Source organism: Sulfitobacter sp. L-8 (genome assembly GCF_056859255.1).
In genome coordinates this window covers 57,672-173,014 of sequence record NZ_JBSXOD010000053.1, presented here as the reverse complement: position 1 = coordinate 173,014, position 115,343 = coordinate 57,672, and the positions used below count along the sequence as shown (strand labels likewise).

General features: G+C 55.1%; 103 protein-coding genes and 1 pseudogene (2 of these 104 cut by a window edge). 59 read left to right on the top strand and 45 right to left on the bottom strand.

Translation table 11 applies throughout. The features are described from left to right. The 5 genes from AC13DE_RS14160 to gabT form a co-directional block, all read right to left on the bottom strand. On the bottom strand, window positions 1-1,397 hold the 5' portion of the coding sequence (locus AC13DE_RS14160) for an aminotransferase class I/II-fold pyridoxal phosphate-dependent enzyme (protein ID WP_446315568.1). The gene continues 1,342 nt to the left of window position 1, outside the view; the window shows 1,397 of its 2,739 coding nt (coding positions 1-1,397); its start codon is at window positions 1,395-1,397; its stop codon lies beyond the left edge, outside the window. Between the two features lie 78 nt (window positions 1,398-1,475). Beyond that, window positions 1,476-2,594, bottom strand: coding sequence for a carbon-nitrogen hydrolase family protein (locus tag AC13DE_RS14155; protein ID WP_446306367.1), 1,119 nt, complete (start codon window positions 2,592-2,594; stop codon window positions 1,476-1,478). 167 nt (window positions 2,595-2,761) lie between these two features. Then, window positions 2,762-5,530: a TRAP transporter permease gene (locus tag AC13DE_RS14150; RefSeq protein ID WP_483048195.1), complete on the bottom strand. Its 2,769-nt coding sequence runs from the start codon at window positions 5,528-5,530 to the stop codon at window positions 2,762-2,764. A gap of 125 nt (window positions 5,531-5,655) precedes the next feature. Beyond that, window positions 5,656-6,615, bottom strand: a complete 960-nt coding sequence (locus tag AC13DE_RS14145; protein ID WP_446296698.1) for a TAXI family TRAP transporter solute-binding subunit — start codon at window positions 6,613-6,615, stop codon at window positions 5,656-5,658. Between the two features lie 361 nt (window positions 6,616-6,976). Next, window positions 6,977-8,296 carry a 4-aminobutyrate--2-oxoglutarate transaminase gene (gene gabT, locus AC13DE_RS14140; protein WP_483048436.1) on the bottom strand — a complete coding sequence of 440 codons (1,320 nt, stop codon included), beginning with the start codon at window positions 8,294-8,296 and terminating at the stop codon, window positions 6,977-6,979. A gap of 253 nt (window positions 8,297-8,549) precedes the next feature. Between gabT and AC13DE_RS14135 the strand changes: the two genes are divergently transcribed. Then, a complete protein-coding gene (locus AC13DE_RS14135; RefSeq protein WP_483048194.1) occupies window positions 8,550-9,101 on the top strand; it encodes a cupin domain-containing protein in 552 nt (183 codons plus the stop codon). A gap of 23 nt (window positions 9,102-9,124) precedes the next feature. Here AC13DE_RS14135 and AC13DE_RS14130 read toward each other — a convergent pair whose 3' ends face one another. The 4 genes from AC13DE_RS14130 to AC13DE_RS14115 all read right to left on the bottom strand — a co-directional run bounded on the left by AC13DE_RS14130 (window position 9,125) and on the right by AC13DE_RS14115 (window position 12,035). Continuing rightward, complete coding sequence (locus AC13DE_RS14130; RefSeq protein ID WP_483048193.1) at window positions 9,125-9,280, bottom strand: hypothetical protein; 156 nt, start codon at window positions 9,278-9,280, stop codon at window positions 9,125-9,127. A gap of 301 nt (window positions 9,281-9,581) precedes the next feature. Next, complete coding sequence (locus tag AC13DE_RS14125) at window positions 9,582-11,303, bottom strand: histidine kinase dimerization/phosphoacceptor domain -containing protein (RefSeq protein WP_483048192.1); 1,722 nt, start codon at window positions 11,301-11,303, stop codon at window positions 9,582-9,584. Window positions 11,304-11,325: 22 nt separating this feature from the next. Further along, window positions 11,326-11,883 carry an RNA polymerase sigma factor gene (locus AC13DE_RS14120; RefSeq protein WP_446296445.1) on the bottom strand — a complete coding sequence of 186 codons (558 nt, stop codon included), beginning with the start codon at window positions 11,881-11,883 and terminating at the stop codon, window positions 11,326-11,328. Further along, a complete protein-coding gene (locus AC13DE_RS14115) occupies window positions 11,883-12,035 on the bottom strand; it encodes a NepR family anti-sigma factor (RefSeq protein WP_446296446.1) in 153 nt (50 codons plus the stop codon). Before AC13DE_RS14115 ends, AC13DE_RS14120 begins: the two co-directional genes overlap by 1 nt. Before the next feature lie 106 nt (window positions 12,036-12,141). Between AC13DE_RS14115 and AC13DE_RS14110 the strand changes: the two genes are divergently transcribed. The 4 genes from AC13DE_RS14110 (at window position 12,142) to AC13DE_RS14095 (ending at window position 14,928) form a co-directional block, all read left to right on the top strand. Next, entirely contained in the window at window positions 12,142-12,951 is an 810-nt protein-coding gene (locus AC13DE_RS14110; RefSeq protein ID WP_483048191.1) for a response regulator, read from the top strand. 141 nt (window positions 12,952-13,092) lie between these two features. Further along, complete coding sequence (locus AC13DE_RS14105) at window positions 13,093-13,407, top strand: ElaB/YgaM/YqjD family protein (protein WP_446296448.1); 315 nt, start codon at window positions 13,093-13,095, stop codon at window positions 13,405-13,407. After that, window positions 13,407-13,784 carry a hypothetical protein gene (locus tag AC13DE_RS14100; RefSeq protein ID WP_446296449.1) on the top strand — a complete coding sequence of 126 codons (378 nt, stop codon included), beginning with the start codon at window positions 13,407-13,409 and terminating at the stop codon, window positions 13,782-13,784. The genes AC13DE_RS14105 and AC13DE_RS14100 overlap by 1 nt, the downstream gene beginning before the upstream one ends. Window positions 13,785-14,199: 415 nt before the next feature. Further along, window positions 14,200-14,928, top strand: coding sequence for a Crp/Fnr family transcriptional regulator (locus AC13DE_RS14095; RefSeq protein WP_446312794.1), 729 nt, complete (start codon window positions 14,200-14,202; stop codon window positions 14,926-14,928). Window positions 14,929-14,936: 8 nt separating this feature from the next. Here AC13DE_RS14095 and AC13DE_RS14090 read toward each other — a convergent pair whose 3' ends face one another. Together AC13DE_RS14090 and AC13DE_RS14085 are read right to left on the bottom strand one after the other, a co-directional pair. Next, window positions 14,937-15,863, bottom strand: coding sequence for a YihY/virulence factor BrkB family protein (locus tag AC13DE_RS14090; protein ID WP_446312795.1), 927 nt, complete (start codon window positions 15,861-15,863; stop codon window positions 14,937-14,939). 62 nt (window positions 15,864-15,925) lie between these two features. Beyond that, complete coding sequence (locus AC13DE_RS14085) at window positions 15,926-16,777, bottom strand: formate/nitrite transporter family protein (protein WP_446312796.1); 852 nt, start codon at window positions 16,775-16,777, stop codon at window positions 15,926-15,928. A gap of 144 nt (window positions 16,778-16,921) precedes the next feature. Here AC13DE_RS14085 and AC13DE_RS14080 point away from each other — a divergent pair, with 144 nt between their 5' ends. Next, window positions 16,922-18,172 carry an aminotransferase class V-fold PLP-dependent enzyme gene (locus tag AC13DE_RS14080; protein ID WP_483048190.1) on the top strand — a complete coding sequence of 417 codons (1,251 nt, stop codon included), beginning with the start codon at window positions 16,922-16,924 and terminating at the stop codon, window positions 18,170-18,172. A gap of 99 nt (window positions 18,173-18,271) precedes the next feature. Then, entirely contained in the window at window positions 18,272-19,552 is a 1,281-nt protein-coding gene (locus AC13DE_RS14075; protein ID WP_483048189.1) for an acetylornithine deacetylase/succinyl-diaminopimelate desuccinylase family protein, read from the top strand. A gap of 8 nt (window positions 19,553-19,560) precedes the next feature. On the opposite strand, the gene AC13DE_RS14070 is transcribed toward AC13DE_RS14075, so the two are convergent. Next, the gene (locus tag AC13DE_RS14070; RefSeq protein ID WP_483048188.1) at window positions 19,561-20,838 is read right to left on the bottom strand and encodes an Hsp70 family protein; all 1,278 of its coding nucleotides are present in this window, start codon (window positions 20,836-20,838) and stop codon (window positions 19,561-19,563) included. 645 nt (window positions 20,839-21,483) lie between these two features. On the opposite strand from AC13DE_RS14070, the gene AC13DE_RS14065 reads away from it, so the two are divergent. The 8 genes from AC13DE_RS14065 (at window position 21,484) to AC13DE_RS14030 (ending at window position 34,863) form a co-directional block, all read left to right on the top strand. Then, window positions 21,484-27,378: a GEVED domain-containing protein gene (locus tag AC13DE_RS14065; protein ID WP_483048187.1), complete on the top strand. Its 5,895-nt coding sequence runs from the start codon at window positions 21,484-21,486 to the stop codon at window positions 27,376-27,378. Window positions 27,379-27,548: 170 nt separating this feature from the next. Beyond that, window positions 27,549-29,027, top strand: a complete 1,479-nt coding sequence (locus tag AC13DE_RS14060) for an ABC transporter substrate-binding protein (protein ID WP_446296690.1) — start codon at window positions 27,549-27,551, stop codon at window positions 29,025-29,027. Between the two features lie 130 nt (window positions 29,028-29,157). After that, window positions 29,158-30,105: an ABC transporter permease gene (locus AC13DE_RS14055; protein ID WP_446296689.1), complete on the top strand. Its 948-nt coding sequence runs from the start codon at window positions 29,158-29,160 to the stop codon at window positions 30,103-30,105. Further along, entirely contained in the window at window positions 30,102-30,917 is an 816-nt protein-coding gene (locus AC13DE_RS14050) for an ABC transporter permease (protein WP_483048186.1), read from the top strand. The genes AC13DE_RS14055 and AC13DE_RS14050 overlap by 4 nt, the downstream gene beginning before the upstream one ends. Then, window positions 30,914-32,518, top strand: a complete 1,605-nt coding sequence (locus tag AC13DE_RS14045; protein WP_483048185.1) for an ABC transporter ATP-binding protein — start codon at window positions 30,914-30,916, stop codon at window positions 32,516-32,518. Before AC13DE_RS14050 ends, AC13DE_RS14045 begins: the two co-directional genes overlap by 4 nt. After that, the gene (locus AC13DE_RS14040; protein WP_483048184.1) at window positions 32,515-32,976 is read left to right on the top strand and encodes a GNAT family N-acetyltransferase; all 462 of its coding nucleotides are present in this window, start codon (window positions 32,515-32,517) and stop codon (window positions 32,974-32,976) included. Before AC13DE_RS14045 ends, AC13DE_RS14040 begins: the two co-directional genes overlap by 4 nt. Before the next feature lie 81 nt (window positions 32,977-33,057). Further along, a complete protein-coding gene (locus AC13DE_RS14035; protein ID WP_446296685.1) occupies window positions 33,058-33,804 on the top strand; it encodes a glucose 1-dehydrogenase in 747 nt (248 codons plus the stop codon). Between the two features lie 63 nt (window positions 33,805-33,867). After that, window positions 33,868-34,863 (top strand): P1 family peptidase, encoded by a 996-nt coding sequence (locus AC13DE_RS14030; RefSeq protein ID WP_483048183.1) that lies wholly within the window; start codon window positions 33,868-33,870, stop codon window positions 34,861-34,863. Between the two features lie 63 nt (window positions 34,864-34,926). Here AC13DE_RS14030 and AC13DE_RS14025 read toward each other — a convergent pair whose 3' ends face one another. The 3 genes from AC13DE_RS14025 to AC13DE_RS14015 all read right to left on the bottom strand — a co-directional run bounded on the left by AC13DE_RS14025 (window position 34,927) and on the right by AC13DE_RS14015 (window position 38,286). After that, the gene (locus AC13DE_RS14025) at window positions 34,927-35,631 is read right to left on the bottom strand and encodes a fumarylacetoacetate hydrolase family protein (RefSeq protein WP_483048182.1); all 705 of its coding nucleotides are present in this window, start codon (window positions 35,629-35,631) and stop codon (window positions 34,927-34,929) included. A gap of 163 nt (window positions 35,632-35,794) precedes the next feature. After that, complete coding sequence (locus tag AC13DE_RS14020) at window positions 35,795-37,321, bottom strand: heme biosynthesis HemY N-terminal domain-containing protein (RefSeq protein WP_483048181.1); 1,527 nt, start codon at window positions 37,319-37,321, stop codon at window positions 35,795-35,797. Window positions 37,322-37,332: 11 nt separating this feature from the next. Next, window positions 37,333-38,286: a COG4223 family protein gene (locus tag AC13DE_RS14015; protein ID WP_446312807.1), complete on the bottom strand. Its 954-nt coding sequence runs from the start codon at window positions 38,284-38,286 to the stop codon at window positions 37,333-37,335. Between AC13DE_RS14015 and AC13DE_RS14010 the strand changes: the two genes are divergently transcribed. Further along, window positions 38,273-38,710 carry a hypothetical protein gene (locus AC13DE_RS14010; RefSeq protein WP_446315898.1) on the top strand — a complete coding sequence of 146 codons (438 nt, stop codon included), beginning with the start codon at window positions 38,273-38,275 and terminating at the stop codon, window positions 38,708-38,710. The genes AC13DE_RS14015 and AC13DE_RS14010 overlap by 14 nt on opposite strands. Window positions 38,711-39,013: 303 nt before the next feature. Here the strand turns inward: AC13DE_RS14010 and AC13DE_RS14005 are convergent, their stop codons facing one another. Then, the gene (locus tag AC13DE_RS14005) at window positions 39,014-39,718 is read right to left on the bottom strand and encodes a uroporphyrinogen-III synthase (protein WP_483048180.1); all 705 of its coding nucleotides are present in this window, start codon (window positions 39,716-39,718) and stop codon (window positions 39,014-39,016) included. 80 nt (window positions 39,719-39,798) lie between these two features. On the opposite strand from AC13DE_RS14005, the gene tsaD reads away from it, so the two are divergent. Genes tsaD through AC13DE_RS13985 form a run of 4 tightly spaced genes read left to right on the top strand, consistent with a single transcriptional unit; the run spans window position 39,799 to window position 42,527 of the window. Next, window positions 39,799-40,884 (top strand): tRNA (adenosine(37)-N6)-threonylcarbamoyltransferase complex transferase subunit TsaD, encoded by a 1,086-nt coding sequence (gene tsaD, locus AC13DE_RS14000; RefSeq protein ID WP_483048179.1) that lies wholly within the window; start codon window positions 39,799-39,801, stop codon window positions 40,882-40,884. Then, the gene (locus AC13DE_RS13995; protein ID WP_483048178.1) at window positions 40,881-41,834 is read left to right on the top strand and encodes an NAD(P)H-dependent glycerol-3-phosphate dehydrogenase; all 954 of its coding nucleotides are present in this window, start codon (window positions 40,881-40,883) and stop codon (window positions 41,832-41,834) included. The genes tsaD and AC13DE_RS13995 overlap by 4 nt, the downstream gene beginning before the upstream one ends. 1 nt (window position 41,835) lies before the next feature. Continuing rightward, window positions 41,836-42,108 carry a YciI family protein gene (locus AC13DE_RS13990; RefSeq protein WP_446298106.1) on the top strand — a complete coding sequence of 91 codons (273 nt, stop codon included), beginning with the start codon at window positions 41,836-41,838 and terminating at the stop codon, window positions 42,106-42,108. After that, window positions 42,108-42,527, top strand: a complete 420-nt coding sequence (locus AC13DE_RS13985; protein WP_483048177.1) for an EVE domain-containing protein — start codon at window positions 42,108-42,110, stop codon at window positions 42,525-42,527. Before AC13DE_RS13990 ends, AC13DE_RS13985 begins: the two co-directional genes overlap by 1 nt. A 210-nt stretch (window positions 42,528-42,737) precedes the next feature. Here the strand turns inward: AC13DE_RS13985 and AC13DE_RS13980 are convergent, their stop codons facing one another. Beyond that, a complete protein-coding gene (locus AC13DE_RS13980; RefSeq protein ID WP_483048176.1) occupies window positions 42,738-43,079 on the bottom strand; it encodes a DUF2853 family protein in 342 nt (113 codons plus the stop codon). A gap of 159 nt (window positions 43,080-43,238) precedes the next feature. On the opposite strand from AC13DE_RS13980, the gene AC13DE_RS13975 reads away from it, so the two are divergent. Then, a complete protein-coding gene (locus AC13DE_RS13975; protein ID WP_483048175.1) occupies window positions 43,239-44,591 on the top strand; it encodes a cytochrome-c peroxidase in 1,353 nt (450 codons plus the stop codon). Here AC13DE_RS13975 and AC13DE_RS13970 read toward each other — a convergent pair. Further along, entirely contained in the window at window positions 44,588-46,102 is a 1,515-nt protein-coding gene (locus AC13DE_RS13970; protein WP_483048174.1) for a CRTAC1 family protein, read from the bottom strand. The two genes, AC13DE_RS13975 and AC13DE_RS13970, sit on opposite strands and share 4 nt — an antisense overlap. Beyond that, a complete protein-coding gene (locus AC13DE_RS13965; RefSeq protein WP_446298110.1) occupies window positions 46,099-47,301 on the bottom strand; it encodes an ROK family protein in 1,203 nt (400 codons plus the stop codon). The genes AC13DE_RS13970 and AC13DE_RS13965 overlap by 4 nt, the downstream gene beginning before the upstream one ends. Window positions 47,302-47,603: 302 nt before the next feature. On the opposite strand from AC13DE_RS13965, the gene xylF reads away from it, so the two are divergent. The 6 genes from xylF to AC13DE_RS13935 all read left to right on the top strand — a co-directional run bounded on the left by xylF (window position 47,604) and on the right by AC13DE_RS13935 (window position 54,296). Next, window positions 47,604-48,611, top strand: coding sequence for a D-xylose ABC transporter substrate-binding protein (gene xylF / locus AC13DE_RS13960; RefSeq protein WP_446298109.1), 1,008 nt, complete (start codon window positions 47,604-47,606; stop codon window positions 48,609-48,611). Window positions 48,612-48,728: 117 nt separating this feature from the next. Continuing rightward, window positions 48,729-50,045, top strand: coding sequence for a sugar ABC transporter permease (locus tag AC13DE_RS13955; RefSeq protein WP_446298101.1), 1,317 nt, complete (start codon window positions 48,729-48,731; stop codon window positions 50,043-50,045). Beyond that, window positions 50,042-50,788: an ATP-binding cassette domain-containing protein gene (locus AC13DE_RS13950; protein WP_446312815.1), complete on the top strand. Its 747-nt coding sequence runs from the start codon at window positions 50,042-50,044 to the stop codon at window positions 50,786-50,788. Before AC13DE_RS13955 ends, AC13DE_RS13950 begins: the two co-directional genes overlap by 4 nt. A 21-nt stretch (window positions 50,789-50,809) precedes the next feature. Further along, window positions 50,810-52,243 (top strand): xylulokinase, encoded by a 1,434-nt coding sequence (xylB, locus tag AC13DE_RS13945; RefSeq protein WP_483048173.1) that lies wholly within the window; start codon window positions 50,810-50,812, stop codon window positions 52,241-52,243. A gap of 18 nt (window positions 52,244-52,261) precedes the next feature. Then, window positions 52,262-53,560, top strand: a complete 1,299-nt coding sequence (xylA, locus tag AC13DE_RS13940; protein ID WP_483048172.1) for a xylose isomerase — start codon at window positions 52,262-52,264, stop codon at window positions 53,558-53,560. A 43-nt stretch (window positions 53,561-53,603) separates the two neighbouring features. Beyond that, complete coding sequence (locus tag AC13DE_RS13935) at window positions 53,604-54,296, top strand: DUF1045 domain-containing protein (protein WP_483048171.1); 693 nt, start codon at window positions 53,604-53,606, stop codon at window positions 54,294-54,296. Here AC13DE_RS13935 and AC13DE_RS13930 read toward each other — a convergent pair. The 4 genes from AC13DE_RS13930 to AC13DE_RS13915 are packed head-to-tail and all read right to left on the bottom strand — an operon-like array spanning window position 54,270 to window position 59,277. Next, window positions 54,270-55,802 carry an indolepyruvate oxidoreductase subunit beta family protein gene (locus AC13DE_RS13930; RefSeq protein ID WP_483048170.1) on the bottom strand — a complete coding sequence of 511 codons (1,533 nt, stop codon included), beginning with the start codon at window positions 55,800-55,802 and terminating at the stop codon, window positions 54,270-54,272. The two genes, AC13DE_RS13935 and AC13DE_RS13930, sit on opposite strands and share 27 nt — an antisense overlap. Continuing rightward, the gene (locus AC13DE_RS13925) at window positions 55,799-57,937 is read right to left on the bottom strand and encodes a thiamine pyrophosphate-dependent enzyme (protein WP_483048169.1); all 2,139 of its coding nucleotides are present in this window, start codon (window positions 57,935-57,937) and stop codon (window positions 55,799-55,801) included. The genes AC13DE_RS13930 and AC13DE_RS13925 overlap by 4 nt, the downstream gene beginning before the upstream one ends. Window positions 57,938-57,949: 12 nt before the next feature. Beyond that, a complete protein-coding gene (locus AC13DE_RS13920) occupies window positions 57,950-58,429 on the bottom strand; it encodes a MarR family winged helix-turn-helix transcriptional regulator (RefSeq protein WP_483048168.1) in 480 nt (159 codons plus the stop codon). Between the two features lie 56 nt (window positions 58,430-58,485). Beyond that, window positions 58,486-59,277: a cyclase family protein gene (locus tag AC13DE_RS13915; protein WP_483048167.1), complete on the bottom strand. Its 792-nt coding sequence runs from the start codon at window positions 59,275-59,277 to the stop codon at window positions 58,486-58,488. 120 nt (window positions 59,278-59,397) lie between these two features. Here AC13DE_RS13915 and AC13DE_RS13910 point away from each other — a divergent pair, with 120 nt between their 5' ends. Then, on the top strand, window positions 59,398-60,513 hold the full coding sequence (locus tag AC13DE_RS13910; protein WP_483048166.1) for an aminotransferase class V-fold PLP-dependent enzyme: 1,116 nt from the start codon (window positions 59,398-59,400) through the stop codon (window positions 60,511-60,513). Here the strand turns inward: AC13DE_RS13910 and AC13DE_RS13905 are convergent. From AC13DE_RS13905 to AC13DE_RS13890, 4 genes and pseudogenes are all read right to left on the bottom strand, one after another. Next, a complete protein-coding gene (locus AC13DE_RS13905; RefSeq protein ID WP_483048165.1) occupies window positions 60,510-61,670 on the bottom strand; it encodes a pyridoxal phosphate-dependent aminotransferase in 1,161 nt (386 codons plus the stop codon). The two genes, AC13DE_RS13910 and AC13DE_RS13905, sit on opposite strands and share 4 nt — an antisense overlap. A gap of 227 nt (window positions 61,671-61,897) precedes the next feature. Beyond that, window positions 61,898-63,286 (bottom strand): adenosylhomocysteinase, encoded by a 1,389-nt coding sequence (gene ahcY / locus AC13DE_RS13900; RefSeq protein ID WP_446312824.1) that lies wholly within the window; start codon window positions 63,284-63,286, stop codon window positions 61,898-61,900. 209 nt (window positions 63,287-63,495) lie between these two features. After that, window positions 63,496-64,842 carry a dihydrolipoyl dehydrogenase family protein gene (locus AC13DE_RS13895; protein WP_483048164.1) on the bottom strand — a complete coding sequence of 449 codons (1,347 nt, stop codon included), beginning with the start codon at window positions 64,840-64,842 and terminating at the stop codon, window positions 63,496-63,498. Between the two features lie 224 nt (window positions 64,843-65,066). Continuing rightward, window positions 65,067-65,839: pseudogene (locus tag AC13DE_RS13890) on the bottom strand (FAD-dependent oxidoreductase); the annotation flags it as partial. A gap of 223 nt (window positions 65,840-66,062) precedes the next feature. Here AC13DE_RS13890 and AC13DE_RS13885 point away from each other — a divergent pair. Further along, entirely contained in the window at window positions 66,063-66,479 is a 417-nt protein-coding gene (locus AC13DE_RS13885; protein ID WP_483048163.1) for a MerR family transcriptional regulator, read from the top strand. 95 nt (window positions 66,480-66,574) lie between these two features. On the opposite strand, the gene AC13DE_RS13880 is transcribed toward AC13DE_RS13885, so the two are convergent. Continuing rightward, entirely contained in the window at window positions 66,575-66,877 is a 303-nt protein-coding gene (locus AC13DE_RS13880; RefSeq protein ID WP_446296319.1) for an S-adenosyl-L-homocysteine hydrolase, read from the bottom strand. Between the two features lie 70 nt (window positions 66,878-66,947). Here AC13DE_RS13880 and AC13DE_RS13875 point away from each other — a divergent pair, with 70 nt between their 5' ends. Continuing rightward, entirely contained in the window at window positions 66,948-67,541 is a 594-nt protein-coding gene (locus AC13DE_RS13875; RefSeq protein WP_446296320.1) for an HD domain-containing protein, read from the top strand. Then, a complete protein-coding gene (locus tag AC13DE_RS13870) occupies window positions 67,541-68,029 on the top strand; it encodes a GNAT family N-acetyltransferase (protein ID WP_483048162.1) in 489 nt (162 codons plus the stop codon). The genes AC13DE_RS13875 and AC13DE_RS13870 overlap by 1 nt, the downstream gene beginning before the upstream one ends. Window positions 68,030-68,032: 3 nt before the next feature. Here the strand turns inward: AC13DE_RS13870 and AC13DE_RS13865 are convergent, their stop codons facing one another. Together AC13DE_RS13865 and AC13DE_RS13860 are read right to left on the bottom strand one after the other, a co-directional pair. Next, window positions 68,033-68,587, bottom strand: a complete 555-nt coding sequence (locus AC13DE_RS13865) for an ActR/PrrA/RegA family redox response regulator transcription factor (RefSeq protein ID WP_446296322.1) — start codon at window positions 68,585-68,587, stop codon at window positions 68,033-68,035. 75 nt (window positions 68,588-68,662) lie between these two features. Further along, complete coding sequence (locus tag AC13DE_RS13860) at window positions 68,663-69,280, bottom strand: SCO family protein (protein WP_483048161.1); 618 nt, start codon at window positions 69,278-69,280, stop codon at window positions 68,663-68,665. A 101-nt stretch (window positions 69,281-69,381) separates the two neighbouring features. Between AC13DE_RS13860 and regB the strand changes: the two genes are divergently transcribed. The 8 genes from regB (at window position 69,382) to trxA (ending at window position 81,258) form a co-directional block, all read left to right on the top strand. After that, on the top strand, window positions 69,382-70,770 hold the full coding sequence (gene regB / locus AC13DE_RS13855) for a sensor histidine kinase RegB (RefSeq protein ID WP_483048160.1): 1,389 nt from the start codon (window positions 69,382-69,384) through the stop codon (window positions 70,768-70,770). A 149-nt stretch (window positions 70,771-70,919) separates the two neighbouring features. Further along, the gene (locus tag AC13DE_RS13850) at window positions 70,920-72,368 is read left to right on the top strand and encodes a PAS-domain containing protein (protein WP_483048159.1); all 1,449 of its coding nucleotides are present in this window, start codon (window positions 70,920-70,922) and stop codon (window positions 72,366-72,368) included. Between the two features lie 61 nt (window positions 72,369-72,429). After that, window positions 72,430-72,900, top strand: coding sequence for a tRNA (adenosine(37)-N6)-threonylcarbamoyltransferase complex ATPase subunit type 1 TsaE (gene tsaE, locus AC13DE_RS13845; RefSeq protein WP_483048158.1), 471 nt, complete (start codon window positions 72,430-72,432; stop codon window positions 72,898-72,900). Beyond that, window positions 72,897-73,901: an aminoglycoside phosphotransferase family protein gene (locus AC13DE_RS13840; RefSeq protein WP_483048157.1), complete on the top strand. Its 1,005-nt coding sequence runs from the start codon at window positions 72,897-72,899 to the stop codon at window positions 73,899-73,901. The genes tsaE and AC13DE_RS13840 overlap by 4 nt, the downstream gene beginning before the upstream one ends. Next, window positions 73,877-74,569 carry a nucleotidyltransferase family protein gene (locus tag AC13DE_RS13835; protein WP_483048156.1) on the top strand — a complete coding sequence of 231 codons (693 nt, stop codon included), beginning with the start codon at window positions 73,877-73,879 and terminating at the stop codon, window positions 74,567-74,569. Before AC13DE_RS13840 ends, AC13DE_RS13835 begins: the two co-directional genes overlap by 25 nt. Further along, the gene (gene addB / locus AC13DE_RS13830) at window positions 74,562-77,525 is read left to right on the top strand and encodes a double-strand break repair protein AddB (protein WP_483048155.1); all 2,964 of its coding nucleotides are present in this window, start codon (window positions 74,562-74,564) and stop codon (window positions 77,523-77,525) included. The genes AC13DE_RS13835 and addB overlap by 8 nt, the downstream gene beginning before the upstream one ends. Next, window positions 77,522-80,899, top strand: a complete 3,378-nt coding sequence (addA, locus tag AC13DE_RS13825) for a double-strand break repair helicase AddA (protein WP_483048154.1) — start codon at window positions 77,522-77,524, stop codon at window positions 80,897-80,899. The genes addB and addA overlap by 4 nt, the downstream gene beginning before the upstream one ends. A 38-nt stretch (window positions 80,900-80,937) precedes the next feature. Continuing rightward, the gene (trxA, locus tag AC13DE_RS13820) at window positions 80,938-81,258 is read left to right on the top strand and encodes a thioredoxin (RefSeq protein WP_446296331.1); all 321 of its coding nucleotides are present in this window, start codon (window positions 80,938-80,940) and stop codon (window positions 81,256-81,258) included. Window positions 81,259-81,310: 52 nt separating this feature from the next. Here trxA and AC13DE_RS13815 read toward each other — a convergent pair whose 3' ends face one another. Continuing rightward, window positions 81,311-82,219: a hypothetical protein gene (locus tag AC13DE_RS13815; protein WP_483048153.1), complete on the bottom strand. Its 909-nt coding sequence runs from the start codon at window positions 82,217-82,219 to the stop codon at window positions 81,311-81,313. Between the two features lie 97 nt (window positions 82,220-82,316). Here AC13DE_RS13815 and hslV point away from each other — a divergent pair, with 97 nt between their 5' ends. Genes hslV through AC13DE_RS13800 form a run of 3 tightly spaced genes read left to right on the top strand, consistent with a single transcriptional unit; the run spans window position 82,317 to window position 85,443 of the window. Then, entirely contained in the window at window positions 82,317-82,874 is a 558-nt protein-coding gene (hslV, locus tag AC13DE_RS13810; protein WP_446296333.1) for an ATP-dependent protease subunit HslV, read from the top strand. Then, the gene (hslU, locus tag AC13DE_RS13805) at window positions 82,871-84,178 is read left to right on the top strand and encodes an ATP-dependent protease ATPase subunit HslU (RefSeq protein WP_483048152.1); all 1,308 of its coding nucleotides are present in this window, start codon (window positions 82,871-82,873) and stop codon (window positions 84,176-84,178) included. Before hslV ends, hslU begins: the two co-directional genes overlap by 4 nt. 38 nt (window positions 84,179-84,216) lie before the next feature. Next, entirely contained in the window at window positions 84,217-85,443 is a 1,227-nt protein-coding gene (locus tag AC13DE_RS13800; protein WP_483048151.1) for an MFS transporter, read from the top strand. Here AC13DE_RS13800 and AC13DE_RS13795 read toward each other — a convergent pair. From AC13DE_RS13795 to AC13DE_RS13785, 3 genes are all read right to left on the bottom strand, one after another. Continuing rightward, the gene (locus tag AC13DE_RS13795) at window positions 85,434-86,015 is read right to left on the bottom strand and encodes a Smr/MutS family protein (RefSeq protein ID WP_446296336.1); all 582 of its coding nucleotides are present in this window, start codon (window positions 86,013-86,015) and stop codon (window positions 85,434-85,436) included. The genes AC13DE_RS13800 and AC13DE_RS13795 overlap by 10 nt on opposite strands. Next, window positions 86,012-86,965, bottom strand: coding sequence for a murein transglycosylase A (mltA, locus tag AC13DE_RS13790; RefSeq protein ID WP_483048435.1), 954 nt, complete (start codon window positions 86,963-86,965; stop codon window positions 86,012-86,014). Before mltA ends, AC13DE_RS13795 begins: the two co-directional genes overlap by 4 nt. A 77-nt stretch (window positions 86,966-87,042) precedes the next feature. After that, window positions 87,043-87,702, bottom strand: coding sequence for a Tim44/TimA family putative adaptor protein (locus AC13DE_RS13785; RefSeq protein WP_446296337.1), 660 nt, complete (start codon window positions 87,700-87,702; stop codon window positions 87,043-87,045). Window positions 87,703-87,804: 102 nt separating this feature from the next. Here AC13DE_RS13785 and AC13DE_RS13780 point away from each other — a divergent pair, with 102 nt between their 5' ends. Both AC13DE_RS13780 and secB read left to right on the top strand, forming a co-directional pair. Beyond that, the gene (locus tag AC13DE_RS13780) at window positions 87,805-88,314 is read left to right on the top strand and encodes an FxsA family protein (protein ID WP_446296338.1); all 510 of its coding nucleotides are present in this window, start codon (window positions 87,805-87,807) and stop codon (window positions 88,312-88,314) included. A 60-nt stretch (window positions 88,315-88,374) separates the two neighbouring features. Continuing rightward, window positions 88,375-88,866: a protein-export chaperone SecB gene (gene secB, locus AC13DE_RS13775; protein WP_446296339.1), complete on the top strand. Its 492-nt coding sequence runs from the start codon at window positions 88,375-88,377 to the stop codon at window positions 88,864-88,866. On the opposite strand, the gene dnaQ is transcribed toward secB, so the two are convergent. The 4 genes from dnaQ to AC13DE_RS13755 are packed head-to-tail and all read right to left on the bottom strand — an operon-like array spanning window position 88,863 to window position 91,561. Next, window positions 88,863-89,549, bottom strand: coding sequence for a DNA polymerase III subunit epsilon (gene dnaQ / locus AC13DE_RS13770; protein ID WP_446296340.1), 687 nt, complete (start codon window positions 89,547-89,549; stop codon window positions 88,863-88,865). The genes secB and dnaQ overlap by 4 nt on opposite strands. Continuing rightward, on the bottom strand, window positions 89,542-90,132 hold the full coding sequence (coaE, locus tag AC13DE_RS13765; RefSeq protein WP_483048150.1) for a dephospho-CoA kinase: 591 nt from the start codon (window positions 90,130-90,132) through the stop codon (window positions 89,542-89,544). The genes dnaQ and coaE overlap by 8 nt, the downstream gene beginning before the upstream one ends. After that, window positions 90,132-90,965 carry a shikimate dehydrogenase gene (locus AC13DE_RS13760; RefSeq protein ID WP_483048149.1) on the bottom strand — a complete coding sequence of 278 codons (834 nt, stop codon included), beginning with the start codon at window positions 90,963-90,965 and terminating at the stop codon, window positions 90,132-90,134. The genes coaE and AC13DE_RS13760 overlap by 1 nt, the downstream gene beginning before the upstream one ends. Then, entirely contained in the window at window positions 90,962-91,561 is a 600-nt protein-coding gene (locus AC13DE_RS13755; protein WP_483048148.1) for a Maf family protein, read from the bottom strand. Before AC13DE_RS13755 ends, AC13DE_RS13760 begins: the two co-directional genes overlap by 4 nt. 404 nt (window positions 91,562-91,965) lie before the next feature. Here AC13DE_RS13755 and AC13DE_RS13750 point away from each other — a divergent pair, with 404 nt between their 5' ends. The 7 genes from AC13DE_RS13750 (at window position 91,966) to AC13DE_RS13720 (ending at window position 99,305) form a co-directional block, all read left to right on the top strand. Further along, a complete protein-coding gene (locus tag AC13DE_RS13750; protein ID WP_483048147.1) occupies window positions 91,966-92,415 on the top strand; it encodes a CopD family protein in 450 nt (149 codons plus the stop codon). Window positions 92,416-92,538: 123 nt separating this feature from the next. Then, a complete protein-coding gene (gene rho / locus AC13DE_RS13745; RefSeq protein WP_446296345.1) occupies window positions 92,539-93,810 on the top strand; it encodes a transcription termination factor Rho in 1,272 nt (423 codons plus the stop codon). A gap of 30 nt (window positions 93,811-93,840) precedes the next feature. Then, entirely contained in the window at window positions 93,841-95,127 is a 1,287-nt protein-coding gene (gene mnmE, locus AC13DE_RS13740) for a tRNA uridine-5-carboxymethylaminomethyl(34) synthesis GTPase MnmE (protein WP_483048146.1), read from the top strand. Between the two features lie 5 nt (window positions 95,128-95,132). After that, window positions 95,133-97,004, top strand: a complete 1,872-nt coding sequence (gene mnmG / locus AC13DE_RS13735; protein WP_483048145.1) for a tRNA uridine-5-carboxymethylaminomethyl(34) synthesis enzyme MnmG — start codon at window positions 95,133-95,135, stop codon at window positions 97,002-97,004. Next, window positions 97,001-97,609 carry a 16S rRNA (guanine(527)-N(7))-methyltransferase RsmG gene (rsmG, locus tag AC13DE_RS13730; protein ID WP_483048144.1) on the top strand — a complete coding sequence of 203 codons (609 nt, stop codon included), beginning with the start codon at window positions 97,001-97,003 and terminating at the stop codon, window positions 97,607-97,609. Before mnmG ends, rsmG begins: the two co-directional genes overlap by 4 nt. Further along, window positions 97,602-98,402 (top strand): ParA family protein, encoded by an 801-nt coding sequence (locus AC13DE_RS13725; protein ID WP_446296349.1) that lies wholly within the window; start codon window positions 97,602-97,604, stop codon window positions 98,400-98,402. Before rsmG ends, AC13DE_RS13725 begins: the two co-directional genes overlap by 8 nt. 15 nt (window positions 98,403-98,417) lie before the next feature. Further along, entirely contained in the window at window positions 98,418-99,305 is an 888-nt protein-coding gene (locus tag AC13DE_RS13720; protein ID WP_483048143.1) for a ParB/RepB/Spo0J family partition protein, read from the top strand. Here AC13DE_RS13720 and hemW read toward each other — a convergent pair. The 3 genes from hemW to rph are packed head-to-tail and all read right to left on the bottom strand — an operon-like array spanning window position 99,302 to window position 101,773. After that, entirely contained in the window at window positions 99,302-100,459 is a 1,158-nt protein-coding gene (gene hemW, locus AC13DE_RS13715; protein ID WP_446314429.1) for a radical SAM family heme chaperone HemW, read from the bottom strand. The two genes, AC13DE_RS13720 and hemW, sit on opposite strands and share 4 nt — an antisense overlap. After that, window positions 100,452-101,063 carry an RdgB/HAM1 family non-canonical purine NTP pyrophosphatase gene (gene rdgB / locus AC13DE_RS13710; protein WP_483048142.1) on the bottom strand — a complete coding sequence of 204 codons (612 nt, stop codon included), beginning with the start codon at window positions 101,061-101,063 and terminating at the stop codon, window positions 100,452-100,454. The genes hemW and rdgB overlap by 8 nt, the downstream gene beginning before the upstream one ends. Next, window positions 101,060-101,773, bottom strand: coding sequence for a ribonuclease PH (rph, locus tag AC13DE_RS13705; RefSeq protein ID WP_446296353.1), 714 nt, complete (start codon window positions 101,771-101,773; stop codon window positions 101,060-101,062). Before rph ends, rdgB begins: the two co-directional genes overlap by 4 nt. A 99-nt stretch (window positions 101,774-101,872) precedes the next feature. Between rph and hrcA the strand changes: the two genes are divergently transcribed. Both hrcA and AC13DE_RS13695 read left to right on the top strand, forming a co-directional pair. Then, window positions 101,873-102,937: a heat-inducible transcriptional repressor HrcA gene (hrcA, locus tag AC13DE_RS13700; protein WP_446296354.1), complete on the top strand. Its 1,065-nt coding sequence runs from the start codon at window positions 101,873-101,875 to the stop codon at window positions 102,935-102,937. A gap of 9 nt (window positions 102,938-102,946) precedes the next feature. After that, the gene (locus tag AC13DE_RS13695) at window positions 102,947-103,510 is read left to right on the top strand and encodes a nucleotide exchange factor GrpE (protein WP_446296355.1); all 564 of its coding nucleotides are present in this window, start codon (window positions 102,947-102,949) and stop codon (window positions 103,508-103,510) included. A gap of 67 nt (window positions 103,511-103,577) precedes the next feature. On the opposite strand, the gene mutS is transcribed toward AC13DE_RS13695, so the two are convergent. Then, on the bottom strand, window positions 103,578-106,199 hold the full coding sequence (mutS, locus tag AC13DE_RS13690; protein ID WP_483048434.1) for a DNA mismatch repair protein MutS: 2,622 nt from the start codon (window positions 106,197-106,199) through the stop codon (window positions 103,578-103,580). Between the two features lie 187 nt (window positions 106,200-106,386). Between mutS and AC13DE_RS13685 the strand changes: the two genes are divergently transcribed. Then, window positions 106,387-108,645 carry an NADP-dependent malic enzyme gene (locus AC13DE_RS13685; protein WP_446314432.1) on the top strand — a complete coding sequence of 753 codons (2,259 nt, stop codon included), beginning with the start codon at window positions 106,387-106,389 and terminating at the stop codon, window positions 108,643-108,645. After that, entirely contained in the window at window positions 108,642-109,523 is an 882-nt protein-coding gene (locus AC13DE_RS13680; RefSeq protein WP_483048141.1) for a ribokinase, read from the top strand. Before AC13DE_RS13685 ends, AC13DE_RS13680 begins: the two co-directional genes overlap by 4 nt. Here the strand turns inward: AC13DE_RS13680 and msrA are convergent. Beyond that, window positions 109,520-110,185 carry a peptide-methionine (S)-S-oxide reductase MsrA gene (gene msrA / locus AC13DE_RS13675; protein WP_446312298.1) on the bottom strand — a complete coding sequence of 222 codons (666 nt, stop codon included), beginning with the start codon at window positions 110,183-110,185 and terminating at the stop codon, window positions 109,520-109,522. The two genes, AC13DE_RS13680 and msrA, sit on opposite strands and share 4 nt — an antisense overlap. A gap of 145 nt (window positions 110,186-110,330) precedes the next feature. Here msrA and AC13DE_RS13670 point away from each other — a divergent pair, with 145 nt between their 5' ends. Both AC13DE_RS13670 and AC13DE_RS13665 read left to right on the top strand, forming a co-directional pair. Next, the gene (locus tag AC13DE_RS13670; protein WP_483048140.1) at window positions 110,331-111,239 is read left to right on the top strand and encodes a D-amino acid aminotransferase; all 909 of its coding nucleotides are present in this window, start codon (window positions 110,331-110,333) and stop codon (window positions 111,237-111,239) included. Continuing rightward, entirely contained in the window at window positions 111,239-111,931 is a 693-nt protein-coding gene (locus AC13DE_RS13665) for a sulfotransferase-like domain-containing protein (protein ID WP_446312300.1), read from the top strand. The genes AC13DE_RS13670 and AC13DE_RS13665 overlap by 1 nt, the downstream gene beginning before the upstream one ends. 213 nt (window positions 111,932-112,144) lie before the next feature. Here AC13DE_RS13665 and AC13DE_RS13660 read toward each other — a convergent pair whose 3' ends face one another. Further along, window positions 112,145-113,365, bottom strand: coding sequence for an argininosuccinate synthase (locus AC13DE_RS13660; RefSeq protein ID WP_446296361.1), 1,221 nt, complete (start codon window positions 113,363-113,365; stop codon window positions 112,145-112,147). 125 nt (window positions 113,366-113,490) lie between these two features. Between AC13DE_RS13660 and ilvA the strand changes: the two genes are divergently transcribed. Beyond that, window positions 113,491-114,723 carry a threonine ammonia-lyase IlvA gene (gene ilvA, locus AC13DE_RS13655; RefSeq protein WP_483048139.1) on the top strand — a complete coding sequence of 411 codons (1,233 nt, stop codon included), beginning with the start codon at window positions 113,491-113,493 and terminating at the stop codon, window positions 114,721-114,723. A gap of 2 nt (window positions 114,724-114,725) precedes the next feature. Here ilvA and AC13DE_RS13650 read toward each other — a convergent pair whose 3' ends face one another. Continuing rightward, complete coding sequence (locus AC13DE_RS13650; RefSeq protein WP_483048138.1) at window positions 114,726-115,058, bottom strand: Hpt domain-containing protein; 333 nt, start codon at window positions 115,056-115,058, stop codon at window positions 114,726-114,728. A gap of 150 nt (window positions 115,059-115,208) precedes the next feature. Between AC13DE_RS13650 and AC13DE_RS13645 the strand changes: the two genes are divergently transcribed. Next, window positions 115,209-115,343, top strand: partial view of a PP2C family protein-serine/threonine phosphatase gene (locus AC13DE_RS13645; RefSeq protein ID WP_483048137.1) — the 5' portion only. The gene runs 1,146 nt beyond the window's last position; the window shows 135 of its 1,281 coding nt (coding positions 1-135); it begins with the start codon at window positions 115,209-115,211; the stop codon falls past the right edge of the window.

Sequence of the window (115,343 nt, the reverse complement as noted above, 5' to 3'; positions counted from 1 at the left end):
AAGGTACAGTTGGTCAGCAGCAGCATGCGGACCTGATCCAGTTTGCCCGCGGCTTTAAGCGTCAATAGCTGGTGCTTGATTTCGCGCAGCGGCACCGCGCCATACATCGAATATTTATTCAGTGGATAGCTATCAAGGTAACACACCTGCGCACCGGCCAGCACCATCCCGTAATGGTGGGATTTATGGCAGTCGCGGTCGACAAGCACGATGTCGCCGGGGCGTACCAGTGCCTGCACAACGATCTTGTTACAGGTCGAGGTGCCGTTGGTCGCAAAGAACGTCTGTTTGGACCCGAATGCCCGCGATGCCAGTTCCTGTGCCTCCTTAATAGGGCCGTGCGGTTCCAGCAGACTGTCCAATCCGCCCGATGTCGCCGAGGTTTCTGCCAGAAAGATGTTTGGTCCGTAGAACGCACCCATGTCCTGAATCCAATGCGATCGGGTGATCGATTTGCCGCGACTGATCGGCATGGCGTGGAAGACACCCGTGGGCTGTTTGGAATATTCAACAAGCGCAGTAAAGAACGGCGATTTGTTGCGGGCCTGAACGCCACGAAGGATGTTCAGGTGCAGCTCCATGAAATCTTCCTGATTGTAAAACACCCGGCGACAAATCCCCAAGTCAAGACCGGCAATGTCTTCGACCGATCTTTCGGTGACCAGATAAGCGTCGAGCTCGGGGCGTACCTTGGCGATCATCCGGCACAGTTCAGGGCCATAGTTTTCGGGTTGAAGCGCGTCGATTTCTTCCTGACCGCCGGCACGGGCCAAATATCGGACGAGTATCGTTTCATCCATCTTGGATTTCAGCGTCAGGCCTGGCCGCACGACGATGGCCTGAATGTTGTGGTTGAACAACACCGCGATCAACGCGTCTTCTATGGATTTGACCACCACCGCTTCGTAATGAAACGGGTCTTCGGTGCGACGCATGCGCGTCACGTTGGATTTCAGCCAACGTTCTTGCTGATCGTTCACATCATCGACAATCAGCACTTCGAAATAGGGCTTGGTCAGGGCGCGTGCTTCGGGCGACAACATCGCTTCGTCGTCATGCTCATCGTGATCAATGCTGTCACGCTCCAGGGGGATCGACCGTCGCCGGTACGCGCCAGTGGTCAGGGCGCGGGTGATGCGATTGACGGCAAATGACATGTCATCAAAGCTGTTGTGGTTCAGCATCCGTTGCAGATGTTCAAACGCCGGCATCCCTGGAAAGGCCCAGTAGGGCTCAATCAACGAAAGCGAGGCGAACAAAGCCGTGCACTGTTCGCGCAACACCTTGGTTTTCTCTGGGGTGATGTCCCGCGTCAGTGCGCTTGAGGCCTCGCGCAGCGCGCTCCACCGATCAGATCTAAGCTGAATTGCCGACGAATAGTCGTTCATAGAATGCATCAATCATACTCCGCTAGGGGCTTGAACCGCTGCATTCTGGGGCCTGACCAAGGCGCGGTCAGGCCAGAAGTCAGCGCATCAGCCGCTGGATGTCGGTCCGCTGCCCGACACAGTGTCGGGCTTTACGGGTGGGTTTGGCGTAGCCGCAGGTGGGACTGCGGGTGAAGGTGCAGGCGTGGCTTCTTCGATCGCTGCTGTACCTGCTGTGGGATTGGGAAGCGGTTCCGGCGCAAATGCCGGTTGAACGGGAACCATACCCGGCACGGCCCCCTGACCCTTGAAGGCCGGGGCATCGGGCACATGTCGGGCCGGGACGTCTACGTGCAGACCGGCGCGTGTCCCTTGATGCGGGATTTCAAGCGCCCCCAGCGTGTTCAGGTAGGCATCTGTGCCGCTGCTCCGGTCATAAATCGAAAAGTCCGTTGACCGGTCTCGGAAGGACTTGAGAACCTGGCCAAGCCCCTTCATCCCCGTTTCGCGTTGCCGGCGTACCATCGACAGATCGACTTCGATCGGGAACATGTCTTCCTGTCCGGCCGACTGGTGCAAAACCATCGACGTGGGATCGACCACCAGGGATTTTCCCACACCCCCGGCACCCAGACCGTTCACCGCAAACACATAACATTGAAACTGCGCCGCTGTTGCGCGTGCGATTGCCAGCTCTGCGTCGCGGTCGGTGGTACCGGTCAGCACCGGCGTCAACAACACTTCGACGCCTTGACTGGTAAGCTGACGCGTGGTTTCGGGAAACCACATGTCGTAACAGATCGACAGGCCAAACCGCCCGACCTCGGGCACATCAAAGACACAGAACTCCGTCCCGGCCGCGATACCGGATTCATAGGGCCGGAACGGGAACATCTTGGCGTAACGGCGAATAATCTCGCCCTCGGGGTTGATCACGACGGCAGTGTTGTACACACGCCCGTCTTCAGGGTTTTTCAGGAACATCGACCCGGGGATCAGCCAGACGCGGTGCTTGCGCGCGGCTGCCTGAAACACCTCGAGGGTTTCATTTTCTGGTGGCAACGCAAAGCGGTCAAGCGGACCGAACGGCGTAAGTTCCGAAAACAGGACCATTTGGGTCCAGGGGAAACGCGCCATAAGAATATCCAACCGCTGGATCATTCCCTCGACATTGGATTCCAATGCACTCACGTACATCTGTACGCCGGCAATCGCAAAAGGTGTCATAACTTGTCACTCCGTCCAAAAGGGCGGAACTGACAGGAAATGCTCCCTCCGTACGCCCAACTTGACGGGTCCATACGCCCATCGTTGGGAATATTAAACAGGTGACTTGGTGGAAAGGCCACCTCTGTTTGCACGGATTCTATGAGAGATATGCACACAGGACTAAGTTACGCCGTCACGGTTCTGGAAGTGCCGCGTTGATTGCGCCCCCGTTGAAGCATGACCACCAATGCCAGAAGCAGCAAGGCAGGAATAAACATCCAGTATTTGCTGGGTGTTGGGACCGGTTTGAGAACCCGCAGGATTTTCTGATCCCAATCCAGGCCCGCAGCTTGTGCCGGCGACCCATAGGCCACATCGTCTATGAACATGCGATCACCTTCGGTGCGCATTGCGAGACCCGCTGCCTCGAGCCGCTCTTCACCCGTGGCGCCGCCACCGATCGGCAAAAGCGAAACGAACTCTATCGGGTCCCCCAGATCGCCGACCCCGGACACCCTGATGCGCAGGTCCTGGCCCGTCGGCGTTTCAGCAGCCGCCTGAACGATGGCGGCCGGAGCTTCTTCTTCGAAGGGCGGGAATACCATGTCCATCCAGAAGCCCGGTCGGAACAACGTGAAGGCGATCAACAGCAGGGCAATCGTTTCGTAAAATCGGTTTTTTGCCAAGAACCACCCTTGGGTGGCGGCTGCAAACAACAGCATTGCGAATGTCGCGATGATGAAAACGAACACCCCTTGGGCGATCGTCACGTCGATCAACAACAGTTCGGTGTTGAAGATGAACAGAAACGGAAGCGCAGCGGTGCGCAGGGAATAGAAGAAGGCGACGACACCGGTTTTGATCGGATCGCCCCCCGAAACCGCCGCAGCGGCGAAGCTGGCAAGGCCCACAGGCGGCGTCACGTCGGCCATGATGCCGAAGTAGAACACAAACAGATGCACCGCGATCAACGGAACAATCAGCCCGTTCTGCTGTCCCAGCGTCACGATGACGGGTGCCAGCAATGCGGATACGACAATGTAGTTCGCAGTCGTCGGCAGGCCCATTCCCAAGATCAATGACAGGATTGCTGTCAGGAACAAAATAGCGAGGATATTCCCGCCCGACAGGACTTCGACCACATCGGCCAAGGCAGAACCGACCCCGGTTTGGCTGACGACCCCCACGATGATGCCTGCCGTCGCAGTGGCGATGCCGATGCCGATCATGTTGCGTGCGCCTACGATCAGCCCATCGATCAAATCCTTGACGCCTGCAACGACATCGTTGGCGAAACGGCTTTCGCCACGGAACATCGCCATCAGTGGCCGTTGGGTCAGAAGAATGAACACCATATAGGTGGTCGCCCAAAACGCGGATAGGCCAGGTGAAAGGCGGTCCACCATCAATGCCCAGACCAATACGACGATAGGCAGGATGAAATGCAAACCGGATCGCACGGTCGGACCCGGCAAGGGCAGGCGGGTGACCGGTTCATTCGGATCGTCCAACACCAACGGTTCTTCTCGCGAGCCGATATAAAGCAAGCCGATGTATACAGCCGTGAGTGCGGCAAAGATGATATAGCCCGCAGAGTTCGGAAACGCGGGGCGCAGCCACCCCATGCCATAATAGACCGCCAGGCTCAGCGCCGATATGCAGGCAACGATGAAGGCGGATACCAGCAAGCGCTGGATGATCGGTTTTGGGGTATAGGGCCGTTCCAGACCCTTCATGCCGGCTTTGAGCGCTTCTAGATGCACAATGTACACCAGGGCGATGTATGAAATGACGGCAGGCAAAAATGCATGTTTGACCACGTCGAAATAGGGAATACCCACGTATTCCACCATCAAGAACGCCGCAGCGCCCATCACGGGCGGCATGATCTGGCCATTCACCGACGATGCCACTTCGACCGCGCCCGCCTTTTCAGAGCTGAAACCGACCTTTTTCATCAGCGGGATCGTAAACGTGCCAGTGGTGACCACGTTCGCAATGGACGATCCTGAAATCAGCCCCGTCATAGCCGAGGATACGACCGCTGCCTTTGCGGGTCCGCCTTTCATATGGCCCATCAAGCTGAACGCGACCTGAATGAAATAGTTGCCCGCACCTGCCTTATCCAGCAACGCGCCGAACAGGACGAACAGGAAAACAAAAGACGTCGAAACCCCCAACGCGATGCCGAACACGCCTTCGGTCGTGATCCATTGGTGGTTCACGATCTCGGAAAGCGAGTTGCCCTTGTGTGCGATGATATCCGGCATCATCGGGCCAAGAACGTTGTACACAAGAAACAGCGAGGCAACGATTGTCAACGCAGGCCCAAGCGACCGACGGGTCGCCTCGAGCAGGATCATGATTCCGATAACGAAAACGACCATATCCTGCATTGTCGGGGCACCGACACGGGTTGAAATCTCGCGGTAATACACGAAAATATACAGTGCCGAGGCCGCGCCGATAATCGAAAGCAGCCATTCCCAGACCGGTATGCGGTCCTTGGGTGAACCCAGTACCACCGTCGCCACGACGGCAATTGCGACAAGCGGAATCCACCATGTCGGTGTGCCGTCCTTTGCGCCTACCATGAACAGATATGCCAGCATCACTGGTACGGCTATCCCCAGCCCCATCTGCCATTTCGTATGGGCAGCGGGGAACGCTGTGACCCCGAGGAAAACGGCAAAGGCAAGGTGAATCGACCTGGTTTCAGTGTCGTTGAAAACACCCCAACCCAATGCAAACGGGATCGGTGACGCAATCCATAGCTGAAATAATGACCATGAAAGGGCGACGAGGGCCAAAAACACCCCGACTGCACCCATTGCTGACCTGCCGCCTGTGTCAGACGAGGCGACAAGCTCATCCAGCTCTGCCTCGCTCAAGCCGCCTCTTCCGGCGGCTTCGGCCTCGACGGTAGCGGCTTTGTATCGGTCATTTTCGTGCATTATCATCCCCTCGGCGGCCCTGTATTTTAACAGGTGCGTATTATTCTAGGGTCTTATTGCGCTGTTCGTCGCAATCAGCGAACGCAAAGCTAATGTTGCGTTCGCTGTTTTTGTGATGGGTGGTATTATTCCATCCAGCCACGTTCTTTATAGTACTTCACGGCGCCATCATGCAGCGGTGCGGAAAGCCCGTCTTTGATCATGTCTTCTTCCTTGAGGTTCTCAAAGGCCGGGTGCAGCTTCTTGAAGCGATCAAAGTTGTCGAACACAGCTTTCACCACCTCGTACACGACCTCATCGTCGACATCGGCGGACGTCACAAATGTCGCTTTCACACCAAAGGTCTTCACATCGTTGTCGGTACCTTTGTACATGCCGCCTGGGATGGTCGCATAGGCATAGAACGGGTTGTCCGCGACCAGTTTGTCGATCGCTTCGCCTTCAACCGGCACCAGCTTGGCATCAACGGTGGACACCGCCTCTTGGATCGACCCGTTGGGGTGGCCCACAGTATAAACGATCGCGTCAACCTTGTTATCGCCCAAAGCAGCCGCTTGTTCTGCGGGCTTCAGCTCGGATGCCAAAGCAAAATCATCCATCGACCAACCCTTGGCATCCAGAACAACCTGCATGGTAGCAAGCTGGCCCGAACCGGGATTGCCGACGTTTACGCGCTTGCCTTTCAGGTCATCAAAGCTTTCGATTCCTGCATCTGCGCGTGCGATGACTGTAAAGGGTTCGGAGTGCACCGAAAATACAGCACGTTCTTTGTCGAACTTATCGCCCTCGAACTGCGACGACCCGTTATAGGCGTGGAACTGCCAGTCAGACTGGGCAACGCCCATATCCATATCGCCAGCCTTGATCGCGTTGATGTTTGCAATTGAACCACCGGTGGAAGGGGCAGTACATTTCAGGCCCGTCTTGGCGCTGTCCCGGTTGACCAAGCGGCAGATCGACTGACCCACGACGAAATAAACGCCGGTCTGACCGCCGGTCCCGATGGTGATGAACTTTTCCTGTGCTGTCGCCGCCGTTCCCGCGACGAGCGCAGAAGCGATAGCGATTGACTTGAAAATAGCCATTTGATGTCTCCCAATTATAATTGTGGTGCGCTCGCTTTCCGCGCGAGTGCCCTTTCTCATAGCTAGAAGGAACGCAGATATGTCCAGTAAAAACAAGGCTATTTATTCGCGAAGGCCGCCAGTTTTGGGTGTTGACCGCGTAAATCGTGACGGTTTGCCACCGCCCCGCGAGGCAACACAAAAAACCCCGTCGCGATACTTTCGTCGTCGGGCACCCGATCATTATGGGGGGCTACACGGCATAGCACCCTAGCAAAGCTTTGCTAGGGGTCGGCAAATCGGGGGTGCGTGCGCAACCGCGCACCGGCATGGCCGAGAGCGCTCAGAATGGCTTTGCGCTCTCGGGTTTTGTCGATCAGACTTACTTCGCTTCGTCTGCGACCGCAGCCATAACAGCCGCTTCGAAGATCGCCAGGCCTTCGTTAACAATCTCGTCCGAGGCGGTAAGGGGCACCATCACGCGAACCGCGTTGCCTTGCATGCCGCAGCTAAGTAAAAGCAAGCCTTGCTTTAGTGCGTGGGCTATCACGCGCTTGGTAAAATCCGCGTCTGGTTTCGCGCTGTCAAAGTCCGTGACGAATTCAACGGCGACCATAGCGCCAAGCCCGCGGATATCCCACATACGGTACGGCGCGGCGCGGGCACCGATTTCGGCAAACCGTGCCTTGAGGTGTTCACCCATAGCTGTCGAACGCGCCAACAGGTCTTCGTCTTCGATCGCGTTGATTGCAGCAAGCGCAGCGGCACAGGCAACCGGGTTGCCCCCGTAGGTTCCACCCAAGCCGCCAGGGATCATCGCATCCATGACATCAGCGCGACCGATGACGCCCGCCAACGGATAGCCCCCCGCCATCGACTTTGCGACGGTAATAAGGTCGGGCACCACGCCGGAATGTTCGATCGCAAACCATTTACCGGTACGACCAAAACCCGCCTGCACCTCGTCGGCAATCAGCATGATGCCGTGTTTGTCGCAAATCTCGCGCAGCTGGTGCATCATGTCGAATGGGACCGGGGTATATCCACCTTCGCCCAATACGGGTTCAATGATGATGGCGGCGACACGTTCAGGCTGTGCGTCGGTCAGGAACAGATTTTCAAGACCGGTGATCGCATCCTCGACCGTGATCCCGTCGCGAGGCGATGGGAAAGGCGCGCGGAAGATATCGGACGGGAAGGGACCAACGTCTTTTTTGTAAGGAGAGATTTTACCCGTCATACCCAAGGTCAGCAACGTGCGCCCGTGATACCCGCCGGTAAAGGCGATGACACCCGGCCGACCGGTCGCAGCCCGCGCGATCTTGACCGCGTTTTCGACCGCTTCGGCACCGGTAGTGACCAGCAACGTTTTTTTCGGCATGTCGCCCGGTGCCAGCGAATTCAGCTTTTCAGCCAGTTCTATATAGGGGCCGTAGGGCACGACCTGAAAGCTGGTGTGGGTATAGTGATCTTCTTGCGCCTTGGCCGCGGCGATGACCTTTGGGTGGCGATGGCCGGTGTTCAACACGCCAATACCACCTACAAAGTCGATATAGCGATTGCCTTCAACATCCCAAAGCTCGGCATTTTCCGCATACTTCGCGTAGATCGGCGCAGCCGACGCAACCCCACGCGGCACGGCAAGCTCTCGGCGTGCAATGAATTGCGCGTTGGTTTCCAAAGCCATGTTTGCATCAAGCATATCGGGCACGATCGTGCTTTTTGCCGTTTTCTTTGCAGTGTCCCTACGGGGCTGCTTCTTGACAGTGCTAGGCATATACAAATCCTTTGTGTGAAACGCAGGCGCGCGTTTAAAATCCTATTATTTCGTTTAATTTAATTGTCAATTGCATTTCTTTGAATCGCTATTGCCGCGAAAAACCTACAGCAAAATTTGCCTGTGATCGCACACAGATACGCGATAAGAGACAAATAGAAATTTACCGGGGGCCGGCATGGATATAGGTCAAAGGCTAAGATCGATTCGCGAAGATCGCGGCCTCTCACAGCGAGAACTGGCAGCCAAAGCCGGGCTTACCAACGGGACCATCTCTCTTATTGAGAAAAACAAAACCAGCCCATCGGTTGCGTCTTTGAAAAGCCTTCTGGACGCGATTCCCATCAGCATGGCAGAGTTTTTTTCAACGTTGGAAGATACGCAAACCAGCAAAGTATTTTACCGCGAGCACGAGTTCACCAAAATATCCCCGACCTCGCATGGGCAGGTTTCACTGCGTCAGTTGGGCAATGCCGAACAACATTCACTACAGGTGCTGCACGAAACATACCCACCCGGCGCGGATACTGGCCCGGAATTTATAACCCATGAAGGTGAGGAAGCCGGCATCGTGATCTCCGGCGAAATCGAAGTTACCGTCGGTAATACAGCCGAAACGTTAAGACCAGGCGACGGATATATGTTCGATAGCCGCCTGCCGCATCGGTTCCGGAATACCGCCAAAGAAACCTGTATCGTGGTAAGCGCGTGCACCCCGCCCAGTTTTTAGAACTGCTTGCTACAACCTCGCCGTCATTCTTTTGTTTCGTCGCCGGGGTCTTCGGTACTATGTTGTATGTGGTCGCGCTGCCGATCCTGATTACGTCCGCGCGAAGTAGTCAGTGAAACAATGGCAAGTGCAGCCACGCTCAAAATTACGGAAGAACTAAGAAAAAGATCTGCTGCCATTGTCGCCTCCTGTGCTTGGTGTTTCGCCGTTCACAAGCTCAACGGCGTACTCGCGATGTCGTTCCATCGACGTTTCATCCGTAATGCACAGATGTCACACCCAGAAACGCCGCCACACATCCATAAGTTGCGTCGCACGACATATCCGGAGCCCCCAGCACACCAATAAAACTCCCTGAATCCAAAGGAAATTTCGTAGTTCTTCAGGATAGCGGGAGGTTATTTGACAGATGATGTGGCAATAATTAACAGATCCTAAATATTTTTGATCTCTCCCACGCATACGAAAACGTGAACAAACTCAATAATCATAAACTTCTTTTGACTGAAGCGGGACATGGAATTCAACGCAAAGTGTGTAAATGCCGTCTTCTTCGTTGGTCTCCACCTGCCCGTTCAATTGACGCGAAAAAGCATTGATCAATCGCGAGCCCAACCCGGTTCCCACTTCATCCTGACCTCCTCCGGTGGTGTTCTTGACGATCAGTTTCGCTGACTCTGCCCCCGTATAGGCGAGGTTCACGTCAATGAAGGAATTCGCGTCTTCGCCGAGGGTAACATATTTCATGGCGTTGGTTATGGCCTCGGACACCAGCAAAGTTAACGGAGCCGCATCGTCAGGATCGAGTTGGATAGCTTCATAATGCTGAATAATCTTTACACTGGATCCTGACGGCAAGCCGACGCTCAGCAACTGATTTACGATCTCGTTGGTCAGCGCCCCCCCATCGACACGCGTCAAACTGTCGTTTTGATAAAGGCTTTTATGTACTGTGGCCAAGCTCAGGATGCGGTCTTGCAGGCGTTGCAAAACCCGCTTCGCATCCTGGGTGGACGCCTGGCGAATTTGCATGTTCATGATCGACGATATCAGTTGCAGATTGTTTTTGACCCGGTGATGCACCTCTTTCAACAGAATGTTTTTCTGTCTTAGGTTATCTTCCAGCTTCGCTTCATCCCGCAGAATAGATTCAGCCATTCCGATGAATGCCTGCTCCATGTTGACTATCTCAGTGGGAACCACGCCGCCCAGCGGCGTACGGGGTAATGTTCGGTTCAGCGCAAAATGGCGCATTTGCCGGCTTAGCTTGCCTATGTGCTTGATTGCCAACCGGTTCAGCGCCCAAAAAGCCACGATCAAGCTCGCAATCCACATCGCGACCGGCAAAAACAGGCTAAGCGCAGTTGTCGAACCGGCTTTGAGCAACGAAGAATCCGTGGGCCAGACGCTCATCGCGTAGACGACCCCCGGCACGATCGGCAAAACGGCATAGACGCGTTCCTTGCCGCTTTGGTTCACATCACGAAAAACCCGGCCGGATTGTCCGACATACCATTTCAAAGCAGCAAAAGACGGAAGCTCGCTTTCCGCCACCGTCCGACCGTTTTCGGTGGTCAGGATTTCGCCCTGCGTATTGAACGTCAGCATCGCTGCGGGAGGTACCTTGATCTCGGGGTTGGCAACTTTCGCCAACATCCTTTCGGGAATGGACATATTGATAAAGCCGATCAGTTCTCCACTCACCTTAAGGGGGTTGGTCACGACCAGAACGGGTTCCTTGCTTTGCATCGGATTCATGACGATGCTGGCCATTCTCTCTTTTTCGCGGATCATCTTCATGAATACTTCGCGGCGCGATACATCATCCGGTATCCCCGATGAGACGCATTCACGTTTTCCGTCGGGCTGAATAAAACTGATAACGGTATAGAGGTCCGAAGTTTCTTGATATTCGCGCAAGAAAGCGCTGCAAGAAACGTCATCATCCTTTATCAGATTGACGATAGACGCCAGGGCATCGGCGGCACCAAAAGCTTCTTGAATAGCATTACTTTGCAACGCCGAAGCCTGCTCGGTGATGGCGAGCAAGGACAATTCGGCGTTGGACAGGTTTTGATCCGCGATTTCGCGGGTTTGAACAACGGCAATCAGCCCAATGGGCAATAGAGCAAGCGACAGAAACAGCAGCACCCGAAACGCCAGACCCCGAAAAACATTGGTGCTCAAAAAGCCGGAGGTCATAGTTAAAAACCGGGGGTCATGGTTAGAAAGAAGAAACTTTGGATGATGAAATCACCGACATTGTCGCGTCGTCGGTCATTTCCAAGCTTTCATCATCGCGCAGACCCATGAGTTCAGCGATCCGCGCGCGTGCCCGATTGGTGCGACTTTTGATCGTCCCTACGGCTACGCCACACATTTCGGCCGCTTCTTCATAAGAAAAACCCGACGCACCGACCAGCAGCAATGCTTCGCGCTGTTCGTCTTTCAACTCTCCCAACGCTTTTCTGAAATCCGACATTTGCATGTGCCCGTCATGCGCGGGCTTTTCAGCAAGGTTCTCAGTAAACACCCCATCAATGTCGGCCACCTCGCGGTTGGCCTTGCGACGCGAAGAATAATAAGTGTTGCGCAGGATGGTAAACAACCAGGCACGCATATTGGTCCCTACCTGGAATTTATCGATATTGGTCCAAGCTTTTACCAAAGTATCCTGAACCATATCATCAGCGATTGCGCCGTTTCGCGTCAAACTGATCGCGAACGCCCGCATAGCCGGCAGGTGCACTACCAACTGATCCCGTGGGTCTGAAACACTCATTAGTTTCTACCGATTTTCTTATCTTGCTCTTTCAACTGATTAAGCAGGTCTTTGAACTTGTCTGGAATACCTTCCTCCACCGTTTCGTCGTAGACGCGGCGTAGGTTCTCGTCGATAAACCGCTCTCGCTCATCGTTTTGATTTGGGTGCATGAACAAGATTCCTGCTTTCTCTTTACTTGATTTACAACACATGATGTGGAACCAAACTCAAACTCAAGGGGTTTGGTTCCAGAATTATTTAAAAGGACGAAAATAAATGACCGATGCGGCAAAAACGACAAGTGTCAGTGACGCGCTAGGCCAATGCCTTCCCTACCTCCGTCGATACGCTCGTGCACTGACAGGCAGTCAGTCAAGTGGCGATGCATTTGCAGCGGCGGCGCTTGAAGCGATTTTGACGGACCGGTCCGTTCTGGATGGCGTAGACGTACGTACCGGCGTGTTCCGGGTACTGTACGGCATATGGGCGAGCGCCGGTGCGCCTGTAGAAGAGGGTGAAAGCGGTCTTCGTGCCAAAGCGCAAAAGCATCTTGCGAAATTGACAAACCACAGCCGCGAAGCGTTGTTGCTACATACGATCGAAGGGTTCTCCTTTGAAGAGGTTGGTCAAATTATTGGCGTCGACAAGGAAGAAGCCAGCGAGCTGGTTCAAATTGCACGTCGCGAAATGGCGGACAACGTGGCCGGTTCGGTGATGATTATCGAAGACGAAGCTATCATTGCAATGGATATTGAATCAATTGTTGCGGATATGGGGCATCGGGTCACAGGCATCGCCCGGACACGCGACGAAGCTGTGAAACTTGGCAAATCCGATGTACCGGATCTGATCCTCGCCGATATTCAGCTCGCTGACAACTCTTCGGGTATCGACGCCGTTAACGACTTGATGGGTGAACTCGGCCTGCGGCCGGTTATTTTCATCACCGCGTTCCCCGAACGCCTGCTGACAGGTAACAAACCCGAACCTGCCTTCCTGATTTCCAAGCCCTATACGGTGGATCGGGTCATATCGGCCGTTTCACAAGCCATGTTCTTTTCGTCGACAGAGACCCTGAATACATAAACCAGATAACGCATGCCCCTCCTGTTTCATGGTCGCGCTCGGCGGCGTGACCATGCGTGGAACCCGCCTCCATTGCCTATGCAGGGGGAACCATACAGGCTAACATGCGTTAGTAACCGATAATTATCCAAGGAGACTGGAATGGCCAAAGAAGCAACGTCTACTATTGCTGCAAACAAGGAAGTCTCGATTGAGGAACTAGCCTCTCAACTTGCTACTTTGAAAAACGATATCGCTGAATTGACCGGAGCGATGACCAACTTTGGCAAAACGCGAGGTCGCGCCGCAGCGGATCAGGCTAAATCCACCGCGCAGGGCTTGGCCGATACAGGTCGGGTCAAAGCTGCCGAAGCGCAGGAATCTGCAGAAGAGTTTCTTCGTACACAACCCGCCACTGCGTTAGGTATTGCCGCAGGTATCGGTTTTCTGGTCGGGCTCGTCGCGGCACGCCGTTAATGATTGATCAACTTACAGATAGGGTTGCCATTCGGGCAGCCCAATCAGCCCGAACGGCGGCAATCGGGATTGCGTCCTTTATCTGCCTTGCTGTCGGTGGTATTTTCCTGGCGAGCGCTGCGTGGTTATTTTTGCTTACGGTAACCACTGCAATTGTTGCGTGTCTCATCATCGGGGGCGCATTTTTCGGCATCGGTTTGATGATGTTCTCGCTTATGCTTCTCCGGATACGAACCCAAAAACGTCTAAGATACGAAGCCGCCTTGCAGGCCAGGGCCGCTCAGTCTGCTCAAATGGCAGGCGGTATCGGTGGGCTGCTCGGCCTGATCACCGCGTTCATCAATGGCATGAATGCAGGTAAGAAAGCGCGCTTTTGATCCCAGCGGTAAGGCTCTCGTTTGTAAAGGGGCGATGAACGTATGAAATTGAATCCGCTGCTTGCAACAGGCCTTTTTGACCGTCCTCCAAGATCACATAGGCGATATCGCGACTGGGTGTGTAAAACGAAAAAAACTCTGAAATCTGAACTTTTGTACCTGATAATATTGCGACACGGTTGCCAGCGCTGGTTCGCAATCCATCTGCTAGCCTAGTCAATGAATCCGCGACGGTAATAGTAAGCTCAGTGAAGTCACCAAAATAGTCCTGGAGAATGTCAATCACATCCCCCCCTGACAAATGCATCATTCTCGAAGATGTGGAACGATACCACTGTACCTCCTTTGGATGTCTTCAAATAGCAACTATTTCCGAAGTCGCATTAATCTATGACATAGCAAGTAGGATTATTTCATGAGTACCGAATGTCGTTATTGCCCGCTTCACAGAAAAGACGCTTTTGTAACGCTGTCTAAGGAAGAGCTTGAATTCATGCAAAAATTCAAGGTCGGCGAACTGACTGTCGACCCTGGCACGACAATTTTGATGGAAGGGTCGAACGCACCGCAGCTATACACTGTGTTATCGGGCATGGGGCTGCGCGACAAAATCTTGTCAAACGGGGAGCGACAGGTGGTAAATTTTGTGATGCCTGGCGATTTCCTTGGATTACAGGCCAGTATGCTTGGCGAGATGGGGCATTCAGTCGAAGCACGTACTAATATGCGCCTATGCGTGTTTAATCGCTCTGATTTCTGGAATTTCTTTAAAAATCACCCCAACCGCGCCTTCGACATAACGTGGCTAGCTGCGGTCGAAGAACATTTTCTGGGCGAAACCCTCGCGACAGTCGGTCAACGCAGCGCCCTTCAAGCTGTAGCCTGGGCACTGGTAAAGCTCTTTGAGCGCGGGATGACGCTGGGGCTTGTGACCAACAATACGATGTCCATGCCATATTCCCAGCGCGATCTGGCGAATGCTCTGGGATTGTCGCTGGTCCATACCAATAAGACGTTGGGCAAATTGCGCAACCAACAGCTAGCGTCCTGGAGTGACCAAGTTCTGCAAATCAACGACCTTGATAGCCTGGCTGACCTGGCTTTGATCACCCGTTCGGTCCCTAAAAAACGCCCGCTGATGTGATCATCTGTTTATTCGGTGTCTGCTGACACAAGGTTGTCGGCCACATAGGCACCTCGCTTCCCGGGCGGTCTATTACGCCCTACCGTGGTGTCGGGTTCGGTGCGCAATTCGACTTGCGCATTCCACGATGCGCCCATCAACACGAGAAAACTGCTGATCCACAGCCACACCAGCATCGCGATGACCGCACCTATAGACCCATAGACCTGGTTATAATTTCCAAAGTTTGCCACGTAATAGCTAAACCCAATGGATAGGACCGCCCAGGACAGCACAGCAAACACTGCGCCAAAGCTTAGCCAACCAATCCGTGCCGCACGGCGATTGGGGCCGAAACGGTACAATACACCGACCCCCGCCAGCAAAACCGTGATTGCAATGCTCCAACGAATGATCTCGGCCATGAAATAGCCAAAGACCCCCAACGGCAAGAACGACAGCACGATCGGGGCGATCACCACGGAAACCAGGGCGACGATACCTACGAAAATCAGGCTTAAGGTCAGCATCAACGCGCTGAAATAGTGTCGCGCTGCATTCCGATTGCGCTCATTGTACACACCGTTCAGGCCGATCATCATCGCACCGACGCCTGCCCGTGCTGACCATAGCGCAGCCAGAACCGAAATCGCCCCGGTCCACCCCAGCTGACCAGTGCTTGCAGTCACCAGCGTGACCACTTGTTCGTTGATTATTTTATATACATCATCCGGTAGCAAACCTCGCATATCATCAAGCTGGGCGATCACGACAACCGGGTCAGAAATCAGGCTAAGGATCGTCACCAAGGCTGCCAGCGCCGGAAATAGCGATAACATCCCGTAAAACGCGACGCCCGCAGCGATCAGGGCTACGTTTTTTTCCTGAATATCCGCGATGGCAGCCTTGAGCGAAACCCAATAAAGCTTGGACAGTTTCAAAGTTTTTTGTTTCAAAAGGCAGAGTTTCCTCGTGTTACCTACTCTGTCGCTGACCTAATTTATCATTTTGGTACCGACTAATTTTCCTCTTCTACCTCATCGCGCACCTGACCCCAAGCGACGAGTGTAAAGATGATCGTGCCGCCGACGATGTTACCCACCAAAACCGGGATGAAAAACCCGAACACTGCGGTTCCCAATCCCAGCTCGCCCACCAGGATCATGACCGCCATCTCGACAGACCCGGCAACGATATGGGCGAAATCACCCGCTGCGATCAACCAGGTGAACACCAATATCAAAAAGAATGACGTCTCATCGGCCTGTGGCAACATCCACACGATCAGGGCCACGATTACCCCGGCGGGGATGGCGCGCCAAAAACTCTCGTAAGTGCCAAGCCCGGTCGCATGTTCGGACAGTTCCAGAATGGCCGGAACGATGTCAGGTGAAATCGCGGGGGTCCACATGAACAACATCGCCGCCGCAAAAGCCCCTACGACGTTCGCGCTCAACACAATGCCCCATAGGCGCATCATGCTGTAGAACGATACCCAGGATCTGGCCCGCATGATTGGCAAGACCGTAGTGATGGTGTTTTCCGTGAACAACTGCATCCGGCCCATGATCACGGCCAGAAAACCCAGTGAATACCCAAGGTTTTCAATCAGGAAGCGATATTCCGTATCCGGCAAATAGGTCCTGAAGATCGCCTCGCCCAACACCGATAAACTTATCATGACGCCGGCCGCGACGCCTGACCAAATCAGGGACCGCTTGCTTCGGGCAAGCTCCTCCTCGCCCTCACGCCGGATCACCTCGTAAATCAGCCGAGGAGAAAGCGCCGTGGCTTCACTTACCGATTTTTCTTCCGCTTGTGTATCATCTTGCTTTTTTTTCGACACTTTGCGGTGAATCAAGGGGGCCATATCGCTCTCCGAATGAAAATTTGACGAAATCCACCTCTGTCCGACCGTAAATCCATGGACAAGAGCCGCATTTCAATTGTTCTTATGTGACAAACTAGCGCAGAAATCGTGCAAGCATACCAAGTAACGCAGCGAAGGTGTAAAATGTTCACAAATAATTCAGATCTCATCACCGCGATCCGCGGACGCTTCGCACATGTCGATTCATGTCCTTTTCAGGGGCCGCGCATTTTCTTTGAAAACGCCGGCGGTGCCTTGACCCTGAATTCAGTCGTCGACACCTCGGCACTGTTTGCCGCCATCCCCGATAATCAGGGGCGTGATAATGCTGCATCTCACGCGCTTGTCGGAAAAATCACGCAGGCCCGTGCGGACATGGCGCTGTTCTTCAACACCTCCGGTGGTCGTTTCTTTGTCGGCGAAAGCGGCACGGAACTTTCGTTTCGCCTGATCCGCACCGCCGTGATGGGAACACCGAACGGGGCGGTAATCGGTTCGACCGTTGAACACCCCGCCTCGCGCAGTGCAGCTTTGCATTGGGCAAATATCGCAGGCAAACCCTATATCAGCGTGCCGCATGATGACGCAACCGGTCAGGTCACGGCCGCCGCTTACGCCCGTTTGATGACACCCCAGGTGCGCGTTGCCACGATCCTGCATACCTCTCCGGTGACCGGCATCGCCAATGACGTGGCAGGCATCAGCGCGGCCATCCGTGCCGTCTCCCCAGAGGCGATCATCTTTGTCGATGGCATCCAGCACGCCAGCCACGGGCGTATCGACATCGCTAGCTATGACATCGACGGATACGTAATTTCGCCCTACAAGCTGTTCTCGCGACACGGCTACGGTATCGCCTGGGCCTCCGACAGGCTGACCGGACTATCCCTTGAAACCCTCGCCAACGGGCCCGCAGGAAATTGGGAACTGGGCACCCGCGATACCGGCTCATACGCGACTTTCAGCGATGTGGTGCGCTATTTCGAATGGCTGGGCGATCAGGTCTCAGAACAAGCCGACCCCCGTGCCAAGATCGAAGCCGCAGGTACCGCGATCCATGACCACGAACAAACGCTGACCAACGCCTTGCTTTACGGCACCGGCAACCTCCCCGGGGTCGTCGATTTGCCAGGCGTGACCATACTGGGCGGGGCCGATAATCCCGCTCGCGAAGGCCTCGTCAGTTTTGCTCTCGACGCCGTACCCGCCGCCGCGATCGTCGAAAAGCTCAACGCTCAAGGCATTCGCACACATCTGCGCAAAGCCGATCATTACTCGGGTAATATCCTGACACCATTGGGGCTGGAGGCCGCCGTGAGGGTCTCGCTATGTCACTACAACACGCTCGACGAAATCCGCACACTGCTCGCGGCATTGAAAGACATCGCCGAATAACGACAACGACGCCTTTCATTTTGCCAAATAAACTCAAAATCCAACAGTACGGCAAAGACACCGCTTGCCATATGTACGCGTCCGTTCAAACATACGCTCATGACAAGCACCCTTACCAACGCCATCGTCGCCAAGCGTGATGACCTGATTGCCCTGACCCAGGATCTGGTCCGTATCCCTACACTCAACCCCCCGGGGCGCGACTATCGGCTGATTTGCGAATATCTGGAAACACGGCTCAAGCAGCACGGTTTTGAAACCCGGTTGTTGCGCGCTCATGGTACCCCGGGGGATAGCTCCAAATATCCCCGGTGGAACATCATCGCCCGCCGCCAGGGTTCGCGGCGCGGCGAAACCGTGCATTTCAACAGCCATACCGACGTTGTCGAAGTCGGTGCCGGCTGGACACATGATCCGTTCCGGGCCGACATTGTTGACGGCAAAATCTATGGGCGCGGTACCTGCGACATGAAAGGCGGTCTGGCGGCATCGATCATCGCCGCCGAAGCCTTCGTGGAAACCCATCCCGACTTTGCCGGCGCTATCGAAATCTCGGGTACCGCCGATGAGGAATCCGGTGGATATGGCGGCGTCGCCTATCTGGCCGAACAGGGATATTTCAACCCGGACCATGTCCAACATGTCATCATTCCAGAACCCCTTCACAAAGACCGTATTTGTCTGGGCCATCGTGGGGGGTGGTGGGCGCAAATCGAAACCAAAGGCGAGATCGCCCATGGGTCCATGCCGTTTCTGGGGGACTGCGCGGTCCGGCATATGGGGGCTGTGCTTGCCGAATTCGAAACCAAGCTGTTCCCAGCGATGGCGGCGCGGCGCACGGATATGCCCGTGGTCCCCGAAGGGGCGCGTAGTTCGACCATGAATATCAACTCCATTCACGGCGGGCAGAAAGAAAATGATGACGACTTCGATGGCCTGCCCGCCCATTGCGTGCCCGATAGCTGCCGCATCACCATAGACCGGCGGTTTTTGCTCGAAGAGCCGCTGGATCAAGTCCGCGATGAAGTGAGAGGTTTGCTGGAAGGATTGCGTGAAACCCGGATCGATTTCGACTATGAGCTCACCGAAATTAATTCCGTGTTACCATCGATGACCGATCAAACCGCCCCGATCGTACAGACCGTGTCGCAGGCTATCCGGGATATCATGGGCAAGCAGCCCGAATACGTAGCCTCTCCGGGCTCCTACGACCAAAAACATATCGACCGGATCGGCAAGCTTAAAAATTGCATCGCCTATGGCCCGGGGCTGCTCGAGCTCGCGCACAAACCCGACGAATATATCGAGGTAGACGACATGGTCGACAGCGCCTGCGTGATGGGCGCTACGCTGGAAACGCTTTTATTGCCAAGGAAATAGTCGGCTGTTCAGCCCCGTGCAGACGAAAAGGCGTGGGGTGACGCAAGCACCAGACCATCCACGATCGCCGTCATTGCGGCACCGCGATGTACTTCCGCCTGAGGGAAAGCGGCGCGCATCGCGCGTTCGACCACCGACATCATGCTCGATCCACCCACAAAGACAAGCTTGTTCACGTTCGGTATGTTCACATCAGCCTGAACCGCGAGCGCGGTCGCTACCTGGGCAATCTCCGTCGCCATACCGGCTAATGTGGCCGCCATCATCGCAGCGGGCAGCGGGATACACAGACCACGCTCCAGTACATCTAGCTTGATTTCCGGCGGTGCCGAGGCGTTGGGGTTATTGGCCGCAATCTTTCCCGCTTCTACCGCAAAGGCCAGATCATGGCCCAGCTCTTCCTCCAACACCTTGACCAGGCGGTTCAGCAATACAGGCTCTACCGCATAGGTCGCCAAATCCTGTGCCGCTCGCCGTTGTTCGCGCGTATAGAGAAACGGTATTTTTTGCCAGGTCGCCAGCTCCGTGAACACTGCATGGGGGGCCGTGTGGGTTTCAGCACCGAAAACATGTTTGATGTCCGACCCCATTCCCAGCTGCGGCATGACGTGTTCCAGGCTTAGCCCCCGGTCAAAGTCCGTGCCGCCAATACGCACGCCTTTACTGGCAAGGATGTGGATACCTGCATCTCCCTCCTGCCGAAACAGCGTAAAATCCGAAGTACCACCCCCGATATCGACAACCAACCCCAGGTCGCCGGGTGAAAGAACCGCACGGTTGGCCAAGGCGGCGGCTTCGGGTTCCGCCATGAACTGTACATCCTTAAACCCGGCAAGCTCGTAGCATTCGCTCAAATCAACCAATGCCTGCGCGTTGCGTGCTTCATCCGAACTGTGAAACATAACCGGCCGTCCCGATAACACGCGATCAAAGCTTTGCCCTGTACTGGTCTCTGCCCGTGTCTTCAATTCCGCCAGAAAGCGTGCCACAATCGCGATGAAGTCCATCCTCTTGCCCAGCAAGACACGACTTTCGCGCATCAAAGGCGTCCCCAGCAAGCTTTTGAGCGCCCGCATGTATCGCCCATCATCGCCCCCGATCAGCGCTTCCTGCGCTTCGCGTCCGAAAATGATCCGCTTTTCTTCGTTATCGAAAAACAGCGCGGTGGGAAGCGTGGTTTCTCCACCCTCCACCTGAATAAGCTGTGCCTTGCCGTCGACCATATATCCCGCGGCCGAGTTGGAAGTTCCGAAGTCTATCCCTAATGTAGAAGAAACCGCAGCCATAAAGCACCCTATCCAATCGATTGAACACCGGCCCATAAACCCGGTTGCCCAAGGGCACAATCCTAATTTTACCTTGATATCTCTTTGCCAACGTTACGGTTTTTTCGTCCAACTGACGTGGTGGGGCATTCCACAAAACCAAGGCGGCGGCCCGAACGACGGTTCGGGAACGCACCCGCGCAAATGATTTCACCACAGAAGCTGCGAAACTTAGTTTTTCATTAACCTGGGTTCGGTAACCATACCGAACTTTATACTCTTTTGCGCCCGCGACCTATCCGTATGGAACGAAGAAAAAGGTAAATAACCCTGTAGTCTATTTGCTGACGCCTCAGTTGCTCGGGTTCACTCAAATCGGAATCAACGTGAAGGCAAATGCTAATTTAATGAGGATCATGATTTTTATACCGCGCCATCCAACGACCGCGAACACCCATCCCGGTAAAAGCTGGCACGGATCGGGACCGCTCGTATCGTTGGTGCGCATGGCATTCGTGGCTGTAAACGACGCAGTTCGATTGGACAACTCCCGGTCTTGGGCTTTTGTCGGCGACCTTCCCCATCAAAACTCAACAATCCGCTGTTGTCGCACACCATAACCGCCGGTGCGCGCGCCCCTTCACTTACCGAATGGACTCACGAGACATGTCATTTTTCCGCTCCACCACCCTCGGGATGATATTACAGGCTCGCATTTCCTTCGTGCCACTCTCTTGGCGTGTCGTCGTTGCGACCCCGCTTGCGTGGCTTATTCTTGCAATCACACTTTGGGCACACGGGGCGTGGCTTGGTACCGGGGTTATCAACCTGACACCCGCATCACGTTCCCAACTGAAGACAAACGTTCAAAACGGCGACCCTGCGCTTCAGAACGGCGACGTGATCGAAGTGTTTTCGAGCTTTCCGGCAATTGTCGCCGGTACAATCGACGGGCCGGGCGGATATGCAACCATGTACGTCCCCGACGGAACCGAGGTCGTGGGAGCCTATATTACCGACGCGGCCGGGAACGCTCTGCCGGCTCGCCCGGCGCAGGCTACAACTGGCAGCGGTGTGTCCAAAGGGTGGGGTCCAAAAGGGCAGCTGACCTTTGATGTATCGGCCAATGGTTGGCAGCCAGAAAGCAATAACGAATGCTCCTTGGCCGGTTTTTCGATAGCAGACTGCAATGCCGGGTTGGCTTACATATATGGCGACACGGGTATTTTCTATTCGACACGATCTGACACAGCGCTCTTCGCCAACGGCGACAAGATCGCTTCGCTGACCAACGGGTATCTGGTCAACCCGACCAATGGCACCCCCTGGACCAGCGTCGGAGGCAGCGGTACCGCGCGCGTTCATAATAAATGGGATGCAGTCCAGATCAACGCCTTCGGGTCCGGAGGCGACATTGACCCTAATGGATTCACAATACAGGAGGAAACAACAATAACGGGGGGTCGTGGCGCGACCCCGTTCCGATCGGGCAGCCCAGTAGCAGGCCCGGAAAGCGGCAGCGACTGGGACAGATACGGCACGACAGGACCATGGAACCGCATTCAGTACGCCGGGTCTTGCAAGGCTGACGACCCTTCACCGACACTTCCCGGTCGAGAAGGTCCAGCAACCGGAGCCGGCTCGGTATCACCTGAAACGACCGACCCCGGGGTGAATTCAGTAGAAGTATGTACCGAAGTGCCGACTTCAGGTTTTGACCTGAACGCAAGCGACGCTACCGCCTTGCCCCCTGGCACAAACGCGGTACGCTTTGCCTTTGGCGGCATTGCGCAGGGCGAGGTGTTCTATGCCGCGCTCAGACTTCGTGTGTTGGACATCAACGCCTTGGGGCCCGTCAACGCCGAAGGCCATGGAGGCGACAGCGCCGAAGGCGGTGCGGCGGGTAATGACAACCCGTGGCGGTATTGGGTAGCGGGATCCTCGGTTTACGCTTTACCAAGTCCCGACGATATCAGCGTTGGCATTTCAATTGTCGAAGTAAACGGGGCACCATATACCGGTGGGGATATACCCCCATACGCAACCCTGCGCTATAGTGTGTCTTATGCAAATACAGCGCTCGCTCCGCTGACAAATGCCTCGGTTCAGGTCAGCTTGCCCTCGCAAGCAACCGGTACGTCGAATTTTTCGGTGGTTACCGGCAGCGATATTCGTCCTGCTGTGGATCCCACCGGCGGTACATTCAGTTTCAACACGATCCCTTCCATGACCGGCCTGCAAAGCGGCACCATCGAATTCGACGTGACAACGAACGCCTCGGCATCGGATGTGGTCACAGCCGACGCCCAGATCACCAGCGACGAATCCGGCCCCGCTAACGCGTCGATCGCTGTGAGTGTTTTCAACGAGCCGGTCGAAACAATGCCGTCGTGTAACGGCACCCGCGCTTCGGCCGTTGACTGGGCGACGGACAGTCCCACCCTGCTCGGGGGACCGTCGGCGTTTTCTAATAACGGGCTAAGCGGCACAATTACCGCAACTGACCAATCACAGCCATTGCGCCCAGCGGCAATCAACACCACGAGCACGCTTTACGCCGGCGACGGTGGCAACCCTATGCTTGATGCACAATACGTCGACTTGCAGGTGTCCTTCGACGTTCCGTTAACCGGTATCTACCTCTATGTCGCAGACCTTAATCAAGATGAATCTGTCACGGTTTACGGTATGTTAAACGGGTTGGTTGTGTCGCCTGGCATCACGAACGGTGCGGGATCGCTCAACATGGCCAAAGCCGCGAATGCCGACGGGTCGGTGACCGGCGAACGCACCAATGCGCTTGGTTCGGGATCGCAGCGCGCTGTTACCATTGGGTTCAACCTCCCGATTGACACGCTGGTGATCCGGCATACACCGCTTCAGCTAAGCGCACCCGGGTTATCGAGCGCTGATGGCATGCATCTGGGCGATATCTTGACCTGCATAGATTTCACCGACGCGCCGTCGACCATGGGCGATGCGCTACATAACTTCATCGACAGTGATGCGATACGGCTGGGGGCCACGGAAACTGGCGATACCAGCCCCGGCAATGCGGCCAACGCTGATAGCGACGAAGACGACGGCATGGATATCCCGTTGATGACTCAAGGATTTATCACAGTGGTAACGGCTGATGTAACTGGCAGCGATGGTGTTTTGCACGGTTGGATAGACTTCAACGGCAACGGCGTATTTGAATCCGGTGTGGCTGAGCACGTCGCAATGAGTCTGGCCGATGATGGTACGGGTGACGATGTGGCTGCGGGCGACGGCCAAATTCAATTCAATGTCAACGTTCCGGGCGACGCCGTTCTGGACCAAACCTTTGCCCGATTTCGCTGGTCGACAACTCCACAGCTCGGCCCCTCCGGATTCGCCTCTGATGGTGAAGTCGAAGACTATGCGCTTACAATTGCAGCGGCTCCCCTTGTTGACCGTGGTGATGCGCCGGCAAGCTATGGCGACCCGCTACATATCATCGCCGATGCAGGCCCGACGGGCGTATACCTCGGGGCGATAGTGCCGGATCCCGAAGCGGTGCCCCAAGCCAGCGCTGATGCCACCGGGGATGACCTAGACGGCAACGACGATGAAGACGGCGTTATACTGCCGCAGCTTTACCAAGGTGCCGCGAGCGAACTAACCGTAACCGTCAATGAGGTGACGGGTGGAGTGGGGTTCGGGGTGGCCTATTTGCAGGCTTGGGTCGATTTCGACGGAAACGGCATATTTGATACGACCGACATGATCGCGGCCGATTTACAGGATGGCGCAGCCGGTGACAAAGACGGCGTTCTGAATGGAAAGATCGTTTTCGATGTCAACGTCCCCGCAAATTCGACGCTGCTGCCGACATTCGCCCGCTTTAGATGGTCCACCACAGCCGGGGTCGGAATCGTCGCCCTGGACGGCGAAGTCGAAGACTACAGCCTGACGATTTCAGGCGATTCCGCCCCTATTACCTGTGATGCGGGTCTATATCAGATTTCAACCAACAAATCCGTTCTCAAAAGAATGGTCTTTACGACCGGGCTGACCGGCTACACGCTGAACCTGCAAGATATTGGAAGCGCCGGAACCGATTTGGACGGCGGTTGGGGATATAATGAATTGGATGGATATATCTACGGAGTCAAAAGCGGCAGGAAGGAGCTTTGGAGAGTAGACGGATCGGGAACATTCACCAGGCTGCCGGACCCACCGTCGACCATAGAAAAAGGTGGCATTGCGGGCGATGTGTTGCCTAACGGGGTGATGGTCTATCTTGCCAATAACGATGAGTTTCAACTGCTTGATCTGTCGGACCCGAACAACACTATTGATAACGGGTTGCTGGTGCTGGCGACGCCTGTGGATACCACGGATTTCGCGTTCAACCCGCTCGACGGAAATTTGTACGGCATCGACGGCACCACGGCCCAGGTCTTTCGGGTAACTGCCAACAACGGTAGTGCGAGCGTCGGGTCCGAAGCCGTTACGTTTTTCGGGCCCAGCTATTACACCAGCTCTTATGGTGCCGCGTGGTTCGATGAGAACGGGTTGTTCTACATCTATGACGACATCACAAACGAAGTTTACCTTGTTGATATCGCCACGGGGGTGCGTCAGCGCATAGCCGTCAGCCAGAATGACGAAGGTGGCGATAACGACGGCGCGTCCTGCCGCGGTCCTTCAGTCATACAGTTCGGTACCATCTCGGGAAATGTGTATATTGATCAAAATGCCTCAGATGAAAAAGACGGCGCCGAAATCAACCTGGGTGGCGGTATAGCGATAAGCGTTTACGATGACGCCGGCACGCCCAATGATCTTGCCGATGATCAATTCATCAAAACCGTCGACACATTTGCCGACGGTACCTATCAAGTTTCCAACCTTTCTCCCGGCTCCACATATCGTGTGGAAGTGGATGTAAATGATACCGACCTTCCGGCCGGGTCGCAGATTGGCACATCCAACCCGATTGTGGGTGTGACAGTGGTGGCGAACGGCGATACCTCGGATCAGAACTTTGGTTTTGACCCGCAGCTCAGTGACCTTTCGCTGGTCAAGGTGGCCTATGCCTCAGGGACCAATACGGTCATTACCACGGCCTCTCCTGGTGATGTAATTGATTGGGTGATCACGGTAAATAACAGCGGCCCGGGGTCTCCTTCCAACGTGACAGTTATTGAAAAGCTTCCGTCAGGATTTCAGTATTTAACTGACGATGCCCCCGCTACCGGCGACTACTACGACCCCGATACGGGCGTTTGGTTTGTGGATGAAATTCTTCCCGGGACCAGCGAAACACTGACGATCCGGGCGCGGGTAGAGGAAACCGGCGTCCACGTTAACACCGTCGAGATCATCAAAAGTTCATTGCCTGATCTCGATAGTGACCCGAATACCGGCGCGAGGGTGGATGATTTCAACGATGGTATCGCGGATGATGATGAAGACAGTTATGAGATTTTGCTTTCCACCGGGGAGCGGACGTTGTCGGGCCGTCTGTTTGTCGACAATGGCATAGACGGCGGTATCGCGCACGATGGTATCGCCAACGGCGGAGAGAACGGAACGACCAACGCGGTTATGGTTATTCTCAGTGACAACAACACGATAATCGCGCAGCCCAAAATCTCGTCCGACGGAACTTGGTCCTACGGGTTGAGCGCGGATTATTCGGGCCGTATCACGCTAAGGCTTGATCCTTTTGCGGCGTGGTTACCGATATCAGAAAGCAAAAGCGGATTGCCGTCACTTGTCGACACGGACGTTCACGATGGAACATATAGTTTTGTCCCCGCCGCAGATACAGACTATCCAGACTTGAACTTTGGCGTGGTCAAGGCACCGATCATGACATTGGATCAATCAGCCGAGATTCAGGCCGGACAGGTTGCCGTACTTGCACATCAATATGTTGCAACCACCACTGGTACGGTCTTGTTCACCTTTGGCGATGCGACCCAGACTCCCGCAGGTGCCTATAGCGCGGCGATATTTTCGGACCCGAATTGTGACGGCACTCCCGACGCGGCCATCAATTCTTCAACGCCGGTGATTTCAGGCGAGCTAATATGCATCGTTTCGCGGGTCTCTGCCGGGGCGGGTGCCGGGCCGGGAAGCAGTTTTATCTACGCGCTTAATGCCACGACGTCTTTTGATGGAACGCCAGTCACACATGTTGCGGCTAACATCGACCGGGTTACCAGTGGCGCTGCCTCAGGGGTGCTCACCCTGTCGAAAACTGTCAAAAATGTAACCGCCAACTCAGCCGAGGGTACATCCAACCTGGGGACCGCCGGGGATGTGCTGGCTTATCGGATTCAAATCGAAAACAAGAGTTCGGCCGCCGCGAGCGACGTGATCATCTATGACCGCACTCCTCCATATACCAGCCTGTCCGAACCGGTGGAAACGCCGGTATCAGTTGGTGCGGCGTTAAGCTGCGCGTTGACGATCCCGGCATCCAACACCACTGGATACGCAGGGCCGTTGCAATGGAATTGCTTGGGCAGTTATCCTCCTGGTTCGATCGGTTCTGTATCATTCAACGTAAAAATTGAACCTTAGCGCTTTGGCTACGCGGGGCGTTACCGCGGCCTCTGGCCACGCAAAGCACCGCCCCACGTTATGGCGTATACGGACCAAAGCCAAATCACGGCAAAGCAACCTAACGGCAGTGCTGGTCAAACCAAACAGAACTGGCTAACGTTTCGCCAAATGCTTTCAGGGAGACACCGATGTTCCATCTTCGCTCATTAATACTTGGCACATGTGCCGCCGCATTGATGGCGGGCTCCGTCGCCGCCAAAAGCGATATCACCGTCGCGATGCAGCTCGAACCGCCACATCTCGACCCTACCAGCGCGGCTGCGGGTGCGATCGATTCGGTCCTTTACTCCAATGTATTCGAGGGGCTCACGCGATTTATGGGCGACGGGTCAGTTGTACCGGGCCTTGCGGAAAGCTGGGAAATTTCCGACGACGGACTGACCTATACGTTCAAGCTTCACAGCGGCGTCACGTTTCATGATGGCACAACGATGGACGCTGATGACGTGAAATTCAGCCTTGACCGGATCAATGCCGATGACAGCGCCAATGCACAGAAGGCGCTTTTTAGTGCGATCTCCGAAGTCAAGGTCCTGGACCCCACCACTGTCGAAATCAAGCTAAGCGAACCGAACGGGAACCTGTTGTTTAACCTGGCTTGGGGCGACGCGGTTATTGTCGCGCCCGAGAGCATCGACAACATCAAACAATTGCCGATCGGCACCGGGGCGTTCAAGTTCACCAGCTGGACGCAGGGCGACAACATAATGATCGAAAAAAACCCCAACTATTGGGGTACGCCAGCCGCCTTGGATGTGGCCACTTTCAAATTCATTTCAGATCCGACTGCCGCATTTGCAGCAATGATGGCCGAAGATATAGATGTGTTTGTCGCGTTTCCTGCACCCGAAAATCTGCCCCAGTTCGAAGCAGACCCTAGATTTCAGGTGCTGGTCGGTTCAACTGAAGGTGAAACCATCCTTGCCATGAACAACAAGCAAGCGCCATTCGACAACGTCAAGGTCCGCGAAGCAGTGGCGCATGCGATCAATCGCCAAGCAATTATTGATGGTGCGATGTTCGGCTACGGTACCCCGATTGGCACACATTTTGCGCCCCACAACCCAGCCTATGTCGACGAAACAGCACTTAGCGCCTTTGATCCTGAAAAATCCAAGGCTTTGTTGGCTGAGGCAGGCTTCCCTGACGGGTTCGAAACAACACTTGATCTACCACCCCCGTCCTATGCTCGCCGCGGAGGCGAGATCATTGCGGCTCAGCTTGCCGACGTGGGGATCACGGCAAAGATCAACAATATCGAGTGGGCTCAATGGCTTGAGACCGTTTTCAAAGGCAAAAACTTTGGTTTGACCATCGTCAGCCATACAGAGCCGATGGATATCGGTGTATATGCCAATCCAGATTACTACTTTCAGTATGACAACCCGGATTTCCAAAAGTTGATTGCCAATTTGAACAAGACAACCGATCCAGACATGCGCACGCAGATGCTGGGCGAGGCACAAAAAATCATCGCCGAAGATTATGTTAACGCCTATCTGTTTCAGCTCGCCGCGATCACGGTAGCCAAAGCAGGCGTCAAGGGATTGTGGTCCAACGCGCCCACTCAGGCGACAGACCTTACTGCGGTAACCTGGGCAGACTGAACCGTTCGGTATCGCATTCAAAAACGCCCCCGATATTTCACGGGGGCGTTTTCTGCTTTGAACAGTCCTATTGAAGCCAAACGGTTTTTCTATGCTGGACGCTGCAACCTTCCAAGCCTAACCTGCGCAAATGACGCGATACATGCTCAAAAGGTTGGCCTCTCTTTGTATCAGCTTGGCTGTTGCATCGCTTGTCATCTTTACTGTGATCGAGATTGCCCCGGGTGACCCTGCTTCGTTCATGCTGGGCGTCAACGCCCAACCCGACACATTGGCAGCGCTGCGCACCGAACTTGGCCTCGACGCATCAAAGGTCGAACGGTACCTGTCCTGGGTGGGCGGTTTGCTGACCGGCGATTTTGGGGTTTCATATACCTATCGCACCCCGGTCGCGGACATGATCGCGGCCCGTATGTGGGTTTCGTTGCCGTTGGCATTTTACGCGCTTTTGCTTTCAACCCTAATCGCTTTTCCCGCGGGTATCTTCGCTGCTGCACGTAGAGGGAAAGTTGGCGATATGGGCGTGATGGGGGCCACGCAACTGGGTGTCGCGGTGCCTAATTTCTGGTTTGCGATGATGCTCGTGCTCATCTTTTCCATCAATCTGCGGTGGTTTGCCGCCGGCGGGTTCGTGGGTTGGGACAAGGGGTTTTGGGCCGGGGTACATGCCCTGACCCTGCCGGCCATCGCCCTGGCCTTACCGCAGGCTGCTATATTGGCGCGGGTCATGCGGTCTTCGCTGTTGGATGTACTGGGCGAAGACTATATGCGCACCGCCCGTGCCAAGGGTCTGACCACCCGGCAGACCCTATGGCGGCACGGGTTGCGCAATGCGTTGATCCCCGTGCTTACCATCATCGGTTTACAGTTTTCATTTCTGCTTGCAGGGTCGATTATCATCGAACAGGTCTTCTATCTTCCCGGGCTTGGCAGGCTTGTGTTTCAAGCGATCTCGGCACGCGATCTGATCGTGGTGGAATCTGTTGTCATGCTGTTGGTATTTTCCGTGATAATCGTTAATTTTATTGTCGATCTTGCATATGCCGCAGTTGATCCTCGACTTAGGGCGCGGGCATGAGAAACAACTTGATCCTCGGCACGCTGCTGACGTCCATCTTTGTATTTGCCGCCCTGATTTCATTTGTCTGGACTCCGTTCCCCCACACGGCAATGGATATCCCTAACAAGCTTCAAGGCGTGGGAGGCGAACACCTTCTTGGCACGGACCACTTTGGTCGCGACATACTGAGCATGATCATGGTGGGCGCACGCACTTCGATCGCGGTCGCCCTGTTGGCGGTCGGCATCGGGATGAGCCTCGGCGTCCCCTTAGGGCTTTTAGCGGCCGCAAAGCACGGGTCGCTTGTGGATGAGATCATCATGCGCGGCAATGATTTGGTATTTGCATTTCCGTCACTGGTCATCGCGATATTGATAACGGCGGTTTTTGGGGCAAGTGCAATTAACGCCATCATCGCCATCGGGATATTTAACATTCCTGTGTTTGCCCGCATTTCCCGCGGTGCAGCGCTTAGCCTGTGGAAACGGGATTTCATACTCGCCGCGCGTGTCGCTGGTAAATCTCCGGCGCGTATTTCGGTTGAACATATCCTGCCCAATGTAACCAACCTGTTAATCGTCCAAGGCACCATCCAGTTCAGTCTCGGTATCCTGGCCGAAGCGGGCCTGTCCTACGTCGGCCTAGGTGCGCAGCCTCCCACGCCGTCGTGGGGGCGCATGCTGGCCGACGCCCAAACCCTGGTCACCATCGCGCCGCATATGGCGCTGGTGCCCGGTTTGGCGATTATTCTGACAGTGCTTGGCTTGAACTTGATGGGTGACGGGCTGCGCGATTATCTTGATCCCCGCTTGCGGGTGGCACGCGTATGACCTTGCTCAGCATTACGAACCTGTCGCTGGCGATCCACAGTTTCAGTATACTGCGCAATGTGACCCTGTCAGTGGCCTCGGGCGAAATTGTCGCTGTTACCGGTGAAAGCGGTTCGGGCAAGTCGATGACCGCGCTCGCCGCGATGCAGCTTTTGCCGAAAGGTGCTCAGGCCAAAGGCCAGGTCATGCTCGGCGATCGGGATCTTCTCAGGCTCCCGGAGAAGGATCTATGCGGCATCCGAGGCAACGAAATCGGCATGGTTTTTCAAGAGCCGATGACAGCATTGAACCCGGTGCAAACCATCGGTCAACAAGTCGCCGAAACCATTCGTGTGCATGACAGGACGGTTTCACGTCAGGTCGCCCATACCAGGGCCATCGCGACGCTCGAACGCGTCGGACTGCCTGTCGACCGGTTTCCGCTTTCGCGTTTTCCCCACGAACTTTCGGGAGGGCAGCGCCAGCGGGTGGTGATCGCGATGGCGATCGCCTTGCGACCCCGCCTTTTGATCGCGGACGAACCTACCACCGCATTGGACGTAACGACCCAGGCGCAAATCCTTGACCTGCTCAAACGCCTCGCAAAAGACGATAATATGGGTTTGCTGATGATCACCCATGATCTGGCCGTGGTCGCGGATATGGCCGACAGTATCTACGTGATGCGCAAGGGAGAGGTCGTCGAACAGGGTCAAACCGGGACACTGCTCCGTAACATGCGCCATCCTTATACGCAGATGCTGTTCGCGGCTTCGGGTCACAAAGTGAACCTGCCACCCGCCCCTGCCAGTTCTCCATCGCTGCTTGATGTACGCCACGTCTGCCGTGATTACGCCTTGCCGCGTAAGGAACTGTTCAGCAAACCGGGGTCATTCCGGGCAGTCGACGACGTGTCCTTCAGCATACGACGTGGCGAACGACTGGGCCTTGTTGGCGAAAGCGGATGCGGAAAATCGACCCTGACACGCGCCATTTTGGGTCTGGAGCAGGTTCAGCGCGGGTCGATCACCCTAGACGGCGAACCCGTTTTTTCGCAAAAACATCCAAACCTGAGCGTTCGCCGCAAAATGCAGGTGGTATTTCAGGACCCCTTCGGCAGCTTCAATCCGCGTCACCGGGTCGACAGGCTGATCACTGAACCCTTTCATCTGTTATCGGATCCGCCCAAAGGGGCAGACCGGGCATGCGCGATCTCGCAATCATTGACCGCCGTCGGGCTTTCCCCCGATGATGCGACAAAATACATCCATGAATTTTCTGGTGGCCAACGCCAGCGCCTTGCGATTGCCCGCGCCGTTATCACCCGTCCCGACCTGATACTATTCGATGAAGCCGTAAGCGCTCTGGATGTCTCTGTACGGGCGCAAATCCTCGATTTACTTGCCGATCTGTGCAAAACCTATGATCTGACCTATCTGTTCATTTCGCATGATCTGTCGGTCGTGCGTAGCGTGACAGACCGCGTCTTGGTGATGAAATCGGGAAAGATCGTCGAAGAAGGTGCCACGGAAACCGTCTTTCAGACTCCAGGGCATCCTTATACACGAAAACTTTTGGCGGCCGCGCCGCTATTGCCCGATCTCGAAAGGCGCATGCGATGAAGGTCGGCATAATTCGCGTGGTCGAAGCTGAACGCGCTGACCTGGACAGTATGGCAAGGACCTATTTCTCCGAAATGTTGCCCGATGGCCCGCCCTACTATCCTGCGGCACTTGATCGCTATTGGGCAGAACCCGGTCGTCACCCGTATTTGGTCCTTGGCGACAATCGACCGATCGGGTTTGGGCTAGTCTGGAACCATGTCGACGGCACTCACGAGTTGACGGAATTCACCATCACGCCCCAATACCGTCATCAAGGTCTGGGGACCCAGGCGGCGCATTTGATCTTCAACGCTCTCGGAGGCGACTGGACGCTGGGCGTAGCGACCAGTTCGCCAGGGGGTATGGCGTTTTGGCAGCAGTGCCTGACCGATTGTGAAAACGCCTGCGAGGTAACACCCGGCCCGGCAAGAACCTCAAGACAATGCGGCAGCTTCAACTTTCGGATAGAACGTTAGTCCACACCCGGCGAAAGCTCGCTTGGCTAAGCCGTATTCTCACCTTAGCATGACTTCATCTAGCAACCGGAGGACTCACTCATGCGACTGACAGGGAAAACAGCTATCGTTACCGGGGGGGGCTCAGGCTTTGGCGCAGGTATCGTGCGGCGCTTCGTTCAGGAAGGCGCACGTGTCCTGATCGCGGATATTAACCGCGAAGGGGCGGATCAGCTTTCCAGCGAAATGGGCGATCACGCATTCTCATACCAGGTCGACGTGGGCGACGGCGCTTCCGTCCGGGCGATGTCCGCCGCAGCCATTGAGGCCTGGGGCCATATCGATATCCTGATAAACAACGCCGGTGTCTCGCACATGCCGGGTCCGCTGGAATCGATCAGCGAAGACGACTTTGACCGCGTAACCCGAGTGAACATGAAATCGGTGTACAATACGGCCCAAAGCATCGTCCCGCATATGAAACAGCGCAGTGCCGGGGTAATTCTCAACGTCGCGTCCACAGCCGGCGTATCGCCGCGCCCGAACCTCAATTGGTACAACGCGTCAAAAGGCTGGATGATCACAGCGACCAAAACCATGGCCATAGAACTGGCCCCCTACGGAATCCGTGTCAACGCAATCAACCCTGTTGCCGGCGAAACGCCCTTGCTGAAAACCTTCATGGGCCAGGATACCCCGGAAACCCGGGCCAAGTTCCTCGCCACGATTCCGCTCGGCCGTTTCAGCCAACCCGAAGACATGGGCAATGCCGCGCTGTTTCTGTGCTCTAACGAAGCAAGCATGATCACGGGCGTCGCGATGGAGGTCGACGGCGGCCGGTGCATCTGACCTGTTTCATTTTGCCAAATAAACTCCCCGCGGAGCGTCCCGCACCATCAACAGGCAGTACCTATGCAGACAGGTCCCAAAAACCTCATCACCGATGTTCCCGGCATCAGGGTCGGAAACGCTCAGAATGACGTTTTGAAATCCGGTACGACGGTTCTGGTGGGCGATGAACCCTTTACCGCATCTGTACATGTGATGGGGGGCGCGCCCGGTACCCGTGAAACCGATTTGCTTGCTCCGGATAAAATGGTGGCGGCCATTGACGCGCTGGTGCTGTCGGGCGGGTCGGCATACGGGCTTGATGCCTGTTCGGGTGTGGCCGACGGGTTGCGCAGGGCGGGACGCGGCTTTCGATTGGGCGACGCTACGATCCCGCTCGTGCCGGGTGCGATCCTGTTCGACCTCCTGAACGGTGGCGCGAAGGATTGGGTCGAAAACCCCTACCGCGGCCTGGGTCTCGCTGCTCTGGAATCCGCCGACACCGATTTTGCTTTGGGGACGGTTGGCGCAGGCACGGGAGCGCTGACCGCTATGGTCAAAGGCGGGTTGGGTTCCGCGTCGCTACGACTGCCTGACGGCACGACCGTTGGCGCGCTGGTTGCCACCAACCCCGTGGGGGCCGTCACCACACCCGGTGACAGGCACTTCTACGCTGCTCCGTTCGAACTCGGGAACGAATTTGGCGGGCTCGGTCCCGATCCATCCAGTGGGCTTGGCTTCAGCCTCGAGAGCCGCAAGCTTGCATCGATGTCGCCGCGCGAAAATACCACGATCGCTATTGTTGCAACCGATGCGACCCTAACCAAGGCACAATGTCAGCGAATGGCCGTAGCGGCACATGACGGCATAGGCCGCGCGACCGTCCCGGCGCACACGCCCCACGACGGTGATCTTGTTTTCGCTATCAGCACCGCAGCGCGAGATATCTCCGATACCACGGTCCCGCTGATCGGCCATGCCGCATCGCTGTGTCTGTCTCGGGCCATCGCCCGCGCGGTTTTTCATGCAGCGCCGGCCGAAGGCGATCTTCTGCCCTGCTGGCGCGACCTGAACGCCTGATCTGTGCGAACGCGGCATCAGCCTGTCGAGTTGATCTTGTTCAGAGTGGTACCAGCTACGGGGTCAGCGGCGGTCTGAAATTGTAACTTCAAGCGTCGCAATACCATCAACGCCGCCGGTGATCACGTCACCCCGTACAACGGCACCCACGCCGGCTGGGGTGCCTGTCATTATGATATCACCCGGTGCCAAGGTAACGGATCGCGACAGGATAGAGACATGTTCGCGCACCGCCCATATCAGGTCTGCCAGATCGGCGTCCTGTTTGATATCACCATTGACGGCCAGCCAAATTCGTCCCGATTCGATTGAAGCGACATCGCCAATCGGAACGATAGGCGCAATCGGTGCCGAATTATCGAAAGCCTTGCCCCAATCCCAGGGTCGACCCATGTTTTTGGCTTCGGTTTGAAGATCGCGGCGCGTCAGGTCGATTCCGACAGACGCACCCCAGACATGTTTCATTACATCCGCTTCATCGATATCGGCACCCCCCTTGCCGATAGCGATCACCAATTCGATTTCGTAATGCAGGTTTTCGGTCAACGGCGGATACGCGATGCTGCACGGCGTGTCCAAAGCTGCATCGGCGGGCTTGGTGAAAAAGAACGGTGCTTCGCGATCAGGATCTTTGCCCATTTCGCGGGCATGCGCCTCGTAATTGCGACCCACACAAAAGATACGGCGGACCGGAAAGCGTGCTTGCTCACCCTTGACGGCAAGACTGGCTTGTTTTGCAGGGTCAAACACATAGGAAGTGGCGGTCATCGGTGATCCTTTGTTCTGTCAGGTTATCGGCGAAGCGAACCGTGGTTCACACCCGCCATGACTGCGATTGCGCCATAGGCGTCTTCCCCCGCGATTTGCGAGCTGTCACTTGCCGGTAACTCAGACGTCGGCCAAAGCGGCAAAACGACAGCACAGAGCAGGGTCAATGGCTCGCGGCTGAAGACGGTTGCGTCGCTTTGGTATTATCCGCATCTTCGGCGGGATCAACGATCAGCTCTGCTTCTTCGATATGGTCGCTGGTCGACTTCGACGTTGTGGTCGACGGTTCGACCGGTACCACTTGGTTATCACTGGCTGACCCCACAATCAGAGGCAGCATTTGCACCCCACCGGGCATCGCGACTTCAGACATCGGCGGGGTTTTCCACGCCAATGTATCAAAGCTATGGCAGTTCTCGCAAACCGGCTTCCAGTTCGTATGGATGTGTTGACAGTTATCGCATATCCACTGTGGTCCGCGCGATACCGTCAGGGCACGCGCCAGCCAGCCCTTTATCACCGTATCCGACGCACCTTCGCCACGTTCAATTGCCGCCATAAGCGTCACTGACCGCGCTGTCGGGTCTGTTTCCACAAGGTTTCCCAGCGATCGACGGGCCTGCGGGAAATCTTCGTTTGCTATGTTCAGTTCGGCCAACAGCATTTTGGTTTCGGGATGTTCCGGGTGGAGTCTGGTCAGTGTCGTAAACCGCTTAAGCCGTTCTTTCGGGCTTTCATCAGGTTGAATTGCTGCAAAAGCGGCCGCCAGATCGGGGTGCGGTTGGACATCCCACGCTTTCTTGAGAAGTCGTGTCGCGTATTTTGGCCGTCCTTGATCAATATAGCCGTGAGCCGCCATCACAGCTGCTGGAATCAAATCAGGCGACAAACGGTTCGCCTCTATCGCGGCTTCGCGGGCCTCGATGCTGTTACCTTCTGCAATCACGTCTTTTGCTTCAGACAGCGCCAAAACTGCATCGCGGCGCTTGTGCACATCGCGGGGCATCTGCCCGTTCTTGAGCTTTGTGTTCAAAGTCTGCCGCGCGCCCGCCCAATCTTCCTTTTCGGCCTGGAGCTTCAGCAACACGTCGCCGGTTTCCTCGTGTTTCGGTTTCAGCGCGAATGCTTTTTCGGCCAACTTCAGTGCAGTGTCGGTGTCACCTTCGGCCAGCTTCTGTTTCATGATGCCACGCACCCCGACAAACCTGGTGGATTCGTTGGTAACCAATTTACGATAGGTTTCCTCGGCCTTGCGACGATCCCCGGCCATTTCAGCGGCTTGCGCGATCAGCAGGTTGGTCAGTTCGGGTTTTTCCAAATACTTGTCGGCCTTCTCTGCCTTGGAAAGTGCCAGTCGTCCCTCGCCACTTGCCAGTGCCATCAGACCCTGAGACAGGGCCTCGTAACCCTTGCGTTCACGGTTGCGGTCAAAATGGCGCGACAATGCAGTTTCGTCACCGTTCAGGAAATGCCAAACCGCCACGAGGAGCGACAGGATTTTCAATAGCAACCAGACTGCTATCACCAGGACGATCACCGCAATCACCGATTGCAGCGGCCCGAAACTAAACTCAGTCCCCATAACGGTAACCTGCAACCCGCCCGAGCTTTCCAACAGGGTCGATGCACCCCAGGTCAGCGCGGCGATCACCGCAACAAACACAACGATCTTGATAAGTGACCAAAGCATAAAGTCGTTCCTTAATTTGCCGTCAGGCGTTGTGTTAGGGACTGCACGGCATCCTGCGCATCCTGGCGAGCCTGGGCATCTTTCAGCCACTCCGACAAGGGTTCTTTTGCTGCATCGGGTAGGGCTTGCAGTTCCGACAAGGCATCACCCAGACGCCCGTCCTTGATAGCAGCCTCGGCACGCGACAGCACCGCGTCTGGGTCATTGCCTTCGCGAGGTGCCACCGATCTTGCCCCAAGCTGCTGCTTGAAGAATCCGCTGATACCGCCGCTTTCTGATGCTGGGGCCGCGGCTCGTGCCGCAGCCAAAGCCGCCCGCGCGTTATCGGTGAAACGATCCTGAAGGCTCGCAATTGTCACCACACCGCTTGCTGCCGTGTCGACCAAGGCCGGAGGAACGTCTTGGGTGCCGGCACTTTCCAGATCGGCAATCGCCGCCTCAAAGGGTTGGCCGGTCGACAGCGCCGATACAATACGAGCCACCGCAGATTGCTGGCTGGCAGTCTTCGCAGCCCGGGATGTCGCCTCTTCAATGGTGGTGGCATTGTCGATGAGCTTCTGAATTTCGTCCCGCTGCGCTTCAACAGAGGATTTGAGCGTTTCAAGCTCTGCCTCGAAACCCGACGTATCAACCTTGGGCGGGGCAGGCGCAGGAGCCTCTGGGCGGTTCGCGATCTCGTCCACACGAGCATTAAGAGCGGCAAGCGTACTCTTCAACTCTTCGACCGCCGCGCCGTCGATAGCCGCGCTATCCGTTGCCGGTGCAGCTGGTTCGGCTTGTTCCAGTGCGGTGATACGCGCATCCTGATCGGCGATTTGCTTGGTCACGGCATTGTCGACAGCGGTCGCGTTGTCATTCGCCACAACCTTTGACCGCAGGCCAAATTCTTCAAGCAGATCCAGCTCGGACGCGGCAAAGCCGATACCGCCAGCGATGATCCCGCCAAGCAGCATGGGAAAAAACACGCTTGGGCGCTTTTCAGGTGCGCGGGGTGCCGGTGCGGAAGTGGTGGTGTGCGGTGGCGACGCGGGCGTGGTCTTGGTCGTTGCATGGGCAGCGGCAGACCTTGATGACCCTGCCGACGCTTTGCTTGCCGGCGAAGGCTCGGGGTCTGACGTCGATTTAATCGTTGTCGTTTCAGGCTTTGCAGTCTTGGAGGTGTCGCTATCCGGCTTGGGTCCGTCAGCGGCTTTCGAAGTCACTGCGGCCGACTTACCTGCATCCGCGCTTTTCGGGACATCCGCCGGATTTGCATCCGACTGGTCGGAAAGTGGCTTGGCAGAGGTGGCCGCCTCGGGCGCATTCACCGTCGACGTCTCATTTGTCGCATCGGGTTGCTTTGCTGCATCTGTCGCCTTCGCGTCAGGCTTGGGCGTCACCGCTTTATGAGTGTCAACTGGACCTGTCGCGGTGTCGCGTGCCCCAGTTTCAACGGCTTGACCGGATTGCACCGCCTTGTCACCCGACGCGATAGAACTTGCCGTCGAAGGCTTATCAGCAGGGGCAGCTTTGGTAGGAGTTTGGGTCGTCGTCTTCGGCTTTGATGCTGCGGATGACGCCCGCGAAGTCGATGTTTGCCCGGGCTTATTGCCGCCCGTACCAGGAGTTTTCGCTTTCGCCACGCTTAAACCTTTCCGATTCTGGCTTTGTGCCAGCTTATCTTTCAACCTTATGCTCCATCTGGGCAGGTCTTCAAGCCAACCTGTTCCATTCAACCTGGTTTTCAAGTGCTAAACGCATCGAGGCCGCTGTGGGTTCAGCCGCGATTACCATTTGTTCAAAAAGTGAGCGATCCAGCCGACTGGCGATTTCCGCGCTTAGGGTAATACATATCACGTTCTGCGGCTTTCGGAGTTCGGTCCTGAACTGCTCGGCTGTCCTAGGCGAAAAAAGCGGGACGAAGCACCTTTGTTCGCTCTCCAACGTGCGACGCGCCACATGGGTCAATGGCAACAGCTCCTGATCGTATACCACCATAGTCGTTGTAAACAGACCGCCGTCGGTCAACCGTTGCGCGATGTTTCCCCGCTGGTGCATGCCACATAAATGGAGCAAGGGCGCTTTTCTGGGTGACGCGAGCAAGAGTGACACCAGGTCGTCGGCATCACGTGCCACCAGCGCGATGTCCCACCCCTTGGCCTTGGCAAGTTCGGCGGTGCGCGATCCGACACAATAGGCCGTACGCCCCTGCCCCATGGGCGCGTTTTCAACGCCGTGCCCGGATGAAAACACGACGCCTTCCACCCCTTCCAGGTTTATTGCGGCTGGCACGGGCTTTATCTGCATCAGCGGGCTAATCAACACCGTGAGCTTTGCCAGCGTTGTCGCGGCCAAACTGTCAGCGAACCGCCGTGACGCCTGTGCAGGACGGGTCATGATCAAGATCGGCTTTGTCATTTTGCATAAGACCCCAAGCATTGTTCCACTTGCCTCAAGGTGTTACTTGGCAAGGGTCACCCTTGCAACGGAAACGACCCATGATATTTCTTGGAATTGAAAGCAGCTGTGATGATACGGCGGCCGCTATCGTGCGCCACACCCCCGATGAGCCGGCCAGCATTTTGTCATCTGTCGTATTGGGACAGACAGATTTACATGCGGCATTCGGCGGTGTCGTACCTGAAATTGCTGCGAGGGCGCATGCGGAAAAGCTTGACCATTGTATCGAGCAGGCGCTCGCCGATGCGGCTCTGACGCTGCGAGATGTTGATGCAATTGCGGTCACGTCCGGGCCGGGGTTGATCGGCGGCGTGCTATCGGGCGTCATGTACGCCAAGGCGTTGTCTGCTGCCACCGGTAAACCGCTTTATGGCGTCAACCATCTGGCCGGTCACGCTCTGACACCTCGCCTGACAGACAGCACGCCTTACCCCTATCTAATGCTGTTGGTGTCCGGCGGGCATTGTCAGTTCTTGTTGGTCAAAGGTCCGGAACAGTTCGAACGCCTTGGCGGTACCATTGACGACGCCCCCGGAGAAGCCTTTGACAAGGTCGCACGTTTGATTGCATTGCAGCAACCTGGGGGGCCGGCCATTGAAAATGCCGCCCGTACCGGCGACCCCAAACGGTTTGCCCTACCGCGACCTTTGCTTGATCGGGCCGACTGCGACATGTCATTTTCGGGTCTGAAAACCGCTGTTTTGCGCGCGCGCGACAAGGTCATAGGCGAACAAAGTGGGCTTAGCCGTGAAGATCAGGCAGATTTGGCAGCAGGGTTCCAGGCCGCTGTCGTGGATGTGCTGGCCCAAAAAACCCGGCGGGCAATCAGAGTCTATCTGGGAAAAAATCCTGCCGTTCGCACATTGTGCGTGGCTGGGGGGGTTGCTGCGAACAAGGCGATTGGCTCCAGCTTGGAGACTGTGGCAGCTGAGTTTGATTGCGCGTTCGTAGCCCCGCCGATGGTGTTATGCACCGATAACGCGGCCATGATCGCCTTTGCCGCCGCCGAACAGAGCCAAGTGCGCGGACCAGATGATCTAACATTGTCGGCAAGGCCCCGATGGCCTTTGGATACTGATCAGCCCTCCATGTTAGGAAGCGGCAAAAAAGGGGCGAAAGCATGAGTATTGCGGTTTTGGGCGGCGGCGCTTTTGGCACTGCGCTTGCCATATCGTTGGCCGATAAAGCAGCGACGACGTTATGGGCACGTGACGCTCATGGCATGGCCAGAAGGCGTGAAAACAACGCGCGTCTACCCGGATGCCGGTTTCCCGCGGGCTTATATGTTACTGAAACACTTGCCGAGGCTGCAAACGCAAGCATTTTGTTAGTCGCCGTGCCTATGCAAAAGCTTCGCGCGTTTCTAGACGAGAATTCGGCGCTGTTGGATGGCAAGACTATCGTGGCGTGTTGCAAGGGGATCGAATTGGAAACCGGGCTTGGCCCCGTCGCCGTGATCCGCGAGGTCCTGCCGAAAGCAGTGCCGGCGATTTTGACCGGCCCAAGCTTTGCTGCCGACATCGCACGTGGGCTTCCGACCGCGTTGACAATCGCCTGTGCCGATCCCGCGATGTGCATGCAACTGCAACAGGCTCTGACGACGGCAAATTTACGGCTTTACCGAACGGGCGACACGATCGGCGCTGAATTGGGTGGCGCTCTCAAGAATGTTGTGGCCATCGCATCGGGGGCGGCGATGGGGGCTGGTTTAGGCGAAAGCGCCCGTGCCGCATTGATGACCCGTGGCTTTGCCGAAATGCAGCGGCTTGCGGCCCATTTCAACGCGGACCCCGATACCTTGTCCGGCCTTTCGGGATTTGGCGACCTGACACTGACCTGCACGTCAACGCAGTCACGTAATTACCGCTTGGGGTTCGCCCTGGGGGCCGGGCAACCATTCGACACGACAACGACTGTCGAAGGTGCAGCGACCGCACAGGCCATTGACCGTCTGGCGCAGGACCATGACCTGGATTTGCCGATTACAGCGGCCGTTGCAGGGTTGGTTGAGAATAGATTAGATGTGGCCAGCGCAATGAAAGCGCTTTTGACCCGCCCCTTAAAGGAAGAATGACATGCTCATCGCTCTGCTCGCCACAGACAAACCTGACTCCATCTCGGTACGCAAAGAGAACCGTGCCGCGCATCTGGAGTATTTGAAATCCACGGGCTGCGTTTCGCAGGCGGGGCCGTTACTAGATGATGATGGCCAAATGATCGGTTCGCTGATCATATTGGATGTCGAAGACAAATCCGCAGCGCAAGAATGGGCCAATAATGACCCCTATGCCAAGGCAGCGCTGTTTGAAAATGTGCAGTTGATGATCTGGAACAGGGTGATCGGCTGATGGCCTATTGGCTGTTCAAATCAGAGCCATCGACCTGGAGCTGGAAAGACCAGGTCGACAAGGGTGATACCGGCGAAGAGTGGGACGGCGTCCGCAATTACCAAGCGCGTAATTTCATGCGTGATATGGCGGTAGGCGACCGTGGTTTCTTTTATCATTCGCAAGGTGAACGGGCGATTGTAGGCATCGTCGAAGTAAGCGCCGCTGCGCATCAGGACAGTTCCACCGATGACCCGCGATGGGAATGTGTCGACATAAAAGCGGTCCGCCCGTTTTCGGTACCGGTTACCTTGGATGATATCAAAGCTGACGACAGGTTCGCCGACATGCCATTGGTAAAAAGCCCCCGCCTGTCTGTGCAGCCTGTGACGGATGAACAGTGGTCGGCCATCTGCGCCATGGGGCGGACCGACGCTTGAAACCGTGGTTTAGGGTCCCGGTATTACCGGAACCCTTCCCCGCCCCACGCACGCCATAAATGGCCACCTCGCGTATGCTTAACTCACTGCCTATCGCTTGATGTTGTGTCACTTATCGCCAATGATCACAACGAACTGATGTCTAAAAATCGGCACAAAATAAGAACGTCCGCTTAACCAAGCGAACGCTCGGCTCGGTTGCTGGCTTGCTTAGCCGTAAACGGATTCTTTGCCGAAATGCTTTGTAAGCATATAGTAGAGCACTGCGCGATATTTGTTACGCTCCGATTTGCCATAGGTTTCGACAGCTTTGTTGATGCCATCCATCAAGTCGGGGCTGTCGGTCATGCCCAGCTTTTTCATCAGAAAGTTTTCCTTGACCAGCTCTAGCTCGCTTTGCTGCGAACTGGCCACCGTCTGGGCATCAGCGTTATAAATTGAAGGACCACAACCGATCGTTACTTTTGTCAGTAAGTCCATATCAGGCGTCATGCCGCATTTGTTTTTCAGATCATCTGCGTATTTTTCGATCCATTCATCTCGCTTGCCCATTTAGCAGTCTCCCTCGATTGGTGTTGACCGGAACCCGGCGTGATCAAAAGCCTAGTGCGGAATGACCCACCACAAAAGCAATTTCTACGGGAACCAGGGTCAAGCGGCGAGCCGAACCTCGGGCTTGTCCGACTTATCAAATTGGGGATAGATGGCTTCATGATTAGGCTATGGGCAATAACGTTCCTTTTTGTGATTGGTCCGGTTGCCAGTCTGACAGACCCATTGCTAGATCCCGTGACTGAAGACATGTTCAGCCCGGTGGACATCGACCAAGCGCTTCTGGGACAGCTATTGTTTTATGACCCGATCCTTTCCGGCAACCGCAACATTGCCTGTGCCACCTGCCATCATCCGAATTTTTCGACGTCGGACGGTGTTTCGCTCGGGTTGGGTGAAGGCGGCATCGGACTGGGGCCAAAGCGCAGGGGTGATCCGAAAAATATGCCCTCGCAACGGGTTCCCAGAAACTCTCCGGCACTGTTCAACCTAGGTGCGCACGCATTCACCGTGCTGTTTCACGACGGCCGCATCGAAGTTTCAAGTGATATGCCTTCTGGATTTCGTACGCCGATGGACGATGACATGCTGGAGGGATTTGACTCTATTTTGTCTGCCCAGACAATGTTTCCGGTTCTCAGCCCGGATGAAATGGCAGGCCATGATGCGGAAAACGATATTGCCAAGGCGGTGCGCCAAGGGCTGATCACCGGTGAGGGCGGCGCTTGGGACCTGTTGGCGAAACGGGTGGCGGCGATTCCTGAATACACGCAGAGGTTTAAGGCGGCATATGACCATCTCGACACGGGTAACCAAATCCGTTTCACCGATATATCCAATGCGGTTGCCAGCTTCATCGCGCTAGAATGGCGTTCCGACACATCGCCCTTTGACGCTTATTTGCGTGACCCTTCTATCCCGCTCCCGCCCGATGCCGACGCGGGGATGAAGCTTTTTTACGGAAAAGCCCAGTGCAGTGCCTGCCATTCAGGACCATTCCAGACCGATCACAAATTTCATGCGATGGCCGCGCCCCAGTTAGGTCCGGGCAAAGCGGCGGCGTTTGAAAACCACGCCCGCGACACCGGCCGCATGCGTGTCACCGGCGATAGCGCCGATGCCTATGCCTTTCGTACACCTTCGCTTCGCAACGTGATGCAAACCGGTCCCTGGGGCCATGCGGGTGGCCACAATGATATGATGCGTTTTCTTGCCGACCATCTCGACCCCTCCGCCGCCCTTGAACGTTTCGCCGACCAAGGTGGCGCGCGAAACGGCGTATCGCTTCCGCCACTGGACGTCGATGATTGGCGCGAAATGGATGACGCAAATGCGCGTGCAAAGATCAGGAACGCGACAGAGGTTAAGGTGCCCATCGTACTGGATGCTGCTGAAATCGCTTTGTTAGTCTCTTTTCTTCACAGCCTTGATGACCCCACAGCATTGGCCGGGCGGATGGGAATCCCCCCGCAGGTTCCCAGCGGGCTTTCGGTCGGCGGCATTGGCGACTAATGGGGATAGCGTATGTCGATCGTGGTGTCTGCAAGGGCTTTCACGAAAGTGCCCAGCGTTCCATCAGGCCACTTTACCTGCACTGTGGCCTGTTGTGCGGCACCGATCCCGAAGTGAAGAGGTAAAAGCGTTGCACCCGCGTGGCCGCCGCCAATGGTGATCTGCTGGCTCTGTCGGATCCCTTCAGTCATGACGATCACCCGCGCGCCAATGGCAAACCGGTTCTTTTCTGGCCCTTTAAGCTGAACTTTCACCCAATGGCCCGCGTCCGACGTTACATTCCGATACAACCGCATGTCGGCGCGCCGGTTAACGACGGCTAAATCAACCAGACCGTCGCCGTCGAAATCTGCTAGTGCCGCTCCGCGTGACCGGGCTGTGTCGGCCACTCCAGCGGTAGCGCCCGCTTCGGTGAACCGCCCGTCGGCACCCTGGATCAGAAGATTGTTAGGGTCCAGCATCGCCATACTGGGCATTTGATCCACGTTGCCCTTTGCAATGAACAGATCAGCACGTGCATCATTGTCGACATCAGCGAATGCCGCGTGCCACCCTGTCGACGGGCGCCCATCCCCCTTGAGATAGGGAGAATGCGCATAGGTGCCGATGTCGTAAGGGGCGTTTTTATAGGTCCCGTCAATCTGGGCGATCTGCATCAACTGGTCCCCCATCGAGGTGAGCATCACTTCGTCACGCTGATCGCCGGTCAGGTCTCGGCTTGCTATTCCCATTCCCCACAGAGAAACCGCTGGCCAGCCATCTTCCTGTGTAAGGAAACGCCTAGCTTCGATATCCCAAAGCTGTTCAGACCCCCCAGACACATAATAGTGTCTATCGTTGGAAATCCGCAGGGATAACTGGCCTCGTGCATCCTGGGCGGCAAGCATCGAGAGCGCACAAAAACCGGGGGTTAAAACCTGAGCCGTGTAATAAGGCGCTTCGTCGGTGGCGGGAATAAGCAGTGTGTTGCTATCACAGGTTCCAAATGGGCCTAGGGGGTCGGCTCGGTCAACATAGTGACCTACCGCCATCGTTGGGAACGCCATGTCGTCGTTCCACCAAGCAGTAAAAGACGTCGTCCACTGGTCGGACTGCGGGATGCCCCAACGTTGGGTCATATCCTCGAAACTGCAATCGGCACCGCCCCGCAGCACCTTGTCGGGTCCGACGCGCATCACATAAAGATCAAGCACGCCATCCGCATCTATATCCAACGGGTACGCCCCGGTTACATGCGTGATCTCTGTAGGTAATTTGGCCGGTTCAAACGCTATATCATCTTTGTCAGAGACGTTTTTCAGCAATAGCAGCGGCGCGCTGCCTCCAGCCGCCACCATATCGGGCCGCCCGTCACCAGAACAGTCAAATGCCGAAAGACCGCCCCCGACGAAATGCTCCCACCCACCTGTGTATTGATGCTTGGGCAGGGCGCGCGACACGTCTTGAAACAACGGTTGCGCCAAAGTGGGTTGCGCCAGTGCGACAAGGGCAAGTGCCAGTATCCGGATCAAGTGGCACCATCTCCGAGCAGCGTATCGGTTAATTCAGACAGAGCAAGCGCCGCCGCCCCCTTGGCCCAGACAGACCCGCTCCAGGCGTGGATATCAACGGGTGTCGGGGTGCGGCCCGCAGGCAGGATCATGCTGTTCATTTCGGCCAGCATGTCGTCCGCGGTCATATAGGCATAGCGCATGCGTTCCCCGCTTAGAATGATACGTTCAGGGTCGAACAGCTGCACAATATTTGCCAAGCCGACGCTTAGGAACCGCCCCGCCCGGCTAAAAATCGCCAACGCCGCTTCATTCCCTGCGTTTGCCTCCTGGTAAAGTGTTTCGATCATCGTCACGGCAGAACTGTCTATTCGCGGATCGCGATCCAGCGCGGTCCCCGCTTCGCGGATCAGCGCATAATCGGCGACATAAGCTTCCAAACAGCCGCGCTGGCCGCAACGACACAAAGCTCCGTCAAGCTGCACCTTGGTGTGCCCCAGCTCCATCCCCGGGCCCAATGCGCCGCGAAACAGCCGGTTATTCAGGACCAACCCCATACCGACGCCGCGTTCAATCGTTACCACTGCGAAGTTTGAGATACCGCGCCCCGCCCCAAACCATAATTCAGCCAGCGTCAAAAGGTTGGTATCGTTGTCCAGCGATACCGGCAGACCCAGCATAGCGGCCAGCTGATCGCGCAGGGGGGTGTCGGTTTCAGTCATGACCGGAGACCACCTGACGACGCCCGTGCACGCATCGACCAAACCCGGCAAGCCGATCCCTACGGCGCTGATATCGTCTGGCGCGCGCCCCGCCTTTTGCAACAGCTTCCCCATCAGGGTGTTTACGTCGGCCAATATTTCTTCGTTGGACTGGCGCAACGCGCCGCTGGTCTGGTGCGCGCCGGCCACGATGTTTCCCGCAAGGTCAAGCAGGACTGCGGTATGGCGCTCGTCAGACAGCTTCATCCCGACCACAAATCGGCTAAGCGGTGCAACCCGAAGCGCAATGGGAGGACGACCCCTGCTTGGACCGCGTTGACTGTCTTCCACCTCTTGCAACAAACCTCGCGCGATCAAGTCCGAGGTGATGGTGGTGACCGACCCGGGGCTGATGTTCAGTGCGCGCGCGACATCCATTCTTGGCATCTGACCATTTGCGCGTACCTGTTCGAATACCTGTTGCCGCAACGGGCGCGCGTCTTCCTGCGGCAAAGCCATCAACGGCCCACACCCCGGCAAGGCTTCCCGTGGTTCTCTTATCGCCGAAGGATGAATTAGTTCGCCAGCCAAATTTTATCCCCTGATTCCTTCGCAGATTTGACAACGACGACCAACCAACCGCCCTTCTCTTTACAGAATTAGGGGGGTTTTAGCTTCTCGTGTCAAATTCTTTGTACAGATTCTGAAAATTTATTTTGACAACTGAATTAAATTGCGCAACCTCAGGGTACGAGATCACCGATATCGTTAACGGTGTCGGAAACATTTCATCTGGGAGGAAAGAAATGCGTAAACTCTTTATGGCTACGGCGGTTGCAACGGCGGGGTTCACCCATGCCGCGCTGGCACAAGATATCACCGTTGGCGTGAGCTGGTCCAACTTTCAAGAAGAGCGGTGGAAAACCGACGAAGCGGCAATAAAGTCTGCGCTGGAAGCAGCAGGAGCGACATATGTCAGCGCCGATGCGCAATCATCATCCGCCAAACAACTGTCCGACGTGGAAAGCCTGATCGCACAGGGCGTTGATGCGTTGATCATCCTTGCCCAAGACAGCCAAGCCATTGGGCCGGCAATTACCGCCGCAGCGGACGAAGGCATTCCCGTAGTCGGTTATGATCGCCTGATCGAAGACCCGCGCGCGTTCTATCTGACATTCGACAACGTCGAGGTCGGCCGTATGCAGGCCCGCGCCGTGCTCGAAGCGATGCCAAAGGGTAATTATGTAATGATCAAGGGTTCCCCCACCGATCCAAACGCTGATTTCCTGCGCGGCGGTCAGCAAGAAGTGCTGCAATCTGCCATCGACGCGGGCGACATCACCATCGTGGCTGAAGCCTATACCGACGGCTGGTTGCCAGCAAACGCGCAGCGCAACATGGAGCAGATCCTGACGGCGCAAGACAACAAGGTTGATGCCGTTGTCGCGTCGAACGACGGTACAGCCGGCGGTGCGGTAGCAGCGCTGACAGCGCAAGGCATGGAAGGCACACCCGTATCGGGTCAAGACGGCGATCACGCCGCGCTCAATCGTGTTGCCAAGGGCACGCAGACTGTCAGCGTCTGGAAAGACGCCCGCGATCTAGGCAAGAACGCCGCTGAAATAGCTGTTGCCCTTGCTGGCGGAACCGAGATGTCCGCAATTGACGGTGCGACCGAATGGACATCGCCCGGCGGCACGAAGCTGTGGGCCAAATTCCTGGCCCCTGTGCCGGTCACTAAGGACAACCTCAACACGGTCGTTGATGCTGGCTGGATCTCCAAAGAGGCTTTGTGCCAGGGCGTTTCGGGTGTAGACGTCTGTAATTAAATCAACATCGCGCACCCTTGCATGCGCCCGGGGTGCGCGCTCTGCCCTCCGTTGGTCGATGCCCAAGACACGCTCGGTCAATGAAAGACACTGCGACCTCAGTTGGAAGCCACTCACATGACAGATACCACAACCGAAACCGGGGCAGCGGTGCGTCCGTCACCGACGGCACCCAAACGCTCTTTTCTCAGCCAGTTAGAGATTGATACCCGTCTTTTAGGAATGATCGGGGCATTTATTCTCGTTTGCCTTGTGTTCAACGTGCTGACCGACGGGCGGTTTCTGACGCCGCGCAACATCTTCAACCTGACGATCCAGACGGTCAGCGTCGCCATTATGGCGACCGGGATGGTTTTTGTGATCGTCACACGGCATATCGACCTGTCCGTCGGCGCGATGCTGGCGACATGCTCTGCGGCGATGGCGATGACGCAAACCGATATCCTCCCGCGGATGATGGGTCTTGGATTGGGGCATCCCCTGACACCATGGATCGCAATAGCGGTCGGTCTGGTGGTTGGCATTTCTATCGGCGCTTTCCAGGGTTGGCTGATCGGCTTTCTGACGATCCCTGCCTTTATTGTAACCTTGGGCGGGCTGCTGGTCTGGCGCAACGTGGCGTGGTACATGACCGATGGGCAGACCATCGGACCCTTGGACGAAACCTTTCGTAAATTCGGCGGCATCAACGGGACGTTGGGCGAAACCTGGTCATGGGTTGTCGGCGTAATTGCAGTGATAGCGGCGCTCTGGGCGCTGTGGTCGGCGCGGCGCAACAAAGTCAACCATGGTTTTCCGATCAAACCGGTCTGGGCCGAAGTGTTGGTTGGCCTGATTATCGCCGGCGGGATTCTGGGCTTCGTTGCGATCCTGAACGCCTACGAGGTGCCCACTGCGCGCCTGCTGCGTGAATTCAAAGCCCGAGGCGACGTTATGCCAGAGGGATATTCCGCATCTTATGGCATTCCCTATTCCGTGCTGCTGCTGATCGCGATTGCGATCGGCATGACAGTGATGGCACGTCGGACACGGCTGGGAAGGTATATTTTCGCCACCGGCGGTAACCCTGACGCGGCAGAATTGTCGGGTATCAACACACGGCTGTTGACGGTCAAGGTGTTTGCGTTGATGGGCGGATTGATCGCACTGTCCGCCGTCGTCGCTTCGGCCCGTCTGACGAACCACTCCAATGACATCGGCACGTTGGACGAACTGCGCGTCATTGCCGCTGCGGTGATTGGCGGCACAGCGCTTGCAGGCGGAATAGGTACGATTCACGGCGCAATATTGGGCGCATTGATCATGCAGTCCTTGCAATCGGGCATGGCCATGGTGGGCGTCGATGCACCGCTGCAAAACATCGTGGTGGGCGCGGTTCTTGTCTTGGCCGTCTGGATCGATATCGTCTATCGCCGCCGTTTGGGAGGGAAATGATGACACCACTAGTAGAGCTCAAGAACATCTCATTATCTTTCGGGGGGGTGCGCGCAGTCGATAACGTATCGCTGGACCTGTATCCGGGCGAGGTCGTCGGCCTGTTGGGCCATAACGGTGCGGGAAAATCCACGCTGATCAAGATCCTGGCCGGTGCCTATCAAATGGACGAGGGCGAAATCTGGATCGAGGGGAAAAAGGCCACCATTCATTCGCCCCGCGACGCCCGCCGTTACAACATCGAAACCATTTACCAGACGCTGGCGCTGGCAGATAACCTTGATGCGCCCAGCAATCTGTTTCTGGGCCGCGAGTTGACCAATCGGTTCGGTCTGGTCGACGATGCGCAGATGGAGGCGGAGACCCGCAAGATCATGGCGCGGCTCAACCCCAATTTCAAGAAGATAAGCGAGCCTGTTTCGGCGCTTTCCGGCGGTCAGCGTCAATCGGTTGCGATTGCCCGCGCGGTGTACTTCAACGCCAAGATCCTGATCATGGACGAACCGACCGCCGCCTTGGGTGTACATGAAAGCAAGATGGTCGCCGACCTGATCAAAGAGCTGAAGGCCCAAGGGCTGGGCATCTTTCTGATCAGCCACGACACCCGCGAGATGCTAGAGCTGTGCGACCGTGTGTCGGTAATGAAAAACGGCGCGCTGATCGGCACCGAAAAGGTCGGCGACGTGACCGAGGATGACATCCTGAGCATGATCATCATGGGCAAGGCGCGCGACGCCGCATAGGCGCTGACAAAGGGGAAAACCATGTTTCTGGGGCTTGATCTGGGCACCTCTGGGCTGAAGGCCCTGCTGGTGGACGACGCCGAAAACATCATCGCGGAAAGCGTGGCACCCTTGCAGGTGTCGCGCCCCCACGATGGCTGGGTCGAACAGGACCCACGCGATTGGTTCACCGCCTGCGCCGATGCGATTGCGGGGCTGGAGGTCGATCTATCCGCCGTGCAGGGTATCGGGCTTAGCGGGCATATGCATGGCGCGACCCTGCTGGATGCTTCAGGCACGCCGCTGCGCGCCTGTATGCTGTGGAACGACACCCGCGCCGCAGCACAGGCCGCCGCGATGGATGCTGACCCCATCTGGCGCGCGGTCACGGGCAACATCGTGTTCCCCGGTTTCACCGCGCCCAAACTCGCATGGGTGCGCGACCATGAACCCGATATTTTCGCGCGGATCGACAAGGTGTTGCTGCCCAAGGATGCGCTGCGCTTCTGGCTGACCGGCGACGCGGTGTCAGAGATGTCGGATGCCGCAGGCACAAGCTGGCTGGATACCGGCGCGCGCGACTGGTCCGACGCCTTGCTGGACCGGTCTGGCCTCACGCGGGCGCAGATGCCATCGTTGGTCGAAGGATCGCAGGTGTCAGGGCACCTAAGCGGCTCTATCGCCGCGCAACTGGGCCTGCCCGCAGGCATCCCCGTTGCGGGGGGCGGCGGTGATAATGCTGCCTCGGCCATCGGGATGGGTGTGGTGAAACCGGGTCAGGCGTTCGTCTCGCTCGGGACGTCCGGCGTGCTGTTTGCCGCGACGCCGGGCTATGCCGCGGCACCTGAAAGCGCGCTGCACAGCTTTTGCCACGCGCTGCCGGATCTGTGGCACCAGATGGGGGTGATCCTCTCGGCCACGGATTCGCTTAATTGGCTGGCCAGTGTTTTGAACGAGGACGCGCGGACGCTCACATCTGATCTGGACGCGCTACAGGCCCCCGGTCGCACGATCTTTATGCCCTATCTGGGGGGCGAGCGGACGCCCCATAACGACGCCAATATCCGGGGCGGTTTCCTGCATCTGGCCCATAACACCGACCGCGCCGCCCTGACCCGTGCAGTACTTGAAGGGGTGACCCACGCCCTGCGCGACAGCTTTGACGCGATGACGCAGACCGGTACAAAGATCGATAGCCTGATCGCTGTCGGGGGCGGATCAAAATCCGATTACTGGCTAAAGGCAATTGCAACATCGCTGAACACGCCGATCCATCTTCCCGCTGCCGGTGACTTTGGCGGCGCTCTTGGTGCTGCAAGGCTAGGCCGCATGGCCGCCACCGGAGAAGGGGCCGAATTGGCCGTTCCTCCGCCTATTTCACGCACAATAGAGCCTGATGCGAACTTGGTGGATACTTTTGCCGAGGCACACGGGCGATACGCCGACGCATACCGCGCGGTAAAATTCCTGCGCTAAACGAACAAGGATAATTCCATGACCAGCTTTTTCGACGGCATCCCCGCAATCGCCTACGACCCGCAGGCGGATCACGATTTTGCCTATCGCAGCTATAACCCCGACGAAGTAATCTTGGGTAAACGGATGGCCGACCATTTACGTTTTGCCGTGGCGTATTGGCACAGCTTCGCGTGGGAAGGGGGCGATCCATTTGGCGGAAGAACCTTTGATCGTCCATGGTTCGGTGACACGATGGAACACGCCAAAACCAAGGCGGATACCGCATTTGATATGTTCAAGATCCTCGGTCAGCCGTATTTCTGTTTTCACGACGCCGATGTCCGCCCCGAGGGCGATACCTTTGCCGAAAGCACCGCGCGGTTGCACGAGATCACCGATTACCTCGGCGAAAAGATGGAGCAGACGGGCACCAAACTGCTTTGGGGCACCGCAAACCTGTTTTCGCATCGCCGCTATATGTCTGGCGCCGCCACCAACCCCGATCCCGATATCTTTGCCTATGCCGCCGCGACGGTGAAGGAATGTATCGACGTGACACACAAGCTAAGCGGTGAGAACTATGTGCTGTGGGGCGGGCGCGAAGGCTATGAAACGCTGTTGAATACCGACATGAAGCGCGAACGCGAACAGGCGGGGCGTTTCCTGCAAATGTCCGTCGAATATGCCCACAAGATCGGCTTTACCGGTTCGATCCTGATAGAGCCTAAACCGCAGGAACCGACCAAACACCAGTATGATTACGACGTGGCCACCGTCTATGGTTTTCTCAAAGACTACGGGCTTGAGAACGAGGTGAAGGTGAACATTGAACAGGGCCATGCGATATTGGCGGGGCATTCGTTTGAACACGAGTTGGCCATGGCCGCAGCGCTTGGCATCTTTGGCTCTATCGACATGAACCGCAACGATTACCAATCCGGCTGGGACACCGACCAGTTCCCTAATTCCGTCCCCGAAGTCGCGCTGGCCTATTACGAGGTGCTGAAAGCAGGCGGGTTTACCACCGGCGGTACCAACTTTGACGCCAAGCTGCGCCGCCAATCACTGGAGCCGCAGGATCTGATCCTCGCCCATGTCGGTGCCATGGATGTCTGCGCCAAGGGGCTGAGAGCCGCCGCCACGATGCTCGAAGACGGCAAATTGGAGGCGGCTCTTGACGCGCGTTATGCCGGGTGGCGCTCTGCCCGGGGTCAGGATTTACTTCAAAGCAACCTCGAAACGATCAATGCGCAGGTAAGGTCGCAGAATCTGAACCCGCAGCCAGTTTCAGGTCGTCAGGAAACGCTGGAGAATTTGGTGAACCGATATCTATAAATTGCAACATTCATCGCGTAGGTAGGGCGAAAAGAGGCGTTTTATGTACAATCGCTATGCCATCTATTTCACCCCACCCCCCGGCACCTTTTCCCGCTTGGGTGCCGCGTGGTTGGGATGGGATATCAAAACCGGCTTTACCGTTGTTCAGCCCGATTATTCTGGCGTGAATGTTGAAAAGATCACTCGGCGACCCAGGAAATACGGCTTGCACGGGACGATTAAAGCACCCTTCAGGCTGGCGGATGGCCAGACGGAAAACGGATTAGCAGACGCGTTGGAAACGTTTTGCAAAGACCGCCGACCCGTTGATCTGGACGGGCTTGCGTTGTCCCGGCTCGGTCGGTTTCTGGCACTTACCCCGCAGGGCGACACACGGGCGTTGCGAAATCTGGCCGACGACACGGTCAAAAGGTTTGAAGAATTTCGCGCGCCCTTGAGCGATGAAGAATTTGCGCGAAAGAATTCCCCGGCGTTGACAGAACAGCAGCGCATCTACTTGAGATACTTTGGCTACCCTCACGTGAAAGAGTATTTCCGGTTCCACATCACACTGACCGGGCCGTTGGCACCAGAGCAGAGCTGTTCAATATCGTCTCTGTTGCGGGATTATCTTGAACCAGCCAGTTTGTCCCCTTTCATTCTGGGCAGCCTGAGCTTGTGTGGCGAAGCCAGCGATGGTTATTTTCACGAGATCTCTCGATTTGCTTTAGGAAAAGCTTCGAATTGTCTCTAGCGCACCGGACAGCGCCTTGCCGTCCGGGTCTTGCAGGGCTGCCGCATGTAACCGTGCAACCCATTCAGCAGCGTCCTTGCGATCTTTCACCAAATCCGCACCCTGCATCACGTTCGCGAATTTTGATTGCCCGCGGCCGTGCGTATCTGAATATCCCTTTATCAGCCGCCGGCACCGTAGCAATTCGACACTAAGCATATAGTTGGAAGCCAATGGTGCCAAGCTTTGGTGCATCCAAGCATCCAAATGTGCAACTTCGATAGCGTGCCGGCGGGTTTTCAAGCGATAAGATCTTAAACCACCAAGCCAATAGAGCAGCAAAAACGCGGGTATGCTATCGATGCGCAGACGACGCCCCTTGCCAAACCAACGGTTCAACCAAGCCATGGCGCGTGGGCTGTTCTCAACTCTTGCTCCCAACCCTCGTGGCAACAGGCCCGAAATTTCTTCGGCCCGCGGGTGGAAATATTCGGTCAACTGCATTCCCTGATCAGACCGGACACTCATTTCGGCTCGTATACGATCAAAGCGGGGACCACGGGTTTTGATATCCGCCACACGGATGATATCGTCATAGGCCATGGCATTTGCAATGTATTTTGCCGCCGTAACCGCAAGCAGCCAGTGATCAGAGGCCCTGTCTAGAGCGACGATCGGTTCCAGCCGGTCAAGGTAGAGACTGCCGTAGGCACAATCTTGAAAATCGACCGCTTTTTCAAGACCTGCCAAGGCCATCTGATGAACCGGCTCAGGAAGGGCATCAATACGGTTACGCAACACCTCCCACTGCAGCGTAGGATTGGCTTGGCCTACGGATGCAAGCGTCGACGACCGGGCGGCGGTATCGTTGTCATTCAGCCCCAAGGTCGCATCAAACCCTGCTGAAAATGCCTGTAAGCTTGGGCCGACACCTTTGCCGCTTTCGCGAATGGTATTTTCAAAGGCCGCTCGAGAAAAAGGTAATGTGCCCGATGCAGCCAGCGCTCCAAATAGGCTGGCCGATATATTCGAACCGTGTGCTACGGCCAGCCGCTCCATATCGGCAAGTATTAGTGTCTGCGCAGCAATTTCCGCCGCGGCATGGACCTCTTTGGCATTCGCGATGCCGTCGCCAGGGGCTGATTTTTCCGATACCGCCAGCGCACGATGAGTCGATCCTATCAGCGTTGTTTTGTCGGGCGTTACAAACCCCCTCATGATGGCGCGTCCCATCTCCATCATCTCGGCGGCGATCAAGATATCTACGTCGCCAGCGGATGGTGCCAAGGCAAAGACCGGAGGTCGTTCGCTGGCCGGAGCCATTTCCACGTAATAAATCGTCGCGCCTGTTCGTTGTGCGACGCCTGCGACGCTTGTCGCTTGAACGCTATATCCCTGTGCCCGTGCCAGCTTTTCGATCCAGCCGGTCAATACTCCGCCGCCCTGCCCGCCAACGGCCATTATCGCCAGTTTTGTTATACCTGGCGTTTGCGCCCTGACAGGCCCCCCCGAAAGGTCACCGGTCATGAGAATGCCAGCCGCTTTGCGCTGCGGCGTTTTTGTAACCAGGCAATCACCTTGTTGCGCTGCCGGGTGCGCCATGCCTCGTGACGCTTGGGGTTGTGCACCACATCTACCTGATAGAAAGAAGGGCAAAGAATTGCCGTATCTGCGACCTCACCGCAGTTGCCACAACCAACGCAAGTCTGATCAATATGCGCAACAGGGTCATCGCGTAGCGGGTCATCAAGCTTTTTCAGCGACAAGGACGGGCACCCTGACAGACGGATACAAGCATGATCACCCGTGCATATGTCCGGGTCGACGCCAAAGCGCGGAACGCTGGTACGCTGACCTTCATGTATGGCAAGGTCGCGTTGCGGTTTTTCACGGCGCTGCTTGTTGAGCATACATTCCGATGATGCGATTATCACCTTTGGGCCCTTGTAATCGGTGGTCAGGGCGTCGCGCAGAACATCTCGCATCCGGCCCACATCATATGTGCGGTCGATCTGCCTGATCCATTCAACGCCTATCCCGCCTAAGGCCTTTGATATGGGGTTATTCGTCGATTTAGTGTCGTTGTGCGCACGGCTAGACAGTACATCCTGGCCGCCGGTCGCAGCAGAATAATAATTGTCGACAATCACGACAACGTTGTCGGATTTGTTGAATACCATGTTCCCGATAGATGAGCTCAGGCCGTTGTGCCAAAATCCTCCGTCACCCAAGATAGAGATCGCCCGGCGTTCCCCCCCACCGTCAAAAGCTGCGTTGGATGCTGGGCCCAGACCGTATCCCATAGTTGCACCACCAATTTCGAACGGCGGAAGCGAAGCGAACAGGTGACAGCCGATATCTCCGCTGATCTGGTGTTTGCCAAGCTCTTGCTCGGTCAGCTTCATCGCTGCAAAAATCGGTCGTTCGGGACAGCCTGTGCAAAACCCTGGCGGGCGGATTGGAACAGTCTTTGTAAGATCCGGGATTTCCGGCGCGACCGTGTTAGGCGCGCGCACCTGGCCGGGCAACAGGTTCGGTGCAACGGTTTTGAGGAATGCTGTGATACCGTCAAGCATTACCTGACCGGTGTATTCCCCCGCCATTGGAAAAACATCCTTACCGTGCAAGGCCACGGAACTACGGGACTTGTACAGCATGCTGCCCAGCTGTTGTTCGATAAAGTCTGGCTGGCCTTCCTCGACAACCAAAACATGACCCTTGCCTACGCAAAACTGGTCGAATTCTTCTCTGATCAAGGGATATGTGACGTTCAGCACATAAATCGGTATCTTGCTATCGCCATAGATATCGGCCAATCCCAGACGGTGCAGCGCACGCACCACGCCGTTGTACATGCCGCCCTGCACAACAATGCCCAACGGCGCGTGGCGAGGGCCGAATACTTCATTCAGCCCATTTTTCACAATAAAGGTCTCGGCGGCGGGCCAGCGATTTGCGATCTTGTCCTGTTCGTGAAGATAGCTCATCGGGGGGAGAACCACGCGCGAAAAGTCACTGCGCGGGTCGCGAAGCGCGTCTTTTACCGTAAGCGGCGGCACCACGTTATCGCGGGTCTCAAAACTGCCGGTGACGTGACAAGACCTGATCCGTACCATCAGCATCACCGGCGTATTGCTCGCTTCAGACAGCTCGAACCCGTCCTTGACGGCCTTGGTGATGCTGGGCAGATTGGGGCGCGGATCCAGCAGCCAGAACTGAGACTTCATCGCGAAGGCGTGAGATCTCTCTTGCATGATGGACGATCCTTCACCGTAGTCTTCGCCCACGATCACCAACGCGCCGCCGGTCACCCCCGACGAACTGAGGTTGGCCAGCGCGTCAGCCGCCACGTTGACCCCTACCGGGCCTTTGAACGTTACCGCACCTCGGATCGGGTAATGCACCGATGCCGCCAACATTGCGGCAGCGGCGGCTTCGCTCGCGTTTGCCTCGAACCTCACGCCCAGTTCATCAAGAACATCCTGCGCGTCTGCAAGTACGTCCATCAAATGGCTGATCGGTGCCCCCTGATACCCGCCGACATAGCCCACGCCATTTTCCAACAGGGCCTTGGTAATGGCCAAAATACCTTCGCCGGTAAAGGTTTCCCCGTGACCCAGACGCAGATATTCGACTTCATTGCTAAAGGATCTTTCCGCCACTGAATTCCCCCTTTAAAAATCATGCTTGCGAATGTTCTTCAGCATTTTCTGCAAGGTACCAACAAAGGCACTTTTCTCTGTTTCTGTGACACCGCGGAACATTGCCTCGTAGGCGTTGGACATGTGTGGCCAAAGCTGATCAAAGGTCTTGCGGCCAGCGTCAGTCATAAATATCCGCGTGGCTCTGCTGTCGTTGGGGTCAGGCAGTCGCGCGACCAATCCGTCTTGCACTAATGCATCCAACCCTCTGCTTAGGGTCGATTGTTGTACGACCGCGTAAACCGCCAGTTCGCGGATCAAAATACCATCCAACACGGACAACACTGCAAGCGATCGCATTTGCGTTGTGGTCAAACCCAGCTTTGCCATCTCTTCCCGCAGGGCGGCGTTATAGCGCCCCATTAACCGGTTCATCAAATAGGGCGCAAAGTTTTCCAACCCCATTTCAGCCAGTTTTCGAGCCTTATCTGAAGGTATGTCCTGTAGAATCACACGCTGGTTCCTTATGCAGCTTCAGCACCAGATTGCCGAAATTGGGGCGCTGTTTTTCAGTCTTTGGGAACAAGGGCAAGTGCACGGATCGGGCTGCCGGTCCCATGCTTTATTTTCAACGGGGCGGCGATCAGGATCGCCCCCTTTGCCGGCAATTGATCAAGATTTGCAAGGCTGGCCAACCCAAAGCAATTATCGCGATGCAATAGATTGTGCGCGGGATACGGGGGCTCCATTCCGCCGGCTTGTCCGGCATCGGTACCTATACATTGCGTTCCCCACCCCACGATCCCTTTTGACAAAAGATACTCGATACAGTCAGGCGTCGGGCCGGGACTATGAGGGCCAGAATCATCGGCATTCAGAAACCTGGCCTCGTCAGTCGCACGTTTGTCCCAATCGGTGCGCATAACCACCCATTCACCCGGACCGATCTCGCCATATTCTGACTCCCATGCTTTTACGCTGTCGGCGGTTAACAGAAAGTCTTCGTTTTTAGCTGTCTCTTCCGAGCAATCAATTACGTTTACCGGGGCGACAAGCCGCTGGACATCAAGGGTATCGGTAAACCCGTCATCGTAATCCTTGCCGGTGATCCAGTGATGAGGAGCGTCGAAATGGGTACCGGAATGTTCGCCCAGCTTCAGCCAGTTCCACGCAAAGAACGGGCCGTCCTCATCGTATTCACTGATCTTGTGAATTTCGACTTTAGGGGTATTTTTGGCGAAATCCTCGGGCAGCCTGAGAATCGGCGTATCCGGTCCCAAAACACCCGTGCAATCTACCACTTTCACGTCACCTGATGCCAACATCATAGCAAGGTTCGTCAGACTATTTTCGCTGTTCATCGTCGTCACTCCCTATCCTGTACCGTCTAACGTGTATTGGGTAAGATGCTAGGTAGCGTTATATGCGTTTGCAACTAAAATTACATTTGCCCTAACATAAGACACTATTCCAAGGTAGCGATGATGGACCACGCATACTTTCTTTATCATTCGATTGGGCAATACCCTGGCAAAGCTATCCAGATGGCAAATGCCATGTCTGAATTTGCCGATATTTGGGCCGCAGCGGATGATGGTCAGTGGCCGAAGGTGCTCACCAAAAGGGAAGAGTTCCTGTCGCGATGGCGCACCTTGATTCACGCACCGGATGGCAGCCTGACCAGTGCAGAAAATGTAACTACGGCACTTTTTTCGGTGATCGGTGGCCTGCCCCCCGGTTACCTGCGTGGCAAGAGACTGCTGATCGCGGCAGATTGCTTTCCGTCTCTGCATTTCCTGCTGAGTGGTCTCGCCGATCGGATGGGTTTTGTGCTGGATACTGTTCCGATGCGGGACGGGCAGTTCTGGGTGCAGGACGATGACATGCTCGATGCGTGGGGGCCAGATGTCGGCCTGGCGTTGTTAACCTTCGTAACCTCTACAAGCTCGCATCAGTGCGATCTCTCGCGGTTGTTGCAGCATGGAAAGACCATGGGGTCTCTGGTAGGTCTTGATTTGACCCAAGGCATCGGGATCATCCCATTCTCTCTAGTCGATCATCCAGTGGATTTTGCAGTTTCCTCCAGCCTCAAATGGCTGTGCGGCACGCCCGGGGCCGGTATAATTCAAATGCACACTAACCTGATCGAACAGGTCACCCCAGAGCTGCGCGGATGGTTTTCACAGGAAAATCCGTTTTCATGGGACCTCGATGCATTTAAATACGCCCCGGATGCGCGGCGGTTCGACAACGGAACACCTTCAGTTCTAGCTTGTTTAGGGTCTGTCCCTGCGTTGAAATGGCATGCCACGCAGGAAGGCCTGTTGGCACATAACCGGTCACTTACCGATCAGATCATCGTGGCGGCGGACCACGCTGGGCTTACCGTCGCAACCCCGCGCCTGCACGACCGGCGCGGCGGATCGGTTATGATTCAATTGCCTGAAACGACAGATAGTCAAACGCTGGTGCAACAATTGCGCGAACAGTCTATTTACGTTGACGCGCGCGGGCAGATCCTGCGTCTGTCACCAGGGGCGATTACCACCGAACACCACGTAGATAAATTGTTCGATCAGCTTATCTCCCTTGTTTAGAGGCTGTTGAAAAAGCGCTGCATACGATCCATTGCATCGGCCAGCACCTCTAGTTCAGCGCAGCCGAAACAAACACGTAGATGCCCCTCGCCGGCGGTGCCATAGAAACTGCCTGCTTCCACAACCACGCCGGTGTCGCGCAATAAACGGTCCGCACATTCCTGGGCGTGCAACCCGGTTGCCGTGATATCGGGAAACGCATAGATCGCACCCTGGACATCGGCACACGTCACGCCGGGCATTTGATTTAGTCGCCCGACCACATAATCACGTCGCTCGCGGTCCCGCGCTACCAGAGTCGCCAACACGGAACTATCGCCAGTTACCGCCGCCAGCGCTCCGTATTGGATAAACGTGTTCACATGGGTGGCGTCATTGGTGGTAATTTTCATCAGCGGGGGCATCAATACTTCGGCCGCGGCAACGTATCCCAGTCGCCAGCCGTCCATCGCATACGCTTTGGTAAATGCGAAAAGCGTGATCGTCCGCTCTTTCATGCCGGGCAATGAGGCGATCGAAATATGAGGCGTGTCATAGGTGATTTCTTCATAAACCTCGTCCGAAATCACCAGCAGATCATATTCCCGGGCCAAATCAGCGATAATCTGCAATTCGTCAAGACTGTACACCCGACCGGTAGGGTTACAGGGATTGACCAACACAATCACCCGGGTGGCTGAAGTGATAACAGGCTCTATCAAGGCGCGATTGATCGAAAATCCGTTTGTGGCATCCAATGGCGCAATGGTGGCTTTGGCCCCGGCCAGTTCGGCTTTGCCAATATGCTGCGGATAATAGGGGGCAAGCAGCAATGCCTCATCACCCGCGTCAAGAAAACCCATGAAGGCTGCAAACGACCCTTGGGTCAAACCGTTGGTGATCAGAATCTCATCAGCGGTGACATCGATCGCGTTCTGACGCTTCAGCTTGTGGGACAACGCCTGACGCAGTTCGGAGAGCCCTTGCAGGTCTGAATAGTGAACGTGGCCGTTTTGCAGAGCTGCAATCGTTGCGTCCTTTATATGCTGGGGGGTGTCGTCGGCAGGCATGCCGAGTTCCAGATGGATCAGGTCACCCGGCATGCCGACAGCTTTGGCGAACATGCCAAAGTTTTTAGGACTGGTGTCGGTAATTCGTCGGGCAGGGCGAATGGCCATTCCGCTTTCCTTGCAACTTAACACCTACGTTTGCATTAATTTTGATACCGCAGGTCAGCCAGAACACCAAACCGAAACGGACCGCTCTGTCGGCGATATTTATCCGGAGCTCGACGGTCAGAGGCCGGCGGACCCTGCGCTGGTTTTACACTGTTACGCCCGTACAGAGACACAAAACCCGCCCAAACTTATGTCCAGGCGGCTTTCATGGTAACTTTATGACTTGCTCAATAGCGGTAGTGTTCAGGCTTGAACGGTCCTTCGGGCGTTACCCCGATATAGGCGGCTTGTTCACTGCTAAGTTGCGTGAGCTTCACGCCGATACGATCAAGGTGCAGTCGGGCCACCTTTTCGTCCAGGTGCTTGGGCAGGATGTATACCTTGTTCTCGTACGCGCCGGTATTTTCCCACAGTTCGATCTGCGCCAACACCTGGTTGGTGAATGACGCGGACATCACAAACGACGGGTGGCCGGTGGCATTACCAAGGTTCAACAAACGACCTTCGGAGAGCAGGATCAGACGATTGCCGTTCGGCATCTCGATCATATCGACCTGTTCCTTGATGTTGGTCCATTTATGGTTCTTTAGCGCGGCGACTTGGATCTCATTGTCGAAGTGGCCGATATTGCCAACAATCGCCATGTCCTTCATCTCGCGCATATGCTCGATGCGGATCACGTCTTTGTTGCCGGTGGTGGTGATGAAGATATCAGCGGTGGCCAACACGTCTTCCAACAGCACCACTTCAAACCCGTCCATGGCAGCTTGAAGCGCACAGATAGGGTCTACTTCAGTGACTTTTACACGTGCGCCCGCACCAGCCAACGAAGCAGCAGAGCCTTTGCCGACGTCACCATAACCCATGACGACGGCTACTTTACCCGCCATCATGGTGTCTGTTGCCCGACGGATACCATCGACCAGCGATTCCTTGCAGCCATACTTATTGTCAAACTTCGACTTGGTGACAGAGTCGTTCACGTTGATCGCAGGGAAAGGCAACTGACCTTGCTTGACCAGTTCATACAAGCGATGCACGCCAGTCGTTGTTTCTTCGGAAACGCCTTTGATCTGGTCGCGCATTTTGGTGAACCAACCGGGGGATGCTTCCATCCGCTTCTTGATCTGCGCCTTGATAGCGACTTCTTCTTCGGATGTGGGCACAGAAATCACATCTTCGCCCGCTTCCGCGCGCGCACCCAACAGTATGTATAGTGTCGCGTCGCCGCCATCGTCCAAAATCAGGTTCGGTCCATCGGGGAACTGAAAGGATTTGTCCAAATAGTCCCAGTGCTCTTCCAGCGACTGGCCTTTGATCGCGAAAACCGGCGTTCCGCCAGCAGCGATGGCCGCTGCTGCATGATCCTGCGTCGAGAAAATGTTGCATGATGCCCAACGCACGTCTGCACCGAGGCAGTTGAGCGTTTCAATCAGAACCGCTGTTTGGATCGTCATATGCAGTGATCCTACGATACGCGCTCCGCTCAACGGTTTCTTTTCTCCGTACTCGGCACGCAACGCCATCAGACCCGGCATTTCAGTCTCAGCAATATCAAGCTCCTTGCGGCCGTACGCGGCAAGGTTAATGTCTTTAACGATATAATCGTTGGCCATGGGGTATCCCTTTTCAAAAATCGGATATTTGGGACGCGATTAGCACTTTGATGAGGCAATCTCAACGGTGGTGAAATCATGGACGGTTTCGGGGCGCGACTTAGACGCGTGAATCTTGATGCCGCGGGTGTTTACCCAGCTATTTTCACTTTGTAGGGACCCTGGCTCCGGGGGGCGCGGTAACTGTGGCACCCGCATTTCAACCTGTTCTAAAGCATAGACGAAATGTCCGATGCCCCGGTCGGATAGGCAAACATCGTTTCTTTTAGTTGATCTGCGGTCAGCCCGTGCCGCACGGCCAGGGTAAAGATGTTGATAACCTCATCGGCATGTGGCCCAAGCAGATGGGCACCCAAGATGCGGCCGCTGCCTTCTTCTACAAGAACCTTGTGGCCAGAAATGGTTTCGGCCTGCTGACGTGTCGAGAACCAACCCGGAGTACGATCGGATTGCATGCGGAACTTCAGGCCTTTCTCGCGCACTTGGGCCTCGTCCAGCCCTACCCGTGCGATCGGCGGCAGGGTGAAAGCGACAGATGGCACACCAGTATAATTTGGCGTGATATGGTTGCCGTCCAGCAGATTGGCCGCGACAACCTTGCCGTCATGATTTGATACTGGCGTCAGTGGTGGGCCCATTTGGGCGGTGTCGCCGGCAGCATAAACCGCCGGGTTCGACGTGCTTTGCAAATACTCGTTGAGGGCCAGCTTGCCATCACGCAATTCTACATCTCCGGCATCCAGATCAAGCGATGCGAAATCCGGTTGGCGTCCAGCTGCATGCACGACGAGATCCGCATCATAGGTCCGGGTCCCCCCTTTCCCCCCAGCGATAACACGAAAGGCATCGCCAGTCTTTTCCACACGTTCGACCGTGGTTTCGGCATGTAGCGTCACGCCGATATCTTCGTATTTTTCCATCAACCACCCGACAAGGTCAGGGTCAAAGCCAGTCAGCATTCTGTCACCCTGCTGAAGGATCGTCACCTCCGCTCCGGCACGCGCCGCGATGTGCGAAAACTCGGCCGCGATATAACCTCCGCCGACCAACACGATCCGGCGGGGTAAACGCTCCATTTCCAAGAAGCCTTGACTATCAACAAGGTATTCCTCACCCGAAATGCCCAGCGTCACCGCTTCAGATCCAGTGGCCAGAACGATATGCTTGGCCTCTAGCCTCTCGTCATTGATTGCGACCGAGTTCGGGCCGGCAAAGCGCGCTTTTCCGTGGTAGGTCGCGATACCACTATCCGAGAAGCTTTTTTCCTTCTTCTCTGGCACAGGATCAGTGAATCCGCGTTTGAATTCCATGAGGCTGCGCCAATCAATCCGCACCTCGCCCTCGACCCCCTTACCGTCCATCCGACGTACGTGATCGGCAGCAGACGTTCCGCCAATCAACATCTTTTTGGGGTCACATCCGCGCAACGCACAGGTGCCGCCATAGGGGCGAAAATCGGTAACCGCCACACTAAGGCCTGCGGCGCTGACGCGGCGCGCTACGGTCGTCGCGGCGGTACCGCTTCCGATGACTATCAGATCGTAGGTCGTACTCATGATGGATCTCCCCATTTTATTGTCATGCGGCACGCTGTATCTGCATAACGCGAGTGATAATTTTCCCGTACAGGGCTTCGACAACCAAGCCGTGCTCGTAATGCTCTGTATTCAACTACAGGCTAACCCCAAAGTTCCGCTTGAGCCGCCATCCATGCGAAGCCCCGATGCATGAGCCTGCTTCCCTGGCCTGCCCGGCGAAGGTCAGGTCACGGTCACAAACGTTATCCTGCGCGGCAACTCAGCATTGTCACATCTTTATCAAAGGTCTGCGCAGCGAGCTTTAACCCCTCCACGGTAGTGAGATAGGGAAAGATCGTGTCGCCGAACGCATTGATCGTCATGCCCGCTTTTCGGGCCATCACCAACGTCTGGATACTGTCGGAACCTTCTGCAGCAATGATCTGGCCCCAAAGCAGCAGGTCCGTTTTCCGGTCAGCGACAAGCTTTATAACCCCGCGTGGGTCGCGCGCAGCCTGCGCCCGCGGCACTTGGTCAAGAGGCAATTCGGAGACCTTGACCTCGTAACCCGCGTTGCGTGCCTGACGTTCGCCAAGGTCAACGCCTGCACCTTTGGGGTCAGTGAATACCACCCAGGGCATCGCGCTGTTGTCATAGCAGTTGTTACCGCCCAAGACCGCATTGCGGGTCGCGATCTTGGCCCCGTAGGCCGCCATATAGACGAACCGGTCAAGACGGTTGCACCTTCAGCCCGGAACAAATCCGCCAAAACCTGAGAGACCTCTGGTTCAGCGTCCGGTAATAAGCGCGAGCGGGTTACAAGAGTAACCTTGACCCCCATCCGTGCCATCATTTGCGCCAATTCTGCACCGATCTAGCCGGTGCCGACAAAGATCAGGCTGGCGGGCAGAGTTTCCAGTTCGGGAAGCGAACTGCTGTCGAGAAGATCGACATCCTCGATCCCGCGGATCGCCGGGACAAGCGTACGACGCCCTGTCGCGATCAACGTCTTGGGTGCCGTGATATCGCGACCGCCCGCGCAGACGCCCAAGCTGACTAGAACGATGGGTAAGATACACCACGACGTCATGGCCAGCGCCCCGAGCGCGGCAAACGCTATGGCGACCCGCTCCGGCTCTCGTCTGTGTCAGCGTTGATCGGTGTAGGGGCAGATTTTGGCTTGTCCATGCGGGTCTCCTTGCGATCAATTGCAACGAGTCTTAAGGTCTGTAGGTGATACAGGCTTAGGGAGTATTTCAGTGAAAACGAAGAACACTTTCGTGAGACCGATGCAGCGGGCAGCGTTGGCCCGTGAAACTGGATGCAACCTAGAGACAATTCGATATTACGAGACAATCGGCGTGATGCCGGACCCGCCCCGGGACCCAAACGGTTATCGCTGCTATGACGAAAATCATGTGCGCCGCCTGCGGTTTGTGATGCGCGCCCGCGACTTGGGATTTTCGCTCGAGGAAATAAGAGGGTTGCTAACCTTAGTCGATAATGAAACGCGGTCGTGTGCAGAGGTTGAGCAGATCGCTTTGGGGCACCTTAAAGATGTCCAGACCAAAATCGCGGACCTGGTTCGGATCGAGACCGCGCTTAGCAACACGCTGGCGCATTGTAGCGGCGCTGATGTACCGGAATGTGCCGTGTTAGACGCTTTGTTGGATTGATGAGAAGGTTACGTGGGACAAGAACGCCGATCTCCACAGCGCATAAAGAAACGGCATGGCAATCAACCGGCATCAATGGGAGGTGCCTGATGTTCCTAGTCAAGAGAAGCAATAATCGTTTGCTGTGCTTCCAAACCCGCCATCCAGTTGGTTCCTTGGGCAGTTACACAAGCCGTGCCATCCGATAATGTTTTGACCGCGGACCAAGTTCCGGTCATTTCGGACGCCCATACCTGAACATTGCCGTCTTTCTGATTAGGGACCGGTTCCTCACCGTACCAATCCACCAATGACGCCTTCAATTCCTGTGCTGGCATGCAAACTTCACCGGCAAAGGCGGGTGCACTTACCGTGCCAAGTGCAAGGGTCAGGACTAAAGTTGAAATAACAGGTTTCATGATTGTCTCCTTCATGGGAAGAACACGGAAACTGTGTAAATGTTCCACATTCCTGAAGCAGAGGCATCCTATGGCGCAGCAACCCCGCGCGTGGCAACGCATGTTATCCGGTCGCAGGCTAGACCTTCTTGACCCGACGCCGGTCGATATCGAGATCGAAGACATCGCGCACGGGCTGGCGTTCGTGGCGCGGTGGAACGGGCAAACCCACGGTGATTTTGCCTATTCCGTTGCCGAACATTCGTTGCTTGTCGAAACCATCTATGGGCGATTGAACCCCAAGGCACCGGCAAAGTGGCGACTGGCTGCATTACTGCATGATGCGCCCGAATACGTGATCGGTGATATGATATCGCCGGTCAAGGCGGCTGTCGGTCCGGAATACACTGCGCTGGACCAGCGCTTGACAGCGGCAATTCACATCAGATTTGGTTTGCCGGCAGCAATCCCGAAATCCGTCAAACAACAGATCAAGAAAGCCGACAAAATCAGCGCGTGGATGGAGGCTACACAGATTGCCGGATTTTCACACGCCGAATCGTCGCGATTTTTCGGCAAACCTGATCCTGCAACATTAGAAGGGCTGTCGATCGTGCTGCGCCCCCCGACCGAAACCCGTGTTGCCTTTACTGAACGGCACAATGATTTACTGCGAGACCTTTGATGATCGTCGTGCGGCCTGCTCTTTCTCTGGATGCGCCCGAAATGGCACAGCTGTTGAACAAGATTATCGCGATCGGCGGCACCACCGCGTTGGTGCGACCGGTTACCGCGCAGGACCTGAAAGACTGGATGGCCTTTGCCGCCGACAAAAGTGCCTGGCACGTCGCGCTGGAAGACGCAGCGGGGGGCGTGGTCGGCTTTCAATGGATCAGCCCACATCCGAAACTTCCAGCGGCGGCGTGTGATATCGCCAGCTTTGTGAAGGTCGGGCGCACAGGGCTTGGCATCGGTTCGGCGCTTTTCGATGCAACAGCCAGGGCCGCTGAAAGAATTGGCTATACCTGGATCAATGCGACGATCCGAGGTGATAATAACGGCGGTTTAACCTATTATCAAAGCCGGGGTTTCCGCGTTTGGCACGTTGACGACAATGTGGAGCTTGAAACAGGTCAAATCGTCACGAAGATCAGCAAGCGCTATGATATCTGAACTTTAGCGTGGCGATCTTTTCGCCAGGATCCGCTGCAAGGTGCGTCTGTGCATGTTCAGGCGTCGCGCCGTTTCCGAAACATTCCGATCACACAGCTCGTACACACGCTGTATGTGTTCCCAACGCACGCGGTCCGCGCTCATCGGGTTTTCTGGCGGAGCGGGCAAATCATCGCCGGTCGCCAAAAGGGCGTTGGTGATATCATTCGCATCGGCGGGTTTCGACAGATAGTCAATTGCGCCGATCTTGACAGCCGCGACAGCCGTCGCGATCGCACCATAGCCAGTCAAGACAACCACCCGCGCGTCGGGTCGCTTTTCGCGCAGCACTTCGACGATATCCAGACCGTTGCCATCTTGCAGACGCAGGTCCACCACAGCAAAGGCCGGGGGTCGGCCCGTGGCGATAGCGCAACCGGCTGCTACTGAATCCCCTGTCTCCACGTCAAAGCCCCGTTTTTCCATCGCCTTGGCCAAACGTCGCAAAAACGGCTCATCATCATCAATCAACAGCAGTGATCGATCTTCTACTAGATCAAGCGCATTTTCCTGAACCATTTCGTGCCTCGTCGCTACCACTTGAACATCTCTTTGGGCAAAGAGTATGCGCCTCTGTGAAGATAGGCAAATACTCTACTGATTTTCGACAAAGCACGCGACTTTTTCTGCCATATCGGCCGGTGGGATATCACGCCGGAAAAAATCCACATAGCCTTCCTGCGGCATCACAAGATAGGTCATGGTGGTATGATCGACCAAATAGGTGTCGTCCTCAGCTTCATGCGCCTTGAAGTAGGTTCGGTACGCGTCGCTTGCTGCTTTGACTTGTTCTGGCGTTCCGGTAAGTCCGACCATCTTGGGGTGCATATAGCTGACGAATTCGCCCACAACCGTTGGCGTGTCTCTTTTTGGATCAATAGAGATGAATACCGGCGTCACTGACAGACCACGGTCCGCCAGAACGTCGACCGCAGCGGCATTTCGGCTAACGTCCATGGGGCACACATCCGGGCAGTAGGTATATCCAAAATACACCAAGCTCGGCTCGGTGATGATATCCTTGTCGGTCACTGTCTGACCGTTGGTGTTTATCAGCTCGAATGGTCCGCCCAGATCGTCGCCCCCGGCGACCGCAGAACTCTTGCATTGCGCATATTTGTCGGCGGCGTTCGGCCACAGACCCAGTTCAAACGCTATCCACGCCACAGCAGGCACGATCAAAATCAAGCCTGTTACCCATCCAAGTCTCATCCTAAAGCTCCAATGCGAAAGCGCGCCCTTGATCGCGCAATGGGGGGCACCTACGCTGCAATTTTGTCGGTGCATAGCACCAAGTTGAAAAAGGTGCGCCAATGACGCAGGCCACGATCAAACCATTGGGCGACCGGACGCGGGCCAACTGGATCAGACTGCGCACCATGATTGTGTTGCGTTGGGTCGCGATTGCGGGGCAACTGATTGCAATCACGGTGGCCCAGCGCCTGTTCGGTCTACAGCTGGAGCTAGCGCTTTGCTACTTCGCCATCGGTGTATCGGTCATCGGTAATTTGATCGCCACACTGGTGTTTCCCGAAAACAAACGGCTTTCGGAATATGAAAACCTGTCAATGGTGCTGTTCGATCTATTGCAGCTCAGCTTTTTGCTATTTGTCACCGGAGGCCTGAATAACCCATTTTCGCTATTGCTGCTGGCACCGGTTACAATTTCAGCCACCGCGCTCAGCTTGCGATCGACCGTGGTGTTGTGTGGGACCGCTATAGTATTAGTCTCTATTCTGGCGACATATCACTTTCCGCTGATCACCCAAAACGGTGGCCTCATGGAAATTCCTGATGTCTTTGTCTTTGGAAATTGGATCGCTTTGATCATCGCCATCGTATTTTCCACAGCATATTCCCGACGGGTCACTACCGAAATCCATTCCATGTCCGATGCGTTGACAGCGACCCAGATGGCACTGGCCCGCGAGCAGAAATTAACTGACCTGGGCGGGGTCGTCGCCGCCGCCGCGCACGAACTGGGCACACCACTGGCGACGATCAAACTGACCAGCGTCGAACTGTTGAGCGAACTGCATTCTTGGCCGGAACTGGCCGAAGATGCGGCTCTGATCCAGGATCAAGCCGACCGATGCCGTGATATTTTGCGAGACATGGGAAGGGCTGGAAAGGACGATCTGCATATGCACACAGCCCCGTTGATGACAGTATTGGAAGAAGCCGCTGAACCACATCGGATGCGTGGAAAAACCATAGAGTTCTCAATAGATCCAACTGCCGGTGATACAGTCGACCAGCCGGCGATATACCGCAAACCCGAAATCATTCATGGTCTACGCAACCTTATCCAAAACGCAGTCGATTTTGCCAGTACGACCGTCTGGGTCGAAGCGAACTGGACAGACCGTCATATCTCGGTACGAATTTTTGACGACGGCAAAGGCTTTCCTCCCTATCTTCTGGGACGGATCGGCGACCCTTTCATGCGGCGCCGCAGGCCTGAACCCGCCTCGTCTGAACGCCCGGAATACGAAGGCATGGGGTTAGGGCTGTTCATCGCGAAAACGTTGCTTGAAAGATCTGGTGCCGAACTGCGATTTGCCAACGGGTCAGAAGACCCAACCGACCGCTTTAATGAATTAGGCGCAGTGGTAGAGGTCATCTGGCCACGTCGCCAGTTAGATGCGCAGACAACAAACGGATCGACATCGCTTGGTGAAAACCTCCCAATTCGCATATGATTCACACCAATTGCGTCCGTTGTAATCATCGTTAACGAAAGATTAACGTTTTACGCGTCTAAACACCGGATTATTAATGAAAGTGTTCTGAATTGATTTCCGCCTTCGATATCGCATGCATATTACTGGCCATTCTAGCAAGCGGTTCAGTGGCATATCTATGGCTAAGCCATGAGAAAACGCCGGACACCGCAGCGCCCAAGGAAAGCGAGCCTAAAATCTCGTATCTGTTCGATCATGGGGTGTTGCAACATGCTTCTGATGGCATCGGCGAATTCTGCGCGCTTGAGCCCGGCTTTCACGAATGGTCGGACCTTTATGATTTCGCGGTGGAAATGTTTCCACAATTTCCACCTGAACCAAAATCCGGGATCGCCGGGAGCCAGTATATTTCGTCCAGCGATACCACCACTTCGAGGCAGATAAAAATTTCGTGGGATCAGCACCTGTGTCGTATCGTCGTTTTCGACCCGGACAAAGAAGATCCGCTTGCAGAAACCGATAGCCGTACCCTGTTGCGCTGCTTGTCTTCTGGATTGAGCATTCCAGTATGGCACACGAACAAAGCGGGGAAAATTCTTTGGTCGAACAACGCCTGCCACGAATTGCACGAACGGGTATACCCTGGCCAACCGTGTAGCGCCCAACCGCTGTTTGACCCCGTCCGCCTTGAGGCCGCAAAACGGATTTCCGTCAGGATCGCATCCACACAGAAAAAGGAATGGTACGAAATCACCAATATCGAAATCCAGGGAGTGCTGTGCTATCAGGCTATCTGTGTGACCGACCTAGTCCGCGCCGAAGAAGCACGCCGCAATTTTGTGCAGACTCTGACCAAGACATTCGCCCATCTTTCTATCGGGCTTGCCATCTTCGACCGCAACAACCAACTGGCGCTGTTCAATCCGGCGTTGGTGGATCTTTCTTCACTAGACGCAGAGTTTCTTAGCAGTCGACCGACGCTCCATTGCTTTTTTGACCGTTTGCGTGAAAACCGTAAAATGCCCGAACCCAAAAACTATACCGACTGGCGCTTGGCGATCTCCGATCTCATTTCCGCAGCTCATGACGGGCGATATGAAGAAACATGGTCCATAGATACGGGGCAAACGCTCCGCGTGAGGGGGCGCCCACACCCTGACGGAGCAACAGCGTTTCTTATCGAAGACATCAGCGCCGAAGTCAGCCTGACCCGAAGCTTTCGCGCCGAGTTGGAACTGGGCCAGTCATTGCTGGACACCCTAGAAGATGCGATCGCGGTCTTTTCAATGGCTGGTGTCCTGACATTTTCCAATGCAGCGTATCAGAAGCTTTGGCAGGTAGACCCGGAAAAAGCTTTTGCCGATGTCACGATTTATGATGCCGTGCAGATCTGGAAACGCAGATGTGCCCCAAACTTTTCCTGGGGAGAAATCGAAAGCTATGTCGGTAACATCGAGGATCGAAAACACTGGAGCATGCCGGTGTATCTGTCCGAAGGATCGCAAATGACCTGTAACATCTCACCAATTACCGCGGGTGCGACGCTAATCAGGTTTCATATGTCAGAAAAACTGACCACACCCGCCGTCGCCCAGGATTTGATAGCGACCCCTTAGCGTACCAAGCTCGCCTCTTTCGCCTTGCGGCGCATAGGTCTGCCCAAGTAACCTTGGCACCATGGCATCGCGAAATCTTTCCCTTAACCTGCACGACGCAGATCACACCGCCGGACTTGCCCGAACGCTTGGGCGTGTTCTGGAACCAGGCGATACAATCCTGCTCACCGGAAATGTCGGCGCGGGAAAAACCCATTTCGCGCGCGCGCTGATCCTGTCATTGCTGTCCCACCCCGAAGATATTCCGTCTCCGACGTTTACGCTCGTGCAAACCTATGAATCCACGCGTGGGATGATCTGGCATGCTGATCTTTATCGCCTCAGCTCCAGTTACGAAGTTGAGGAACTCGGCCTTAGCGACGCGTTTCATGACGCGATCTGTCTGGTTGAATGGCCGGACCGTCTTGGCAGCCTTTCGCCCGATCACGCGTTGGAGCTGGCAATTGAAGCGACAGGTGACGAGACCCGAGAGATCACCGCAAGCTGGACAAATAAGAAATGGTCAAAAAAGCTTGATGGGTGGGCACCATGACCACACGCGAAGCCTGTGCACAGGCGTTCATTCAGCAGGCGGGCTGGGCGCATGCGACGCGCCATTTGCTTGCTGGGGACGCCTCGAACCGTCGGTATGACCGCTTGACCCGGTCAGACGGCAGCAGCGTGGTTCTTATGGACGCACCGGCGGACAAGGGCGAAGACGTTCGCCCGTTCATGCACATCGCCCAATGGCTTGGCCGTCAAGGATTGAGCGCACCGAAAATATACAACGCCGATGTGGAAAACGGTTTTCTTCTTATCGAGGATCTAGGTGACGCGCTGTTTGGGAAGTTGATGGTGGAAACCCCGGAAGCGACCATGCCTCTTTACGTCGCAGCAACGGATGTATTGATCCAGTTGCATCAGATGCCGCCGCCAAAGCTGCCGGTTTGTGATACGGATTGGCTGTTGGACGCAACGCAATTAGTCTTTGACTGGTACGCCCCTGACGGCAACGCGTCGGCTGCGTTCAACACGTTGTTCCGTCCGCATGCCAGACGGCTTGATGATGTGTCACGCTTCATGATTTTGCGTGATTATCACGCTGAAAATCTATTGTGGCTACCGGGGCGCGACGGCACTGCCCAGGTCGGGTTGCTTGACTTTCAAGACGCCCTGCTTGGTCATCCCGCGTACGATCTGGTGTCGATCTTGCAAGATGCCCGACGCGATGTCTCTCCCGATATCCAAGCTGCCATGATCGCCCGGTACGTGGAAAAAAGCGAGGCTGACGCTGACGATTTCAACCGCGCTTTCGCTTTGCTTGGGGTGCAGCGCAACCTGCGCATACTGGGTATCTTCGCCCGGCTTTGCCTGCGGGATGGCAAGACACATTACGTTGACCTGATTCCTCGTGTTTGGGGATATATCCAGCGAAATCTCGATCATCCTGACCTGCGCGATCTGGCATCGCTGATAAACGAAGCTCTGCCCGTCCCTGACAAGGGCTTCCTTGAGGACTTGAAAGCAAGATGCGCAACACTCCGAACGCCGTAATGATGTTTGCCGCAGGTTTCGGCACACGAATGAAGCATTTGACCAAAGATCAGCCTAAACCGATGATCAGGGTTTCCGGCCGTCCCTTGATCGACCACGCTCTGGACCTGGCGGACGCAGTCAGACCAGAACGCATCGTGGTGAACCTTCATTACAAGCCAGAGCCATTGTTGGCCCATCTCCAAGGGCGCAACGTGCGCACGATTGTCGAGCAGCCTGACATCCTGGAAACAGGTGGCGGATTGCGTAACGCGCTGCCTCTGTTAGGCGACGGGCCGGTATTTGCCATGAATACCGATGCAATCTGGGCCGGGCCGAACCCACTTGCCTTGGCATTGGATGCGTGGGAACCCGACAAGATGGATGCGCTGTTGGTGTGCGTTCCGGGCGCGCGGGCCATTGGCCATTCCGGGGCCGGGGACTTCACGATGTCGTCCGACGGGCGGCTATCGCGTGGGCCCGGCATAATCTATGGCGGTGTCCAGATCATCAAGACCGACTTACTGGGCACCATGTCAGAAAAGGCATTCTCGTTGAATGTGGTATGGGACCAAATGCTAACACAGGGCCGGTTGTTCGGAATTTGCTATCCGGGGCGCTGGTGCGACGTGGGTCATCCCGAAGGTATAGAGATGGCTGAACGCATGTTGGGAACCCTAGATGTTTGAACCCCAGCACGAACCCCGGGTCTTTGGTGTGGCACCCGGAATAGACTTCCCCAAAGATCTGGTCGCCGGCCTTTTAGAACGACTGCAAGGTCAGCCGGCACATATCATTGGTCAAGTTGATCTGGTGGTGAACACACGGCGCATGCAACGCCGCCTCCGCGAGGTGTTCGACACGGGTCCTGCCAGCTTGTTGCCCCGAATCCATCTTATCGACAATCTAGATACGCTTGCACCGCACATCGCTTTGCCGCTTCCCAGCCCGACCCTGCGGCGGCGGCTTGAACTGATCACGCTGGTGTCCAAGCTGTTGGATTACGCGCCCGAGCTTGCGCCGCGAACATCGCTTTATGATCTGTCCGACAGTTTGGCGCAGTTGATCGACGAAATGCAGGGCGAAGGCGTCCCGGTTGAGGCTATCACCAGTCTTGACGTCAGTGATCAGTCCGGCCATTGGGAACGGTCCAAGCAGTTTCTTTCGATTGCCCACAAATATCTGGGTGACAGCATTTCCCGCCCCGACCCACGGGCGCGCCAACGCCAGATCGTGCAGCAACTGATCGCGGACTGGACCGAAAATCCGCCCCAAAACCCAATAATCGTTGCGGGATCTACCGGTTCTCGGGGCACGTCTGCGTTGCTGATGAAAGCCGTGGCATGTTTACCGCAGGGGGCGGTGATCTTGCCCGGGTTCGACTTCGATATGCCCACCGCCGTATGGACGGATTTAGGCGAAGACCAGGAAAAACTTGCGCAAGATCATCCGCAATATCGTTTCCGCCACCTTTTATGTGAACTCGATATGCCGCGCAGCAAAATCGGTGCCTGGACCGATGCGGTCCCGCCCTCGCCCGAGCGGAATGCGTTGGTGTCATTATCGTTGCGCCCAGCGCCTGTCACTCACGTCTGGCTTACCGAAGGGCCAAAATTGCCCGATCTTGTTTCAGCGACCAAGGGGTTGACGCTCATCCAGGCCCCTACCCCACGGGCCGAAGCGTTGGCGATCGCCCTGCGGCTGCGCCAAGCGGTAGAGGATGGTCAAACCGCCGCCTTGATCACCCCTGACCGGCTTTTGTCGCGTCAGGTTACATCGGCTCTCGACCGGTGGAACATAGTGCCAGACGATAGCGCCGGCCTCCCGCTTCATCTGTCGCCTCCGGGGCGGTTTTTGCGACACGTCGCAGGTCTTTTCCTGCGCAAGCTCGATTCCGAAGCCTTGCTGACCCTGCTCAAACACCCCCTGACCCACAGCGGCGGTGACAGGAACATCCACCAGCTCAATACCCAGCGTCTTGAACTTCAGCTGCGGCGCGACGGGCTGCCTTATCCCACAGCCGATAGTGTACTTCGGTTGTCGCAAAAGACGGTTTCCCGGTCGAAGGACCCGTTGCAAATGGACGCATGGGCACAGTGGGTCGGATCGTGCGTGACTGGTGTAGAGATTGGCAAGGAACGACCTTTGGAAGAATGGGTCGCCGCGCATATCGATCTTGCCAATGCCATTGCCGACGGCTCCAACCCATCGACCGCCAGTGAGCTATGGAAACATCTCGCTGGCGAAGAAGCCAGCAACGTCATGACCAATCTTTGCGAGAATGCCGCCTACGGAGACACTATGTCTGCGTCGGACTATGCAGATTTGGTGGGGGCATTATTGCAGCAAGGTGAAATTCGCGATCGTGACGCCCCGCATCCGGGCGTGATGATATGGGGAACCCTCGAGGCTCGCGTGCAGGGTGTGGACCTGATTATCATGGGCGGCCTGAATGACAGCATGTGGCCCGAATCCCCGGCACCGGACCCATGGCTAAATCGAAAAATGCGCATGAAAGCGGGATTGTTGCTTCCCGAACGGCGGATCGGATTGTCCGCACATGATTACCAGCAATCCATCGCCGCCCCCGAAGTCTGCCTGACCCGGGCAATTCGATCAGATGAAGCTGAAACAGTGCCTTCGCGTTGGTTGAACCGCTTGGGCAACCTTTTGAACGGGCTCTCTGATCAAAGCGGTGACAGGGCGTGGAAATCCATGGTCGAACGCGGTGACTATTGGCTGGCACAGGCCCGCGCACTGGAAGCGGTGCGACGCGAGCCACCAGCCCCGCGCCCTTCGCCGCGCCCCCCGCGGGCAGCGCGCCCCCATGCCTTGTCAGTAACCGAGATCAAGCGACTTATCCGGGACCCTTATGCGATCTACGTCAAGCACAGTTTGAAATTACGGGCCCTGAACCCGTTGGTGCAATCACCCGACGCCCCGGTGCGCGGTATCATCGTTCATGAAATAATGGAGCGTTTCATCAAGTCGGTGATGGTCGAGCCAGAAAACCTTACAAAGGCACACTTGTTAGAGACCGCATCGACGGTATTGGATGCCGAGGCCCCCTGGCCTGCCGCGCGTGTGATGTGGCTGACCAAAATAGAAAGAATTGCTGACTGGTTCATTGAAAACGAGGTGAAACGCCAAAGCTATTCCAGGCCCGCCGCGTTTGAAAAAGCGGCCAAGGGTCGCCATGTTTTAGCGGATTTGGGCTTTACCCTCACTGGGTATGCCGACCGTATCGACCGGACCGACGACGGCGATATATTGATATACGACTACAAGACCGGCACCCCTCCCAGTGTCGCTGAGCAAAAAGCCTTTGACAAACAGTTGCTGCTGGAGGCGGCGATGATTGAAGAGGGCGGATTCAAGGAGATTGGCCCGGCGACGGTGGCTCGGGCCGCGTATATCGGTCTTGGCAGCAAGCCGATAGAACGGCCGGCACCGCTTGAAGATGAACCCCCACATGAAGTGCTTGCCAAATTGCATGCGCTGATTACCAGCTATCTGTCCGAGGATCAGGGGTTCACCTCGCGGCGGATGGTGAAGACCACGGACTTTGCAGGAGACTATGACCAGTTGGCCCGTTTTGGTGAATGGGATGCCACAACCGAGCCGACACCGGAGGATCTGAAATGACTGTGCCATTCGATGATGCCACCCGCGCCCAAATAGACGCTGCTCGTCCTGACGCCTCTACTTGGCTGGGGGCAAACGCCGGGTCCGGCAAAACCCGCGTTCTGACCGATCGTGTGGCGCGTTTGTTGCTGAATGGCGTCGAACCCCAACACATTCTGTGCCTGACCTATACCAAAGCCGCGGCATCCGAAATGCAAAACAGGCTCTTTAAAAGGCTTGGCGCATGGGCGATGCTGAAGGACGATGAGCTTCGCCTTGCGCTGACAGAGCTGGGCGTTTCAGACGAGTTTACCCCGGCTAAAATGCGCATGGCCCGCACGTTGTTTGCCCGCGCAATTGAAACACCGGGGGGTCTGAAGATCCAGACAATCCATTCGTTCTGTGCATCTTTGCTCCGGCGTTTTCCTCTCGAGGCAGGTGTAAGCCCGCAGTTCACCGAGATCGAAGACCGCGCCGCTGACCTATTGCGGAGCCAGATTGTCGATGACATGGCAGAAGGCCCAGATGCCGATTTGATCATCGCGCTGGCACGACACTACTCTGGCGAAGACTTCGCCAAGTTAACCCGCAGCATCGTGAATCAAAGGGAAGGCTTTGCGCAGGCATCGACTTGGCAAAGCATCCTGTCGCTATTCGGGTACCCTGCGGATCTTACCGAAAAATCCATCACGACATCCGTCTTTCTGGGATCAGAAGCGGCGATCCTTGATGCGATGATACCGCCTATGCTTGCCAAGGGCGGGCTTGACGGAAAAGCCGCGGAAAAGCTCAAGTTGATCGGGGCGCTGGATATCACCGCCCTGCCCGTCCTGGAAGATGTTTTTCTGACAGGCACCGGCGCGAAGGAGCCATTTACCGCGAAAATCGGCTCTGTACCAACCAAACCTACGCAAAAGCTATTGTTTGACCTGATGCCACAAATCGATGATCTGATGCGGCGGGTCGAAGGTGCACGCGATGCAAGGCTGGCGCTGAAAGCGGCGCAGAAAACACATGTGCTGCATCAATTTGCGCGGCGATTTCTGCACGTCTACGCGCTAGAGAAACAAAAATGCGGCTGGCTTGATTTTGATGACTTGATCTTGAAGGCTCGCAACCTGTTAACCAACCCTGCGGTGGCTGCATGGGTCTTATACCGTATTGATGGGGGCATCGATCATATTCTGGTGGATGAATCCCAAGATACCAGCCCCCGCCAATGGGACGTGATCGAACGGTTGACCGATGAATTCTATAGCGGCGAAGGGGCGAGGGACACCGAGGATCGCACGCTGTTCGTTGTAGGCGATAAGAAACAGTCGATATATTCGTTCCAGGGTGCAGACCCACGTGAGTTTGACCGAAAACAGGACATTTTCGAAGCCAAAATAACTCAAGCAAACCAGATTTTTCAGCGGCGTAGTCTCGATTATTCGTTCCGATCTTCGTCTGCGGTTCTTGGCTTGGTCGATGCAACCTTGGCACCTCATTCAGATGCCGGGTTTGATCAAAATACCCGGCACAAGGCATTCAAATCCGCGCTACCCGGTCGTGTTGATCTGTGGCCGCTGGTTGAAAAAACCGACGAAACCGACGACCGGGAATGGTCTGACCCAGTCGATCAAAAGTCGTCGCACCATCATAGCGTCGTATTGGCCACCCAGATTGCGCAAAAGATCAAAACCCTGATCGATGAAGAAAACTATTTGCCGGTTGATACTGATGACCCCGGAAAATTCGCCCGGCGACGGATCACCGCGGGTGATTTTTTGATCCTGGTCCAGCGCCGCAGTGACCTGTTTTCAGAGATTATCAGTGCCTGCAAAACAGCTGGCCTGCCTATTGCCGGGGCGGATAGATTGAAAGTCGGTGCAGAACTGGCGGTCAAGGATCTTGGGGCGCTGTTGTCCTTTCTTGCCACGCCCGAAGACAGCTTGGCCCTGGCGACTGCATTAAAGTCGCCACTGTTTGGCTGGACCGAGCAGATGCTCTTTACCTTGTCGCACTACCGTTCCGAAGACCATCTTTGGCAAGCGTTGCGCAGCAGTACCCAATACCCTGAAACCGTTGCGATCCTGCGGGACTTACGCGCTCATGTCGACTTTTTACGACCCTACGACCTGATTGAACGGATCCTTACCCGTCATGACGGACGGCGCAGGCTGTTGGCCCGCTTAGGGTCTGAAGCCGAAGATGGGATAAATGCGATGCTATCGCAGGCGCTATCCTATGAACGCGGTTCCATTCCCAGTTTGACAGGTTTTCTGGTTTGGATGCAGACCGACGATCTTGAGATAAAACGCCAGATCGACAACGCATCCGACCAAATCAGAGTGATGACGGTTCATGGCGCGAAAGGTCTTGAGGCACCGATTGTGATTTTGCCTGATACTGCCAAACGTAACCTGGTTATCCGGGATGAAATTATCAACATCGGTGTCACCCCGGTCTGGAAAGTCGGCGAAGGCGACATGCCATCGGCTATGCGAACCGCATTGAGCGAACGCAAGGATCTGGAGATAGCCGAACGTCTGCGCCTGCTTTATGTTGCAATGACCCGTGCCGAAAAATGGCTGATCGTCGCCGCTGCGGGTGAATTGCCCAAGGACGGAAACAGCTGGTACCAGATGATCGGTGCCGCCATGAATGATGTCGGTGCCAAGCCGATCGGCACGAACGGGATGCTCAGGTTTGAATACGGGGATTGGGATAACTTACCTATCGCCGAAACCAAACGTTCTTTGGAGTTCGATCCAACGTTAGAGCCTGTATTTACGAAGGCTCTGGTTGAAATCCCCCTGCGTAGAACGACTACATCGCCCTCGGATCTCGGGGGTAGAAAAGCCCTGCCCGGTGAAGATGGGCTAAGCGAAGACGAAGCGAAATCATACGGCAACCTTGTTCACAAGCTGTTGGAAACCCTACCGTTGATGCAAAGCGATCAATGGGATGGAAAACTGGCGACACTTGCCGATCGCTATGATGCCAAAGTTGCCAATGCCGCGCTAAAGGAAGCAGTGGCTGTGATGAACACCCCGGAAATTCAGCGGATTTTCAAGGCCGACGCGCTGGTTGAAGTGCCTATTACCGCCCCTTTCGGCAAGCGGCGCCTGCATGGCACGATCGACCGGCTGTTGGTGACCAATACCGAAGTGCTTGCCATAGACTTCAAGACCAACCGCATCGTGCCTGCCACCCCTGAGGGCTGTCCCGATGGCCTGTTGCGTCAGATGGGTGCCTATGCCTCCGCACTTGCACAGGTTTTTCCCGACCACCGCGTCAGCACGGCGATATTGTGGACGCGGACTGCCAAGCTGATGACCTTACCGGACATACTTATCACAAACGCCCTATCGCTGGTTCCCGATCTTGACGAAGTGCCGGAGGCTACCTAGATTCCCACCTTAACCAATCCTTGTGCAGGAGCAGCAACATGGCAACCGTCGCAGTCACAGACGCAACATTCGACGCAGAAGTTAAGAATTCCGATCTTCCCGTTGTGGTGGATTTTTGGGCAGAGTGGTGTGGCCCCTGCAAACAAATCGGCCCCTCGCTCGAAGAACTTTCGGCGGAAATGGACGGCAAGGTGAAAATCGTCAAGGTCAACGTTGACGAGAATCCGAACAGCCCTGCCCAGATGGGCGTTCGCGGCATCCCTGCCCTGTTCATCTTCAAAAACGGCGAAGTGGTGTCCAACATGGCCGGTGCCCGGCCTAAGGCAGCTTTGCAAAGCTGGATCGAAGAATCGATCTAAGCCTTTTGGTATTAAATGAATTAAAGGACGCGCCAGAAATGGGGCGTCCTTTTTACATGGGCCAGCCGAAACGTTCAAATCGCGCCGCGATTTTGCTGTGCACGTCGTCGCGTCCGGCATTGATGCTTTGGGTTTGCCAGAACCAGTACAGGTACCGGGCATAGTCCGGCCGGGCTTGCGCCACGTTGGTAAATGCAGTGGCCAAATAAGTCATATCCGCTTTTATGGCTATGTGATGAAAGTCTATATTTCCAAACAACAACGCGGGTTTGCCAAAGAAGTACCCGGCGAAAGCCACGCTCGAATTTTGGGTCACTACATAGTCGCAGGTCTGTAACATCGGTATCATTCCGCCTGCCTCAACGCGCAAACGGCTATTATCGCGTTCCAATTTGTCTAGTGCTGCAATTTCACGCGCCGAGTAGTTTTCGTTGGGGTGTATGGTCGCGATGATCCTTCGACCCGGATCATGGGCAAGGCAGTTTTCAAGCATTTCGATGGGGCTGCACACCTGAAACGACCGTTTCTCTTGCAACTTGCCCTGAAGCGGCACATAGACAATTCCATCGCGCGACAGATTATGCGTTGCGTCCCCATACAGACGCTTCTGCCAGGCGTTATAGAAACGCGCCGCCTCGGCCCCGGAGACCGCCGCCGGGTCATATGAAGCTTTTGCAACATCCCATTCCCAGCGGCTGGCGGAACTGTCGATCTGCCAAAACGGATATTCGTATACCCGGCGGAATATCAGCCCGCGGGATCCGGGGGGCGGCTTCATATGGCTTAACACATAGGTTTGGTCAGTGCGATTTTGATCTCCGTGCAACCTATATTCGACCCTAAAGCCGGCAGATTCAAGCAGGAGCGCCATCTTGGCGATGAACGGGTGATTGCCCGCAAGTGCGCTTTCAAGCAGGCCGGGTTCTAACAGGATATGGACTGTTTGATTATACGTCATCATCTGACGCTAGCCTCGGCAACAGATCGCCACAAGTGGGCCGACCCTTGTCCCTTTGGTTTTCGGGGACCATATAGGGCTGAAGCAAAGGAGACCGCGCATGTCGAAACAAGAATTCCCCGGATGGCACGGGACCACCATCATCGGGGTGAAAAAGGACGGTGAAGTCGTGATCGCCGGCGATGGACAGGTCAGTCTGGGCCAGACGGTCATCAAAGGCACCGCTCGCAAGGTCCGCAGGCTAAGCCCCGGCGGCTTTGACGTGGTTGCGGGATTTGCAGGATCAACAGCGGATGCATTTACCCTGCTTGAGCGGCTTGAAGCAAAACTGGAGGCGACTCCCGGTCAACTCGCCCGCGCAAGCGTCGAGCTGGCAAAGGACTGGCGCACCGACAAGTACCTGCAAAAACTCGAGGCGATGTTGATCGTCACTGATGGCAAGGAACTGCTGGTGATCACCGGTGCGGGCGACGTGCTGGAACCTGAACACAACGTCGCGGCCATCGGGTCGGGCGGGAATTATGCGCTGGCCGCTGCGCGCGGCATGATGGATAGCAGTCGCGATGCGGAAACCATTGCCCGTGACGCCATGAAGATCGCGTCAGATATCTGCGTATACACGAACGGCAACCTCACGGTGGAGAAAATCAAACCATGACCGATCTGACCCCTCGCGAAATCGTTTCCGAGCTTGACCGGTTTATCATCGGTCAGAATGATGCAAAACGCGCCGTCGCCGTTGCGTTGCGGAACCGTTGGCGCCGCAAACAACTGGGCGACGATTTGCGCGACGAAGTTTATCCCAAAAACATTCTGATGATCGGCCCGACCGGCGTTGGTAAGACCGAGATAAGCCGCCGCTTGGCCAAGCTGGCACGGGCACCGTTTTTGAAAGTTGAAGCGACAAAGTTCACCGAAGTCGGCTATGTCGGACGGGATGTCGAACAGATCATCCGCGATCTTGTCGATAGTGCGATCGTGATGACCCGCGAATACATGCGCGAAGACGTCAAGGTCAGCGCCCACAAGGCGGCGGAAGAACGCGTGATTGATGCGATTGCGGGTGCTGATGCCCGCGAAGGTACACGCGACATGTTCCGCAAGAAACTGAAGTCGGGCGAGTTGGACAGCACGATGATCGAACTTGAGGTGGCCGATACCTCCAGTCCATTCCCGATGATGGATATTCCCGGCCAACCCGGCGGCGGAATGGGCATGATGAACCTGGGCGATTTGTTTGGCAAAGCCATGGGCGGTCGGAAGGTGAAAAAGCGGCTCTCGGTCGCGGAAAGCTACGAAGTATTGATCAGCGAGGAAGCTGACAAACTGCTGGATGATGAAACAGTGAACCGCGCCGCAATCGATGCAGTGGAGCAGAACGGCATCGTGTTTCTGGATGAGATTGACAAGGTTTGCGCCCGTTCCGATGCGCGGGGCGGCGACGTATCGCGCGAGGGTGTGCAGCGCGATCTGCTACCCCTGATCGAAGGGACCACCGTTTCGACGAAGCATGGCCCGGTCAAAACCGACCATATCTTGTTCATTGCGTCGGGTGCGTTTCACATCGCCAAGCCGTCCGATCTGCTTCCTGAATTACAGGGCCGTCTGCCAATCCGGGTCGAGTTACGCGCGCTTACCGAAGGTGATTTCGTGCGCATCCTGACAGAAACCGATAACGCTCTGACGTTGCAGTACACCGCCTTGATGGGCACGGAAGAGGTTGAGGTTTCGTTCACCGAAGATGGCATCGAGGCATTGGCAAAGATTGCCGCCGATGTGAACCAATCCATCGAGAATATCGGTGCGCGCAGACTCTATACCGTAATGGAAAGGGTATTCGAAGAGCTGTCCTTTAGCGCGCCTGACCGTGGAGGCGAAAAAGTGGTGGTTGACGGTGATTTCGTTGAAAAGAACCTTGGCGAATTGACCCGATCCACCGATCTGTCGCGTTACGTTCTTTAGGGCTTTTCAATATGCCATGCGCCTGAGAATGATGGCGCATGGCTTACCTTCAGTTTATTCGCGCCAATTGGCTGTTTTTATTGGCAGGTTTCCTGCTGACATTTACATCTTCGTACGGTCAGACCTATTTTATTTCGCTTTTCGCCGGTGAAATTAAGGGAAGCTTTGGCCTGAGTGACGGCCAATGGGGTGGCATCTATACTATCGGAACCACACTGTCGGCCATCACCATGGTTTGGGCAGGTGTGCTTACCGACAGGTTCAGGGTGCGCCGTTTGTCGTTCTGGGTGATGGTCGCGCTCGCCACAGCATGTCTGGCGATGGCGGCGGTGCCCAACTGGATCGCACTGATCCTTGTCATTTATGCGCTGCGGCTGACTGGTCAAGGGATGATGTCACAACTGGGTGCTGTTGCCATGGTGCGCTGGTTCGAGGCAGCACGCGGCAAGGCATTGTCGCTGTCATCGTTGGGATTTGCCGTCGGGCAAGCGATACTGCCCGTTGTGTTCGTGGCGTTATTTGCCAGTTTTCATTGGCGCAGCCTGTGGGTGTTGGCCGCCGGGCTGGTGCTGCTTACCATGCCGGTCATGCTGATGCTGTTGCGGCATGAGCGAACCCCGCAATCCATGTCACAGACAACCCAATCTGCCGGTATGGAAGGGCACCACTGGACCCGCGGGCAGATGATCCGGCATGGATTATTCTGGCTGATGATCCCGATGATCATAGGCCCCGCGGCGTGGGGCACGGCCCTGTTCTTTCAACAGGTCCATCTGACCGAGGTCAAAGGCTGGTCGCTGGTCAGCTTTGTGGCGCTGATGCCGCTTTATACGGTCACCTCCGTTATCTCGACCTTTGTATCAGGGTGGGCAGTGGACCGTTTTGGCGTGATACGGGTCACCCCCGTCCAGATGCTGCCCTTTGCTGCATCATTTGCCGTGCTCGCCTATGCTGACACAATTCCGATGGCCGGGGTGGGCTTACTGATATTCGGCATCGGGCAGGGGATGCAGGCCACCGCCACCTCGGTGTTCTGGGCTGAGTTCTACGGGACGCGTCATATCGGTTCGATCAAGGCTGTCGCCGCCGCATTGATGGTTTTTGGGTCAGCAATAGGGCCGGGCATCACCGGGTTGTTCATAGATCTGGGCGTGGATTTTCCTGAACAGATGATCCCGATCGCGATTTATTATGTGATCGCGGCGATCATGGCGACGACCGGAATTCTTAGGTACCAAAGCAGACTGGTTCCGCGTCAGCGGTGACGGCGAAGATACACATAGTAAGCGCCACCGCCCCCGTGGCTGATATGGGCCTGACTGACCTGCAATACAGCAGCGGAAAGCGGCGGCATCGATAGCCACTGCGGGACCTGATGGCGCAAAACACCGTGACGGACAGGGATCGGTCCGCCTTCATCGCGCATTTTGCCCTTGCCTGTGATGACCAGAACCAAGCGCCTTCCTTTGGCGTGCGACCCCAGAATGAACTTGGTCAGCGCCGGATGGGCGCGGTCGAGCGTCATGCCGTGCAGGTCGATCCGGCCTTCGGGGCGGATTTTTCCACGTTTCAACCTGCCGAATGCCTTGCTGTCCATCTGCACCGGAGATTTGCGGATCTGGTCGGGTAGGGACGGCATCAAATCATGCGCATTGCTGCGGGGTTTTGGCGTAGGTTTGCCCAGCACAACAGAGGTCGTTTTGCGGATTTTCGGAAGGCTGGGTGCCGGCGCATCTATCTCGGGCCGAAAAAGCTGATTCACGTCGAGCTTTTCCGTTCGCTCTGTCACCTTTTGCCAAAGCGACAGATCATCCTTATTTAGACGCTTTCGGGTCATTCCAGCGGTTCCGGCAGTAATCCATATGCCCGTTGAATTGGCATTAGAACCATCATCCGCCCCGGATCGCGTAGCTTACCCGCAGCCCGCCCGGCACCGTCGCCGGTGCCAAAGAAGACATCTGCCCGCTGGGCCCCCTTGATAGCTGACCCGGTATCCTGGCCGATCATCAAACGGTGCAAAGGATCGGCTCCAGCCTTCTCTATCCAGACGGGGGCACCGAGCGGTACAAATTTTGGATCGACCGCAATGGTACGCAGCGGTGTCACAGACCGGTTCATCGCGCCAAGCGGGCCTTGATCGGCGGGAACCTGGTTAACCTCTCGGAAGAATACGTACGACGGGTTATGGTAGAGCAATTCGCGTCCATCTGCCGGATTGCGCCGCACCCAGTTTTTTATCACGTCAGCACTTACCTGATGGACGTCATAAATACCTCTGCGCACCAGTTCGACACCGATGGACCGATACGGGTGACCATTGGCACCGCGATAACCAACCCGAAGGTACTTGCCACTTGGAAGGTGGATACGTCCGGAACCTTGTATTTGAAGGAAGAAAAGCTCAACCGGGTCATCGACATAAGCAATTTCCAGCCCGCGATTCTTCATCACGTCGGTGTCCAGAATATCACGCCTGGTTAACCACGGGTTATTGCTTTCGGCTTCCGAGGGCATGGCGTAGACGGGATAACGGTACCGATCCGAAGGGTACAAATCACCCTCGAGTTCGGGTTCAAAATAGCCGGTAAACAGCGCTTCCTGCCCATCTTCGATCAACACCGGGCGGAAGAACAATTCAAAAAACTGTTTCGGATCGGGGGAGGTATTGGCGAATTTACACAGGTTGCGCCAGTCGACGTCCTTCATGTCGCCGCATGTGTTCAGGAATGTCCTCAGCGCCGCTGCATGATCATCGGCTTCCCAACCATCGAGCTGGCTGAAATCCATAATTGTATAGGAAACATCCGCATTTGCGGGCGGCACCGTCAGGCCCGCCCACAACAATGCATACCAAAAGGCACGCCTTATCCGTCTGTAGAAACGAGCAACCAATTTGGATCATCCGAGCCCATGACACGAGAGAACACCCACGTGTCTTTTTGACGTTTCACTTCGGTTGGGCTGCCTTCGACGACATTACCGTCGCGATCTTTTACAACCGATGTCATCTCGGCAACATAACGGATGGTGAGCTCCGCTTCATTGGTGGTCCGGTCCATCGTCGCGTTGACGAGTTCCATCTCCCGGATACCGATAAAGTGAGATTCAACCGTCAATCCTTGGTCTTCGCGGGCCGCGACCCCATCAAGGAAGCTTTCGTAAATCTCTTCTGACAAGAAAGGTTGAATATCACCAAGATTGCCATGCTCATAACCCATCACGATCATCTCGTATGCGCCGCGTGCACCGCCAAGGAAATCACTTACACCAAACGAAGGTTCGACACGCTTCATTTCAGCCAGGGCCAGAGCGGAATCCGACCCTTCGGGCGCGTGATCGGTGATATCAAGATCAGGACCACCTTCAATCACCTCGAATGCAGGTCCCTTCGTTGTTTTTTGCGGAGCTTCGACAGCCGTTGGCTTTTCATAGCCATCTCGCGTGCCAAGAACATTTTTCAGACGCAAAATCAGGAACACTGCAATACCGGCAAGTACCAGAAGCTGTATCAGTGGCGAATTCATAGGTACCTCGTATTAAGAAACATGGAAACGTCGGTGTATTGCCCCTATGTAGGGTGTGAACCGGGCCAAGTCCACTCTGGCCCTCAGGAAAGGATCTTGGCCATGTGGCTATTTTTGGCATTTATTGCCGTACCATTGATAGAGATAACATTATTCATCCAAGTCGGTGGCATAATCGGCTTGGGATGGACGTTGGCAATTGTTGTGCTGACAGCGATTATCGGCACCTATCTAATGCGCGCGCAAGGGGCGTTGGCGCTTGGTCAGATCAAGAAATCCCTGTCCGAAGTTCGCGACCCTACTGAACCTTTGGTGCACGGGGCAATGATCCTGTTTGCCGGTGCGTTGTTGCTTACACCGGGCTTTTTCACCGATGCGGTTGGCTTTGCTTTGCTGATCCCCGCTGTTCGTACCGCCGCGTTCAAAGCGGTGCGTAGTAAAATCAAGGTTAGCGGGTCAGTTAACATGGGCGGCAATATGCATGATCCGCGGCAGCAAAAACGCCCACAACCGCATCGCCCTATGCAAGGTGATATCATTGACGGCGAATATCACGAGCTTCCCGATGGTGACAGCCGCCCCAAACGCCCGTCGGGCTGGACAGACCATTGAGCGCCGTCAACCGATCTGATAAGCCCTGCCAATGAATTTTTAGTTTCAGGGGTCCTAAATATGGCTGAAGAAGAAGCAACACAACCTACTCAGGCAGCGCAGCCACAATTGCGCATCTTGGGGCAGTTCATCCGCGACATGTCATTTGAAAACATCATGGCACAAAAAGGCGCGCCAACCGATGTTCAACCGGACGTCCAAGTACAAGTAAATCTGGACGCAAAAAAGCGTGCGGCTGATAACCAGTATGAATCGGCTATCAAGCTACAGGTTACTTCAAAGGCAAAAGAAGGCGATGTAACGCTGTTTCTCCTGGAAATCGATTATGTCGGCGTCTTTCATGTAGAAGGTGTTCCAGATGACCAGATGCACCCGTTTCTGCTGATCGAATGCCCACGGATGATTTTCCCGTTCCTGCGCCGGGTGGTGAGTGACATCACGCGTGATGGTGGGTTCCCGCCGTTGAACCTTGAAAATATCGACTTTGTTGCTTTGTACCGCAACGAGATCGCACGTCGGCAAGCCGAGTCTGCACAAAAAGCTGACGCTTAAAGCGTTTTCCAAACAGCTCTGTCGCCCAATTTATCGACAAACTCGGTATGGGCGGCAGCTTCTTCTTTTGTGATGCGCGAGGGCAGGGGCATTGGACGCGGCTTGGGTGTCCATTCTGATCGGTGATCACCCGCTACAGGTTCTGGCTGGCTCGACAGGCCGAAATCCGGTTGGCGACCGCCGATAAGCTCAAGATATACTTCGGCAAGAATTTCACTATCAAGCAAGGCGCCGTGCAAGGTGCGCGATGTGTTATCGATACCAAATCGCCGACACAAAGCATCCAGCGATGCAGGCGACCCCGGAAAACGTTTGCGTGCAATAGCCAGCGTGTCCAACGCCTGTTCCCACGGGATCTGCGGAAGGTTCATCCACTTCAGCTCGGCATTCAGAAACTTGATATCAAATGCTGCATTGTGAATGATCAGCTTGGAATCACCGATGAAATCAATAAAATCTCTGCCGATTTCGGCAAACTTGGGTTTGTCGCGCAGAAAATCATCGCCAAGGCCATGCACCTGAAATGCTTCGTCGGGCATGCTCCGTTCAGGGTTGATATATTGATGATAGGTCTTGCCCGTAGCCATGTGACCGATCAGCTCCACCGCGCCTATCTCGACAATACGGTCGCCGGTTTCAGGATCAAAGCCGGTGGTTTCCGTATCCAGAACGATCTCACGCATGGCGTATCCTTTCCTTGATGTCTTCGATGACCGCCTGCACCTGAGCGCGGGCATGTTCAACGGTGTCGGTTTCGATTACATAGTCGGATAACGCACATTTTTCATTGTTTGGCATCTGTTTCGCGCGGATATTTTCAAATTGTTCCTGAGTCATTGTCCCGCGCGCCATTACCCGCTCCTGCTGCACTTCCCCTGAAACAGTGACACATGCAACGGCGTCCATCCGCAGATTGCCCCCCGTTTCAAAAATCAGTGGAATGTCGAGAACCACAATTTCGCTCCGGGCTGTAGCAAGGAAATTCGCGCGGTCCTTGCCTACCAGTGGGTGTACAATTGCTTCGATCTTCTTCAGGGCAGACTCGTCGCGCGCAATAATTTCTTTAAGAGCAGGGCGGGATATTTCGTCATTGATGACCGCTTCGGGAAATGCCGAACGAAATGCACTAACCGCCGCCCCGCCTTTTTCGTACAGTCGGTGCACTGCCGCATCTGCGTCCCAGACCGCACAGCCAGCGTCAGCGAACATTTTTGCAGTCGTCGATTTCCCCATGCCGATCGATCCGGTCAGCCCGAGCATAAACATCAAAGCAACGCCGCGGTGCGTGCTGCACGGTCAACCTCAGGGCGGGTGCCAAACCAGCGTTCAAAACCAGGGACGGCCTGGTGAAGCAGCATACCCAACCCATCGACGGTCACGCATCCCAATTCTTCGGCAGTCTCAAGAAGCTTGGTTTTCAGTGGGGCGTAAACCAGATCGGTCACCACGGTGTTAGGGCTGAGACCGTCGAGGGGCACCCGTAGCTCGGGCTTGCCAATCATGCCCAGCGATGTGGTATTAACCACCAACGCCGCATGGTCCAACATATTGCCTGCTTGTACCCAGTCGTACACCGTAACGCGGTTACCAAAGACAGATTTCAGTCGATCGGCACGCACGCGCGTGCGGTTCGACAACATGATTTCGGGTACCCCTGCATCCAGCAATGATGCAATAACAGCGCGGGCGGCACCACCTGCGCCCAATACCGCCGCTGGGCCAGCCTGTGGTGCCCAGTTTGGTGCCCCGTTCTTTAAATTTTCAAGAAAACCGTAACCGTCTGTATTATCGCCCTGGATCTTCCCATCTGCCCGAAAAATCAATGTGTTCACGGCACCGATCAGTGCAGCGCGGTCGGTCACAAAATCCGCGATTTCCATTATGGCTTCTTTGTGGGGTAGCGTCACATTGGCCCCGACAAACCCCATCTTGGGTAAGGTCAAAATGACGTCTTTCAAGTTAGCCGGCTCTACTTCCATTGGCATGTAGGCACCTTGAATACCCAGAGTTTTCAGCCAGTGACCATGGATTTTTGGCGACTTCGAATGTGCGATCGGATAGCCGATCACTCCGGCAAGCGGTATTTTAGGCAAACTCATGCAGGCAAGTTCCCTCTTAAAGTCAGATAATTAAGCAGCTCGAGCAGCGGCAATCCTAGAACATTAAAGTAATCACCTTCAATACCGCTGAAAAGTCTTACGCCTTCTTCCTCAAGTTTGTATCCGCCTACTGACTGGCGGATGCTATCCCAGTTTCGCGTGACGTAATCTTCGATATAAATGTCTGATGCCTCACGCATCCGCAGTCTTACTTGACCCACGTGGCGCCAGATTGGTTTTCCACCTTCCACGATGACTGCGGCGGATAAAAGGCTGTGGCGATCACCCGCCAATGATTTTATTTGGGCGACCGCATGTTCAGGTGACGCGGGTTTGGACAGCAGTTGCCCGCGGTGATCCAGCACTTGATCACATCCCAGAACCAAAGCTTCGGGGTTCCTGTCGCTGACCTTGCGCGCCTTCATTTCGGCCAGAGTGTCAGCGATATCACGCGGCGATGCGTCTTCTGCCAGAAGGGCGGCTTTAATCGTTTCTTCATCAATTCGAGCAACGCTGACCTCGTGCGGGACATTTGCGCGTTGCAACATCTCTGTACGCACGGGTGAAGCAGATGCGAGGATTAGTGTTTGTGACATGGGGATAAACCTGTGAACGACCTTAAGAACTTTTTAAGGATTTCTCGGTAGGAAAGCGAGGGTAACCGACTTGCCCAGGTATAGCCCTGATTTTCGGTCACGTTGTCCCGGGTTATACGGGGAGGGATAAGGATAAAACCGCAACACCCTTTATATGTTTAATCCCAAGTTTATCCCCAGAACACTACAATATTTTCTGCGCTCTATATCTCGTTAAGCTACTGATATTAATAATTATTAACGACGGTGTACTTTGTTGTCCTCTATCGTGACAATTCAATGTGCACAGGTGGATAAATCAACGCATAACTGGATAATCCACAGGTTTTGTGTACTCTACTTACATCATCATCTTTCTTCTTTTCTTATTTATATTAGAAAGACCGCGATGAATGGAGAGTGACATGTCTGACCTTCTGGCCGCCGTTTACCCTTGGGCGAAGGCTTTACATATCATGGCTGTTATCTCTTGGATGGCTGCGTTGTTCTATCTGCCGCGGCTTTTGGTGCATCACACCGAACAAGTTGGGTTGCAGGGGCCGATCCACGAGCTGTTTTCAATGATGGAATTCAAGCTTGCCACGATAATCATGCGGCCGGCTATGATCGCCACGTGGATTTTTGGGCTAAGCCTAGTTTTTACACCCGGCGTCGTCGATTGGACGGCTTGGTGGCCATGGACCAAAGGGATCGGCGTGATCGCGATGACAGCGTTCCATGAATGGCTTTACGCCCGGGTCAAAGACTTTGCTTCGGGAAGCAACACGGTAACGGGTAGACAATACAGAATTATGAACGAAGTCCCGACGGTATTGATGATTGTCATCGTCCTGTCTGTGGTGGTGAAATTCTAAGCGGATTGACGAAACGTCGACTTCTGACTATGTGTTTCAGCGCACCCCGTTCGGGGAGGCATCATTCTGTCCATTTAATTGATACGACCGCCCTTAACACGGGACCGGAATAGGATATTGTCCATGACAACCGAAACGCTAAACCTTGCTGATCTGAAGGCACAGACACCCAAGAATCTTCTTGCGATGGCTGAAGAGCTTGAGATTGAAAACGCGTCGACGATGCGTAAAGGCGAGATGATGTTCCAGATTCTGCGCGAGCGCGCTGATGAAGGTTGGGAAATCTCCGGCGACGGCGTTTTGGAAGTTCTACAAGACGGCTTTGGCTTCTTGCGGTCCCCCGAAGCAAACTATCTTCCCGGTCCCGACGACATCTACATGTCTCCCGAGATGATCCGCCAACATTCGCTGCGTACCGGGGATACGATTGAAGGTCTCATCAAGGCACCTGACGACACCGAACGTTATTTTGCCTTAACCGAAGTGACCAAAATCAACTTTGAGGCCCCCGAAGAGGCGCGGCACAAGGTGGCATTTGAAAACTTGACGCCGCTCTATCCCGATGAACGGCTCACGATGGAAGTCGAGGACCCGACAGTAAAAGACAGGTCGGCGCGTATTATTGATCTGGTTTCACCAATCGGCAAGGGACAGCGTTGTCTGATTGTCGCACCGCCACGAACCGGTAAAACTGTTCTGCTCCAGAATATCGCAAACTCGATCGAAAAAAATCACCCTGAGTGTTATCTTATCGTGCTTCTCATCGATGAACGCCCGGAAGAAGTTACCGATATGCAGCGGAGCGTTAAGGGCGAAGTGGTATCATCGACATTTGATGAGCCCGCCACCCGCCACGTGGCAGTTTCCGAAATGGTAATTGAAAAGGCCAAACGCTTGGTCGAACACAAACGCGATGTGGTGATCTTACTTGATTCGATTACGCGTTTAGGGCGCGCTTTCAACACCGTAGTACCTTCGTCAGGTAAAGTATTGACCGGCGGTGTTGACGCAAACGCCCTGCAACGGCCTAAACGCTTCTTTGGCGCTGCGCGAAACATCGAAGAAGGTGGATCACTGACAATTATTGCGACCGCGTTGATTGATACCGGCAGTCGCATGGATGAAGTCATATTTGAAGAATTCAAAGGTACCGGTAACTCGGAAATCGTGTTGGATCGCAAGATTGCCGACAAACGCGTCTTCCCTGCGATAGATATCCTTAAATCCGGTACGCGTAAGGAAGATTTGCTTGTAGATAAACTGGACCTTCAGAAAACCTTTGTCCTGCGTCGTATTTTGAACCCCATGGGGACAACTGATGCTATCGAATTCTTGATCGGCAAGCTGAAACAGACTAAAACCAATTCTGACTTCTTCGATTCAATGAATACATAAATATTCATTTAAAACAGTTGGTTAGATGATATGGACACCATTTTTGCCCAAGCGACAGCGCAAGGGCGCGCCGGGGTTTGCATCGTCCGTATTTCTGGTCCGCAAGCTTTTGAAATAGCTGAAAAAGTCGCTTATCCGCGTCCCGTAGCGCGCCAAGCTGTTATGCGTGCGGTAAAAGACCCAACCGGTTCCGTGATTGATCACGCACTGGTGCTGGTGTTTGACGGACCGAATAGTTTTACGGGTGAAGACACCGTGGAACTTCATCTTCACGGCAGTATCGCTGTGGTACGTGCAGTATTAGGGGTGCTATCGACATTCCCCCAAACCAGGGTGGCTGAACCGGGGGAGTTCACGCGGCGCGCCATGGAAAACGGTAAGCTGGATTTAACGCAGGTAGAAGGCTTGGCTGATCTACTCGAGGCGGAGACCGAGGCACAGCGCAAGCAAGCGTTGCGCGTATTATCCGGGCACCTAGGACAACGCGTCGAAATCTGGCGAGAAAAGCTCATTCGTGCCGCGGCGCTTCTTGAGGTTACCATCGATTTCGCTGATGAAGACGTCCCGGTTGATGTTTCTGCTGAAGTATCGTCGCTGTTGGATGATGTAGGTGACGAGCTTGTCAGAGAGATCGAAGGTACACATACCGCCGAACGTATCCGGACCGGGTTTGAAGTCGCTATAGTTGGCCGGCCTAACACCGGAAAGTCCACGCTATTGAATGCTCTTGCCGGCCGTGACGCTGCAATCACGTCCGCGGTCGCCGGAACCACCCGGGATGTTATCGAGGTCCGGATGGATCTGGGTGGCCTCCCGGTAACACTGTTGGATACAGCGGGACTAAGGGAAAGCTCCGACGAAGTTGAAGCAATTGGCATTGAGCGCGCTGTGTCCCGCGCCGTTCAGGCCGATTTAAGGGTTTTCTTGATCGAATCTGATGAAGATTTACCGATTACACCTCAGGCTGATGATCTTCGCTTGTTGCCAAAAGCAGATTTACGGACCTCCTCGGAAGGTGCAATATCCGGGGTGTCTGGGCAGGGGGTATCGGAGCTGATAACACAAATCCAAACGGTATTGAACAAGCGCAGTTTAGCGGCCGGGTTGGCAACTCATGAACGGCACCGGGTAGCGTTGCAAAAAGCCGCTGACGGTTTGGTTTCGGCAAAGTTGGTTCTGGATCGCGGGCCGGATCAGTATGATATAGCTTCGGAAGAACTTCGACATGCGATTCGCTCTCTGGAGGCCCTTGTTGGCAGAATTGATGTGGAAAACCTGTTGGATGTAATTTTTTCCAGCTTTTGTTTGGGTAAATAAATGGAGTGTTTCACGTGAAACATTTTGATGTCATCGTTATCGGCGGCGGACATGCCGGATCCGAAGCAGCCCACGCCGCAGCGCGGATGGGTGCACGCACTGCGCTGGTGACGATGTCAAAATCCGGGATCGGTGTGATGTCGTGCAACCCGGCTATCGGAGGATTGGGGAAAGGCCATCTGGTTCGTGAAATCGACGCGATGGATGGAGTTATGGGGCGCGTTGCTGACAAGGCGGGTATCCAGTTTCGGCTGTTGAACCGCAGAAAAGGCCCAGCGGTACAGGGTCCTCGGGCGCAAGCAGATCGTAAAATTTACCAAAACGAAATGCTGGAAGAGATTGAACAACAACCCAATCTTGAGATAGTTGAAGGTGAGGTCGTTGACTTTGTTGTAGAAGATCGCCACGTCACCGGGGTTGTTCTTACCAACGGGGAAGGCTTGGCGGGTAAAGCCGTAGTGCTCACCACCGGGACATTTTTGCGCGGTGTTATCCATATTGGCGATATCTCGCGATCCGGTGGCCGAATGGGGGACAAGGCATCAGTAAGATTGGCCGAGCGAATCGACTCATTTAACCTTCCGTTAGGCCGCCTAAAGACTGGTACGCCTCCGCGTCTTGATGGCCGGACCATCGACTGGGATCTCCTCGAGTCTCAGCCCGGCGATGACGAGCCCACGCTTTTCTCATTTCTCTCGAAGGGCACGTCGACTCCTCAAGTTACTTGCGGCATCACACACACCAACGCAGAAACCCATCAGATCATCCGAGAAAACCTTGCGCGTTCAGCCATGTATGGCGGTAAAATCGAGGGGATCGGCCCGCGATATTGTCCGTCTATAGAAGATAAAGTGGTTCGGTTCGCTGATAAGGAGTCTCACCAAGTATTTCTTGAGCCCGAAGGCCTGGATGATCATACGATTTACCCTAACGGGATTTCCACATCGCTTCCTGCAGATGTACAACTGGCTTATGTACGCTCGATGATCGGGCTAAGCAATGTCGATATTATCCAACCTGGGTATGCGATAGAATATGATTATATCGATCCGCGGGCTTTGGACCTCACTCTCAAGGTTAAATCACTTGGGGGTTTATTTCTTGCTGGCCAGATAAATGGAACGACGGGATATGAAGAAGCTGCTGCCCAGGGACTGGTCGCCGGTCTAAACGCCGCGCTTCTGGCGTTGGGAAGAGAACCGGTTATATTTACCAGGTCGCAGAGCTACATCGGGGTGATGATTGATGATCTGACGACCCGCGGGGTGTCTGAGCCTTATCGAATGTTCACATCGCGGGCGGAATTCCGGCTATCTCTTCGGGCGGATAATGCTGACCAACGTCTTACGCCTCTCGCTATGTCATTGGGATGCATTTCCTCTGAACGTGCTGAAAGTTATTTGAATAAAGCAGACCGTTTGATTGATGCGATGGCGCGCCTCAAAGGCACCCGTTATTCGCCACGGCTGATCGAAAAAGCAGGAATCAAAGTTAGTCAAGATGGCGCGAAGCGAACTGCTTATGAGCTACTGTCATTTCCTGATGTCAAGTTTGAACAAGTGCTCACGTTGGATGCTAGTTTGGAAAATGTTGACGCGGACGTGAGACGCCAGGTAGAGCGTGACGCACTTTATGCTAACTATATCGAGCGTCAGCAGCGTGACATTGACTTGTTGCGCAAAGACGAGGCCCACCAGATTCCAGTGGAATTCGACTATGCTTCAGTTGAGGGCTTATCAAATGAGCTCACTTCGAAGTTGCAAAGGTCTTTGCCTGAAAATCTTGCGCAGGCTGCGCGCATTGACGGTATGACCCCCTCAGCCCTGACTTTACTTCTTTCGCATTTAAAACGCGGTACAAAAAAGAGAATAGCGTGACGCGAAGTTTTGACGAAAATGTTTCACGTGAAACATTGGACCAGCTCACTTTATTCGCAAGCATTGTGGAAAAGTGGACGCCAAAGATAAACCTGATTTCCAAAGCCAGCGTTCCCAATATATGGCAGCGCCATATTGAGGACTCGATGCAGCTGTATTCGCTTGCACCCGCGGTTGGTAGCTGGGTCGATTTGGGAAGTGGAGGCGGGTTCCCGGCTATTGTCGTAGCACTGTTGGCAAATCAGGATGGGCGGAATACCAAGTTTACCTTGGTGGAAAGTGATCAACGAAAATGCGCTTTCCTGCGTACCGCTATCAGGGAGCTAGACCTCAAGGCCGATGTGTTAAACGACCGTATCGAAAACATTACTCCACTTGAGGCAGATGTGGTTTCTGCCAGGGCTCTTGCAGACCTCTCAACGTTGATTGGCCTTGCGCGTCGTCATTTAAGATCCGATGGGATCGCGATTTTTCCTAAAGGAAGAAACTGGAAAGCCGAAGATACCAAGGCGAGACTGAGCTGGAAATACGTGAACGAAGCCATCCCGAGCAGAACTGACTCATCGGCGGCGATTTTGAAGATCAAGGAGATCAAGCATGTCTGATCTATCGCGGCCGAGCGGCCCAAAGATTATCGCGATTGCTAATCAGAAAGGTGGCGTCGGAAAAACGACGACGACGATAAATTTGGCTGCCGCACTGGTAGAGGAAGGCAAACGTGTCCTGGTCATTGATTTGGATCCGCAGGGAAATGCGTCGACTGGTCTAGGTATCGATATTGATAATCGCGACTTTACAACATACGAGCTTCTTCTCGAGGACATCGCGCTCGACCAAGTTATTTTGACGACAGCGACCGAAGGTCTGCATATCGTTCCGGCAACCGTCGATCTGAGTTCTGCCGATTTGGAGTTAATCTCGAACGAAAAAAGAAGCTTTCTCCTTCATGATGCGCTGCGGCAGACTTCAATGGATGATTTCAGGTTTGACTATATCCTAATAGATTGCCCGCCGTCGCTCAACCTGTTGACGGTGAATGCGATGATCGCTGCGCATTCAATACTGGTACCGCTTCAAAGCGAATTTTTCGCGCTTGAAGGTTTATCCCAACTGATGCTGACGATCAGAGAGGTTCGCCAAAGCGGTAATAAGGATCTGAGGATAGAAGGCGTTCTATTAACAATGTACGATCAACGAAATAATTTGTCACAGCAGGTCGAACATGATGCAAGAACCAACCTTGGTGAATTGGTGTACAAAACCGTTATCCCAAGGAATGTTCGAGTGAGCGAGGCCCCGAGCTTTTCGATGCCGGTACTAAGCTATGACAGCGGGTCGAAAGGCGCGAAGGCTTATCGAGACCTTGCAAGAGAGATTCTGACAAACGGCGTTATATAGATCCAGGGGGAAGCAATGGCAGAAAGAGACAAGCGGCGCGGATTAGGACGCGGGTTATCGGCTTTGATGGCGGATGTGACCGAAACTCAAGGTGTAGCAGAGCAGGGTGCTGCCGAACATTTTATACCGATCGAAAAGATATCTCCTAATCCAGAGCAGCCGCGCAAGCGGTTCGACCCGGAAGACTTGCAGGATTTAGCAAACTCGATCCGCGAGAAAGGCGTCATCCAGCCGCTTATCGTTCGGGGGCGTGAGGATGGTACTTTTGAAATTGTCGCGGGGGAGCGTCGCTGGCGCGCGTCGCAGATGGCTCAGCTGCACGAACTGCCGGTTATCATCCGGGAGTTTACTGACGTTGAAGTCCTTGAAGTGGCGATTATCGAGAACATCCAACGTGCGGATCTGAACTCTATCGAAGAGGCTGCGGGTTATCGACAGCTTATGGACAGGTTCGGGCATACCCAAGAAAAGATGGCTGAAGCCTTGGGCAAAAGCCGCAGTCACATAGCCAATTTGCTTAGATTGCTCAATTTACCAGACGACGTTCTTGAGATGGTGCGCGTTGGGGATCTTTCTGCGGGGCATGCCCGCACACTTGTGCCAGCTGCGAACCCGTCAAAACTTGCCAAGCAGATAATTGCCGGCGGCTTGTCGGTTCGCGCCACAGAGGCGTTGGTGAAGAAAGAGCAAAGTGGCGACGCATCCACAAGTCCGAAAAGATCTTTGCCGAAGGATGCCGAGAAAGATGCTGATACGCGCGCGTTAGAAGGTGACCTGTCAGCCAATTTGGGTATCAAGGTAACATTAAACCACAAGCCGGGGCAGGAATCGGGGCAAATGGTGCTGCACTATAATACGATGGATGAACTGGATGAAATATGCCGGCTTCTGTCGGTGAGTTAATCTGTAAGAAGTTCAGCAAGTATAGCGTTTAGCACCATAAATCCCTTGGCAGTGACTTGTAAATTTGCACTCTCGCAAGAAATCATCCCGATATCTTCCATCTGGGTGATTTTTTTTGTGCTAAGACTGCGCCCTGCCAGCGATTCATATCTTTTCAGGTCAATGCCCTCTTTAAGCCTCAGCCCCATCATCAAGAATTCGCTTGCTTGATCATCGCTAGATAGGATTTCGCGAGGTTTTTCGGTCAATCCTGCGTGGGATGCTTCGAGCCAGCGTTGCGGATTGCTATAGCATTCTGTCGCCTGGCGTTGTCTGTTTAAAGTAAGTCGCCCGTGCGCGCCCGGTCCGATGCCTAAGTAATCACCGTAACGCCAATAGATCAGGTTATGCCGCGATTGCGCCCCGTCGCGTGCGTGATTTGAAACTTCATAGGAAGACATTCCAAACTGATCGCATATTTCCTGGGTCACAGCATACATGTCTGCACTCAGGTCATCATCAGGCAAGCCACGAAGTTTGCCGATGCTGTATCGGTCACCAAACGCGGTGCCCTGTTCAATTGTCAGTTGGTAAAGCGATATATGATCTATGGCGAGCGATAGTGCCTGTTTCAGCTCGAGCCGCCAATCGGAAAGTGATTGATTTTGCCGACCGTAGATGAGGTCGAAGCTGACCCTATCAAACGCTGTTCTTGCTATTTCAAAAGCGGTCAGTGCTTCTGACGTATTATGGATGCGCCCCAAGCGTTTCAGGTCGGGATCGTTTAACGCTTGAATTCCCATTGAAATACGATTGATGCCGGCTTGGTTAAATCCGTTAAATCTGCCTGCTTCGACAGATCCCGGATTAGCTTCAAGCGTGATTTCCAAATCGTTGGCGGTAGGCCACAGTTTTCGTATGGCATCTATAACATCGGCTACAATTTCAGGGTCCATCAGGCTTGGCGTACCCCCGCCGAAAAACACTGCGTTCAAAACCCGGCCTTTTGTTTCGGCTGCGCCGCGCTCTAATTCTCTTAGGTACGCATCGCGCCAGGCATGTTGGTCGATGTTGCGACTGACGTGGCTGTTAAAGTCGCAATAGGGGCATTTCGCCTCGCAAAATGGCCAGTGAATATAAAGACCAAAACCGCCATTTTGCCAATCATCAGTCAAAGCAGGCGGCGGTCAGTTTGGCGAAGGCATTCGCACGGTGGCTGATCCTGTTCTTTTCATCTGGGTTCATTTCACCAAATGTCTTTTCATATCCGTCTGGCTGGAACATCGGGTCATACCCATGGCCGATGTCGCCGCGGATTGGCCAGACCAGGGTGCCGTTGACGCCGCCCTCGAATATTTCTTCGTGACCATCGGGCCAGGCCAGAACCAACGTTGCGCGAAACCTACCACGTCTGGGGTAGGGCGCGTTTCTCTGTTCAAGCAGGTTATGGGTTTTTGTCATCGCCAGAACGAAGTCCCGACCATTTTCAGTTTCCGCCCAGTCGGCTGTATATACGCCAGGTGCACCATCAAGCGCTTCGACCTCTATACCCGAATCATCGGCAAGCGCTGGCAGGCCGGTTGCCTTTACCGCTGCATGTGCCTTGATCCGGGCGTTCCCGACAAATGTGGTTTCGGTTTCGTCCGGTTCAACCAGTTTCAATTCAGCTGCACCCACAACGCGCACCCCAAAAGGCGCAAAAAGATTGCGCATTTCGTCTAGCTTTCCGGCATTGTGGGTAGCGATCAGTATTTTTTCGCCGGTAAATTTTCTGGTCATGTTGTTACAGCTTTCTGGATTTCGACCAGTTCTGAGATGCCTTTTTCAGCCAGATCCATCAGGTTGTTCATCTGATCACGAGAATAGGTCGAGCCCTCCGCGCTCATCTGGACTTCAATAAGCTTACCGCTGCCGGTCATGATAAAGTTACCATCGACGCCGGCCTCTGAATCCTCGGGGTAGTCTAGATCAAGCAAGGGTTGACCCGCGTAGATACCGCAGCTTATCGCCGCGACAGGGTCGACCAGCGGGTCGCTTGTGACGACGCCAGACTTTACAAGCTTGTTCACCGCAAGGCGCAATGCGATCCAACCACCGGTAATTGATGCACAGCGCGTACCGCCATCGGCTTGCAATACATCACAGTCTACCGTGATCTGCCTTTCGCCCAATGCGCTACGGTCAACGCCGGCCCGCAGGGCGCGGCCAATCAGGCGTTGTATTTCAATGGTGCGGCCGCCTTGTTTCCCCATCGCCGACTCCCGGCGCATGCGGGTATTGGTGGCGCGGGGAAGCATGCCGTATTCGGCGGTCACCCATCCCAAGCCTGACCCTTTGATAAAGGGCGGTACGCGGTCTTCAATGGTGGCGGTACATAGAACATGCGTATCCCCCACCTTGATCAATGCCGAGCCTTCAGCATGTTTGGTGAAGCCCGTTTCAACGGACACAGCACGCATTTCATCAAGTTTCCGGCCGGAGGGGCGCATAAGATAATCCTTTGTTATGTATGTTGGGGATAACTCTGCACCCTATTACGATGCAAGCCCGATTGACGTTTGCTGCGCATGCGCCATAATTTGGATACAATGAAAAAATCATCTACAGTTCTGGACGATATGAATGATCGGTCGCGCGAAGTGTTCCGGCGCGTGGTCGAAGGGTATCTGGCAAATGGCGACCCGGTTGGGTCGCGTACCTTGACCCGAGATTTCAGTGAGAAAGTCAGCGCGGCGACAATTCGCAATGTAATGCAAGACCTGGAATATATGGGACTGCTAGGGAGCCCTCATATCAGCGCGGGCCGGATACCAACGCAACTTGGCCTTCGCATGTTTGTCGACGGGATGATCGAAATAGGCGACCCCACCGAAGTTGACCGCGAAAAGATCGACGCCACGATGGGTGACGCCGGTGCCGACGTCAGTGGCATACTTGACCGGGTAGGCTCTGCATTGTCAGGCGTCACGCAGGGTGCGTCATTGGTGTTAACCCCAAAGCATGAAGCCCCGATAAAGCACATCGAATTTGTATCTTTGTCGCAGGATCGCGCATTGGTTGTATTGGTATTTTCGGATGGGCATGTCGAAAACCGGCTGTTCAGCCCGCCACCGGGCCAGACCCCAAGCAGTATGCGCGAAGCGGCGAATTTCCTGAACGCGTTGGTAGAAGGTAAAACCATCTCGGAACTTCAGCGTACCATCGCGCAGGAAATTAACCAGCGACGGCAAGAGATCGATATTTTGGCGCAACAGCTGGTCGAGAGCGGTTTGGCGCTTTGGCAAGGTGACGGTGAGGGACCGGAAAGGTTGATCGTCCGGGGGCGGTCCAATCTGATCAACGCCGAAGGCGAGGCCGAGAACGTCGAACTGATCAGGCAGCTGTTTGACGACCTTGAACGTAAGCGGGACATCGCTGAATTTCTTGAATTGGCCGATGCCGGCGACGGCGTGCGCATTTTTATTGGTTCTGAGAACAAACTTTTTTCACTTTCGGGTTCCTCTCTGGTGGTTTCCCCTTATATGAACGCTGATCGTAAGGTTATCGGGGCAGTCGGTGTGATTGGTCCGACACGCCTTAATTATGGACGTATCGTGCCGATTGTGAATTACACGGCGCAGCTGGTTGGAAAATTGATTTCGAACCGCAGCTAGAGGTGAACTATGGCAGAGCCAAGAGAGAATGAATTTTTGGATGACATCGACGACGCAGAAGCGGAAGCGTATGCGGAAGAAATGGCCGAGATCGACGACGAAGCTTTGGAGCTTGATGAGTTGCGCGCCGAGCGTGATCAGCTGAAAGACCGGTTCATGCGGGCGTTGGCAGATGCCGAAAATGCGCGCAAGCGATCGGACAAAGATCGTCGCGAGGCGGAGAATTACGGCGGATCAAAACTCGCACGGGATATGTTGTCGGTTTATGACAACATGAAACGTGCTGTTGAGGCGGCAACGGAAGAACAACGCACGATATCCGGGCCGCTTCTTGAGGGAATCGAACTGACGATGCGCGAGCTTTTGAACGTATTCAAAAAGCACGGGATGGAAGTAATTGCGCCTGAAGTCGGCGACAAGTTTGACCCCCAGCAACATCAGGCGATGTTCGAAGCGCCCGTACCTGGTACAAAAGCAGGGGAGATCATTCAGGTCGCAGCCGAGGGTTTCATGTTACACGATCGTTTATTGCGCCCGGCGCAAGTAGGTGTTTCATCAATGCCCGCCGAGTGAGGCGATTTGACTTGGGGCGAGGACCCTTCGGGGAGGATTTAAGCCCATTTGGAATGCAGGGAGGCGGTCAATTTTTGGCCGCCTCTTTAAGTTTATAAAGCAAATCCAGTGCTTCACGTGGGGTGAGTTCATCAGGGATGATGTCGGCGAGCACATTTTCGAGTTTCGAAGCCTTGGCGGGTCGGGGTGCCGGCGTTGCCGCAACAGCAAAGAGCGGCAGGTCGTCGATCAGGGTCTTTCGCATGGCACCGCCTTCACGTTCGCCTTTTTCGAGCGCTTCGAGAACAACGCGAGCGCGTGCAATCACGGAATTCGGTAGGCCGGCCAACTGGGCGACCTGGACACCATACGACCTGTCGGCAGCACCTTTTTTGACTTCGTGCAGAAATATGACATCGCCTTCCCATTCTTTGACCGCCACCGTGGCATTATCGACGCCATCGAGTTTACCCGATAGCGCGGTCATTTCGTGGTAATGGGTTGCGAACAAAGCCCGAGAGCGGTTTATGTCGTGCAGATGTTCGAGGGTGGCCCAGGCGATTGAAAGCCCGTCGTAGGTTGCTGTGCCCCGCCCGATTTCGTCGAGTATCACCAAGGCGCGGTCGTCTGCCTGATTTAGAATTGCGGCTGTTTCAACCATTTCAACCATGAAGGTCGAACGGCCGCGCGCGAGATCATCTGATGCGCCGACGCGGCTGAAGATCTGGCTTACGATTCCGATATGCGCAGACGTTGCGGGGACGAAGCTGCCCATTTGAGCGATCAAGGCGATAATCGCGTTCTGCCGTAGGAAAGTCGATTTACCCGCCATATTCGGCCCGGTAAGCAACCAGATACTTGCGTTATCGCCGTCACCGGACAGGTGGCAGTCGTTTGCGATGAAGGGTGCCCCGGATTTCTGGGCCAGCGCGCGTTCTACAACCGGGTGGCGCCCGCCCTTGATATCAAACGCCCGAGAATTATCGATGTGCGGCCTTACCCAGTTGTGGGACAGAGCCAAATCGGCCAGACTGGTTGCGAGGTCGATTTCGGCCAGCCCGGTTGATGCCGATCCGATGGGTCCCGCGTGTTCCAATATCGCGGATTTCAGGCTTTCGTAGAGCCGTTTTTCAATTTCCAGCGCGTGATTGCCGGCATTGAGAATCTTGGTTTCCAATTCGGATAGCTGGACGGTGGTGAAGCGAACCTGATTGGCGGTTGTTTGACGGTGGATAAACGTTTCCGATAGCGGTGCCGAGAGCATTTTGTCAGCGTGGGTTGATGTAACTTCGACAAAGTAGCCCAGGACGTTGTTGTGTTTGATCTTGAGGGTTGAAATACCAGTGAGCGAGATGAAGTCCTGCTGCATTCGGGCAATCACGCTACGACCCTCATCGCGTAGAAGCCGCAGTTCGTCGAGGTCGGCATTATAGCCGGCGGCGATGAAACCTCCGTCGCGGGCAAGCAGAGGGGGTTCGGCGATCAATGCCTGGTCCAGAAGTTCGATCAACGCGCCGTGTCCGATCAGGCCTCGGGTCGCTTCGCCCAGCAAAGCGGGCAGGGAGGTCACGTGAAGTTTTTCGGCCAGAAGTTCAGCTTCTGTCAGGCCGTTACGAATAGCTGCCAAATCGCGGGGGCCGCCTCGGTCAAGGGACAGGCGCGACAAGGCGCGGTCCAAATCGGGTACGCTGCGCAAATGTTGTCTTGAAGCATTTCTTAAGCCAGCGTTGTCACAGGCAAATGCGATGGCATCTAAGCGATCCTGAATAGTCTCTAACACGCGGGAGGGTGAGGAAATGCGCCGTTCAAGCAGACGTGCCCCGGCGGCGGTCGCCGTCTTGTCCATTACCGATAACAAAGTGTCGGTCCGCCCGCCGGTCAGCGCGTGGGTCAATTCGAGATTGCGTCGCGTGGCCGCGTCGATCTGGATGCTGCGAGCTTCGGCTTCTTTTTGAGGGTGGCGCAGCAGCGGCAGTTTGCCTTTTTGAGTGATTTCGAGATAGTCGATGATCGCACCCATCGCAGATATTTCGGTGCGGGCGAAAGTGCCAAACGCATCCAGAGAGCTGACGCCGAACAGATCGCAAATGCGTTTTTCGGCGCTGGAGCTGTCAAAAGCTGAACGTGCCAGAGGTGTGAGAGCTAAGTCAAAATCAGAGACTAATTCACGCAGTTCCGCCTCTTTTGCTTCCGACACAACAAGCTCTGAAGGCATGAGCCGGGCCAGTTCGGGCCCAAGACGTGCCGGCTTCATGGGCATCACGTGAAACGCACCGGTCGAAATATCGACCCAGGCCAGCGCGTGGCTATCGCGTACCTCGGCATACGCGGCAAGATAGTTGTGACGTCGCGCTTCGAGCAATGATTCCTCGGTCAGGGTGCCGGGGGTGACCAGGCGAACGACATCGCGTTTGACCACACTTTTGTAACCGCGCTTCTTTGCCTCTGCCGGGCTTTCCATTTGTTCGCATACTGCGACGCGAAAGCCCTTGCGGATCAGCGTCAGAAGATAGCCTTCGGCGGCATGGACCGGGACACCGCACATGGGGATATCTTCGCCGCCATGTTTGCCGCGTTTGGTCAGTGCGATGTCCAGTGCTTCGGCGGCTGCAACCGCGTCGTCAAAGAACATCTCGTAGAAATCGCCCATTCGGTAGAATAGCAATGCGTCCGCATATTGCGCTTTCAGCTCGAGATACTGAACCATCATCGGCGTGATTTTTTCTTCGGTCACTTTCAATCCCCGTTCTACTTTGCCTTATGTACAGACCCGTGTCCTTGGGCGAAAGGGCGGAAGGCCGTTGGACCCCCTTATCGCGACGCAGAAAATACCATCATGATTGTGCGTTGGGTCGTTCACCGATATGAAGCTAGGAAATATTAGGGAGGCCGTTTCAGTGTCAAAAAGCCGTATTACGCCAGAAGAGGCACTTGCCTTTCATCTTGAACCCATGCCCGGCAAGTTCGAGATTTCCGCAACCGTTCCGATGACCACCCAACGGGATCTGAGCCTTGCGTATTCTCCCGGTGTTGCCGTGCCTTGCGAGGCGATCGCTGACAACCCTGAATTGGCGTATGACTATACCAACAAAGGCAATTTGGTCGCGGTCATTTCCAACGGTACAGCGGTTCTGGGGCTGGGGAACCTGGGGGCGCTCGCGTCAAAGCCGGTGATGGAAGGCAAAGCGGTTTTGTTCAAGCGGTTCGCAGACGTGAATTCGATTGATATTGAACTCGATACCGAAGACCCCGAGGCATTCATCAATGCGGTTAAATTAATGGGACCTACGTTTGGTGGGATCAATCTGGAAGACATAAAGGCACCCGAGTGTTTCATCATTGAACAGCGTCTGAAAGAAGAAATGGACATTCCAGTCTTTCACGACGATCAGCACGGAACTGCGGTGATTTGTGCAGCGGGTCTGCTGAACGCCTTGCGCATTTCGGGCAAGAAGATCGAAGATGTGCAGATTGTGTTGAACGGTGCGGGTGCGGCGGGGATCGCCTGCCTTGAACTGCTCAAGGCGATGGGTGCCAAGCACAACAATTGCATCATGTGCGACACCAAAGGTGTGATCTATCAGGGCCGTACCGAGGGCATGAACCAGTGGAAGTCGGCCCATGCGGCGCAGACCGAACTGCGCACGCTGGAAGAGGCGATGAAGAATGCGGACGTGTTCTTGGGTGTGTCGGTCAAAGGGGCGGTGACGCCTGCGATGGTCGCCAGCATGGCCGATAATCCGGTGATCTTCGCAATGGCGAACCCCGATCCTGAAATCACGCCGGAGGAAGCGCATGAGGTGCGCCCCGATGCGATTGTCGCCACGGGCCGCAGCGATTACCCCAATCAGGTGAACAACGTTTTGGGCTTTCCCTACCTGTTCCGCGGGGCGCTGGATATTCACGCCCGGGCAATCAACGACGAGATGAAGATCGCCTGCGCCCACGCTTTGGCCGATCTGGCGCGCGAGGATGTGCCGGATGAAGTGGCGCTGGCCTATGGCAAGAACCTGAGCTTTGGGCGCGATTACATCATCCCGACGCCGTTCGATCCGCGTCTGATTCATCGCATCCCGCCTGCTGTTGCACGTGCAGGGATGGACACCGGCGCCGCGCGGCGCCCGATTATCGATATGGATGCCTATGAGTTAAGTCTGAAATCAAGAATGGATCCGACAGCGAACATCTTGCGCGGCATTAACGCTCGGGCACGGGCAAATCAGGCGCGGATGATCTTTGCAGAGGGTGACGATCCCAGGGTCTTGCGTGCAGCAGTGATGTATCAGCGATCAGGGCTGGGTAAAGCGCTGGTGGTTGGACGTGCTGACGACGTCAAGCAAAAGCTGTCGGTAGCAGGGTTAGATGACGCTTACCGGGAACTTGAAATCGTTAACGCCGCCAACACCACTTATCTGGATACGTATAAGTCGTTTCTTTATGACCGCCTGAAGCGTAGAGGGTCCGACCACAAGGACATTCACCGGCTTGCCGCCCGCGATCGGCATGTTTTTGCCTCGCTTATGCTGGCGCATGGTCACGGTGATGGGCTGGTTACGGGTGCTACACGCAAATCCGCGCATGTGTTGGAGAGAATAAACCATGTCTTCAACGCAGACGCGGAGCATGGTGCCGTGGGCATTACGGCGCTTTTGCACAAAGGTCGGATCGTTTTTATCGGCGATACCCTGGTGCACGAGTGGCCGAACGAGGTAGATCTTGCCAACATCGCCGAAAGCGGTGCCAAGGTCGCCCGCCATATGGGGTTGGAGCCCCGCGTCGCCTTCGTGAGCTTTTCTACTTTCGGTTATCCCGTGTCAGAGCGCGCGGAAAAGATGCAGCGCGCGCCAGACGTACTGGATGCACGTGGGGTTGATTTTGAATACGAAGGCGAGATGACCGTCGACGTCGCGTTGAACGCTGCAAGTCAAAAGAACTATCCGTTCTCTCGTTTGACCGGTCCAGCCAACATTCTGGTTGTGCCCGCGCGGCATTCGGCAAGCATATCGGTCAAGTTGATGCAGGAAATGGCGGGGGCGACAGTCATTGGACCAATCTTGACCGGCCTTGATAAATCAATTCAAATTTGTTCGACCACGTCCACCGCGAACGATATCCTTAATATGGCAATCTTGGCCGCGTGCAAGGTTGGCGAATGATCTGGAATCTCGGCTCTATCAACGCTGATAACTTTTACTATTTACGTGATCTGCCCCGGCCGGGCGAAACGTTAACAGCACGTGATTTCCGACAGGGCTTGGGCGGTAAGGGAGCGAATATGTCGGTCGCAGCCGCACGGGCCGGTGCCCGGGTGATGCATATCGGGGCGGTCGGCAAGGACGGAAAATGGGCAAAAGACCGGTTGCTTGAATACGGGGTTGAAACGCAACATATCAACATCGTCGACACGGTGACGGGTCATGCGAATATCTGCGTCAGCGATGATGGCGAGAATTCTATCGTAATATCACCTGGTGCGAATTATCAGGTCAGCGACAAAATGATAGGTGCAGCTCTTGCCGAAGCGTCACCGGATGACATTTTGTTGATGCAAAACGAGACGTTAAATCAACACTACGCGGCGACAATAGCCAAAACGCTTGGACTGCGTGTCATCTACGCCGCGGCTCCGTTTGATGCCCAGGCGGTTATGCATCTTATTGATCATGTTGACCTGCTGGTTCTCAATCAGGGGGAGGCAGAGGAATTCGAGGCTTCGATTGGAGCAGAACTCGAGACGTGCCAAGTTGACGATATCATCGTGACCTTAGGGGCGCAGGGATGCAAATGGGTCTCTAATAAGGCCCATACCACCTGCTCTTTTCCCGCATATAAAGTGGATGCGATCGATACAACCGGTGCCGGAGATACCTTTACCGGTTATCTGGCGGCAGCACTTGACCGCCGCTTGACCATGCCGAATGCGATCACTCTCGCAATGCAGGCGAGCGCGTTGATGGTGATGCGTCGGGGCACCGCTGATGTTATCCCCGATCTTAAGGACATCGAAGATTACGGCTTTGATGAAATACCTTAATGCGTGAAAGGTGCGGCACTGCCCCAAAGCTGTTTCACACGCTGATCACGCCCACAGCCATCCCGGTAGCGTTTATATGCGACTGATTTTTTAACGGCCAGCCCGACGCTTGAGAATGCCAGCCTTTCGCTACTTTTGTAATAATCCTGATGGTAAGCGTCCGCAGGATAAAATGTGGTTTTTCCCAACACAGGCGTCACGATCGTCTGGCCAAGGGCAGCCTGGGCCTGAGCCTTTGCCTGGGTGGCGGCTGCTTTCTGAACCGCGTCCTTTGCGAATATCGCTGTGCGATAACTGTCCCCGCGATCACAAAATTGACCACCCGCATCCGTGGGATCTACGGACCGGAAATACATTGAAAGCAGTTGGTCCAGGCTGACAACAGCGGGGTCGAACTGGATTTGAGCCGCTTCGTAGTGTCCTGTCCCCCCGGCCGTAACTTGTTTGTAAGTGGGGTTCTTAACAGTGCCCCCTGCAAAACCCGAAATGACTTCCTTCACACCCTTGACGCTTTCAAAGTCGGATTCAACGCACCAGAAACATCCACCCGCCACCAAAAGTGTCTCTGTTTCAGCGGCCTTGGCGGTTGTCGCTTGCGCAATCATCCCTAGTGAAATGGTAACCGACAGTGCAATTATCCTGACGTTGTAACTGAAATTCATAGTGCATCCTCCACACGAAACGGTGGCGGCAATACCGAAATGGCGCAATACACGTCTTGGCGATGTCACGACCTAGTGATTTCAATTTCAGTGTTGGCGTAGGCTGTCGAAGTTCTTAGCGTTTGGCAAATCACAAGGAGTTTTTATGCAAGAGCATGTCACCACGCATCAAGCGGAAGAAGATGCAAGAAACGACGCCATATTTATATATTTAAACGGTGAAATCGTACCGAAGGCGCAAGCCTTGGTAAGCGTTTACGACAGTGGTTTCATGCTGGGCGATGGTATCTGGGAAGGGCTGCGCCTGTACGATGGGTGCTGGGCCTTCATTGACCATCATTTCGACAGGTTGTTCGAGGCCGCCAAAGCCATTGATCTTGATATCGGCCTGACCCGGGAAAAACTGGTCGAGGCTTTGTTAGAGACCCAACGCGCGAACAAAATGACCACAGATGCCCATGCGCGGCTGATGATCACGCGGGGCGTAAAAACCCGCCCCTTCCAACATCCGTCCTTGTCTAGATCGGGTCCGACCATCACCATTATCATGGAGCATTCCCGCCCGAGCATTCCGAGACCCATTCGGCTGGCCACCGTACCACATATGCGCGGTCTGCCGATGACCCAGGACCCCAAGTTGAATAGCCATTCGAAACTCAATTGCATTCTGGCATGCATAGCTGCCGAAAAAGCCGGAGCTGACGAGGCGCTGATGCTTGATATCAATGGCTTCGTGAATACCACCAATGCCTGCAATTTTTTTATTGTGCGTAAAGGCGCTGTTTGGACCAGCACGGGTGACTATTGTATGAATGGTATCACGCGCCAGAAGGTGATCGATTTGTGCCATTCCCATGACATTCCGATATATGAACGAAATTTTTCGTTGGTTGATACCTATGGCGCGGACGAGGCATTCTTGACCGGGACATTTGGCGCTCAGACACCGGTGGCATCGGTTGACGGTCGTCAGATCGGTACGGGCGATATGGGCCCGGTCACCCGGCGGCTTCGCGGGCTTTATAAGGACTTGATCAAAGAGGAGTGCAGCTAATGCGGATCGCAATGTGGTCGGGGCCGCGTAACCTTAGCACCGCCATGATGTACAGCTTTGGCAACAGGGCGGACTTTTCCGTGATGGATGAACCGTTTTATGCAGCGTACCTTGCCCGGACCGGCTTATCGCACCCGTTGTCTGATCAGATAATTGCAGCGCATCCTACCGACCCGGTCAAAATCGCTGCGTCTTGTCGTGTCGGCGGTACACCCCACCTTTATATGAAACATATGCCTCACCATATGCTTGACGGGTTTCCGGTGGATTGGGCCAGGGATTGCGTGAACATTCATCTGATACGCCATCCTGCGCGTGTAATTGCCAGTTATGCCGCCAAACGGGAAACCCCGACCTTCGATGACATCGGATTTGGTCAACAGACGGCGTTGTTCAACCAAATCGGCGGACTGGTCATTGATTCATCGGACATCCGACGTGACCCCGAAGGTATGCTGCGCAAGCTCTGCGCAGCCATTGACCTTTCGTTTGATCCGGCGATGCTTCACTGGCCAGCCGGAGGCCGTCGCGAAGACGGTATCTGGGCGTCGCACTGGTACGGTGCGGTGCATCAAAGTACCGGGTTCGCTGGCGCTGAAGGACCGTTGCCAAAGCTTGGTGGCATGGATCATGACGTGATGATGCAGGCACAGCCACATTATGACCAGCTATATGATCAGCGGCTTAGGTGAGATCGCAAAAACCTGGAACGCTAGGACGTGTGCACACAGCTTGGGTCAACGGCGGCTGCGCCAGCCGCCGCATCGGGATGCATGGATGCGGCAGCGGTTTGACATACTGAAGTCTTTGTCAAAGCGTTCACCAAAGTTATACAGACCCAATACCCTTTTGTTCTTTAGCCCAGAAAACACGTTGCATTGTCTGGGCTAATTAGGGTCTGATACTCACTTTTTCAGGCGCTTGTCCCGAGCGGCGAGCAGTTTGAGGCGTAGCGCGTTCAGCTGAATAAATCCTGCCGCGTCTTTTTGATCGTAAGCGCCGGCATCGTCTTCGAAAGTCACGTGAGCTTCGGAGTAAAGCGAATGTTCTGACCAGCGGCCAACGGTGCGCACATGACCCTTGTACAGTTTCAACCGAACCGTGCCGGTAACATGGGTTTGCGATGCATCAATCGCAGCTTGCAGCATCGTGCGTTCGGGGCTGAACCAGAAACCGTTGTAAATTAGTTCGGCATAACGCGGCATCAGCTCGTCCTTCAGGTGCATCGCACCCCGGTCAAGCGTGATAGATTCTATTCCGCGGTGTGCTTCCAGCAACAAGGTCCCGCCAGGGGTTTCGTAGATACCGCGCGATTTCATACCCACAAACCGACCCTCGACAAGGTCGAGACGCCCACATCCGTGTTTACCGCCCAGTTCGTTCAGCTTGGTCAAAATCGTCGCGGGCGACATCGCTTTGCCGTCGATGCTGACCGCATCGCCGCGTTCAAACCCGATTTCAACATATTCGGGTTCATCAGGTGCCTTTTCCGGTGAAACAGTACGCTGGTAGACATATTCGGGCGCGTCAACTGCCGGATCTTCCAGCACTTTACCTTCAGAGGAAGTGTGCAACAGGTTTGCGTCGACACTAAACGGGGCGTCTCCGCGTTTGTCCTTGGCCACTGGAATTTGGTTTTTCTCAGCGAACTCAATGAGCTTGGTACGGCTTGACAGATCCCATTCGCGCCAAGGGGCGATCACCTTGATGTCGGGGTTCAACGCATAGGCCGCCAGTTCAAAGCGCACCTGATCATTGCCTTTACCCGTGGCACCATGGGCCACGGCGTCGGCGCCGGTTTCCGCAGCGATCTCGACCAATCGCTTTGAAATAAGAGGGCGCGCGATGGATGTTCCCAGCAGATACAGACCCTCGTAGACGGCGTTGGCGCGGAACATCGGGAATACGAAATCACGTACAAACTCTTCGCGAAGATCTTCGATATAGATTTCCGAGGCACCCATCATTTCGGCCTTGGCGCGGGCAGGTTCCAGTTCCTCTCCCTGTCCCAAGTCGGCGGTAAACGTCACCACCTCGCAACCATATTCTGTTTGCAGCCATTTCAGGATGATCGAGGTATCAAGCCCACCGGAATAGGCGAGCACAACTTTTTTGGGCGCGGACATGATGTTTCCTTTGCGGTTTGCATCGCGAACTATCTGTTTTTCATGATGTGGGCAAGATTGAAGGCTGCGTTGACCGCGCGCGCAAGGGGTCGTATCGACATATAGTCCAATTATAGGCCGATTTAATGACCGATACCTTTCAGCAAGCCGCGCGTGCCGCCACCGAAGCGATGCGTGATGTCTTCCAGCCGACACCGTTGATGCGAAATGATCACCTTTCTGAAAGGTACGGGGCGGATATCTGGCTTAAGCGTGAAGATTTAAGCCCGGTTCGGTCTTACAAGCTGCGCGGTGCCTTCAATGCGATGCGCAAGGTTATCCCAGCACAGACGTTGTTTGTTTGCGCGAGCGCGGGTAATCACGCGCAGGGCGTTGCGTTCATGTGCAGCTATTTCGGCGTGAAAGGCGTGATTTTCATGCCGGTAACGACCCCGCAGCAGAAAATACAAAAAACCAAGATGTTCGGCGGTGCGCAGGTCGAGGTCCGGCTTGTCGGTGACTATTTTGATAAAACATTGGCGGCTGCACAACAGTTTTGCCGCCAGGAAGCCGCCCATTTTCTATCACCCTTCGATGATGATGACGTCATTGAAGGGCAGGCGTCGGTCGCGGTCGAAATCGAGCAACAGTTGGGTCGCGTGCCAGATCACGTTATCCTGCCAGTGGGTGGGGGTGGCCTGTCCTCGGGTATCTTCAGTTATTATGGGCGTGCCTGTAATTTCACTTTTGTAGAGCCGAAAGGTGCCCCAAGTCTGGCCCGGGCACTGCAAAATGGTGCGCCTGTGGATATTTCACCGATCAATAGTTTCGTCGATGGTGCCGCAGTCGCCATGATCGGCCAGAGGAATTTTGATCGACTACGACGGATTGATTCAAGTGCAGTTATAAATTTGGCCGAAGACCGCATCTGCACAACCATCATTGAGATGTTGAATGTCGAAGGTATCGTACTCGAGCCGGCGGGTGCCCTTTCGATTGAGGCACTGAGCGAAGTCGCTGAACAAATCAAAGGTAAGTCCGTCGTATGTATCGCATCTGGCGGAAATTTTGATTTCGAGAGGTTGCCCGAGGTTAAAGAGCGTGCGCAACGGTATTCGGGCATAAAAAAATACTACATACTGCGAATGCCTCAACGTCCGGGCGCATTGAAGGAATTCCTGAATACTCTCGGCCCCGATGACGATATTTGTCGATTTGAATATCTCAAGAAATCCGCACGCAATTTCGGATCGGTATTGATCGGGATCGAAACGCGGTCACCGGATAGCTTTGGTCTCATTCAGTCTCAGCTAGATGAAGCGGGTTTTACGTATACTGACATCACCAATGACGAAACGTTAGCACAATTTGTTCTGTAAGATCACCTCAGGCCAGTCTCGCTGAGAGCGCTTAAAAACAGTGTCTTTGACTTTGCATATGTCGCCAGCAAGCCTGCTGTATGGCGCATATCATCTGCATTGTCGTTCGACATATCGTGGCTTTTGCGGCATTCTGCCGAAAATCCCACAAAACCCATATTTAAAGCACTGCCTTGCAGAAAATGCAGTTCTTCGGTGATGTCGATTGGCCGATGGGCATCTTCCAGCCGTTTTAATGTATCCTCCGTTTCGTCAAAAAACACTTGAACAATCTTGTTGAAACTATCTTGCCCGATTCCGGCCCGAAGACCGTTGACGTATGCCCAATCAATCATTTTCGACCCCACGCTCGATGGGCTTTCACTAATGGTCATTGATTAACGTGGAATGTATTCGCCCGCTAATTTCGCTAAAGTTGTCGGGTTCACTGTCTCTTAATCTGCATTGTCTAAGGATCTGACAAAGTATTTTTGAGGAGCAGATGAATGTTTTTGGCATGCCCCTCTACCGCGGACCTTTTAGCGACCCGACAAAGCAGGGTACCGCGGTTGGTAATGGTTGTTGATGACAGTAAACTACAGCGTCGGATACTTGCCGCATACCTGACCGGCTGGGGCTTC

What these genes read in the sequence shown, in the direction of transcription:
- AC13DE_RS14155 (WP_446306367.1), bottom strand. Translation starts at nt 2,594, where the DNA reads ATGACACCTTTTGCGATTGCCGGCGTACAGATGTACGTGAGTGCATTG.
- AC13DE_RS14150 (WP_483048195.1), bottom strand. Translation starts at nt 5,530, where the DNA reads ATGCACGAAAATGACCGATACAAAGCCGCTACCGTCGAGGCCGAAGCC.
- AC13DE_RS14145 (WP_446296698.1), bottom strand. Translation starts at nt 6,615, where the DNA reads ATGGCTATTTTCAAGTCAATCGCTATCGCTTCTGCGCTCGTCGCGGGA.
- gabT (WP_483048436.1), bottom strand. Translation starts at nt 8,296, where the DNA reads ATGCTTGATGCAAACATGGCTTTGGAAACCAACGCGCAATTCATTGCA.
- AC13DE_RS14135 (WP_483048194.1), top strand. Translation starts at nt 8,550, where the DNA reads ATGGATATAGGTCAAAGGCTAAGATCGATTCGCGAAGATCGCGGCCTC.
- AC13DE_RS14130 (WP_483048193.1), bottom strand. Translation starts at nt 9,280, where the DNA reads ATGGCAGCAGATCTTTTTCTTAGTTCTTCCGTAATTTTGAGCGTGGCT.
- AC13DE_RS14125 (WP_483048192.1), bottom strand. Translation starts at nt 11,303, where the DNA reads ATGACCTCCGGCTTTTTGAGCACCAATGTTTTTCGGGGTCTGGCGTTT.
- AC13DE_RS14120 (WP_446296445.1), bottom strand. Translation starts at nt 11,883, where the DNA reads ATGAGTGTTTCAGACCCACGGGATCAGTTGGTAGTGCACCTGCCGGCT.
- AC13DE_RS14115 (WP_446296446.1), bottom strand. Translation starts at nt 12,035, where the DNA reads ATGCACCCAAATCAAAACGATGAGCGAGAGCGGTTTATCGACGAGAAC.
- AC13DE_RS14110 (WP_483048191.1), top strand. Translation starts at nt 12,142, where the DNA reads ATGACCGATGCGGCAAAAACGACAAGTGTCAGTGACGCGCTAGGCCAA.
- AC13DE_RS14105 (WP_446296448.1), top strand. Translation starts at nt 13,093, where the DNA reads ATGGCCAAAGAAGCAACGTCTACTATTGCTGCAAACAAGGAAGTCTCG.
- AC13DE_RS14100 (WP_446296449.1), top strand. Translation starts at nt 13,407, where the DNA reads ATGATTGATCAACTTACAGATAGGGTTGCCATTCGGGCAGCCCAATCA.
- AC13DE_RS14095 (WP_446312794.1), top strand. Translation starts at nt 14,200, where the DNA reads ATGAGTACCGAATGTCGTTATTGCCCGCTTCACAGAAAAGACGCTTTT.
- AC13DE_RS14085 (WP_446312796.1), bottom strand. Translation starts at nt 16,777, where the DNA reads ATGGCCCCCTTGATTCACCGCAAAGTGTCGAAAAAAAAGCAAGATGAT.
- AC13DE_RS14080 (WP_483048190.1), top strand. Translation starts at nt 16,922, where the DNA reads ATGTTCACAAATAATTCAGATCTCATCACCGCGATCCGCGGACGCTTC.
- AC13DE_RS14075 (WP_483048189.1), top strand. Translation starts at nt 18,272, where the DNA reads ATGACAAGCACCCTTACCAACGCCATCGTCGCCAAGCGTGATGACCTG.
- AC13DE_RS14070 (WP_483048188.1), bottom strand. Translation starts at nt 20,838, where the DNA reads ATGGCTGCGGTTTCTTCTACATTAGGGATAGACTTCGGAACTTCCAAC.
- AC13DE_RS14065 (WP_483048187.1), top strand. Translation starts at nt 21,484, where the DNA reads ATGTCATTTTTCCGCTCCACCACCCTCGGGATGATATTACAGGCTCGC.
- AC13DE_RS14060 (WP_446296690.1), top strand. Translation starts at nt 27,549, where the DNA reads ATGTTCCATCTTCGCTCATTAATACTTGGCACATGTGCCGCCGCATTG.
- AC13DE_RS14055 (WP_446296689.1), top strand. Translation starts at nt 29,158, where the DNA reads ATGACGCGATACATGCTCAAAAGGTTGGCCTCTCTTTGTATCAGCTTG.
- AC13DE_RS14050 (WP_483048186.1), top strand. Translation starts at nt 30,102, where the DNA reads ATGAGAAACAACTTGATCCTCGGCACGCTGCTGACGTCCATCTTTGTA.
- AC13DE_RS14045 (WP_483048185.1), top strand. Translation starts at nt 30,914, where the DNA reads ATGACCTTGCTCAGCATTACGAACCTGTCGCTGGCGATCCACAGTTTC.
- AC13DE_RS14040 (WP_483048184.1), top strand. Translation starts at nt 32,515, where the DNA reads ATGAAGGTCGGCATAATTCGCGTGGTCGAAGCTGAACGCGCTGACCTG.
- AC13DE_RS14035 (WP_446296685.1), top strand. Translation starts at nt 33,058, where the DNA reads ATGCGACTGACAGGGAAAACAGCTATCGTTACCGGGGGGGGCTCAGGC.
- AC13DE_RS14030 (WP_483048183.1), top strand. Translation starts at nt 33,868, where the DNA reads ATGCAGACAGGTCCCAAAAACCTCATCACCGATGTTCCCGGCATCAGG.
- AC13DE_RS14025 (WP_483048182.1), bottom strand. Translation starts at nt 35,631, where the DNA reads ATGACCGCCACTTCCTATGTGTTTGACCCTGCAAAACAAGCCAGTCTT.
- AC13DE_RS14020 (WP_483048181.1), bottom strand. Translation starts at nt 37,321, where the DNA reads ATGCTTTGGTCACTTATCAAGATCGTTGTGTTTGTTGCGGTGATCGCC.
- AC13DE_RS14010 (WP_446315898.1), top strand. Translation starts at nt 38,273, where the DNA reads ATGGGAAAAAACACGCTTGGGCGCTTTTCAGGTGCGCGGGGTGCCGGT.
- AC13DE_RS14005 (WP_483048180.1), bottom strand. Translation starts at nt 39,718, where the DNA reads ATGACAAAGCCGATCTTGATCATGACCCGTCCTGCACAGGCGTCACGG.
- tsaD (WP_483048179.1), top strand. Translation starts at nt 39,799, where the DNA reads ATGATATTTCTTGGAATTGAAAGCAGCTGTGATGATACGGCGGCCGCT.
- AC13DE_RS13995 (WP_483048178.1), top strand. Translation starts at nt 40,881, where the DNA reads ATGAGTATTGCGGTTTTGGGCGGCGGCGCTTTTGGCACTGCGCTTGCC.
- AC13DE_RS13990 (WP_446298106.1), top strand. Translation starts at nt 41,836, where the DNA reads ATGCTCATCGCTCTGCTCGCCACAGACAAACCTGACTCCATCTCGGTA.
- AC13DE_RS13985 (WP_483048177.1), top strand. Translation starts at nt 42,108, where the DNA reads ATGGCCTATTGGCTGTTCAAATCAGAGCCATCGACCTGGAGCTGGAAA.
- AC13DE_RS13980 (WP_483048176.1), bottom strand. Translation starts at nt 43,079, where the DNA reads ATGGGCAAGCGAGATGAATGGATCGAAAAATACGCAGATGATCTGAAA.
- AC13DE_RS13975 (WP_483048175.1), top strand. Translation starts at nt 43,239, where the DNA reads ATGATTAGGCTATGGGCAATAACGTTCCTTTTTGTGATTGGTCCGGTT.
- AC13DE_RS13965 (WP_446298110.1), bottom strand. Translation starts at nt 47,301, where the DNA reads ATGGCTTTGCCGCAGGAAGACGCGCGCCCGTTGCGGCAACAGGTATTC.
- xylF (WP_446298109.1), top strand. Translation starts at nt 47,604, where the DNA reads ATGGCTACGGCGGTTGCAACGGCGGGGTTCACCCATGCCGCGCTGGCA.
- AC13DE_RS13955 (WP_446298101.1), top strand. Translation starts at nt 48,729, where the DNA reads ATGACAGATACCACAACCGAAACCGGGGCAGCGGTGCGTCCGTCACCG.
- AC13DE_RS13950 (WP_446312815.1), top strand. Translation starts at nt 50,042, where the DNA reads ATGATGACACCACTAGTAGAGCTCAAGAACATCTCATTATCTTTCGGG.
- xylB (WP_483048173.1), top strand. Translation starts at nt 50,810, where the DNA reads ATGTTTCTGGGGCTTGATCTGGGCACCTCTGGGCTGAAGGCCCTGCTG.
- xylA (WP_483048172.1), top strand. Translation starts at nt 52,262, where the DNA reads ATGACCAGCTTTTTCGACGGCATCCCCGCAATCGCCTACGACCCGCAG.
- AC13DE_RS13935 (WP_483048171.1), top strand. Translation starts at nt 53,604, where the DNA reads ATGTACAATCGCTATGCCATCTATTTCACCCCACCCCCCGGCACCTTT.
- AC13DE_RS13930 (WP_483048170.1), bottom strand. Translation starts at nt 55,802, where the DNA reads ATGACCGGTGACCTTTCGGGGGGGCCTGTCAGGGCGCAAACGCCAGGT.
- AC13DE_RS13915 (WP_483048167.1), bottom strand. Translation starts at nt 59,277, where the DNA reads ATGAACAGCGAAAATAGTCTGACGAACCTTGCTATGATGTTGGCATCA.
- AC13DE_RS13910 (WP_483048166.1), top strand. Translation starts at nt 59,398, where the DNA reads ATGATGGACCACGCATACTTTCTTTATCATTCGATTGGGCAATACCCT.
- AC13DE_RS13905 (WP_483048165.1), bottom strand. Translation starts at nt 61,670, where the DNA reads ATGGCCATTCGCCCTGCCCGACGAATTACCGACACCAGTCCTAAAAAC.
- ahcY (WP_446312824.1), bottom strand. Translation starts at nt 63,286, where the DNA reads ATGGCCAACGATTATATCGTTAAAGACATTAACCTTGCCGCGTACGGC.
- AC13DE_RS13895 (WP_483048164.1), bottom strand. Translation starts at nt 64,842, where the DNA reads ATGAGTACGACCTACGATCTGATAGTCATCGGAAGCGGTACCGCCGCG.
- AC13DE_RS13880 (WP_446296319.1), bottom strand. Translation starts at nt 66,877, where the DNA reads ATGAAACCTGTTATTTCAACTTTAGTCCTGACCCTTGCACTTGGCACG.
- AC13DE_RS13875 (WP_446296320.1), top strand. Translation starts at nt 66,948, where the DNA reads ATGGCGCAGCAACCCCGCGCGTGGCAACGCATGTTATCCGGTCGCAGG.
- AC13DE_RS13870 (WP_483048162.1), top strand. Translation starts at nt 67,541, where the DNA reads ATGATCGTCGTGCGGCCTGCTCTTTCTCTGGATGCGCCCGAAATGGCA.
- AC13DE_RS13865 (WP_446296322.1), bottom strand. Translation starts at nt 68,587, where the DNA reads ATGGTTCAGGAAAATGCGCTTGATCTAGTAGAAGATCGATCACTGCTG.
- AC13DE_RS13860 (WP_483048161.1), bottom strand. Translation starts at nt 69,280, where the DNA reads ATGAGACTTGGATGGGTAACAGGCTTGATTTTGATCGTGCCTGCTGTG.
- regB (WP_483048160.1), top strand. Translation starts at nt 69,382, where the DNA reads ATGACGCAGGCCACGATCAAACCATTGGGCGACCGGACGCGGGCCAAC.
- tsaE (WP_483048158.1), top strand. Translation starts at nt 72,430, where the DNA reads ATGGCATCGCGAAATCTTTCCCTTAACCTGCACGACGCAGATCACACC.
- AC13DE_RS13840 (WP_483048157.1), top strand. Translation starts at nt 72,897, where the DNA reads ATGACCACACGCGAAGCCTGTGCACAGGCGTTCATTCAGCAGGCGGGC.
- AC13DE_RS13835 (WP_483048156.1), top strand. Translation starts at nt 73,877, where the DNA reads ATGCGCAACACTCCGAACGCCGTAATGATGTTTGCCGCAGGTTTCGGC.
- addB (WP_483048155.1), top strand. Translation starts at nt 74,562, where the DNA reads ATGTTTGAACCCCAGCACGAACCCCGGGTCTTTGGTGTGGCACCCGGA.
- addA (WP_483048154.1), top strand. Translation starts at nt 77,522, where the DNA reads ATGACTGTGCCATTCGATGATGCCACCCGCGCCCAAATAGACGCTGCT.
- trxA (WP_446296331.1), top strand. Translation starts at nt 80,938, where the DNA reads ATGGCAACCGTCGCAGTCACAGACGCAACATTCGACGCAGAAGTTAAG.
- AC13DE_RS13815 (WP_483048153.1), bottom strand. Translation starts at nt 82,219, where the DNA reads ATGATGACGTATAATCAAACAGTCCATATCCTGTTAGAACCCGGCCTG.
- hslV (WP_446296333.1), top strand. Translation starts at nt 82,317, where the DNA reads ATGTCGAAACAAGAATTCCCCGGATGGCACGGGACCACCATCATCGGG.
- hslU (WP_483048152.1), top strand. Translation starts at nt 82,871, where the DNA reads ATGACCGATCTGACCCCTCGCGAAATCGTTTCCGAGCTTGACCGGTTT.
- AC13DE_RS13800 (WP_483048151.1), top strand. Translation starts at nt 84,217, where the DNA reads ATGGCTTACCTTCAGTTTATTCGCGCCAATTGGCTGTTTTTATTGGCA.
- AC13DE_RS13795 (WP_446296336.1), bottom strand. Translation starts at nt 86,015, where the DNA reads ATGACCCGAAAGCGTCTAAATAAGGATGATCTGTCGCTTTGGCAAAAG.
- mltA (WP_483048435.1), bottom strand. Translation starts at nt 86,965, where the DNA reads ATGGATTTCAGCCAGCTCGATGGTTGGGAAGCCGATGATCATGCAGCG.
- AC13DE_RS13785 (WP_446296337.1), bottom strand. Translation starts at nt 87,702, where the DNA reads ATGAATTCGCCACTGATACAGCTTCTGGTACTTGCCGGTATTGCAGTG.
- AC13DE_RS13780 (WP_446296338.1), top strand. Translation starts at nt 87,805, where the DNA reads ATGTGGCTATTTTTGGCATTTATTGCCGTACCATTGATAGAGATAACA.
- secB (WP_446296339.1), top strand. Translation starts at nt 88,375, where the DNA reads ATGGCTGAAGAAGAAGCAACACAACCTACTCAGGCAGCGCAGCCACAA.
- dnaQ (WP_446296340.1), bottom strand. Translation starts at nt 89,549, where the DNA reads ATGCGTGAGATCGTTCTGGATACGGAAACCACCGGCTTTGATCCTGAA.
- coaE (WP_483048150.1), bottom strand. Translation starts at nt 90,132, where the DNA reads ATGTTTATGCTCGGGCTGACCGGATCGATCGGCATGGGGAAATCGACG.
- AC13DE_RS13760 (WP_483048149.1), bottom strand. Translation starts at nt 90,965, where the DNA reads ATGAGTTTGCCTAAAATACCGCTTGCCGGAGTGATCGGCTATCCGATC.
- AC13DE_RS13755 (WP_483048148.1), bottom strand. Translation starts at nt 91,561, where the DNA reads ATGTCACAAACACTAATCCTCGCATCTGCTTCACCCGTGCGTACAGAG.
- AC13DE_RS13750 (WP_483048147.1), top strand. Translation starts at nt 91,966, where the DNA reads ATGTCTGACCTTCTGGCCGCCGTTTACCCTTGGGCGAAGGCTTTACAT.
- rho (WP_446296345.1), top strand. Translation starts at nt 92,539, where the DNA reads ATGACAACCGAAACGCTAAACCTTGCTGATCTGAAGGCACAGACACCC.
- mnmE (WP_483048146.1), top strand. Translation starts at nt 93,841, where the DNA reads ATGGACACCATTTTTGCCCAAGCGACAGCGCAAGGGCGCGCCGGGGTT.
- AC13DE_RS13725 (WP_446296349.1), top strand. Translation starts at nt 97,602, where the DNA reads ATGTCTGATCTATCGCGGCCGAGCGGCCCAAAGATTATCGCGATTGCT.
- AC13DE_RS13720 (WP_483048143.1), top strand. Translation starts at nt 98,418, where the DNA reads ATGGCAGAAAGAGACAAGCGGCGCGGATTAGGACGCGGGTTATCGGCT.
- rdgB (WP_483048142.1), bottom strand. Translation starts at nt 101,063, where the DNA reads ATGACCAGAAAATTTACCGGCGAAAAAATACTGATCGCTACCCACAAT.
- rph (WP_446296353.1), bottom strand. Translation starts at nt 101,773, where the DNA reads ATGCGCCCCTCCGGCCGGAAACTTGATGAAATGCGTGCTGTGTCCGTT.
- hrcA (WP_446296354.1), top strand. Translation starts at nt 101,873, where the DNA reads ATGAAAAAATCATCTACAGTTCTGGACGATATGAATGATCGGTCGCGC.
- AC13DE_RS13695 (WP_446296355.1), top strand. Translation starts at nt 102,947, where the DNA reads ATGGCAGAGCCAAGAGAGAATGAATTTTTGGATGACATCGACGACGCA.
- mutS (WP_483048434.1), bottom strand. Translation starts at nt 106,199, where the DNA reads ATGATGGTTCAGTATCTCGAGCTGAAAGCGCAATATGCGGACGCATTG.
- AC13DE_RS13680 (WP_483048141.1), top strand. Translation starts at nt 108,642, where the DNA reads ATGATCTGGAATCTCGGCTCTATCAACGCTGATAACTTTTACTATTTA.
- msrA (WP_446312298.1), bottom strand. Translation starts at nt 110,185, where the DNA reads ATGAATTTCAGTTACAACGTCAGGATAATTGCACTGTCGGTTACCATT.
- AC13DE_RS13670 (WP_483048140.1), top strand. Translation starts at nt 110,331, where the DNA reads ATGCAAGAGCATGTCACCACGCATCAAGCGGAAGAAGATGCAAGAAAC.
- AC13DE_RS13665 (WP_446312300.1), top strand. Translation starts at nt 111,239, where the DNA reads ATGCGGATCGCAATGTGGTCGGGGCCGCGTAACCTTAGCACCGCCATG.
- AC13DE_RS13660 (WP_446296361.1), bottom strand. Translation starts at nt 113,365, where the DNA reads ATGTCCGCGCCCAAAAAAGTTGTGCTCGCCTATTCCGGTGGGCTTGAT.
- ilvA (WP_483048139.1), top strand. Translation starts at nt 113,491, where the DNA reads ATGACCGATACCTTTCAGCAAGCCGCGCGTGCCGCCACCGAAGCGATG.
- AC13DE_RS13650 (WP_483048138.1), bottom strand. Translation starts at nt 115,058, where the DNA reads ATGATTGATTGGGCATACGTCAACGGTCTTCGGGCCGGAATCGGGCAA.